The 110,927-nt window shown below is 60.4% G+C and carries 119 protein-coding genes, 3 pseudogenes and 1 riboswitch (2 of these 123 running past the window's edge); of the genes and pseudogenes, 58 read left to right on the forward strand and 64 right to left on the reverse strand.

The features are described from left to right. A protein-coding gene (locus AC1DYF_RS02175) for a propionyl-CoA synthetase (protein WP_477874777.1) crosses the window boundary here: on the reverse strand, positions 1–36 show its start. It extends 1,884 nt beyond the left edge of the window; 36 of the gene's 1,920 nt are visible here — the first part of the coding sequence; its start codon is at positions 34–36; the stop codon falls past the left edge of the window. Positions 37–170: 134 nt separating this feature from the next. Beyond that, a riboswitch (TPP riboswitch) is annotated at positions 171–282 on the forward strand. Between the two features lie 44 nt (positions 283–326). Between AC1DYF_RS02175 and thiB the strand changes: the two genes are divergently transcribed. The 4 genes from thiB to AC1DYF_RS02195 all read left to right on the forward strand — a co-directional run bounded on the left by thiB (position 327) and on the right by AC1DYF_RS02195 (position 5,312). Then, positions 327–1,334, forward strand: coding sequence for a thiamine ABC transporter substrate binding subunit (gene thiB / locus AC1DYF_RS02180; RefSeq protein WP_477874779.1), 1,008 nt, complete (start codon positions 327–329; stop codon positions 1,332–1,334). Between the two features lie 20 nt (positions 1,335–1,354). Further along, positions 1,355–2,941: a thiamine/thiamine pyrophosphate ABC transporter permease gene (gene thiP / locus AC1DYF_RS02185; protein WP_477874781.1), complete on the forward strand. Its 1,587-nt coding sequence runs from the start codon at positions 1,355–1,357 to the stop codon at positions 2,939–2,941. Then, positions 2,938–3,624 (forward strand): thiamine ABC transporter ATP-binding protein, encoded by a 687-nt coding sequence (locus AC1DYF_RS02190; RefSeq protein WP_477874783.1) that lies wholly within the window; start codon positions 2,938–2,940, stop codon positions 3,622–3,624. Before thiP ends, AC1DYF_RS02190 begins: the two co-directional genes overlap by 4 nt. Positions 3,625–3,755: 131 nt before the next feature. After that, complete coding sequence (locus AC1DYF_RS02195) at positions 3,756–5,312, forward strand: M48 family metalloprotease (protein WP_477874785.1); 1,557 nt, start codon at positions 3,756–3,758, stop codon at positions 5,310–5,312. A gap of 100 nt (positions 5,313–5,412) precedes the next feature. Here AC1DYF_RS02195 and AC1DYF_RS02200 read toward each other — a convergent pair whose 3' ends face one another. The 6 genes from AC1DYF_RS02200 to AC1DYF_RS02225 form a co-directional block, all read right to left on the reverse strand. After that, positions 5,413–6,003 carry a TetR/AcrR family transcriptional regulator gene (locus AC1DYF_RS02200; protein WP_477874787.1) on the reverse strand — a complete coding sequence of 197 codons (591 nt, stop codon included), beginning with the start codon at positions 6,001–6,003 and terminating at the stop codon, positions 5,413–5,415. Positions 6,004–6,012: 9 nt separating this feature from the next. Continuing rightward, complete coding sequence (locus AC1DYF_RS02205) at positions 6,013–6,504, reverse strand: DinB family protein (protein ID WP_477874789.1); 492 nt, start codon at positions 6,502–6,504, stop codon at positions 6,013–6,015. Positions 6,505–6,755: 251 nt separating this feature from the next. Then, on the reverse strand, positions 6,756–7,328 hold the full coding sequence (locus tag AC1DYF_RS02210; protein ID WP_477874791.1) for a CarD family transcriptional regulator: 573 nt from the start codon (positions 7,326–7,328) through the stop codon (positions 6,756–6,758). 452 nt (positions 7,329–7,780) lie between these two features. Continuing rightward, positions 7,781–8,119 carry a ferredoxin FdxA gene (gene fdxA, locus AC1DYF_RS02215; RefSeq protein WP_477874793.1) on the reverse strand — a complete coding sequence of 113 codons (339 nt, stop codon included), beginning with the start codon at positions 8,117–8,119 and terminating at the stop codon, positions 7,781–7,783. A 212-nt stretch (positions 8,120–8,331) separates the two neighbouring features. Then, positions 8,332–8,718, reverse strand: a complete 387-nt coding sequence (locus AC1DYF_RS02220; protein ID WP_477874795.1) for an RNA-binding S4 domain-containing protein — start codon at positions 8,716–8,718, stop codon at positions 8,332–8,334. Positions 8,719–8,721: 3 nt separating this feature from the next. Further along, the gene (locus tag AC1DYF_RS02225; protein ID WP_477874797.1) at positions 8,722–11,976 is read right to left on the reverse strand and encodes a helicase-related protein; all 3,255 of its coding nucleotides are present in this window, start codon (positions 11,974–11,976) and stop codon (positions 8,722–8,724) included. Positions 11,977–12,779: 803 nt separating this feature from the next. On the opposite strand from AC1DYF_RS02225, the gene AC1DYF_RS02230 reads away from it, so the two are divergent. Next, positions 12,780–13,322 carry a dihydrofolate reductase family protein gene (locus AC1DYF_RS02230; protein ID WP_477874799.1) on the forward strand — a complete coding sequence of 181 codons (543 nt, stop codon included), beginning with the start codon at positions 12,780–12,782 and terminating at the stop codon, positions 13,320–13,322. A 108-nt stretch (positions 13,323–13,430) separates the two neighbouring features. On the opposite strand, the gene phbB is transcribed toward AC1DYF_RS02230, so the two are convergent. Together phbB and AC1DYF_RS02240 are read right to left on the reverse strand one after the other, a co-directional pair. After that, positions 13,431–14,156 carry an acetoacetyl-CoA reductase gene (gene phbB, locus AC1DYF_RS02235; RefSeq protein ID WP_477874801.1) on the reverse strand — a complete coding sequence of 242 codons (726 nt, stop codon included), beginning with the start codon at positions 14,154–14,156 and terminating at the stop codon, positions 13,431–13,433. A gap of 69 nt (positions 14,157–14,225) precedes the next feature. After that, positions 14,226–15,407 carry an acetyl-CoA C-acetyltransferase gene (locus AC1DYF_RS02240; protein ID WP_477874803.1) on the reverse strand — a complete coding sequence of 394 codons (1,182 nt, stop codon included), beginning with the start codon at positions 15,405–15,407 and terminating at the stop codon, positions 14,226–14,228. Between the two features lie 278 nt (positions 15,408–15,685). Here AC1DYF_RS02240 and phaR point away from each other — a divergent pair, with 278 nt between their 5' ends. Further along, positions 15,686–16,270, forward strand: coding sequence for a polyhydroxyalkanoate synthesis repressor PhaR (phaR, locus tag AC1DYF_RS02245; protein ID WP_477874805.1), 585 nt, complete (start codon positions 15,686–15,688; stop codon positions 16,268–16,270). A 61-nt stretch (positions 16,271–16,331) separates the two neighbouring features. Here phaR and AC1DYF_RS02250 read toward each other — a convergent pair whose 3' ends face one another. From AC1DYF_RS02250 to mtgA, 5 genes are all read right to left on the reverse strand, one after another. Next, positions 16,332–16,553 (reverse strand): hypothetical protein, encoded by a 222-nt coding sequence (locus tag AC1DYF_RS02250; RefSeq protein ID WP_477874807.1) that lies wholly within the window; start codon positions 16,551–16,553, stop codon positions 16,332–16,334. Between the two features lie 73 nt (positions 16,554–16,626). Then, entirely contained in the window at positions 16,627–17,031 is a 405-nt protein-coding gene (locus tag AC1DYF_RS02255) for a hypothetical protein (protein ID WP_477874809.1), read from the reverse strand. Between the two features lie 152 nt (positions 17,032–17,183). Next, positions 17,184–17,369, reverse strand: coding sequence for a 50S ribosomal protein L32 (gene rpmF, locus AC1DYF_RS02260; RefSeq protein ID WP_449112517.1), 186 nt, complete (start codon positions 17,367–17,369; stop codon positions 17,184–17,186). Between the two features lie 224 nt (positions 17,370–17,593). Continuing rightward, positions 17,594–18,241, reverse strand: coding sequence for a glutathione S-transferase family protein (locus tag AC1DYF_RS02265; RefSeq protein ID WP_477874811.1), 648 nt, complete (start codon positions 18,239–18,241; stop codon positions 17,594–17,596). A gap of 70 nt (positions 18,242–18,311) precedes the next feature. Continuing rightward, on the reverse strand, positions 18,312–18,986 hold the full coding sequence (mtgA, locus tag AC1DYF_RS02270) for a monofunctional biosynthetic peptidoglycan transglycosylase (protein WP_477874813.1): 675 nt from the start codon (positions 18,984–18,986) through the stop codon (positions 18,312–18,314). A gap of 245 nt (positions 18,987–19,231) precedes the next feature. Between mtgA and AC1DYF_RS02275 the strand changes: the two genes are divergently transcribed. Then, on the forward strand, positions 19,232–20,140 hold the full coding sequence (locus tag AC1DYF_RS02275) for a polyprenyl synthetase family protein (RefSeq protein ID WP_477874815.1): 909 nt from the start codon (positions 19,232–19,234) through the stop codon (positions 20,138–20,140). Beyond that, on the forward strand, positions 20,141–21,196 hold the full coding sequence (gene hisC / locus AC1DYF_RS02280) for a histidinol-phosphate transaminase (RefSeq protein WP_477874817.1): 1,056 nt from the start codon (positions 20,141–20,143) through the stop codon (positions 21,194–21,196). Here hisC and AC1DYF_RS02285 read toward each other — a convergent pair. From AC1DYF_RS02285 to AC1DYF_RS02295, 3 genes and pseudogenes are all read right to left on the reverse strand, one after another. Further along, a pseudogene (locus AC1DYF_RS02285) lies at positions 21,197–21,611 on the reverse strand (PIN domain-containing protein). It lies immediately after the preceding gene. Continuing rightward, positions 21,608–21,856: a plasmid stabilization protein gene (locus AC1DYF_RS02290; protein WP_477874819.1), complete on the reverse strand. Its 249-nt coding sequence runs from the start codon at positions 21,854–21,856 to the stop codon at positions 21,608–21,610. The pseudogene AC1DYF_RS02285 and the gene AC1DYF_RS02290 overlap by 4 nt, the downstream one beginning before the upstream one ends. A gap of 89 nt (positions 21,857–21,945) precedes the next feature. After that, complete coding sequence (locus AC1DYF_RS02295) at positions 21,946–22,347, reverse strand: hypothetical protein (protein WP_477874821.1); 402 nt, start codon at positions 22,345–22,347, stop codon at positions 21,946–21,948. A gap of 330 nt (positions 22,348–22,677) precedes the next feature. On the opposite strand from AC1DYF_RS02295, the gene sdhC reads away from it, so the two are divergent. From sdhC to AC1DYF_RS02410, 23 genes are all read left to right on the forward strand, one after another. After that, positions 22,678–23,070: a succinate dehydrogenase, cytochrome b556 subunit gene (gene sdhC / locus AC1DYF_RS02300; protein ID WP_477874823.1), complete on the forward strand. Its 393-nt coding sequence runs from the start codon at positions 22,678–22,680 to the stop codon at positions 23,068–23,070. A 10-nt stretch (positions 23,071–23,080) separates the two neighbouring features. Beyond that, positions 23,081–23,464, forward strand: a complete 384-nt coding sequence (gene sdhD, locus AC1DYF_RS02305; protein ID WP_477874825.1) for a succinate dehydrogenase, hydrophobic membrane anchor protein — start codon at positions 23,081–23,083, stop codon at positions 23,462–23,464. 6 nt (positions 23,465–23,470) lie between these two features. Further along, positions 23,471–25,315 (forward strand): succinate dehydrogenase flavoprotein subunit, encoded by a 1,845-nt coding sequence (sdhA, locus tag AC1DYF_RS02310; protein ID WP_477874827.1) that lies wholly within the window; start codon positions 23,471–23,473, stop codon positions 25,313–25,315. A gap of 54 nt (positions 25,316–25,369) precedes the next feature. Then, the gene (locus AC1DYF_RS02315) at positions 25,370–25,609 is read left to right on the forward strand and encodes a FitA-like ribbon-helix-helix domain-containing protein (protein WP_477874829.1); all 240 of its coding nucleotides are present in this window, start codon (positions 25,370–25,372) and stop codon (positions 25,607–25,609) included. A 5-nt stretch (positions 25,610–25,614) separates the two neighbouring features. After that, positions 25,615–26,064, forward strand: a complete 450-nt coding sequence (locus AC1DYF_RS02320; protein WP_477875127.1) for a type II toxin-antitoxin system VapC family toxin — start codon at positions 25,615–25,617, stop codon at positions 26,062–26,064. Next, on the forward strand, positions 26,057–26,836 hold the full coding sequence (locus tag AC1DYF_RS02325) for a succinate dehydrogenase iron-sulfur subunit (RefSeq protein WP_477874831.1): 780 nt from the start codon (positions 26,057–26,059) through the stop codon (positions 26,834–26,836). Before AC1DYF_RS02320 ends, AC1DYF_RS02325 begins: the two co-directional genes overlap by 8 nt. Before the next feature lie 5 nt (positions 26,837–26,841). Then, on the forward strand, positions 26,842–27,666 hold the full coding sequence (locus tag AC1DYF_RS02330) for a nucleotidyltransferase domain-containing protein (protein WP_477874832.1): 825 nt from the start codon (positions 26,842–26,844) through the stop codon (positions 27,664–27,666). 80 nt (positions 27,667–27,746) lie between these two features. After that, complete coding sequence (locus tag AC1DYF_RS02335; protein ID WP_477874834.1) at positions 27,747–28,289, forward strand: AprI/Inh family metalloprotease inhibitor; 543 nt, start codon at positions 27,747–27,749, stop codon at positions 28,287–28,289. 20 nt (positions 28,290–28,309) lie between these two features. Further along, positions 28,310–29,455: a cell division protein ZapE gene (zapE, locus tag AC1DYF_RS02340; RefSeq protein WP_477874836.1), complete on the forward strand. Its 1,146-nt coding sequence runs from the start codon at positions 28,310–28,312 to the stop codon at positions 29,453–29,455. Between the two features lie 198 nt (positions 29,456–29,653). Next, positions 29,654–30,616 carry a malate dehydrogenase gene (mdh, locus tag AC1DYF_RS02345; protein ID WP_477874838.1) on the forward strand — a complete coding sequence of 321 codons (963 nt, stop codon included), beginning with the start codon at positions 29,654–29,656 and terminating at the stop codon, positions 30,614–30,616. Positions 30,617–30,651: 35 nt separating this feature from the next. Beyond that, positions 30,652–31,845 (forward strand): ADP-forming succinate--CoA ligase subunit beta, encoded by a 1,194-nt coding sequence (gene sucC / locus AC1DYF_RS02350; protein ID WP_477874840.1) that lies wholly within the window; start codon positions 30,652–30,654, stop codon positions 31,843–31,845. A 5-nt stretch (positions 31,846–31,850) separates the two neighbouring features. Further along, the gene (locus AC1DYF_RS02355) at positions 31,851–32,153 is read left to right on the forward strand and encodes a hypothetical protein (protein WP_477874842.1); all 303 of its coding nucleotides are present in this window, start codon (positions 31,851–31,853) and stop codon (positions 32,151–32,153) included. Beyond that, a complete protein-coding gene (locus AC1DYF_RS02360; protein ID WP_477874844.1) occupies positions 32,150–32,641 on the forward strand; it encodes a DUF1579 family protein in 492 nt (163 codons plus the stop codon). Before AC1DYF_RS02355 ends, AC1DYF_RS02360 begins: the two co-directional genes overlap by 4 nt. A gap of 13 nt (positions 32,642–32,654) precedes the next feature. After that, a complete protein-coding gene (gene sucD, locus AC1DYF_RS02365) occupies positions 32,655–33,557 on the forward strand; it encodes a succinate--CoA ligase subunit alpha (RefSeq protein ID WP_477874846.1) in 903 nt (300 codons plus the stop codon). 100 nt (positions 33,558–33,657) lie between these two features. Further along, positions 33,658–36,654 carry a 2-oxoglutarate dehydrogenase E1 component gene (locus tag AC1DYF_RS02370; RefSeq protein ID WP_477874848.1) on the forward strand — a complete coding sequence of 999 codons (2,997 nt, stop codon included), beginning with the start codon at positions 33,658–33,660 and terminating at the stop codon, positions 36,652–36,654. An 11-nt stretch (positions 36,655–36,665) separates the two neighbouring features. Then, positions 36,666–36,977: a YciI family protein gene (locus tag AC1DYF_RS02375; protein ID WP_477874850.1), complete on the forward strand. Its 312-nt coding sequence runs from the start codon at positions 36,666–36,668 to the stop codon at positions 36,975–36,977. A gap of 90 nt (positions 36,978–37,067) precedes the next feature. Beyond that, positions 37,068–38,288: a 2-oxoglutarate dehydrogenase complex dihydrolipoyllysine-residue succinyltransferase gene (odhB, locus tag AC1DYF_RS02380; RefSeq protein ID WP_477874852.1), complete on the forward strand. Its 1,221-nt coding sequence runs from the start codon at positions 37,068–37,070 to the stop codon at positions 38,286–38,288. 52 nt (positions 38,289–38,340) lie between these two features. Beyond that, complete coding sequence (locus AC1DYF_RS02385) at positions 38,341–38,754, forward strand: MAPEG family protein (RefSeq protein ID WP_477874854.1); 414 nt, start codon at positions 38,341–38,343, stop codon at positions 38,752–38,754. A 24-nt stretch (positions 38,755–38,778) separates the two neighbouring features. Next, complete coding sequence (locus AC1DYF_RS02390) at positions 38,779–39,198, forward strand: VOC family protein (RefSeq protein ID WP_477874856.1); 420 nt, start codon at positions 38,779–38,781, stop codon at positions 39,196–39,198. Between the two features lie 20 nt (positions 39,199–39,218). After that, complete coding sequence (locus AC1DYF_RS02395) at positions 39,219–39,716, forward strand: hypothetical protein (protein WP_477874858.1); 498 nt, start codon at positions 39,219–39,221, stop codon at positions 39,714–39,716. Continuing rightward, positions 39,713–40,465 (forward strand): SDR family oxidoreductase, encoded by a 753-nt coding sequence (locus AC1DYF_RS02400; protein WP_477874859.1) that lies wholly within the window; start codon positions 39,713–39,715, stop codon positions 40,463–40,465. Before AC1DYF_RS02395 ends, AC1DYF_RS02400 begins: the two co-directional genes overlap by 4 nt. Positions 40,466–40,489: 24 nt before the next feature. Next, entirely contained in the window at positions 40,490–41,896 is a 1,407-nt protein-coding gene (lpdA, locus tag AC1DYF_RS02405; RefSeq protein WP_477874861.1) for a dihydrolipoyl dehydrogenase, read from the forward strand. 156 nt (positions 41,897–42,052) lie between these two features. Further along, positions 42,053–42,565 carry a DUF2867 domain-containing protein gene (locus AC1DYF_RS02410; protein ID WP_477874863.1) on the forward strand — a complete coding sequence of 171 codons (513 nt, stop codon included), beginning with the start codon at positions 42,053–42,055 and terminating at the stop codon, positions 42,563–42,565. Here AC1DYF_RS02410 and AC1DYF_RS02415 read toward each other — a convergent pair. The 8 genes from AC1DYF_RS02415 to tsaD all read right to left on the reverse strand — a co-directional run bounded on the left by AC1DYF_RS02415 (position 42,541) and on the right by tsaD (position 49,163). Beyond that, entirely contained in the window at positions 42,541–43,635 is a 1,095-nt protein-coding gene (locus AC1DYF_RS02415) for a TraB/GumN family protein (protein WP_477874865.1), read from the reverse strand. The two genes, AC1DYF_RS02410 and AC1DYF_RS02415, sit on opposite strands and share 25 nt — an antisense overlap. Before the next feature lie 69 nt (positions 43,636–43,704). Next, positions 43,705–44,643: a tyrosine recombinase XerC gene (locus AC1DYF_RS02420; RefSeq protein WP_477874867.1), complete on the reverse strand. Its 939-nt coding sequence runs from the start codon at positions 44,641–44,643 to the stop codon at positions 43,705–43,707. Positions 44,644–44,685: 42 nt separating this feature from the next. After that, on the reverse strand, positions 44,686–45,615 hold the full coding sequence (locus AC1DYF_RS02425) for a cobaltochelatase CobT-related protein (RefSeq protein WP_477874869.1): 930 nt from the start codon (positions 45,613–45,615) through the stop codon (positions 44,686–44,688). 57 nt (positions 45,616–45,672) lie between these two features. Then, entirely contained in the window at positions 45,673–46,317 is a 645-nt protein-coding gene (locus AC1DYF_RS02430) for a class I SAM-dependent methyltransferase (protein WP_477874871.1), read from the reverse strand. Continuing rightward, on the reverse strand, positions 46,314–46,751 hold the full coding sequence (locus tag AC1DYF_RS02435; RefSeq protein ID WP_477874873.1) for an EVE domain-containing protein: 438 nt from the start codon (positions 46,749–46,751) through the stop codon (positions 46,314–46,316). Before AC1DYF_RS02435 ends, AC1DYF_RS02430 begins: the two co-directional genes overlap by 4 nt. 2 nt (positions 46,752–46,753) lie before the next feature. After that, positions 46,754–47,050 (reverse strand): YciI-like protein, encoded by a 297-nt coding sequence (locus AC1DYF_RS02440; RefSeq protein ID WP_477874875.1) that lies wholly within the window; start codon positions 47,048–47,050, stop codon positions 46,754–46,756. A gap of 11 nt (positions 47,051–47,061) precedes the next feature. Then, on the reverse strand, positions 47,062–48,045 hold the full coding sequence (locus tag AC1DYF_RS02445; protein WP_477874877.1) for an NAD(P)H-dependent glycerol-3-phosphate dehydrogenase: 984 nt from the start codon (positions 48,043–48,045) through the stop codon (positions 47,062–47,064). Further along, positions 48,042–49,163 carry a tRNA (adenosine(37)-N6)-threonylcarbamoyltransferase complex transferase subunit TsaD gene (tsaD, locus tag AC1DYF_RS02450; RefSeq protein ID WP_477874879.1) on the reverse strand — a complete coding sequence of 374 codons (1,122 nt, stop codon included), beginning with the start codon at positions 49,161–49,163 and terminating at the stop codon, positions 48,042–48,044. The genes AC1DYF_RS02445 and tsaD overlap by 4 nt, the downstream gene beginning before the upstream one ends. A gap of 43 nt (positions 49,164–49,206) precedes the next feature. Between tsaD and hemC the strand changes: the two genes are divergently transcribed. From hemC to AC1DYF_RS02480, 6 genes are all read left to right on the forward strand, one after another. Then, positions 49,207–50,136: a hydroxymethylbilane synthase gene (hemC, locus tag AC1DYF_RS02455; RefSeq protein ID WP_477874881.1), complete on the forward strand. Its 930-nt coding sequence runs from the start codon at positions 49,207–49,209 to the stop codon at positions 50,134–50,136. A gap of 6 nt (positions 50,137–50,142) precedes the next feature. Then, positions 50,143–50,865, forward strand: coding sequence for a uroporphyrinogen-III synthase (locus AC1DYF_RS02460; protein ID WP_477874883.1), 723 nt, complete (start codon positions 50,143–50,145; stop codon positions 50,863–50,865). 77 nt (positions 50,866–50,942) lie between these two features. Then, positions 50,943–52,112 (forward strand): COG4223 family protein, encoded by a 1,170-nt coding sequence (locus tag AC1DYF_RS02465; RefSeq protein ID WP_477874885.1) that lies wholly within the window; start codon positions 50,943–50,945, stop codon positions 52,110–52,112. A gap of 3 nt (positions 52,113–52,115) precedes the next feature. Beyond that, the gene (locus AC1DYF_RS02470; RefSeq protein WP_477874887.1) at positions 52,116–53,789 is read left to right on the forward strand and encodes a heme biosynthesis HemY N-terminal domain-containing protein; all 1,674 of its coding nucleotides are present in this window, start codon (positions 52,116–52,118) and stop codon (positions 53,787–53,789) included. Between the two features lie 27 nt (positions 53,790–53,816). Next, on the forward strand, positions 53,817–54,254 hold the full coding sequence (locus tag AC1DYF_RS02475) for a tellurite resistance TerB family protein (RefSeq protein WP_477874888.1): 438 nt from the start codon (positions 53,817–53,819) through the stop codon (positions 54,252–54,254). 14 nt (positions 54,255–54,268) lie between these two features. Continuing rightward, positions 54,269–55,006, forward strand: coding sequence for a glutamine amidotransferase (locus AC1DYF_RS02480; RefSeq protein WP_477874890.1), 738 nt, complete (start codon positions 54,269–54,271; stop codon positions 55,004–55,006). Between the two features lie 13 nt (positions 55,007–55,019). Here AC1DYF_RS02480 and AC1DYF_RS02485 read toward each other — a convergent pair whose 3' ends face one another. Further along, positions 55,020–56,273: an MFS transporter gene (locus tag AC1DYF_RS02485; protein WP_477874892.1), complete on the reverse strand. Its 1,254-nt coding sequence runs from the start codon at positions 56,271–56,273 to the stop codon at positions 55,020–55,022. Positions 56,274–56,414: 141 nt separating this feature from the next. Here AC1DYF_RS02485 and AC1DYF_RS02490 point away from each other — a divergent pair, with 141 nt between their 5' ends. Beyond that, on the forward strand, positions 56,415–56,705 hold the full coding sequence (locus AC1DYF_RS02490) for a YggT family protein (protein WP_477874894.1): 291 nt from the start codon (positions 56,415–56,417) through the stop codon (positions 56,703–56,705). A 99-nt stretch (positions 56,706–56,804) separates the two neighbouring features. On the opposite strand, the gene ppa is transcribed toward AC1DYF_RS02490, so the two are convergent. Then, positions 56,805–57,347, reverse strand: coding sequence for an inorganic diphosphatase (ppa, locus tag AC1DYF_RS02495; RefSeq protein WP_477874896.1), 543 nt, complete (start codon positions 57,345–57,347; stop codon positions 56,805–56,807). A gap of 171 nt (positions 57,348–57,518) precedes the next feature. Here ppa and AC1DYF_RS02500 point away from each other — a divergent pair, with 171 nt between their 5' ends. The 3 genes from AC1DYF_RS02500 to AC1DYF_RS02510 are packed head-to-tail and all read left to right on the forward strand — an operon-like array spanning position 57,519 to position 59,444. Further along, on the forward strand, positions 57,519–58,142 hold the full coding sequence (locus AC1DYF_RS02500) for a hypothetical protein (RefSeq protein ID WP_477874898.1): 624 nt from the start codon (positions 57,519–57,521) through the stop codon (positions 58,140–58,142). A 24-nt stretch (positions 58,143–58,166) separates the two neighbouring features. Next, complete coding sequence (locus AC1DYF_RS02505) at positions 58,167–58,796, forward strand: hypothetical protein (RefSeq protein WP_477874900.1); 630 nt, start codon at positions 58,167–58,169, stop codon at positions 58,794–58,796. 3 nt (positions 58,797–58,799) lie between these two features. After that, positions 58,800–59,444 carry a hypothetical protein gene (locus AC1DYF_RS02510; protein ID WP_477874901.1) on the forward strand — a complete coding sequence of 215 codons (645 nt, stop codon included), beginning with the start codon at positions 58,800–58,802 and terminating at the stop codon, positions 59,442–59,444. Between the two features lie 21 nt (positions 59,445–59,465). Here the strand turns inward: AC1DYF_RS02510 and AC1DYF_RS02515 are convergent, their stop codons facing one another. The 8 genes from AC1DYF_RS02515 to AC1DYF_RS02550 all read right to left on the reverse strand — a co-directional run bounded on the left by AC1DYF_RS02515 (position 59,466) and on the right by AC1DYF_RS02550 (position 67,402). Further along, on the reverse strand, positions 59,466–59,975 hold the full coding sequence (locus tag AC1DYF_RS02515; RefSeq protein ID WP_477874903.1) for an N-acetyltransferase family protein: 510 nt from the start codon (positions 59,973–59,975) through the stop codon (positions 59,466–59,468). Positions 59,976–60,223: 248 nt separating this feature from the next. After that, entirely contained in the window at positions 60,224–60,649 is a 426-nt protein-coding gene (locus tag AC1DYF_RS02520; protein ID WP_477874905.1) for an ester cyclase, read from the reverse strand. Positions 60,650–60,757: 108 nt separating this feature from the next. Beyond that, positions 60,758–61,555, reverse strand: a complete 798-nt coding sequence (locus AC1DYF_RS02525) for a hypothetical protein (RefSeq protein ID WP_477874907.1) — start codon at positions 61,553–61,555, stop codon at positions 60,758–60,760. Further along, entirely contained in the window at positions 61,552–62,595 is a 1,044-nt protein-coding gene (locus tag AC1DYF_RS02530; protein WP_477874909.1) for a GSCFA domain-containing protein, read from the reverse strand. The genes AC1DYF_RS02525 and AC1DYF_RS02530 overlap by 4 nt, the downstream gene beginning before the upstream one ends. A 143-nt stretch (positions 62,596–62,738) precedes the next feature. Next, complete coding sequence (gene typA, locus AC1DYF_RS02535) at positions 62,739–64,571, reverse strand: translational GTPase TypA (RefSeq protein WP_477874911.1); 1,833 nt, start codon at positions 64,569–64,571, stop codon at positions 62,739–62,741. 131 nt (positions 64,572–64,702) lie between these two features. Continuing rightward, entirely contained in the window at positions 64,703–65,176 is a 474-nt protein-coding gene (locus AC1DYF_RS02540; protein ID WP_477874913.1) for a hypothetical protein, read from the reverse strand. A gap of 1 nt (position 65,177) precedes the next feature. After that, entirely contained in the window at positions 65,178–65,654 is a 477-nt protein-coding gene (locus tag AC1DYF_RS02545) for a hypothetical protein (protein ID WP_477874915.1), read from the reverse strand. A 161-nt stretch (positions 65,655–65,815) separates the two neighbouring features. Continuing rightward, the gene (locus AC1DYF_RS02550; protein WP_477874917.1) at positions 65,816–67,402 is read right to left on the reverse strand and encodes an alkaline phosphatase D family protein; all 1,587 of its coding nucleotides are present in this window, start codon (positions 67,400–67,402) and stop codon (positions 65,816–65,818) included. A gap of 210 nt (positions 67,403–67,612) precedes the next feature. On the opposite strand from AC1DYF_RS02550, the gene AC1DYF_RS02555 reads away from it, so the two are divergent. Continuing rightward, complete coding sequence (locus AC1DYF_RS02555; protein ID WP_477875129.1) at positions 67,613–68,191, forward strand: DUF922 domain-containing Zn-dependent protease; 579 nt, start codon at positions 67,613–67,615, stop codon at positions 68,189–68,191. Positions 68,192–68,257: 66 nt separating this feature from the next. On the opposite strand, the gene AC1DYF_RS02560 is transcribed toward AC1DYF_RS02555, so the two are convergent. Then, entirely contained in the window at positions 68,258–70,321 is a 2,064-nt protein-coding gene (locus tag AC1DYF_RS02560) for a M3 family metallopeptidase (RefSeq protein WP_477874919.1), read from the reverse strand. 168 nt (positions 70,322–70,489) lie between these two features. Between AC1DYF_RS02560 and AC1DYF_RS02565 the strand changes: the two genes are divergently transcribed. After that, positions 70,490–70,978: a MarR family winged helix-turn-helix transcriptional regulator gene (locus AC1DYF_RS02565; protein WP_477874921.1), complete on the forward strand. Its 489-nt coding sequence runs from the start codon at positions 70,490–70,492 to the stop codon at positions 70,976–70,978. A 46-nt stretch (positions 70,979–71,024) separates the two neighbouring features. On the opposite strand, the gene AC1DYF_RS02570 is transcribed toward AC1DYF_RS02565, so the two are convergent. Next, positions 71,025–72,248, reverse strand: a complete 1,224-nt coding sequence (locus AC1DYF_RS02570; protein WP_477874923.1) for an argininosuccinate synthase — start codon at positions 72,246–72,248, stop codon at positions 71,025–71,027. 251 nt (positions 72,249–72,499) lie between these two features. Between AC1DYF_RS02570 and AC1DYF_RS02575 the strand changes: the two genes are divergently transcribed. After that, positions 72,500–73,210 (forward strand): BA14K family protein, encoded by a 711-nt coding sequence (locus AC1DYF_RS02575; protein WP_477874925.1) that lies wholly within the window; start codon positions 72,500–72,502, stop codon positions 73,208–73,210. A 30-nt stretch (positions 73,211–73,240) separates the two neighbouring features. Here the strand turns inward: AC1DYF_RS02575 and AC1DYF_RS02580 are convergent, their stop codons facing one another. Then, positions 73,241–73,660 carry a nuclear transport factor 2 family protein gene (locus AC1DYF_RS02580; protein ID WP_477874927.1) on the reverse strand — a complete coding sequence of 140 codons (420 nt, stop codon included), beginning with the start codon at positions 73,658–73,660 and terminating at the stop codon, positions 73,241–73,243. Between the two features lie 321 nt (positions 73,661–73,981). On the opposite strand from AC1DYF_RS02580, the gene AC1DYF_RS02585 reads away from it, so the two are divergent. Next, positions 73,982–74,845: an SDR family NAD(P)-dependent oxidoreductase gene (locus tag AC1DYF_RS02585; RefSeq protein ID WP_477874929.1), complete on the forward strand. Its 864-nt coding sequence runs from the start codon at positions 73,982–73,984 to the stop codon at positions 74,843–74,845. Next, positions 74,845–75,486 carry a LysE family translocator gene (locus AC1DYF_RS02590; RefSeq protein WP_477874931.1) on the forward strand — a complete coding sequence of 214 codons (642 nt, stop codon included), beginning with the start codon at positions 74,845–74,847 and terminating at the stop codon, positions 75,484–75,486. The genes AC1DYF_RS02585 and AC1DYF_RS02590 overlap by 1 nt, the downstream gene beginning before the upstream one ends. Before the next feature lie 3 nt (positions 75,487–75,489). On the opposite strand, the gene AC1DYF_RS02595 is transcribed toward AC1DYF_RS02590, so the two are convergent. The 12 genes and pseudogenes from AC1DYF_RS02595 to AC1DYF_RS02650 form a co-directional block, all read right to left on the reverse strand. Then, complete coding sequence (locus AC1DYF_RS02595; RefSeq protein ID WP_477874933.1) at positions 75,490–75,894, reverse strand: VOC family protein; 405 nt, start codon at positions 75,892–75,894, stop codon at positions 75,490–75,492. A 29-nt stretch (positions 75,895–75,923) separates the two neighbouring features. After that, positions 75,924–77,189 carry an RNA polymerase sigma factor gene (locus tag AC1DYF_RS02600; protein WP_477874935.1) on the reverse strand — a complete coding sequence of 422 codons (1,266 nt, stop codon included), beginning with the start codon at positions 77,187–77,189 and terminating at the stop codon, positions 75,924–75,926. Further along, complete coding sequence (locus tag AC1DYF_RS02605; protein WP_477874937.1) at positions 77,189–77,542, reverse strand: YciI family protein; 354 nt, start codon at positions 77,540–77,542, stop codon at positions 77,189–77,191. The genes AC1DYF_RS02600 and AC1DYF_RS02605 overlap by 1 nt, the downstream gene beginning before the upstream one ends. Positions 77,543–77,638: 96 nt before the next feature. Next, on the reverse strand, positions 77,639–78,025 hold the full coding sequence (locus AC1DYF_RS02610) for an MAPEG family protein (protein WP_477874939.1): 387 nt from the start codon (positions 78,023–78,025) through the stop codon (positions 77,639–77,641). Positions 78,026–78,118: 93 nt separating this feature from the next. Further along, positions 78,119–78,745 carry a DUF1287 domain-containing protein gene (locus AC1DYF_RS02615; RefSeq protein WP_477874941.1) on the reverse strand — a complete coding sequence of 209 codons (627 nt, stop codon included), beginning with the start codon at positions 78,743–78,745 and terminating at the stop codon, positions 78,119–78,121. An 81-nt stretch (positions 78,746–78,826) separates the two neighbouring features. After that, positions 78,827–78,967: pseudogene (locus AC1DYF_RS02620) on the reverse strand (ABC transporter ATP-binding protein); the annotation flags it as partial. Positions 78,968–78,972: 5 nt separating this feature from the next. Further along, positions 78,973–79,299: a type II toxin-antitoxin system HicB family antitoxin gene (locus AC1DYF_RS02625; RefSeq protein WP_477875131.1), complete on the reverse strand. Its 327-nt coding sequence runs from the start codon at positions 79,297–79,299 to the stop codon at positions 78,973–78,975. 2 nt (positions 79,300–79,301) lie between these two features. Then, on the reverse strand, positions 79,302–79,562 hold the full coding sequence (locus AC1DYF_RS02630; RefSeq protein ID WP_477874943.1) for a type II toxin-antitoxin system HicA family toxin: 261 nt from the start codon (positions 79,560–79,562) through the stop codon (positions 79,302–79,304). 33 nt (positions 79,563–79,595) lie between these two features. Next, on the reverse strand, positions 79,596–80,768 hold the full coding sequence (gene rlmN, locus AC1DYF_RS02635; protein ID WP_477875133.1) for a dual-specificity RNA methyltransferase RlmN: 1,173 nt from the start codon (positions 80,766–80,768) through the stop codon (positions 79,596–79,598). Between the two features lie 233 nt (positions 80,769–81,001). Next, positions 81,002–81,559 carry an invasion associated locus B family protein gene (locus AC1DYF_RS02640; protein WP_477874945.1) on the reverse strand — a complete coding sequence of 186 codons (558 nt, stop codon included), beginning with the start codon at positions 81,557–81,559 and terminating at the stop codon, positions 81,002–81,004. 258 nt (positions 81,560–81,817) lie between these two features. Next, on the reverse strand, positions 81,818–82,198 hold the full coding sequence (locus AC1DYF_RS02645; RefSeq protein WP_477874947.1) for a YkvA family protein: 381 nt from the start codon (positions 82,196–82,198) through the stop codon (positions 81,818–81,820). Between the two features lie 110 nt (positions 82,199–82,308). Continuing rightward, on the reverse strand, positions 82,309–82,608 hold the full coding sequence (locus AC1DYF_RS02650) for a 4a-hydroxytetrahydrobiopterin dehydratase (RefSeq protein ID WP_477874949.1): 300 nt from the start codon (positions 82,606–82,608) through the stop codon (positions 82,309–82,311). 30 nt (positions 82,609–82,638) lie between these two features. Between AC1DYF_RS02650 and AC1DYF_RS02655 the strand changes: the two genes are divergently transcribed. Then, positions 82,639–83,109 carry a low molecular weight protein-tyrosine-phosphatase gene (locus tag AC1DYF_RS02655; RefSeq protein ID WP_477874951.1) on the forward strand — a complete coding sequence of 157 codons (471 nt, stop codon included), beginning with the start codon at positions 82,639–82,641 and terminating at the stop codon, positions 83,107–83,109. Here the strand turns inward: AC1DYF_RS02655 and AC1DYF_RS02660 are convergent, their stop codons facing one another. Together AC1DYF_RS02660 and AC1DYF_RS02665 are read right to left on the reverse strand one after the other, a co-directional pair. Beyond that, positions 83,110–83,496: a hypothetical protein gene (locus tag AC1DYF_RS02660; RefSeq protein WP_477874953.1), complete on the reverse strand. Its 387-nt coding sequence runs from the start codon at positions 83,494–83,496 to the stop codon at positions 83,110–83,112. It lies immediately after the preceding gene. Between the two features lie 295 nt (positions 83,497–83,791). Then, positions 83,792–83,974, reverse strand: a pseudogene (locus tag AC1DYF_RS02665) (thiolase family protein); the annotation flags it as partial. Positions 83,975–84,364: 390 nt separating this feature from the next. Here AC1DYF_RS02665 and AC1DYF_RS02670 point away from each other — a divergent pair. After that, positions 84,365–84,823 carry a nuclear transport factor 2 family protein gene (locus AC1DYF_RS02670; protein WP_477874955.1) on the forward strand — a complete coding sequence of 153 codons (459 nt, stop codon included), beginning with the start codon at positions 84,365–84,367 and terminating at the stop codon, positions 84,821–84,823. A 526-nt stretch (positions 84,824–85,349) separates the two neighbouring features. Here the strand turns inward: AC1DYF_RS02670 and thpR are convergent. Then, positions 85,350–85,928 carry an RNA 2',3'-cyclic phosphodiesterase gene (gene thpR, locus AC1DYF_RS02675; protein WP_477874957.1) on the reverse strand — a complete coding sequence of 193 codons (579 nt, stop codon included), beginning with the start codon at positions 85,926–85,928 and terminating at the stop codon, positions 85,350–85,352. 99 nt (positions 85,929–86,027) lie between these two features. Beyond that, the gene (locus AC1DYF_RS02680) at positions 86,028–86,660 is read right to left on the reverse strand and encodes an arylesterase (protein ID WP_477875135.1); all 633 of its coding nucleotides are present in this window, start codon (positions 86,658–86,660) and stop codon (positions 86,028–86,030) included. Positions 86,661–86,720: 60 nt separating this feature from the next. On the opposite strand from AC1DYF_RS02680, the gene AC1DYF_RS02685 reads away from it, so the two are divergent. The 9 genes from AC1DYF_RS02685 (at position 86,721) to AC1DYF_RS02725 (ending at position 97,924) form a co-directional block, all read left to right on the forward strand. Continuing rightward, entirely contained in the window at positions 86,721–87,401 is a 681-nt protein-coding gene (locus AC1DYF_RS02685; RefSeq protein WP_477874959.1) for an ABC transporter ATP-binding protein, read from the forward strand. Next, the gene (locus tag AC1DYF_RS02690; protein WP_477874961.1) at positions 87,398–89,956 is read left to right on the forward strand and encodes an ABC transporter permease; all 2,559 of its coding nucleotides are present in this window, start codon (positions 87,398–87,400) and stop codon (positions 89,954–89,956) included. Before AC1DYF_RS02685 ends, AC1DYF_RS02690 begins: the two co-directional genes overlap by 4 nt. Positions 89,957–90,168: 212 nt before the next feature. Then, a complete protein-coding gene (locus AC1DYF_RS02695; RefSeq protein ID WP_477874963.1) occupies positions 90,169–90,948 on the forward strand; it encodes a Bax inhibitor-1/YccA family protein in 780 nt (259 codons plus the stop codon). Between the two features lie 66 nt (positions 90,949–91,014). Beyond that, positions 91,015–91,566, forward strand: coding sequence for an N-acetyltransferase family protein (locus AC1DYF_RS02700; RefSeq protein ID WP_477874965.1), 552 nt, complete (start codon positions 91,015–91,017; stop codon positions 91,564–91,566). Positions 91,567–91,703: 137 nt separating this feature from the next. Then, entirely contained in the window at positions 91,704–94,427 is a 2,724-nt protein-coding gene (locus AC1DYF_RS02705; protein ID WP_477874967.1) for a DNA translocase FtsK, read from the forward strand. Positions 94,428–94,515: 88 nt separating this feature from the next. Further along, positions 94,516–95,181 carry an outer membrane lipoprotein carrier protein LolA gene (locus AC1DYF_RS02710; RefSeq protein ID WP_477874968.1) on the forward strand — a complete coding sequence of 222 codons (666 nt, stop codon included), beginning with the start codon at positions 94,516–94,518 and terminating at the stop codon, positions 95,179–95,181. 111 nt (positions 95,182–95,292) lie between these two features. Next, entirely contained in the window at positions 95,293–96,096 is an 804-nt protein-coding gene (locus AC1DYF_RS02715) for an exodeoxyribonuclease III (protein WP_477874970.1), read from the forward strand. Positions 96,097–96,110: 14 nt separating this feature from the next. Then, positions 96,111–96,692 carry a hypothetical protein gene (locus AC1DYF_RS02720; RefSeq protein WP_477874972.1) on the forward strand — a complete coding sequence of 194 codons (582 nt, stop codon included), beginning with the start codon at positions 96,111–96,113 and terminating at the stop codon, positions 96,690–96,692. An 11-nt stretch (positions 96,693–96,703) separates the two neighbouring features. Continuing rightward, positions 96,704–97,924, forward strand: coding sequence for a glycosyltransferase (locus AC1DYF_RS02725; protein WP_477874974.1), 1,221 nt, complete (start codon positions 96,704–96,706; stop codon positions 97,922–97,924). 22 nt (positions 97,925–97,946) lie between these two features. Here the strand turns inward: AC1DYF_RS02725 and AC1DYF_RS02730 are convergent, their stop codons facing one another. From AC1DYF_RS02730 to AC1DYF_RS02755, 6 genes are read right to left on the reverse strand one after another with little or no spacing between them, the layout of a single operon-like run. Then, positions 97,947–98,972: a sulfotransferase family protein gene (locus tag AC1DYF_RS02730; RefSeq protein WP_477874975.1), complete on the reverse strand. Its 1,026-nt coding sequence runs from the start codon at positions 98,970–98,972 to the stop codon at positions 97,947–97,949. A gap of 22 nt (positions 98,973–98,994) precedes the next feature. After that, entirely contained in the window at positions 98,995–100,230 is a 1,236-nt protein-coding gene (locus tag AC1DYF_RS02735; RefSeq protein ID WP_477874976.1) for a glycosyltransferase, read from the reverse strand. Positions 100,231–100,246: 16 nt separating this feature from the next. Continuing rightward, positions 100,247–101,011, reverse strand: coding sequence for a class I SAM-dependent methyltransferase (locus AC1DYF_RS02740; RefSeq protein WP_477874978.1), 765 nt, complete (start codon positions 101,009–101,011; stop codon positions 100,247–100,249). Beyond that, positions 101,001–103,094: a glycosyltransferase family 2 protein gene (locus AC1DYF_RS02745; protein WP_477874980.1), complete on the reverse strand. Its 2,094-nt coding sequence runs from the start codon at positions 103,092–103,094 to the stop codon at positions 101,001–101,003. The genes AC1DYF_RS02740 and AC1DYF_RS02745 overlap by 11 nt, the downstream gene beginning before the upstream one ends. Beyond that, complete coding sequence (locus AC1DYF_RS02750) at positions 103,084–104,466, reverse strand: HlyD family type I secretion periplasmic adaptor subunit (protein ID WP_477874982.1); 1,383 nt, start codon at positions 104,464–104,466, stop codon at positions 103,084–103,086. Before AC1DYF_RS02750 ends, AC1DYF_RS02745 begins: the two co-directional genes overlap by 11 nt. Then, positions 104,466–106,160, reverse strand: a complete 1,695-nt coding sequence (locus AC1DYF_RS02755) for a type I secretion system permease/ATPase (RefSeq protein WP_477874984.1) — start codon at positions 106,158–106,160, stop codon at positions 104,466–104,468. The genes AC1DYF_RS02750 and AC1DYF_RS02755 overlap by 1 nt, the downstream gene beginning before the upstream one ends. A 455-nt stretch (positions 106,161–106,615) precedes the next feature. On the opposite strand from AC1DYF_RS02755, the gene AC1DYF_RS02760 reads away from it, so the two are divergent. Next, positions 106,616–107,041: a hypothetical protein gene (locus AC1DYF_RS02760; RefSeq protein WP_477874985.1), complete on the forward strand. Its 426-nt coding sequence runs from the start codon at positions 106,616–106,618 to the stop codon at positions 107,039–107,041. 185 nt (positions 107,042–107,226) lie between these two features. On the opposite strand, the gene AC1DYF_RS02765 is transcribed toward AC1DYF_RS02760, so the two are convergent. The 4 genes from AC1DYF_RS02765 to atpD form a co-directional block, all read right to left on the reverse strand. Then, positions 107,227–108,726: an aldehyde dehydrogenase gene (locus tag AC1DYF_RS02765; RefSeq protein ID WP_477874987.1), complete on the reverse strand. Its 1,500-nt coding sequence runs from the start codon at positions 108,724–108,726 to the stop codon at positions 107,227–107,229. 4 nt (positions 108,727–108,730) lie between these two features. Further along, on the reverse strand, positions 108,731–109,870 hold the full coding sequence (locus AC1DYF_RS02770) for an iron-containing alcohol dehydrogenase (RefSeq protein WP_477874989.1): 1,140 nt from the start codon (positions 109,868–109,870) through the stop codon (positions 108,731–108,733). Positions 109,871–110,057: 187 nt separating this feature from the next. Continuing rightward, complete coding sequence (locus AC1DYF_RS02775; protein WP_477874991.1) at positions 110,058–110,459, reverse strand: F0F1 ATP synthase subunit epsilon; 402 nt, start codon at positions 110,457–110,459, stop codon at positions 110,058–110,060. A 57-nt stretch (positions 110,460–110,516) separates the two neighbouring features. Further along, a protein-coding gene (atpD, locus tag AC1DYF_RS02780; protein ID WP_477874993.1) for a F0F1 ATP synthase subunit beta crosses the window boundary here: on the reverse strand, positions 110,517–110,927 show its 3' portion. 1,020 nt of this gene lie beyond the right edge of the window; the window shows 411 of its 1,431 coding nt (coding positions 1,021–1,431); the start codon falls outside the window, past its right edge; the stop codon is at positions 110,517–110,519.

A 110,927-nucleotide genomic window follows, 5' to 3' on the forward strand; every position in this document is an offset into this window, starting at 1 on the left:
CCATTCGGCATAGACGTCACTATATGGACCCGCCATGTTTTCCTCCCAGGCCAGTCGTCGTTTGGAAGGATTATGAACAAATTTTCGGGGCTGGCAAAGCGAGACGAAAGCCGACAAGCCGACCGTCACCATGCCGCTTGTCAATTTCGTGACAGAGGTCTAATCATTGCCTTGCTCTAACGGGGTGCCTGGGCCGCTTGCGGTTCCTGGCTGAGAGGTTTCGACCAACCCGAAGAACCTGATCCGGCTCGTACCGGCGGAGGGATTAGACGGCAAAGAAGATTTCAGCGCCCTATTCCCGGTCATTTGAAACCATGGAGGCGCTGATGCGCAAGATTTCATTCCTGTCACTCGCTGCTGCGGCAGCATTGTCGTTTCTCTCGTCGGCGCATGCCGCCGAGAACACGCTGACCATCTATACCTATGAAAGCTTCACCGCCGATTGGGGGCCGGGACCGAAGGTCAAGGCGGCATTCGAAAAGGTCTGCGGCTGCAAGGTCAACTATGTCAGCCTTGCCGATGGCGTCGCCATCCTGACCCGACTCAAGATGGAAGGCGGGGCGACCAAGGCCGATATCGTGCTCGGCCTCGACAACAACCTGACCGAAGAAGCCAAGGCCACCGGCCTGCTTGCGGAGCATGGCATTGATACGTCCAGCCTCGACGTGCCGGGCGGTTTCAAGGACCCTTATTTCGTGCCCTTCGACTACGGCCATTTCGCCATCGTCTACGACACGCAGACGGTGAAGAGCCCGCCGAAAAGCCTGAAGGAACTGGTCGACGGCGATCCGAAGGAGAAGCTCGCCATCGAGGATCCGCGCACCTCGACGCCCGGTCTCGGCATGCTGCTCTGGGTGAAATCCGTCTATGGCGACAAGGCGCCGGAGGCCTGGGCGAAGCTCAAGAAGCGTATTCTCACCGTTACCCCCGGCTGGTCGGAGGCCTATGGCCTGTTCACCAAGGGTGAGGCGCAGATGGTGCTCTCCTACACCACCTCGCCCGCCTATCACATGATTGCCGAAAAGGTGAATCGCTACCAGGCCGCCGATTTTGCCGAAGGCCATCCGATCCAGGTCGAAGTGGCGGCGATCACCAAGAGCGGCAATGCCGATCTGTCGCGGCAATTCCTGAAATTCATGATCAGCCCGGCTTTCCAGGACATCATCCCGGAAAACAACTGGATGATGCCAGTCGGCAAGACCTCGGCTCCGCTCGATCCGGTGTTTGGCAAGATCGTGCATCCGAAGATCACGCTCAACATCCCCGCAGCCGAGGTCGCCAGGAACCGCAAGGCCTGGATCGACGAGTGGCTGGCGGCAATGAGCATGAATTGATCGCTTAGCCGGACTGGGCAATGGATCGAGACCGGAAGATCTGGATTGCGCTGGGCTCTCTGAGCCTCGGCGCCATCCTTTTGTTCGTTGCGGCGGCCATTGGCATGTTGTTGGTGGCTGGTGGCGCCGATGCGTCCTGGCCGCCTTTTTCCTATATGGGGCATGTCACGTTGTTCACGCTCGAACAGGCGCTGGCATCGACGGTGCTGTCGATAGGGCTGGCGCTGCCGGCGGCGCTGGCGATCGCGCGGCGAGCGGATTTTCCCGGTCGGCCGCTCGTGCTTGGCCTGATGCTCCTGCCACTCGGCCTGCCGGTGCTGCCGGCCGTATTCGGCATCGTATCCATCTGGGGCCGGCAGGGCGTCGTCAACGATCTTTTCCGCATGACCGGCGTCGAGGATGCGGTGTCCATTTATGGGCTCGCCGGCATTCTCGTCGGCCATGTGTTCTTCAACCTGCCGCTGGCCGCGCGGCTGATGGTCAAGGCGCTGGAAAGCGTGCCGCGCGACGAATGGCGGCTGGCGGCCGGGCTTGATTTTTCTCGGATTTCGCTGTTCCGCTTCGTCGAATGGCCGGCGCTGCTGCGGGTCATTCCCGGCATTGCCGGACTGATCTTCATGCTCTGCGTCACCAGTTTCACCATCGTGCTGACGCTTGGCGGCGGTCCGCAGACCTCGACTTTGGAAGTGGCGATCTACCAGGCGCTGAAATTCGACTATGATCCGCCGCGGGCGCTGGCATTGAGCGCCGTGCAGCTGGTGCTGACGCTGCTCATCTTTTTGCTTTTGCGATTGTTTCCCGATCCGGAACAGGATCGTAGCGCAGTAAAGGGCAGGGCTTTCCGCACCGATGGCAGGACGGGTCTGTCGAAATTTTCTGATAGCCTGATTCTGGCGCTGTTTCTCATCTTCGTCGGTGCGCCGCTCGCGGCTCTGGTGGTCAGTGGTCTGCGCTCCAATCTTTTCCATCTTATCACCGATCCATTGTTCCAGCAGGCGCTGGTCACCAGTCTCGCGATCGCGGCCTGTGCCGGCCTGATATCGGTGCTGATCACCTTCGTCATGGCGCGGGCGCGGCTGGCGCTCCGGGTGTCGGGCGTCGCCGGCCTGTTTCGGCTGCCCGAATTCATGCTGCTCGTCCCGCCGCTGGCGCTCGGCTCCGGCTGGTTCATTCTTCTGCTGCGCAGCGGCATCGACGCGAATATCGCGCCGGTGCTCGTCGTGGCGATCAACATACTGATGGCCCTGCCCTTTACCGCCCGCGTGCTGGCGCCGGAGCTGAAGACACACCTCATTCGCACCAGCCAGCTCGCCGACAGCCTCGACCTCGAGGGCTGGAGCCGGCTCCGGCTGATTGACTGGCCAGTGCTTCGCCGGCCATTGTTGACGGCGCTCGGTTTCGGCATGGCGCTGTCGCTGGGCGATCTGGGTGCGGTCGCGCTGTTCGGCAGCGAGAACTTCATCACCCTGCCGGCGTTGCTTTACGCCAAGCTCGGCAGTTACCGCTCCACCGATGCTGCAGGACTGGCGCTGATCCTGGGCGCTATCTGTCTCGCGCTGATGCTGCCCGCCGTCCGCTCCGACCGCGCGCCCGGAGAATTGCCATGAGCCCCGCCCTCCGTCTGGACGCTGTCGAGACCCATTTCGGCCAGAGCCGGTTCTGTTACGATTTCGCCCTTGAAGGACCGGGAATCGCGGCGATCAGTGGCCCGTCTGGAGCCGGAAAGTCGACACTTTTCCACTTGCTGGCCGGCTTCGAGATCCCGAAGGCAGGTCGCGTCATTCTCGATGGGGCGGATGTCACGGCCTTTCCACCAGGAAAACGGCCGCTGACCTACATATTCCAGGACCACAATCTCTTTGCCCATCTCGATGTCTTCACCAATGTGGCGCTTGGTCTGTCGCCTTCCTTGAAGCTCGGCACCAATGACAAGGCGCGGATTTCGAACGCGCTTGCCGATGTCGGCCTGGCCGGCTTCGAAAAGCGCATGCCGCAGCAATTGTCGGGGGGCGAGCGGCAGCGTGTCGCCTTTGCCCGCGCTCTGGTGCGCAAACGACCCTTCCTGCTGCTCGACGAGGCCTTTGCCAGTCTCGACGAAACATTGCGGATCGGCATGGGCGAGCTGCTCGTCCGGTTGCAGCGGGACAATCAAATGATGGTGCTGATGATTTCGCATGACGCCCAGGAAATTTCCCGGCTCGCCGACCGCGTCGTGGAAATTCGCAATGGCCGCAATGTGTTCGCCGGCGATGTTGCAGTCTGGCAGCAATCCGCAGAATTCGCGGTTTAACGCCCTGCAAGCCTCAAATTCGACCGATTCCTTTAAGACTTTGTCATCCGCTTCCTCCCACTTTGTGCTATGCATCCGGGCTGGAAATCGGATAAAGGTCGGCCCGTGCCCGCCCGGCATGCCATGGGCAAATGAAGGACAGTGCTCTGACCGTCGAGAGCGTGAAAACAACCGGAAGCTCGATCGCAGCGGCCGTCCCACGGCAGCGGCGAAGCCGTGCGCGCGCCTTCTCGCGCGTCCTGCCGGTCCTCGCCACCACTCTGGCACTCACCGGATGCCAGTCGCTTCTCGAACAGAGCTATCAGCCGGATGTACAGCCATCGCAGACGCCGCAAATCGTCGACGAGGTGCAGAAGAACGACCCGCGGGCAGAAATGGGCGCCCGCGAACGCCCGCGCATTCTCGCCACCTATGGCGGTGAGTATCAGGATGTGAAGACCGAGCAGCTTGTCGCCCGCATTACCGGTGCGCTGACGGCGGTCTCGGAAAACCCGAAGCAGACTTATCGCATCACCATCCTCAATTCGCCGGCAATCAACGCTTTCGCATTGCCCGGCGGATACATCTATGTGACCCGCGGCCTGCTGGCATTGGCCGACGATGCTTCCGAAGTTGCAGCCGTGCTCAGCCATGAAATGGGTCACGTCACCGCCAATCACGGTATCCTTCGCCAGCAGAAGGAAGAGGCCGAAATGATCGCCAGCCGGGTGGTCACCGAGGTGCTTTCCTCCGAGCTCGCCGGCAAACAGGCTTTGGCCCGCTCCAAGCTGAGGCTCGCGGCATTCTCCCGCGCCCAGGAGTTGCAGGCTGACCAGATCGGCGTGCGGATGCTGGGCGAAGCGGGCTACGATCCCTATGCCGCGGCCCGCTTTCTCGATACGATGGGCGCCTTCCAGAATTATAACGCCGGCGATCAGAACAGCGATCAGGGGCTCGACTTTCTCTCCACCCATCCGAGCACGCCGCAGCGCGTCGAACTGGCACGCATGCATGCGCGCCAGTTCGGCATGGATGGCAAGGTGGGCGACAAGGGTCGCGACTATTTCCTCGCCGGCATAGATGGTCTGCTCTATGGCGACAGCCCGACAGAAGGCTACGTTCGTGGCGAGACCTTCCTGCACCCCAATCTCGGCATCCGCTTCGACGTGCCGCCGAATTTCCGCATCGACAACAAGGCGGAAGCGGTTATGGCGACCGGTCCGAACCAGGTGGCGATCCGCTTCGATCTCGTCGACGACACGTCCGGGGGTAGCCTGACGGACTACATTTCCAGCGGCTGGGTGACGGGTCTGATGCCGGAGACGATCCGGCCGGCCTTCGTCAACGGCATGCCGGCTGCCACGGCGCGCGCTTCGGCCGAGCGCTGGGATTTCGACGTCACCGTGGTTCGCAACGGGCCGAAAATCTATCGGTTCCTGACCGCGGTGCCGAAGGGTGACGCCAACGACCTGCAGCTGACGGCAGCAAAGCTGCGTGCCAGCTTCCGCCGACTCACCCCGGCCGAAATCACCAATCTCAAGCCGCTACGCATCCGTGTCGTCGTCGTCGGTGCATCGGATACGGTCGCGACGCTTGCCAATCGCATGCTCGGCACCGAGCGCAAGCCGGAACTCTTTCGCCTTTTGAACGGCATGTCGGTCGACGCGACGGTGAAGCCTGGCGACAAGGTAAAGATCGTCGCCGAATAACGCGCCAAGCGCGTCGCGATCTTTCAGATCGCTTTGGCGCTTGGCTCTTTTTGTGCATATCTTTATCCCGAAACCGGTGACCACTGTCGGGAGACATGGTCTATTCCTCCACGCCGACCGATCGGAAGAAATGAGTGATGATCGCTACGAGCAGTTTTTCGCGGTTTTCCATATCTTCATTGCCGGGCTCGTTGACTGCACCGTGCAGGGCGTTGAACAGGAACACTGCCGTGAGGTGGGGATCGTCGACTGCCCAGGCAGCGGTTTTCGCACCGGCCTCCAGAAGTTCTTCCAGACTGTCGATCAGGACGTTGCGCGTCAGCCCCTCACGATTCGGTGGCGGGGCGATAACGAAAACCAGGTGATGCAGCGGTCCCGACTCAAGATACTGGATCGCGCAGCTTCTTGCCCAGCCGGCGAGCCGGCCTTCGAAATCCGCCGGCTTGCATGCCTCGACCGCTGCGGTGACGGCATTGGCCATGTTCTGCACGAAGCGCTGCCGCAAGGCGTCCAGGATTTCCGTCTTCGAGGGGAATTGCAGGTAGAACGTTCCCTTGGCGACATCGGCAGCGGTGGTGATGTCCTCGACGGTCGTCTGTTCGAAGCCCTGTGCCAGGAAGAGTTTTTCGGCGGCGTTCATGAGATCGTCGCGGCGCTCGGTGGCGGGTTTGGTTCTTGGTTTGGACGACATTTGATGTGCTCAGCCGCGGCGAGAGGGATCGGATCGATGCAGATAGCCGGTGAAGACGTCGCGCGCGCCAACGGCACTGATCTCGGGCAGCATGCTGCCGATTTCGCCGCGGTGGTAGCCGTCATGGGTGATGATATGCGCCAGCATTTCGGCGCGGGTCATGCGGCCTCGGCCGCCATCGGTAAATGTGAACTCGATGCTTTCGCCCAGCATGTCATCGTCCAGGGTCGCGGCGAAGTCGACGTACCAGCTGTCTATCTCGCGAAGGTCGGCTGAGAGTTGTGGCAGGGGTGGAACGTCATCGCTCCAGCTTGTCGAATAGGTGTGGGCGCGTTTTTGCAGGTTGGCGGCAAAGATGCGGTCGACCATGTAGACGTGGTTGAGGGTACGGAGAGCGGCCTGAAGTTCCGGCGTCTGAGCGAGGCCGGCGAGAGCGTCGAGGAGCTCGGCGTCGGCACTGGCTTTATACTGCAGCAGCGAAGTGAGAAGAGCTTGCGTCATTGGGTCCTCGTTGGCGTTTGAAATTATCGATGGTATGAAGCCTTTTAGCGAATGACTGTCGGTCAGTCAATATCTGAAAATGGCTCGAGACTATCATGGTCGTCGGGCCTGGATCCTTCGAGGCATCGCGAGGGCTCCGCCTACGAAATGCACCTCAGGTTTGGCTATTGCCACAAGGCCCAATCGCCAAACTGCAGACAACAAAAAACCCGGGACGAGCCCGGGTTTTTGCATTCCAGACGGGACGAGCCTTATGCGGCTTCGTCCTGCTCGTCTTCCTCGGTCAGCTTGCCGGCGCGACGCGGGCTCTTGGCGAGGTTGGTCTCGACGAGGCGAACGGCTTCGGTCTCGGACATCTTGTTGACAGCGGCGATTTCTCGCGCCATGCGGTCCAGGGCCTGTTCATAGAGCTGGCGCTCCGAATAGGACTGTTCCGGCTGATTGTCGGCACGGTAGAGATCGCGCACGACTTCGGCGATCGAAATCAGGTCGCCGGAATTGATCTTCGCGTCATATTCCTGCGCACGGCGCGACCACATGGTGCGCTTGATGCGGGCCTTGCCCTGAACGACCTTGAGGGCACGATCGACGAAATCCGTCTCCGAAAGCTTGCGCATGCCGATGCTCACGGCCTTGGCGACCGGAACCTTCAGACGCATTTTGTCCTTTTCGAAATCGATAACAAAAAGCTCAAGCTTCATGCCGGCGACTTCCTGTTCCTCGATGGTCACGATCTGACCCACGCCATGGGCGGGATAGACGATCGATTCACCGGTCTTGAAGCCCTGGCGGGTGGAAGAGGGTTTCTTGATCTGGGTTGTCATGCTTGTCACAAACTCCCTAATATGCTTCCGGCGAACCGGGTACGGCCTCGCATGGCCGGGGATAGGCGGATAGTGCCTGGCTGCCTCTGACTGGGCCCGCATGCAAATCGCAGACAAAACCGTTCACGCGGTACATATGAAAACAGGCAACCGTGGAGGCGCATATTTCAAAGAAACCGCATTTAGGGATCGGTGCTTTCGTGATGTGTGGGCAAATTGTGCCCCTCGGGATCAGTGGGGCGTTATATAACACAAAAATCCGTGGAAATCAATAATTTGCTTTGACTGCGGCAAAGCGATGCGCCAGCCGCTGCAAATCACCTGTGCAGCTTGCGCCCGGAAGCCCCGCTCGCCTACGCATCGCCCGCAATGTGCCGACGGCCTGTCCCGTTCGCGCCGCCGCAGAAAAGACAGCCTCCGTCTGGAGGCGCCATCCGTCACACTGGCCTGTCTCAGTCGCCCTGTCCAGGCTCCGACGAGAAATATTTCTCGAACTTGCCTTCGATGCCGTCCATCTCCTTGGCCTCCGGCAAAGGGTCGCGCTTCTGCGTGATGTTGGGCCAGATCGACGCGTATTCCGCGTTCAATTTCAGCCACTTGTCGAGGCCTGACTCCGTGTCGGGCTTGATCGCTTCGGCTGGGCATTCCGGTTCGCAGACGCCGCAATCAATGCATTCGTCCGGATGGATCGCGAGGAAATTTTCGCCCTCGTAAAAACAGTCGACCGGGCAGACTTCGACGCAGTCGGTATATTTGCACTTGATGCAGTTGTCGGTCACGACATAGGTCATGTGACACTCCAGATGATATTCCATTTCGGGGGATCCGGGCGATCCCCATTTTCGTCGTCAACTACCGAGTTTGACCAGCCTTTGCAAGGACTGGACGGCCAAAAGCAGCCCTGCATTTATTGCAATTCTGCCCTGCTTTCTTGCCCGGTTGGTAAAATTTTCCAGGAAAGCCGCCATGGCGCTCATGGCTCCCGGCGGAAGAGGAAATTTCGTCAGTCCTCGCCGAAGTCGAGCCGACCCTTGAGGCGGTCGATCTCGCGCCGCTCTTTCTTCTCCGGACGTCCGGCGCCGGGATTGCGCGTCGCCTGCTCGAAACGGCTCAGCTTCTCACGCGGCGGCGAGATGTCTTCATAGAGCAGTCTTGCTTCTTCGTAAGGCCTGCGGCTTTCGCCGGGCGCCTTGACGATGACCACGACGTCGCGCTCGGCAGTCATGACGCCCAGTCGGTCGCCGACCCTGACGTCGGCACTTGGGCGCTTGACCTTTTCATTATTGACCGTGACATGACCCGCCTCGACCCAGGTCTGCGCCAGCGTCCGCGATTTGGCGATGCGGGCGAAGAACAGCCATTTGTCGATGCGCTGTCGGTCGGCGGCCATGGACTATTTCTTCATCTGCTCCTTCAGGATCGCGAGCTTGGCGAAGGGAGAGTCCGGATCGATCGGCTTGTCCTTGCGGGCCGGCTTGGCTTCGAAGCGCTGCGGCTGTGCGGAGGGACGGTTACCCTTGTCGGGGCGCGGACCACGATGCTGCTCGCCTTCCGGGCGCTGGCGATTTTCGCGCGGCGGCCGATTGTCGGCTCGCTGTTCGCCATGACCGTCGGCCGGCCGACCCTCGCGACGCTGCTCACCACGCTCGCCCCGGTCCTGGCGTTCGCCGCGCTCGCGCTGCGGTCCGCGATGTTCGCCCTGACGCTGCTCGCCTTGGCGATGTTCACCCTGACGGGGTTCACCCTGGCGCTGCTCGCCGCCAGGACGGCCCTGGCGATCGTTGCGGCGGCCGCCTTCGCGGCTGTTCTGGTTGCCGGCTTCGCGACGCTGTCCGTTGCGGTTCTGGTTTTGGTTCGGATTTTCCTGGCGTCCGCCACCCGGCCGCCAGAGGAGCACGCGCTTTTCCTCGACCGGTGCAGCTTCGGCACTTTCCAATGCCGCGCTCTCAACAGTCGATGCCTCGGCCTCTGCAACTGGTTCGGCTGCAGCGGCTTCGGTCGTCTCCTCGGTCTTCACCTCTGCAGAGGCTTCTTCGGTCTCCTCGGTTTCGGCCGGCGCATTGTCGGCAGCGGCCTCTTCCGGCTTGTCTTCATCGATGGATACAGCGCCTTCCTCGGCAGTTGCCGCAACCGCGGTCGCAGTCGACTCGGCGGCCGCCGGCTGCGCCGGCGCGGTGGAAGCGAGATGGGCGGCGGCTTCTTCGGCGGTCACGCTGTCGGCGCGGTAACCGAGGCCCTTTAGAATCTCTTCCATGTCGTCAGCGGTGGCGCCGAGAATGGAGAGCATGGCCGGCGTGGCGACGAAGCGGCGACCGTCATAGGCGCCTTCGGGACGATTCTGTGCACCGGGCTTCCATTGCAGCAGCGGACGGATGAGGTCGGCCAGGCGTTCGAGGATATCGATGCGGACGGCGCGCTTGCCCAGGAACCGGAAGCCGGCGAGACGGTAGAAATTGCGCTCGAAGGACTGATCGGTGACGATCGACGTGCGGCCGGCGGCCAGCGCCGGGATCAGGTCGCCATAACCAGGCTTGCTGAGCGCGTCGTTCCTGAGCGACCAGAGAAGCGTGATCAGTTCGGCCGGAGCGGGCTTCAAAAGCGCCGGCATGAAGACGTGATAGGCGCCGAAGCGGATACCATATTTGCGCAGCGAGGCACGGCCTTCCTGATCCAGCGCCTTGACGTCGTCGGTGACGTCGCGGCGGAACAGGACGCCGAGATTTTCGGCGATCTGGTAGGCCAGGCCCTTGGCGATGCCCTGCAGGTCTTCGGCACGCGTCAGGTCGTCGAGCGGCTTCAGCACAGTGGCGATGTGGTGATTGACGAAGCGCTCGATGCGGGCCTGGACATGCTCGCGGGCGTGGCCGGAAAGCAATTCGTCCGCCAGAAGCACGATGCGCGGCCGCATGATGTGGTCGGACGCCGTCAGCCTTGCCACGGGTTCGCCGAGCCAGCGCACCAGGCCGTCATTGGCGAGCGCCAGATCGTTGTTGCCGGCAGCATGCAGGCGCGCGGCGCGTGCCTCGTATTCCAGGGCAAGGGCCTTGCTGGCAGCGCTTTCGACTGCCTTCAAATCCTGGCCGTCGGTTGCACTCGCCAGAGTGAACCGGAAGCCGGATAACTGACCCACATGATGCCCTTCGACAAAGACATCGCCATTCACACTGATTTCAGCTTCCAGCATAGCATTCTCTCTTAGGCGCCTCATGAGCACAGATGTCCTGCGATCAACGAAGCGTTTGGTCAACCGTTCATGCAGCGCGTCCGAGAGGCGGTCCTCGATATCGCGCGTTTTTTCCTGCCAGTGTGCCGGGTCTGCAAGCCAACCCGGCCGGTTGGACACATAAGTCCAAGTCCTGATTTGTGCAATACGCGCCGACAGCGTATCCATCTCGCCATCCGTGCGATCGGCGCGGCGCACCTGCTCGGCAACAAAATCCTCATTGACGGCACCATGCCGGACGATGTCCTTGTAAATGGCGGCGACGAGATCGGAATGCTGCAGCGAGGTGATCCGCCGGTAATCGGGGAGTGCGCAAATCTCCCAGAGCTTTTCCACCCTTTCGCGCGTCGTGGCAAGCTCCAAAATGTCCGGATAGCGCTCCAAATGTTCGAGCGCCTGCAGATCGTCGGACGGTAGCGCCTTGGTCAGGCCCTGTACGCGCGGCGGCATTTCAAGGCTCGCCTTGAGGGCAACGATCGAAGAATAGTCGAGCACCTTGGAACGCCATTGCATCACACGCACCGGGTCGAATTCATGACTTTCGATGCGCCGCACCATTTCATCGTCGAAGGGCGGGGTCTGGCCGGTGACACCGAATGTGCCGTCCTTGATATAGCGGCCGGCACGGCCGGCGACCTGGCCGAGTTCGCCTGGATTGAGGTTGCGGTATTGGAAACCGTCGAATTTGCGGTCCTGGGCGAAGGCGACGTGATCGACGTCGAGGTTCAGCCCCATGCCGATCGCGTCGGTGGCGACGAGATATTCGACATCGCCTTCCTGATAGAGCGCCACCTGGGCATTGCGGGTGCGGGGGCTCAGCGCGCCGAGAACGACGGCCGCACCGCCACGCTGGCGCTTGACCAGTTCGGCAATGGCATAGACCTCGTCGGCCGAGAAGGCGACGATGGCCGAGCGATGCGGCAGGCGGGTGATCTTCTTCTGGCCGGCATAGAAGAGCTGCGACAGCCTGGGACGCTCGACCACCGTGATGCCGGGCAGGATCTGGGTAAGGATCGGCTTCATCGTCGCTGCACCAAGCAGCAGCGTTTCCTCGCGGCCGCGCAGGTTCAGGATGCGGTCGGTGAAAACATGGCCGCGCTCGAGATCGGCAGCAATTTGCACCTCGTCGATGGCGACGAAGGCGGCGCGAGTCTGGTCCGGCATGGCCTCGACGGTGCAGACGGAAAAGCGGGCTGTGGGCGGGGCGATCTTCTCCTCGCCGGTGATCAGCGCCACATTGGCGACACCCACCTTGTCGGCGACGCGGGTATAGACCTCGCGCGCGAGGAGCCTGAGCGGCAGGCCGATGATGCCGGAGGAATGCGCCACCATGCGTTCGATCGCGTAGTGCGTCTTGCCGGTATTGGTGGGCCCGAGCACCGCGGTGACGCCGCGGCCGCTCAATATCAGGGGATCGGAATTCAAATCAGTCCAGTCCAGGCTTCATTTCGGCCGGCGCGAAGCCGGGGTGGCATTCCTTGCATCTCCTTTGTTGCAATTGCAAGACAGGATCTCGGCAAGGTCGAAAACGCACAAAAGGTCAGCCGCATAAATAGGGAGGAATTGAGGAAATGACAAATCCGCAAGGTTCGGAACAGGTTAAGAACGAATCAGCGACGAATCGATGACTCGCTCGTGTTCTTTTTATGTTCTACACAACATGTAGTAGGTAATACGAGATTCACGGCGACATCCTGAATCGATTCAAATTGCAGCGCTTATCCGGCAAACAACGTCATCGAAGTCGCAAAATGTGCGTCAAATACGCCTATAGGATATGGTTAATGATTTGATACCGCTTGATTTCTGTCAATCGAGAACGAAAGGTGTGAGACGCGAACCAATTTCGAACGAATCGCAGACGAATCAAGGCGGTAGCCAGGTTTCCCGATTTGTTCGACACAAAATATAGTGGTTTTGGAACGCATTAACCATGCTCGTAGGCCATGCGTGAAAAATACAAGAAAAAAGAACGGCGAATAGCTGTTTCGCGGCTCTGGCGCCTGGTTGCATTGTGGGGAAATCGTACAGGTGCGCTGCGAAAGGCGGTGAATGCGCTGCATGAACCGAGACGGAACGAATCGCTGACGAATCGGTGACCTCCATCGCTTCCCGGTTTGTTCACCGCAATATGTTGTGTAATAACAGGTCGTTAACCCTGTTGCTGGAAGTCACGGCGGTTCATTGTTTTCCGCTTGCCGGCATTTGAGAGTGTCGAAGGAGCAGAAATGATCGACGGACGCGTGTTCATTGCCACCAGTCTTGACGGTTTTATCGCCCGCAGCGACGGCGCGATAGACTGGCTGCCGGGGCTGGATACCGACGGCGGCGACTATGGCTATAGCGCCTTCCTTGAAACCGTCGACGGAATCATCATGGGACGCGGCAGCTTCGAGCAGGTGCGTCGCTTTGATCCCTGGCCGTACCCCAAACCTGTCGTCGTGATGAGCCGGTCGCTGAGACAGCACGACCTGGAGAGTTCCTTTGCGGGCAAGGCGACGATTTCGGCCGAGGCGCCGGAAGCGCTTGCAGCAGAATTGGCGGGCAGAGGCTGGAAAGCGGCTTATGTGGATGGCGGCAAGGTCATCCAGTCCTTCCTTCGCGCCGGACTGATCACGGATATGATCATCACGCGTATCCCGATTTTGATAGGAGATGGGATTCCCCTCTTCGGGCCGGTCGACGAGGACATTCAGCTGCAACATTGCGAGACGACGGCTTATCCGTCGGGTCTGGTGCAGTCACGGTATGCGGTGAGACGACAAGAGTAAGCGCGTCGCATCCGCAACGCGCTTATGGTGGACGGGCCGTCATCGGGTCGAGCCCGAAAACGACACCGTCCAACACTGTGCCTGTATCAGTTCGTGATGGTGCAGCGATCAGACGAAATACTGGCCGCCATTGGCGGTGATCGTCGAGCCGGTAATGAAGCCGGCATCGTCGGAGGCGAGGAAGACGACGCAGCGGGCGATCTCTTCCGGCTCACCCAGCCGGCCGACCGGGATCTGCGGGATGATGCGCTCGTTCAGCACCTTTTCCGGCACGGCCCTGACCATTTCCGTGCCGATATAGCCCGGGCAGATGGCGTTGACGGTAATGCCCTTGGCGGCACCTTCCTGGGCGAGCGACTTGGTAAAACCGAGGTCGCCGGCCTTGGCGGCGGAATAGTTGGCCTGACCCATCTGGCCCTTCTGCCCATTGATCGAGGAGATGTTGACGATGCGGCCGAAGGAGCGGTCGCGCATGCCCGACCAGACCGGATGCGTCATGTTGAACAGGCCGGTGAGATTGGTGTTGATCACCGCATTCCACTGATCCGGCGTCATCTTGTGGAACATGGCGTCGCGGGTGATGCCGGCATTGTTGACGAGAACCTCGACGGGGCCGAGATCGGCTTCGACTCTGGCGATGCCGTCGGCGCAGGCTTCGTAGCTCGACACATCCCATTTATAGGCGGCAATGCCGGTTTCCTTGGTGAAGGCCGCGGCGGCTTCGTCGTTGCCCGCATAGTTGGCGGCGACCTTATAGCCGGCATTCTTCAGTGCGATGGAAATCGCGGCGCCAATACCGCGGGTACCGCCGGTGACGAGGGCTGTTCTGCTCATCTGTTCCTCTCCCCTTTAAGCTGTTATTTAAAAGCAAGACGGCCGGGCATCGCCCGGCCGTCGATCTCATCACATCGCTTCGACGCACATGGCGATGCCCATGCCGCCGCCGATGCAGAGCGTGGCCAGGCCTTTCCTTGCCGAGCGGCGCTTCATTTCGAACAGCAGCGTGTTGAGAACACGGGCGCCGGAAGCGCCGATCGGATGGCCGATTGCAATGGCGCCGCCGTTGACGTTGACGATTTCCGGGTTCCAGCCGAGGTCCTTGTTGACGGCGCAAGCCTGGGCGGCGAAAGCCTCATTGGCTTCGACGAGATCGAGGTCGCCGACCGACCAGCCGGCCTTTTCCAGCGCCCGGCGCGAAGCGGGGATCGGGCCGGTGCCCATGATCTTCGGGTCGACGCCGGCCGTGGCCCAGGAGACGATACGGGCGAGCGGAGTGATGCCGCGCTTGGCAGCTTCGGCTTCGGTCATCAGCAGCGCGGCTGCGGCGCCGTCATTGAGACCCGAGGCGTTGCCGGCGGTCACGGTGCCGTCCTTGTCGAAGGCCGGGCGCAGCTTCTGCATGCCTTCGAGCGTGGCGCCGAGGCGGATATATTCGTCGCTGTCGACGATGGTGTCGCCCTTCCGGCCCTTGATTGTCACCGGTATGATCTCGTCCTTGAAGCGGCCGGCCACCTGAGCGGCTTCGGCTTTGTTCTGCGACGCAAGCGCGAAGGCGTCCTGTTCGTCACGGGTCAACTGCCACTGCCGAGCGACGTTTTCGGCGGTGATGCCCATATGATAGCCGTGGAAGGCGTCAGTCAGGCCATCCTTGATCATCGTGTCGATCATCTTGAAGTCGCCCATCTTCACGCCGGAGCGCAGATGCTGGCAATGCGGCGCCATGGACATCGATTCCATGCCGCCGGCGACGATGATGTTCGCATCACCGCTGACGATCTGCTGCATGCCCAGCGCCACGGCGCGCAGTCCGGAGCCGCAGAGCTGGTTGATGCCGATGGCGGTCTTCTCGACCGGGATGCCGGCCAGGACGGCGGACTGGCGAGCCGGATTCTGGCCTTCACCGGCCTGCAGCACCTGGCCGAGGATGACCTCGTCGACTTCCGCTGCCTCGACATTGGCGCGCTCGAGTACGCCCTTGATGACGGCAATGCCGAGCTCATGCGCCGGCGTATTGGCGAAGCTGCCGTTGAATGAGCCGACCGCGGTGCGGGCCGCGCTGGCGATGACGATGGACGGGCTGCTCATGGTATTTCCTCCGTGTAATTTAGCGTGACAGTGGCAAACGGCCGTAGAGCTGTCAATGACGTGCAATTGCGACGTTGGTTTAACGCTCCGCGGATTTGTTCATTGCTGAACCATATCATGCCGCAGTGCGTTCATTGCGCAACAAAAAATTTTGGCACCTCACGCCGCAATGCACAAAACCGATTGTCTTTGCTTGGGTTTCGCATAGACTGGACAAAACGCCGCAAAGTCCGGGAGGGCGGCGTCGCAATAAAAATAAGTGGGATCAGGAGGAATTCATGGCAAAGAGCGACGGCCAGATCATTATTAAAAAGTATGCCAACCGGCGGCTCTATAATACGGGTACAAGCACTTATGTGACGCTCGACGACCTGGCCCAGATGGTCAAGCGCGGCGAGGATTTTGCCGTGCAGGACGCCAAGAGCGGCGATGACATCACCCATTCCGTGCTCACGCAGATCATCTTCGAGCAGGAATCGAAGAACGGCAATACACTTCTGCCGATCTCCTTCCTGCGGCAGCTGATTTCCTACTACGGCGACCAGATGCAGTCCTTCGTCCCGTCCTATCTCGAACAGTCGATGCATGCCTTCGGCGAACAACAGACGCAAATACGCGAGCATATGGCCAAGACGCTGGGCGACACGCCGCTGGCGAAGAACCTGCAAATCCCGATGCAGCTGATGGAAGAGCAGATCAAGCGCAATACCGAGATTTTCCAGAAGGCCATGGAAGCCTTTACGCCATTCTCGGTTGCCGCCAAGGCGGAGAGCAAGGAGCCTGCGCGGAAGGCGGACGCCAAGGACGTCGAGGACCTGAAAGAGCAGCTCAGGGCGTTGCAGGCGAAGATCGAGAATATGTGAGGGGCTGACCTCACGACATCGCCGGAAGCCGCTTTCGGCGTGGCGTCAAGCTCAGACGCGCTCACGTCGGATCATCGAAGATATGATCATCGCGGTGCTTGGCATCGCGCCATGCAGAGCTTTCATCCACAAGCCGCTTCGCCTGCATCAGCCGCAGGCCAGCATCATGAAAGGCTGAGACAGACTCCAGCTTGGAATAGCCGCGGTGTCGCAGCTTCGCCAAAATCTCATCCTCGGTTTCACCTGCTTCGGGTGAGCGCATTATCTCCGCGCCGAGAAGCATGCTTGTGAGTCTTTCCCTGTGGTGCCCGATCGATCGCAGAATTTCACATCTGGTGTGATGTGAGACTGTCGCCTCATAACCCGATCGAGACATCCCTGCCGGCAGACTTGATCGACACGGTGAAGCCGGCAACCACGTCGACGAGGCTGATCAGCATCAGGATGAAGAAGATCTGTGTCGCCGCACCCTTCACCAGAAGGAATTCGATCAGGAAGACGACGAACAAAACCAGCGAAAACAGGTGATCGAGCAGCGCCACCGAGCTGCGGCGGGTCGCCTTGAAGATTTCCATGAACAGGATGACGAGGCTGATGACGATGAAGAGATCGCCGAGCGACATCGTCCAATCGGCGCCGGACACCATGTGAACGCTGAACACTTCCTTCTGCAGCGAGGCTGTGCCGCCGCCGCCGAACAGGCCGAACATGTCGAGATTGTAGAGAATGAAGGGAATGAGCATCAACGGGATAACGGCCATTGTTCGGATTCCTCGAAAAAGCGTTCTCGGCGAAAGATTGGCGCAGTCTTAATACAGAATCCGTTTGCCGCAACACGGATTCCTCGTCCTATCGAGGCAATAAAAAAGCCGGCATCGCTGCCGGCTTCCAACTCATTGCGCAGGAAAAGCGATCAGGTGCTTTCCTTCGGCGTCAGCACCTGGCGACCGCGATACATGCCGGTCTTCAGGTCGACGTGATGCGGACGGCGAAGCTCGCCGGAATTCTTGTCTTCGACATAGGTCGGAGCCTTCAGACCATCGGCGGAACGGCGCATGCCACGGCGCGACGGGCTGGTCTTTCTTTTCGGAACTGCCATTGTTTTAACTCCAATCTCACCGCGCTTTCGCTGAAGCGCACTATTCTTTCGATACAATTGCGGGCAAGATCATGCCTGTCATTGCTGCAATATTCCAGCGATCAGCCAGACGGGCCGGTACCTGTCAGTGATCATTTCCGGAAAATTTGCCGGGCTTATACATGCCGGAGGCCCGTTTGACCAGTCCCCAGAAAAATTTTTCTTGCGCCGGATGAATCCGTCATTCAGGCTTCATCTTCGGCAACGACCCAGGTTTCCTTCGTAGCATCCGCCGCCCAGGCGAGCCATGCCGGATGTGATTTCATCGCGTCGATATAAGCCAGCGTCTTCGGGTTTTCGGAGAGGACATAGGCTTCAAAACGGTTGATGACCGGCCCGAACATGGCGTCCGCCGCTGAAAATGCACCAAACAGGAAGGGGCCGCCGCTACGGGCGATGCTGCCGTGCCAGATTGTTTCGATCCGGTTGATGTCGGCGCGCATCTCGGGGGTGATCGGCATCGGTTTTTTCGGCCGGCGGAGGTTCATCGGGCAGGCATTGCGGATGCCGCGGAAGCCGGTGGCCATTTCCATTGCGTAGGCGCGGGCCAGTGCGCGGTCCTTGCGGTCCGCAGGCCAGATGGGTTTGTCGGGGAACAGCTCGGCGACATATTCGATGATGGCAAGCGATTCCCAGACCTTGAAACCGTTATCGACGAGCAGCGGCACTCGGCCGGTTTCCGATACCGCCTTGATCGCGGGATTGTCGTTGGGGAAATCGAAGGGGATGACTTCATCGATGAAATCGATACCGGCGGCCTTCATCGCCAGCCAGGGCCGCATCGACCAGGAGGAATAGTTCTTGTTGCCGACGATCAGCTTGAGTTCGCCCATGTTCCGCTCCGTTGGTTATGGCGGGAGTGTAGCGGGGCGATGACGCGCTCACAAATGAAGAGAATTGGCCTCAGTCATAAAGGCATTTGATGTAAGGGCCGGAACCCCTGGCGCGGCGCTCGATCAGCGTCGCCAGCCGTTTCATGCCCTTGGCCGGTTTGGAGGCATTGCGCATGATCGGATTGGGCAGCGAAACGGCGAGCAGGGCGGCCTGCTTGCGGGTCAGTTTCGAGGCCGGGACCTTGAAGTGATATTGCGCCGCCGCCTCGATGCCGTAGATGCCGGGACCCCATTCGGCGATGTTGAGGTAGATTTCCATGATCCGCTTTTTTGACAGGATGAGATTGGCACTCAGCGCCAGCGGCAATTCCAGTCCCTTGCGAATGAAGGAGCGGCTGTTCCAGAGAAACAGGTTCTTGACCGTCTGCATCGGAATGGTCGAGGCCCCTCGGGTGGCTTCGCCCTCGAGCGCGTCCTCGACGACGCCATTCATCTGCACCCAGTCGACGCCGCTGTGATTGCAGAACTGGCCATCCTCCGACATCATCACCGATTGCACGAGATTCGGAGAAATATCCTCGAAATCCACCCAGCGCCGGTCATAGCCCTGCAGCGTTGCGAGATCGGCGAACATCAGCGTCGAAACAGGATGGATGAATTCCAGCTTGTAGACGAGCATCAGCACGAAAGGCAGCAGCAGAATGCCAGTGATGAACTTGAGCAAGAGTTTCAGCCGGCGGCGCATCGGCGTCTCAATGCGAGTTGCAATATTCGCCGGGACGGCGTCTGCCGGCAACGGTTGCTGGACCAACTGTGCGTCGGGCGTGATGTCCAAATTGCAAAGCTCCGGCTATCCTCGCTCCTGAGAGCCTGTCGCGAGGGAATTTCATAAACTGCCGGAAGTTCCATTGCCAGTGGTTTGACCAAAGTTTGTTAAATCGGCTGTTTTGACGTGTTGCAACTGCGAAATCGGCGTGCCAAAGAGCGGGCATGCAGGACGCGGAATTTTTCGAGAGACTGAAGGCGCATGCGGCAGCCGTCGAGGCGCTGCTGGCTGATCTTTTGTCTGCGATCCAGCGGGATGGCGAGATCGTCCGGCCGGAGCGGCTGTTCGCCGCCATGCGTCATGGCGTGCTCAACGGCGGCAAGCGCATGCGGCCGGCATTGGTGATCGAAAGCGCTGCGCTGTTCGGTGGCGACAAGGCTGTGGCGCTGCGTGTCGCGGCGGCGCTCGAATGCATTCACTGCTATTCGCTGATCCATGACGACCTGCCGGCGATGGACGATGACGATTTCCGTCGCGGCAAGCCGACCGTGCACAAGGCCTTCGACGAGGCGGCGGCGATCCTCGCCGGCGACAGCCTGCTGACCTACGCCTTCGATATTCTGACCGCGCCGGAAACGGATCTGCCGGCAAAGCGTAAGCTGGAGCTGACGCTTCTTCTCGCACGCGCCGCCGGGCCAGGCGGCATGGCCGGCGGACAGGCGCTTGATCTCGAAGCAGAAAAAGGTGGGCTAGGCGAGGCCGAAACGACGGTCATGCAATCGATGAAGACCGGTGCCCTCATCCGTTTTGCCGCTGAATCGGGTGCCATCATCGCCGGTGCCGATTCGGAAGAGCGCGGCCGTATGGTGCGTTTTGGCGAGATCGTCGGCCTGGCCTTCCAGCTGCGCGACGACCTGCTCGATCTCACGGCCGACAGCGCCACGCTCGGCAAAGCGGCCGGCAAGGATGCAGCGCGTGGCAAGGCGACATTGCCGTCGATCCGCGGCCTGGACTGGGCAAGGGGCCGGCTTGCGGACCTTGTTGCGGAGGCGCAGAGCGTGCTTTCGCCCTGGGGCGAGCAGGCAGATATGCTGATTACGTTCGCAAGCTATGTCGCCACCCGGGAAAAATAAATGAGCAAATTCTGGTCGCCGATCGTCTCCTCGCTGAAGCCCTATGTCGCTGGCGAGCAGCCGCGCATCCAGAATCTCGTCAAGCTCAATACCAACGAGAATCCTTACGGCCCGTCGCCGAAAGCAATTGCGGCAATCGCTGCGGAGGCCGGCGACCGGCTGCGGCTCTATCCCGATCCAGCCTCGACCCGGCTCAGGCAGGCGATTGCCGATCTGCACCACGTTGCGCTGGATGAGGTCTTTGTCGGCAATGGCTCGGACGAAGTGCTCGCTCACACCTTCCAGGCGCTCCTGAAGCACGAACGGCCACTTTATTATCCGGATATCACCTACAGCTTCTATCCGGTCTATTGCCTGCTCTACGGTATCGAAGCGCGGCCAATCCCGCTCGGCGAGGATTTCCGCATTCGCCTGGAAGACTACGATGAGGATTGCGGCGCGATCATTCTCGCCAATCCGAACGCGCCGACCGGCATTGCCTTGACGCTGAGCGAAGTGGAAACGCTTGTTGCAGCGCATCCTGACGTGCCTGCGGTGATCGACGAGGCCTATATCGATTTCGGCGGCGAAAGCGCTGTGCCGCTGACGCGCCGATACGACAATCTGCTGGTCGTCCACACGCTGTCGAAATCGCGTTCCCTTGCCGGCATGCGCGTCGGCTTCGCCATCGGGCAACGGCCGCTGATCGAGGCCCTGGAGCGGGTCAAGGACAGTTTCAATTCCTATCCGATCGACCGGCTTGCCGAAGCGGGTGCTACGGCTGCGATCGAGGATGTCACGTGGTTCGACGAGACACGCCGCAAGGTGATGGAGTCGCGCGATCGGGTGACTGGCGCGCTCAGGCAGCGCGGCTTCGACGTGCTGCCTTCAGCGGCAAATTTCGTCTTCGCACGGCACCCGGGACATGAAGGAGCAAAGCTGGCGGCGGCGCTGAGGGAGAAATCCGTGCTGGTCCGGCATTTCGCCAAGCCGCGGATTTCGGATTTCCTAAGGATTTCGATCGGCACGGCGGAGGAATGCGACCGGCTGATCGAGGCGATCGACGAGATCGTCTGATCAGGCATCCCATGGTGAGATCGCGTCGATCTGCGCCGCGCGAAAATCTTTGAGATTGCGGGTTGCCAAACGACCACCGTTAACAAGAACGATTGCAGCGATCATGCCGTCCTGCACAAGATAGGCCGGCGCCTCTTCTCGAAGCAGCCCCCATGATGTTGCCGTAGGCCAGGGCCGCGTCTTCAGTGAAACCGAATATCCGATTGGCGAACCGTTGCCGCCAGCCAGTCAATCCCTGCTCGAGTCTCCGAGCTCGCTGATCGGGGTGAATTTTCTCGATTCCATAGGAGATTTCGGCGATCACGATTGTCGACAAAGCAAGCTGCGCATCATTGTGTATAAGCCAAGTAACCACCTTAGGGTCTGGGGCTTTCTTCAAAGTTTCGGAAACTACATTAGTATCAAGGAAGATCAAAGATCTATCCCTTTATGAGGTTTTCGACTCTCGGCGATCAGTGCGTCCAGATCGACATCGCTGCCGCTATCCCTGGTCAACCTCGCATAAAACAACGAGGCCGGTTCCCTTTCCGATTCGAGGCTTTCGTAGGCTTCAAGCGCTCTTTCGACAATCTCGGCAACAGAGCGGTTCTCCTGCCGAGCAAGTCGCTCTGCAATATCAATGGCTCGGGCGCTGTTAATGGAAAGCTGGTGTTGGGTCATTCCATCTCTCCTCCAGCATGACAAGTGTGATGCCAGCTAAAATGACACCTCGACTGTCCTAGCGCAAGACCACCCAACCGTAGTGATGGCTACGGCCGAATGACGCAGACGCCGTGCTCCATGCTGCAGTCGTTCTTGCCGTTCGTCATATCGATGATCTTGAGCGTTACACCCGTTGCGACCAGATCGGCCGGCGCGCGTTCGGTGCCATAGGACCAAGAACCGACATTGTCGCGGGAATAGATGTCGATGCCGCCGGAATAGGTGTTGACCTCGCCGGGCGCGCGATAGGGCAAGCGATTGTTGTTGGCGTTGACGATTGTGCGGCGGTCGATGATGCGGACAGCGTTCTTGATCGTCACATGGCGGATCGAGACGTGCTTGATCCGGTGGATGCGGTAGCGGTGATCGCCGGCGGTGGCGCCTGAAGCCAGGGCGGTCGCGAGCAGCAGCGTCGACAGAGCAATCAGGGTTTTGGAACGCGAAAACATGGCCAGACCTCCCGGTTCCGATCCGCTGCGCGGGACGAGCAGCAGCGTAATCGTTAACAAAAGGTTAACACTGAGTTCGCGATTGAATCAATGCCGGAAAGCTGCGCTTTCACAGCACTTTAGCAAAAGGTTAACGGCCGTCGTGAAGTCGTTGAAAGAAGTGGAATAAAATAATCGATTAAATCCGAGATACGTGTTTGGCAGGGCTTGCCGCGGCGCATTCACGCGATTAAACACCGTTTTGACGCAATGCACATAAGCTTGCTTGCCGTGTGTTGCAGCCTCCTTGTGCCGGCTCTCCGGCACAGACATTGCCCGGGAGTTCCCCCTATGGCGAATGCCGCAAATAACCGCCCGCTTTCTCCGCACCTTCAAGTCTACAAATTTATCCCCACCATGGCCGCCTCGATCTTCCATCGCATTACCGGTGGAGCGCTCTATTTCGGCACCGTGCTGGTCGCCTGGTGGCTGATCGCCATCGCCTCGGGCGAGGGATACTATAACGCCGCGCAATGGGTGTTCGGCTCGATCGTCGGCCGGCTCGTCCTGTTCGGCTTCACCTGGGCGCTGGTGCAGCACATGCTCGGCGGGCTGCGCCACTTCATGTGGGACCTCGGCTATGGTTTTGAGAAACATTTCACCACCCTGCTGGCGAAGGCAACCTTCATTGCCGCGCCGATCATCACCGTGATCCTCTGGATCATCGGCTATCTCGTTCGCTAGGGAGCCCAAAATGGTCGATATGCGCACGCCGCTCGGCAAGGTTCGCGGGCTCGGCTCCGCCAAGGAAGGCACGGATCACTTCTGGCGCCAGCGGCTGACGGCCGCCGCCAATGTGCCGCTGATCATCTTCTTCGTCATTTTCGTCATCGCTCACACCAACTCATCCTATGCGCAGATTCGAGCGGCGCTCGGCAATCCGTTCGTCGCAGTGCTGATGGGCCTTGTGGTAATTTCGGGCCTCGTCCACATGCGCATCGGCATGCAGGAGATCATCGAGGACTACGTTCACCACGAGGGCGCTAAGGTCGTGTGCCTGATGCTCAACACATTCTTCACCGTCGTCGTCGGCGCACTCTGTCTTTTCGCCGTGCTGAAGACCGGCTTCGCAGGATAATTCATCATGGCTTCCGTTTCCTCCCCAGCCCAAGGCGGCAAGGCGTACAACTATGTCGACCACTCTTATGATGTGGTGATCGTCGGTGCCGGCGGCGCCGGCCTGCGCGCCACGCTCGGCATGGCCGAACAGGGGTTTAAGACCGCCTGTATCACCAAGGTTTTTCCGACTCGCTCGCATACGGTCGCGGCCCAGGGCGGCATCGCCGCATCGCTCAAGAACATGACGCCGGACAGCTGGCAGTGGCATCTCTACGACACCGTCAAGGGCTCGGACTGGCTCGGCGACGTTGACGCCATGCAGTATATGGTCATGGAAGCGCCGAAGGCGGTTTATGAACTCGAGCATTATGGCGTGCCGTTCTCGCGCACCGAGGATGGCCGCATCTATCAGCGTCCGTTCGGCGGCCATATGCAGAATTATGGCGAAGGCCCGCCGGTGCAGCGCACCTGCGCTGCCGCCGACCGCACCGGCCATGCCATCCTGCACACGCTCTATGGCCAGTCGCTGAAGAACAATGCTGAATTCTTCGTCGAATATTTCGCTCTCGACCTGATCATGTCCGAAGATGGCAGCCGCTGCACCGGCGTCGTCGCCTGGAACCTCGATGACGGCACGATCCATCGTTTTTCGGCTAAGATGGTGGTGCTGGCGACGGGCGGCTATGGCCGCTCTTATTTCTCCGCCACCTCGGCGCATACCTGCACCGGCGACGGCGGCGGCATGGTGGCGCGCGCAGGCCTGCCGCTACAGGACATGGAATTCGTGCAGTTCCATCCGACCGGTATCTACGGCGCCGGCTGTCTGATCACCGAGGGCGCGCGTGGTGAAGGCGGTTACCTCGTCAATTCCGAGGGCGAGCGCTTCATGGAGCGCTATGCACCGACCGCCAAGGATCTTGCCTCGCGCGACGTCGTTTCACGCTGCATGACCTTGGAAATCCGCGAAGGTCGCGGCGTCGGCAAGAACAAGGACCATATCTTCCTGCATCTCGACCATCTCGACCCGGCCGTGCTGCATGAACGCCTGCCGGGCATTTCGGAATCGGCGCGTATCTTCGCCGGCGTCGACGTGACGCGCGAGCCCATCCCGGTCCTGCCGACGGTGCATTACAATATGGGCGGCATCCCGACCAATTACTTCGGCGAGATGCTCAATGCCGACAGCGCCAACCCGGAACGTATCCTTCCCGGCCTGATGGCTGTCGGCGAAGCCGGCTGCGCCTCGGTGCATGGCGCCAACCGGCTTGGTTCCAATTCGCTGATCGACCTGGTCGTGTTCGGCCGCGCAGCGGCAATCCGAGCCGGTGAGGTGATCAATCGCGAAGAGCCGATCCCGCATCTCAATATCGCCGCCTGCGACAAGATCATGGAGCGCTTCGACCGCCTGCGTTACGCCAGCGGCAGCACGCCGACGGCTGTGTTGCGCGAAAAGATGCAGCGCACCATGCAGGAAGACGCCGCCGTGTTCCGTACCCAGGAATCGCTGGAATCGGGCTGCAAGCGCATCAGCGCCATCTGGAAGGAGCTGCCGGATATCAAGGTCACCGACCGCTCGATGATCTGGAATTCGGACCTGGTGGAAACGCTGGAACTCGAAAACCTGATGGCCAACGCGATCACCACGGTCTACGGCGCCGAGGCGCGCAAGGAAAGCCGCGGCTCGCATGCCCGCGAGGACTATACCGAAGGCAAGTTCGGTGGCCGCGACGACGAGAACTGGCGCAAGCACACGCTCGCCTGGGTCAACGATGTGGGCGATGTGAAACTGGATTATCGGCCGGTGCACAAGGACCTGATCGCCGAGGGTATCGATCCGCACAAAATCGAGCCGAAGGCGCGGGTGTATTGAGCGAGCGTAGATGATATCCTCAAGAGCATAGGAAGCTGATATCGGAGCGATACAATGGGTGAAATGCATATAAAGATTGATGATGAAAGTCTGTTGACTCGTATTTCTGATCTCGCCCGTCAGCACAATCGCTCTATCGAACAGGAAGTCGAAGCCTTGTTGCACGCAGCGCTGCCTGAACCTCCGCGACGCGAAGACCTTCCAGCGCTTGCTGCGCGCATCGCGGCGATGACACCGAAGGATGTGAAGCAGACTGACAGTGTTGAATTGTTGCGTGAGATTCGTGGCAATTGAAGCTGGTGATCGATACCTCTGTTGCAATTAAATGGTTCGTTGAAGAGGACGGCTTTGAGGCTGCACGGTCTCTGGTCGATCCAAGACTTGAACGAACGGCGCCGGAGCTCGTCATCGCTGAAGCCGCAAATGTATTGCAGCGGAAGGTTCGCACCGGTGAGCTGAAAGATGCGCAGGCGTTGAATGCCGTGAATAACTTGCGTTACTTCTTTGATCGGCTGGTTCCATCGGTTGATCTTGTGGAAGCGGGATTTGTCTTGTCTCAGTCACTCGACCACTCCGTATATGACTGTATGTATCTGGCGCATGCGTTGATGGACAAGGATGCCAAGCTGGTCACAAGTGACATAAAATTCATAGGCAAGGCGAAAATCGCCGGCTTTGGTGACAGGATATTAGATTTGAACGTGGCTAGAGACGCTCTTGCCAACGGACAGGAAAACGAAAATGGTTGAACTCGCTCTCCCCAAGAATTCGACGATGTCGGACGGCAAGACCTGGCCGAAGCCGCAGGGCGCAAAAAATGTCCGAGAATATCGCATCTATCGCTGGTCGCCGGACGACGGCAAGAACCCGACAATCGATACTTACTATATCGATGTCGATGATTGCGGGCCGATGGTGCTCGATGCGCTCATCTATATCAAGAACAAGATCGACCCGACGCTGACCTTCCGCCGCTCCTGTCGCGAGGGCATTTGCGGCTCCTGTGCGATGAATATCGACGGGACCAACACGCTCGCCTGCACCAAGGGCATGGACGAGATCAAGGGCACGGTGAAGATTTACCCGCTGCCGCACATGCCTGTCGTCAAGGACCTCATCCCGGACCTCAACAATTTCTACGCCCAGCACCGCTCGATCGAGCCCTGGCTGAAGACGGTATCGCCTGAGCCGGCCAAGGAGTGGAAGCAGAGCCACGAGGATCGCCTCAAGCTCGATGGCCTCTATGAATGCATCCTCTGCGCCTGCTGCTCGACTTCCTGTCCGAGCTATTGGTGGAACGGCGATCGCTATCTCGGCCCCGCCGTGCTGCTGCAGGCCTATCGCTGGCTGATCGACAGCCGCGACGAAGCCAAGGGCGAGCGTCTCGACAATCTCGAAGATCCTTTCCGGCTCTATCGCTGCCACACGATCATGAACTGTGCCCAGGCCTGCCCGAAGGGGCTCAACCCCGCCAAGGCGATTGCCGAGATCAAGAAGATGATGGTGGAGCGCCGGGTCTGAGCCGCATGCTCGATGGATTTGATCCGACAGCGGTCGCTGAAATCCGGACGCGGCTGGACCGGGTGCGCCAGAGCGGCGTGACGATCCTGTATGCGATCGAAAGCGGCAGTCGCGCCTGGGGCTTTCCATCGCCGGATAGCGATTATGACTGCCGCTTCGTCTATGTCTGGCCGGCAGATGCCCATTTGGTGCTGCATGTCCAGCGTGATGTGATCGAGTTTCCGATCGAAGGCGAGATCGATGCCGGTGGCTGGGATTTGCGCAAAGCGCTGCTTCTCGCGCTCAAGGGCAATGCTGTGATCCACGAATGGGTGACCTCGCCGCATGTCTATGAAGAGGCAAGCGGCTTCCGTGTTGCTCTTCGCGCGCTGCTCGATCTGATTACCGAGCCACTTCTCGTTGCCCGACATTATCGAGGACTGCTCTGGCATCATCTCTTTTCGTCTGAAGATGGTGACATCAAGCTGAAGAAACTGTTCTATGCGCTTCGCCCGGCGCTTTCGTTGCAATATATGGAAGAGCACGGTTTTCGCGAACTCCCGCCAATGGATTTGGCTGGCCTGCTTCGCGGTGTGACGATCAAGTCCGATCTCCTCGACCTCGTCACGTCCATGGTCGAGGCGAAGGCGCGAACACGTGAAATGGGAACGGGACCGGTGCCGCCGCTTCTGGGTGAGTATCTGAACCAGACATTGAATCGCCATCAGGCACTGGCAAAAAGGCCAGCGGTCAGTTCGGCAAAAACCAAAGAACGCTTTGCCTTGGCGGAGCGTTTCTATCATAGAACCGTGATGGAATATGGCGTTCCGGCAGGGGTTACGACTTGTTAACCATACTGTCTTACGCTAATTCCGCCATATTTTCCCGGTTGTGAGAACTGCCGGGTTTTTCGAGTTTCAAGGAGTTGGGGATGCGGGTTTCTTTCGCTGTCGGTGCGGTGTCGATCGCGCTCATGCTGACGGGATGCGCCAGCGACCGGATGGATGACATCGATACGGGTACCAAGCCACAGCCGCTTGAAGCCCAGCCGGTGCAGCCCGTCCAATCCAACAACCTGCCCGATCCGTCGACATCGACCGACTCGTCGCAATTCCCGCAGAAGCCGGCAACCGACCAGACGCTGTCGCAGAACCAGAACGCCAACGCCAATATGCAAGTGGCGGCCAACGCGCAGGACATCAAGAAAGAATCGCTGGTTGGTGGCTGGAAGGTCAACAATGGCGGCACCACCTGCGACATGTTCCTGACGCTGACCAACCTTGGCTCCGGCTCGCGCGGCGGCACGCGCGGCTGCGTCGGCCCGCTTGCCAGCATGGGCTCCTGGGAAGTCGACGGCAAGCAGGTGACCCTCAAGGATCGCAACGGAAATCCCCTGGCGCGGTTCTACAAGACCGCCGACAACCGCCTTGATGGCGCACTCACCTCCGGCCAGACGGTCAGCCTTTCCCGCTAATCATCACATGGATCTTGCAGATGCTGGCTCCGCCTGACTATTCCCAGAGCGTCGTCGAGCGCCTGGAGAAAATGGTGGCGGATGGCGATTTGCAGCGTGATGCGCAGCAATTCGCCATCGCCAGGAAGCTGGACACGGTTCTCTCCACCCTGAAGTCACGACAGCCGGCAGCCAAATCCTCGGTGCTTGGCTGGCTGTTCGCCTCTCAGCGCAAGATCGAAGAGCCGGTGCGTGGGCTCTATATCCACGGCAGCGTCGGGCGCGGCAAGACCATGCTGATGGATACGTTCTTCGAAGTCGCGCCGATCCAACGCAAGCGGCGGGCACATTTCCACGAATTCATGGCCGATGTGCACAATCGCATTGCCGCGCATCGCCAGCGACTGAAGAATGGCGACACAAAGCAGGCTGATCCGATGCCGCCGGTGGCCGCGAGCCTCTATGAAGAGGCGATCCTCCTCTGCTTCGACGAATTTTCCGTCACCGACATCGCCGACGCGATGATTCTATCGCGCTTGTTCACCGAGCTTTTCCGGCTCGGCGCGGTGCTGATCGCCACCTCGAACGTGGCGCCGGACGATCTCTATCGCGACGGATTGAACCGGCAGCTCTTCCTGCCCTTCGTCGATCTGATGAAGCGCTATGTCGATATCGTCTCACTCGACACGCCGACCGACTACCGGCTGGAAAAGACCCGCAGCCTGCCGGTCTGGCTGGTGCCGATCGATGGGCTCAACGATACGCGCATCGAGCAGGCCTGGCATGAACTGACGGAGGGGGCGAAATCCCGTTCCGAGACGATCGAGATGAAGGGCCGGCAGATCCTGGTGCCGCAAGCGGCGGCCAGTGCCGCCCGTTTCACCTTCAAGGACCTGTGCGAGGCGCCGCTCGGTGCGACCGACTATCTGGCGATCGTGGCGCGCTACAAGAACATCGTCATCGAGCACATTCCGGTCTTGACGACAGAGATGCGCAGTCCGACGAAGCGCTTCATCAATCTCATCGATACGCTCTACGATCATCATGTGCGACTGATTGCCTCAGCCGCCGTCATGCCTGAAGAATTGCTGCCGGTCAGGCGCGGCCACGAGGGTTTCGAGTTCGACCGCACGGTCTCACGACTTTTTGAAATGCGCAGTGCCGATTATCTCGCCGAATGCCATTGATTTGTGACATTCGTATTATAAAATCACGAAAATAATTGACGTTTACGTAAGAAAATAATGATCTAACCGATTGAATTTGTTCGCTCCAAATTTACCGGTTGAATTATTCACCTTTTGGGTCTACGCCATCGGCCCATCGGGACCCTGAAAGCGCAAATCAGTCTCCTGCGGTCTAATAAACGTTGAAGGACATTTCTCATGGCGCGTAAGAAAATCGCACTCATCGGTTCGGGCATGATCGGCGGCACGTTGGCGCATCTCGCTGGCATGAAGGAACTGGGCGATGTGGTTCTGTTCGACATTGCTGATGGCATTCCCCAGGGCAAGGGTCTCGATATTGCCGAATCCTCTCCGGTCGATGGTTTCGACGCCAACTATCATGGTGCGAGCGATTATTCGGCCATCGAAGGCGCCGATGTCTGCATCGTCACCGCCGGCGTGCCGCGCAAGCCGGGCATGAGCCGCGACGATCTGCTCGGCATCAATCTCAAGGTCATGGAACAGGTCGGCGCCGGCATCAAGAAATATGCCCCGAACGCTTTCGTGATCTGCATCACCAATCCGCTCGACGCCATGGTCTGGGCGCTGCAGAAATTCTCAGGCCTGCCGAAGAACATGGTCGTCGGCATGGCCGGCGTGCTTGATTCGGCCCGTTTCCGCTATTTTCTGGCGCAGGAATTCAACGTTTCCGTCGAGGACGTCACCGGCTTCGTGCTCGGCGGCCATGGCGATACGATGGTGCCGCTCGCCCGCTACTCGACCGTTGGCGGCATTCCGCTGCCGGATCTCGTCAGCATGGGCTGGGTCACCAAGGAGCGCCTGGAAGAAATCATCCAGCGCACCCGTGACGGCGGCGCCGAGATCGTTGGCCTACTCAAGACCGGCTCTGCCTTTTATGCCCCGGCAGCGGCTGCAATCATGATGGCCGAATCCTTCCTCAAGGATAAGAAGCGCGTTCTGCCCTGTGCCGCGCATCTGACCGGCCAATATGGCGTCAAGGACATGTATGTCGGTGTGCCGACCGTGATCGGCGCCGGTGGCGTCGAGCGCATTATTGAGGTCGAGTTCAACGGCGCGGAAAAGGCTGCCTTCGAGAAGTCCGTCGCCGCCGTCCAGGGCCTTTGCGACGCCTGCGTCGGCATTGCTCCCAGCCTGAAATAAGCCTCTTCAAACGTCATTTCCGACAGGATAGATCCATGAATATCCATGAATATCAGGCCAAGGCCCTGCTCAAGGGTTTTGGGGCTCCGGTGGCCGACGGCGTACCCGTCTTCAAGGCCGGCGAAGCGGAGGCTGCGGCCAAGAAGCTCCCCGGCCCGCTTTACGTGGTCAAGAGCCAGATCCACGCCGGCGGTCGCGGCAAGGGCAAGTTCAAGGAGCTCGGCCCGGACGCTAAGGGCGGTGTGCGGCTGGCCAAGACGATCGAAGAGGTCGTCACCAATACCAACGAAATGCTCGGCCACACGCTGGTGACCAAGCAGACCGGCCCGGCCGGCAAGCAGGTCAACCGCCTCTATATCGAGGATGGCGCCGATATCGACCGCGAGCTCTATCTCTCGATCCTGGTCGACCGTTCGGTCGGCAAGAACGCTTTCGTCGTTTCGACCGAAGGCGGCATGGATATCGAAACCGTGGCGCATGACACGCCGGAAAAGATCGTCACCGTGGCGATCGAGCCTGCGGCCGGCGTGACGGATGCCGATATCAAGGCGCTCTCGGATGCGCTGAAGCTCTCGGGCGAAGCGGCGGCTGATGCGGCAAAGCTCTTCCCGGTGCTCTACAAGGCCTTCGTCGAGAAGGACATGAGCCTGCTCGAAGTCAACCCGCTGATCGTCATGAAGAACGGCCGTGTGCGCGTCCTCGACGCCAAGGTGTCGTTCGACGGCAATGCGCTGTTCCGCCATCCGGACGTGCAGGAACTGCGCGACCAGACGGAAGAGGACGACAAGGAAATCGAGGCGCATAAATATGACCTCGCCTATGTCGCGCTCGACGGCAATATCGGCTGCATGGTCAATGGCGCCGGCCTTGCCATGGCAACGATGGACATCATCAAGCTCTATGGCGCCGAGCCGGCGAACTTCCTCGATGTCGGCGGCGGCGCGACCAAGGAGAAGGTGACGGCGGCGTTCAAGATCATCACGGCCGATCCGGCGGTGAAGGGCATCCTGGTCAACATCTTCGGCGGCATCATGAAATGCGACGTCATCGCCGAAGGCGTGATCGCTGCCGTCAAGGAAGTCGGACTTGAGGTTCCGCTCGTCGTGCGCCTCGAAGGCACCAATGTCGAATTGGGCAAGCAGATCATTCGCGATAGCGGCCTGAACGTCATTCCGGCCGACGATCTCGATGACGCCGCCCAGAAGATCGTCAAGGCGGTCAAGGGCTGAGTGTCGTGGATCAACTGTTCTTTGCCTCGATCGTGTTTGGGCCTCCAGCAGTCATGCTGCTGGTCGCTCAAGCATGTCGCCTGGGGCTGAACAGATTGATCGCAAGTCTTGTCGTACTGACCATCCTCGTGGCCGGCATACTCTGGGCTTGTTCCGAAGTAACCGAAACCTACGCAAGGTTCGGTGAATCGGAAGGCAACGGCGCAGTCGCATCTTTCTGTCTCTTCGGTGCCATTTGGGTCATAGGTGCCGCAGTGAGCTTGTGGATGGTTCTGCCCATGAAAAATGCGCGGAGCGCCAAGTCATGACGTCCCCGCTTCCCCCAACAGCTCAGCATCTCCGCCTGGCGGCCTTTGCCGGCCGCTGGGAAGGTGAAGAGCGCGTGGCGGGATCAGCCTGGACAGCGGCAGGCGAAGCCACCGCAAGCGTCGACGCCGAAAGCCTATTCGACGGTTTTTTCGTCGAGCAGCGCTATCGGCAGACGCGCGACGGCGCGGTGAGCTTCGAATCGCGCAACGTGCTGGGCTTCGATCCGTCGGACGAGAGCTACAAGCTCTACCAGTTCGACTCGATCGGCTTCGTGCCGCCCTCGCCTGCATCGGGTGAATGGCGGGACGAGGCTCTGGTCTTCACCAGAACATCGCCGCGCGGCCGCCAGCGCACCGTCTATCAATTCGAGAATGCAGACTGCTACCGGATGAGCGTGTCCTTCGCGCCCGCCGGCAGCGACACATGGCAGGACGTGGTCAGCGGTCGTTATCGCCGCGCCCGTTCCGTTTCTTCCAATCACTCCTAAAGGCGAAGTCTGAATGTCCATCCTGATCAACAAAGATACCAAGGTTCTCGTGCAGGGCCTGACCGGCAAGACCGGCACGTTCCATACCGAGCAGGCGCTTGCCTATCACGGCACGAAAATGGTCGGCGGCATTCACCCGTCTAAGGGCGGGGAAACCTGGACCGGCGCCAAGGGCGAGACTCTGCCCATCTTCAAGTCGGTCGCCGAGGGCAGGGACGTCACCGGCGCCAATGCGTCGGTCATCTATGTGCCGCCGGCAGGTGCTGCCGCCGCGATCATCGAAGCGATCGATGCCGATATCCCTTTGATCGTCTGCATCACCGAAGGCATTCCTGTGCAGGACATGGTCAAGGTCAAGGCCCGGCTCAACGCGTCCAAGTCGCGGCTGATCGGGCCGAACTGCCCGGGCGTGCTGACGCCGAACGAATGCAAGATCGGCATCATGCCCGGCAACATCTTCAAGAAGGGTTCGGTGGGGGTTCTTTCCCGCTCGGGAACGCTTACATATGAGGCAGTTTTCCAGACCTCGAACGAGGGCCTCGGCCAGACGACCGCCGTCGGCATCGGTGGCGACCCCGTCAAGGGCACCGAATTCATCGACGTGCTCGAAATGTTCCTCGCTGACGACGAAACCAAGTCGATCATCATGATCGGCGAAATCGGCGGCTCGGCCGAAGAGGACGCGGCGCAGTTCCTCAAGGACGAAGCCAAGAAGGGTCGCAAGAAGCCGATGGTCGGCTTCATCGCCGGCCGCACCGCTCCTCCCGGCCGCACGATGGGCCATGCCGGCGCAGTCATTTCCGGCGGCAAGGGCGGCGCGGAAGACAAGATCGCGGCGATGGAATCGGCGGGCATCCGCGTGTCGCCTTCGCCGGCGCGTCTCGGCAAGACCCTGGTCGAAGTGCTCAAGGGCTGAACATCATGAGGCGGGACAAAGGTCCCGCCTTCGCAATCTCTGCCGGCAGTCCCGGCAGCGGCAATTAAAAGGAGGCGGAGAAGATCTCCGCATTGGAAACATGGCAAGGCAAGAGGCCAACCAGCAGTTTGCGGCGACATCGTTCCTCGATGGCGCCAATGCGCATTATATCGAGCAGCTCTATGCCCGCTATCAGGACGATCCGTCGTCCGTGACGCAGGAATGGCAGCAGTTCTTCAAGGCGCTTGAGGATAGTCCCTCCGACATTTCCAAGGCGGCCAAGGGCGCCTCCTGGCAGAAGAAGAACTGGCCGGTGCCGATGAACGGCGAACTGGTCAGTGCGCTCGATGGCGACTGGCCCACGGTGGAGAAGGCGGTTACCAAGAAGCTCGAAGCCAAGGCAGCGCTGGCGCCGGCTGCGGCAGGCCAGGCCGTCAGCCCGCAGGAGATCGAGCGCGCGGCGCGCGATTCTGTGCGCGCCATCATGATGATCCGTGCCTATCGCATGCGCGGCCACCTGCATGCCAAGCTCGACCCGCTCGGCATCGCTGCCCCGGTCGAGGACTATCATGAACTGTCGCCCTCCAATTACGGCTTCGGCCCGGAGGACATGGACCGCAAGATCTTCATCGACAACGTGCTCGGTCTTGAATATGCGACCGTGCGCCAGATGATCGAGATTCTTGAGCGTACCTATTGCTCGACGCTCGGCGTCGAGTTCATGCACATCTCCGATCCGGAGATCAAGTCGTGGATCCAGGAGCGCATCGAAGGCCCGGACAAGGGCGTGGATTTCACCCCGAACGGCAAGAAGGCCATCCTTTCCAAGCTGATCGAGGCCGAAGGTTTCGAGCAGTTCATCGACGTCAAGTACAAGGGCACCAAGCGTTTCGGCCTCGACGGCAGTGAGTCGCTGATACCGGCACTGGAGCAGATCATCAAGCGCGGCGGCCAGGACGGCCTGCAGGAGATCGTGGTCGGCATGGCCCATCGCGGCCGCCTCAACGTGCTGACCAATGTCATGCACAAGCCGCATCGCGCCGTATTTCATGAGTTCAAGGGCGGCTCCTATGCGCCTGACGATGTCGAAGGTTCGGGTGACGTCAAGTACCATCTCGGCGCTTCTTCGGATCGCGAGTTCGACGGCAACAAAGTGCATCTGTCGCTGACCGCCAACCCGTCGCATCTCGAGATCGTCGATCCGGTCGTCATGGGCAAGGCGCGCGCCAAGCAGGACCAGCTTGCCACCCAGTGGGATGGCGACATCATTCCGCTCAAGGAGCGCTCGAAGGTGCTGCCGCTCCTGCTGCATGGCGATGCAGCCTTTGCCGGCCAAGGCGTGATTGCGGAAATCCTCGGGCTTTCCGGTCTGCGCGGCCACCGCGTCGCCGGCACGATGCATTTCATCATCAACAACCAGATCGGCTTCACCACCAATCCGGCCTTCTCGCGTTCGTCGCCCTATCCGTCGGATACGGCCAAGATGATCGAGGCGCCGATCTTCCACGTCAATGGCGACGATCCGGAAGCCGTGGTCTATGCCGCAAAGATCGCCATCGAATTCCGGATGAAGTTCTACAAGCCGGTCGTGATCGACATGTTCTGCTATCGCCGCTACGGCCACAATGAAGGCGACGAGCCGTCCTTCACCCAGCCGAAGATGTACAAGGTGATCCGTTCGCACAAGACGGTCGCGCAGATTTATGCTGACCGCCTGATTGCCGAGGGCCTGATCACCCAGGGCGAGTTCGAAAAGATGAAGGCCGACTGGCGCGCCAATCTCGAGCAGGAATTCGAGGCCGGCCAGTCCTATAAGCCCAACAAGGCCGACTGGCTGGACGGCGTCTGGTCGGGTCTTCGCACCGCCGACAATGCCGACGAGCAGCGCCGCGGCAAGACTGCCATGCCGATGAAGACACTCAAGGAGATCGGCAAGAAGATTTCCGAGATCCCGGAAGGCTTCAACGCCCACAAGACCATCCAGCGTTTCATGGAAAACCGGGCGCAGATGATCCAGACCGGCGAAGGCATCGACTGGGCGACGGCGGAAGCGCTGGCTTTCGGCTCGCTCTGCCTCGACGGCCACAAGATCCGGCTCTCGGGCCAGGATTGCGAACGTGGCACCTTCTCGCAGCGCCACTCGGTGCTCTACGATCAGGAAACGGAAGAGCGCTATATCCCGCTCGCCAACCTGTCGCCGACCCAGGCCAAGTATGAAGTCATCAACTCCATGCTCTCGGAAGAGGCGGTGCTGGGCTTCGAATATGGCTATTCGCTGGCCCGTCCGAATGCGTTGACGCTGTGGGAAGCGCAGTTCGGCGACTTCGCCAACGGCGCGCAGGTGGTGTTCGACCAGTTCATCTCCTCGGGCGAACGCAAGTGGTTGCGCATGTCGGGTCTCGTCTGCCTGCTGCCGCATGGCTATGAAGGCCAGGGCCCTGAACATTCTTCGGCTCGCCTGGAGCGCTTCCTCCAACTCTGTGCCGAAGACAACATGCAGGTTGCCAACTGCACGACGCCGGCCAACTATTTCCATATCCTGCGCCGGCAGATGAAGCGCGACTTCCGCAAGCCGCTGATCCTGATGACGCCGAAGTCGCTGCTGCGTCATAAGCGGGCGGTTTCCGCGCTTGCCGAACTGGCCGGTGAATCCTCGTTCCATCGCCTGCTCTGGGACGATGCCGAGGTGATCAAGGACGGCCCGATCAAGCTGCAGAAGGATTCGAAGATCCGCCGTGTGGTGATCTGCACCGGCAAGGTCTATTTCGACCTGCTGGAGGAACGTGAGAAGCGCGGCGTCGACGACATCTACCTGCTGCGCATCGAGCAGCTCTATCCGTTCCCGGCCAAGGCGCTGATCAACGAGCTCAGCCGCTTCCGCAATGCGGAAATGGTCTGGTGCCAGGAAGAGCCGAAAAATATGGGCGCCTGGTCGTTCATCGATCCATATCTGGAATGGGTGCTGGCGCATATCGACGCCAAGTACCAGCAGGTGCGCTATACCGGCCGTYCGGCCGCTGCCTCGACGGCGACGGGCCTGATGTCCAAGCATCTGGCGCAGCTCGCGGCTTTCCTCGAAGACGCACTCGGCAGCTGAGGACGGAAGCGATGGGCTATTTCCACCTGAAGCTTCTGCCGCCGCGCGCGACCTTTCCCTTCGACATGAACGAAGTGGAAAAGAGCGCGATGACGGAGCATTCCAAATATTGGCGCCGGCTCGCTGAGGATCAGCGCGCCGTTGTCGTCGGCCCGGTCTTCGATCCGAAGGGGGCCTATGGAATTGCCATCGTGGAAACCGAAAACGAGGCGGAGGCCGAGGCATTGGCCGCCGCCGATCCCGTGGCGATGGCCAATCTCGGCTTTCGCTACGAAGTCTCCAACATGCCCTCCCTGATCATCCGCGATATCGACGACCTCTAGGCAAAGCCCGCTTTGCCGTCCTAGGCAAGCTCGCTTTGCTCTCAACCGACCCGAACGACCAACACAAGTCAACATTCAGGACTAGATCCCATGGCAACCGAAATCCGCGTCCCGACATTGGGCGAATCCGTCAGCGAAGCCACCGTCGGCACCTGGTTCAAGAAGGCCGGCGAGGCCGTCAAGGCCGATGAAATCCTTCTCGAGCTGGAAACCGACAAGGTGACGGTGGAAGTGCCGGCGCCGGCTTCCGGTGTGCTCTCCGAAATCACCGTCAAGCAGGGCGACACGGTCGAGCCGGGCGGTCTGCTTGGCCAGATCTCCGAAGGCGGCGCCCAACCGGCTGCGGCCGCACCCGCCGCCAAGGCCGAAGCGCCTGCTCCGGCGGCTCCGGCCCCGGCTGCGCCGCCGGCCCCAAGCGCGATGCCCGCCTCGCCGGCCGCCGCCAAGGTGGCCGCGGACAATAACATCGCCGTTTCCTCCGTCGACGGTTCCGGCAAGCGGGGCCAGGTGCTGAAGGAAGATGTGCTCGCGGCGATCGCCAAGCCGGCCGCCGCTGCAGCGCCTGCACCGGCGCCCGTCCAGGTGCGTGCGCCATCCTCGGCCGACGATCAGGTCCGCGAAGAGCGCGTCAAGATGACCCGTCTGCGCCAGACCATCGCCAAGCGCCTCAAGGACGCGCAGAACAGCGCCGCCATGCTCACCACCTATAACGAGGTGGACATGACGGCGGTGATGAGCCTGCGCAACAAGTACAAGGACCTGTTCGAGAAGAAGCATGGCGTCAAGCTCGGCTTCATGGGCTTCTTCACCAAGGCCTGCACGCATGCGCTGAAGGAAATCCCGGCGGTCAATGCCGAGATCGACGGCACCGACATCATCTACAAGAACTATTGCCATGTCGGCGTCGCCGTCGGCACCGACAAGGGCCTCGTCGTTCCGGTCGTGCGTGATGCCGACCAGATGGGCATTGCCGAGATCGAAAAGGAAATCGGCCGGCTCGGCAAGGCAGCGCGCGATGGCGCGCTCTCCATGGCCGACATGCAGGGCGGCACCTTCACCATTTCCAATGGTGGTGTTTACGGCTCGCTGATGTCTTCGCCGATCCTCAATGCGCCGCAGTCGGGCATTCTCGGCATGCACAAGATCCAGGAGCGGCCGATGGCGATCGGCGGCCAGGTGGTGATCCGGCCGATGATGTATCTGGCGCTCTCCTATGACCACCGCATCGTCGACGGCAAGGAGGCGGTGACCTTCCTCGTTCGCGTCAAGGAGAGCCTCGAAGATCCGGAACGCCTGGTTCTCGATCTCTGATCGGCAGATGCCGGCAAGGGCGCGGGATTCCCCGCGTCCTCCTCGTGAAAGAGTGGCCATGAACGTCTTCGTGTTTACGACATTTCCCGTGCTTGTCGCGTGGAGCGTTATGCTGCTCGTCGTTCACATCATGCTGCAGGCCAATCTGGCGACGCATGAACTCGGTTCCGACTGGAATGCCGGGCCGCGAGACGACCGGAGACCGGTGAAGGGTGCATTTGCCGGCCGGGCGGATCGCGCCTCGCAGAATTTTCGCGAAAGTTATCCCGCTTTTGTCGGTCTGGCGCTGGCGCTTGCCATCACCCATCCGGCCTCGGCTTGGGGACATGCCGGGGCGCTCACCTGGTTTGTCGCCCGCATCGCCTACATCCCGCTTTATCTCGCGGGCATTCCCTATATCCGCTCACTGGTCTGGCTCGTCTCGATGCTCGGCCTGCTCATCATGTTTCTTAGCGTGCTTTTCTAGTCCACCATCCGGCAGGAGGAAGACATGGCATTCGAAAACATTCCGGCCATCCAGGCGCATATCTGCGTCAGCGACGGCGTCGAGGCGATCGAATTCTATAAGCGGGCGCTCGGTGCGGAGAATACGTTCTTCAAGCTGCATGACGATGGCCAGCGCGTCATGCATGCCAATCTTGCCATTTATGGCGGCGAGGTCATGCTGCATGACGAATTCCCCGAGCATGAAAGCACGGTGCGTGCGCCGGCGACGCTGGGTGGCACGAGTTTCGCGATCAACATCAACATGAAATCGGCAGCCGAACTGGACGCCGCCTTTGCCCGTGCCGTTGCGGCCGGCGCGACCTCGATCATGGAGCCGGGCGATATGTTCTGGGGCGCGCGTTACGCCCGTATCGCAGATCCCTATGGCCACGTCTGGGCTTTCAACGCAGCGATCGGGAGCTGAGCCATGCCGGCGGAGCCAAAATGGTAATGTTTCGGCCCTTTGCCATTGTTGCTTTTCTCGCGTGCGGCATGTTGCCGGCGATGGCTGCCGAATGCCCGCAAGAGCACGCCATCTATGCGGATTCCAAGGGTGCCTATACGCTGACCTTCGAACCGGTCGACCTCGCCTCCTCATCCTCGACGCATCGGTTCAGCGTGAAGGTGAAACAAGGCGGTGCAGTGCTCGACGGCTATGTCATGCCGTCGGACACGGTCGAGCGCACCAACGGAATGCTGTTCTACAATTGCCCCGACGGCGATGTGACGGGTGCTGACCTTGCCGCCTGCACGGTGTGGCAAGGCGTGATCTATGGCAATGACCAGGGCAAGCTGCAACTCCTGCCGCAGCAGGGCGCCAAGGCGGCTCCGGAAATTCTGTTGCCCGGATTCGGGCCGGCTCTGCAGGCGTCCGATGCCTGGAAGAAGATCAAGGCCACGGTCGTACCTTGGGATGTACTAGCCTTGAAAGGGTGCTCATGAGCGACGATCGCGTTCTTCTCGTCACCGGCGGCAGCCGCGGCATCGGTGCTGCCGTCTGCCGCAAGGCTGCTAGCCTGGGCTGGCAGTTGATGATCAATTATGTCTCGAACGAAGCGGCGGCCCGCGCGCTTGCCGACGAGATCATCGCCGCGGGCGGTTTGGCGAAGATCGTCCAGGGCGATACCGGCAGCGAGGAAGGCGTGATGGCGATCTATGCTGCCGTCGACCGTGAATTCGGCCGGCTCGACGGCGTGTTCAACAATGCCGGCGTGGTCGATACCGTCGCCCGCGTCGACGAGATGGGCTGGGCGCGGCTGGAGCGGATGTTCAACATCAATGTGCTGGGTGCGATCCGCGTCGCCGGCGAGGCGGTGAAGCGCATGTCGACGCGCCATGGCGGTCGTGGCGGCGTGATCATCAATAATTCCTCGATGGCTGCCGTGATCGGCGGCCCGAATGTTTATGTTGACTATGCCGCCTCCAAGGGCGCGATCGATACGCTGACGATCGGGCTTGCCAAGGAAGTGGCGACCGAAGGCATCCGTGTCAATGCGGTGCGCCCAGGCATTATCGACACCGAGATTCACGCCTCCGGCAGCCTGCCGGATCGGCCGCGCCAGGCCGGTCCCGACATTCCGATGAAGCGGGCAGGCACGGCCGATGAAGTCGCCGATGCGGTCACCTATCTACTCTCCAACCAGGCGTCCTACATTACCGGCGCCCTACTGAATGTCAGCGGCGGACGCTAACCGCCGGAAGCGAAGGGATTTTCCATGTCATACGACGTCATCGTTATCGGATCCGGCCCTGGCGGCTATGTCTGCGCCATCAAGGCGGCTCAGCTCGGCCTGAAGACCGCTGTGGTCGAGAAGCGCGCCACGTTCGGCGGCACCTGCCTCAATATCGGCTGCATCCCGTCCAAGGCGCTGCTGCATGCCTCCGAACTCTATGCGCATGCGCACCATGGCATGCAGAGCCTCGGCATCGAGCTTTCCGGCGTGAGCCTCAGCCTCGACAAGATGATGGCGCACAAGGATGCCGTGGTGAAATCGAATGTCGACGGCGTCGCTTTCCTGTTCAAGAAGAACAAGATCGATGCCTTCCAGGGTACCGGCAAGGTGCTCGGCCAGGGCAAGGTCTCGGTGACTGCCGACAACGGCGAGACGCAGGTGCTGGAGACGAAGAACATCGTCATCGCCACCGGCTCCGACGTCGCCGGCATTCCGGGCGTCAAGGTCGATATCGACGAGAAGGTGATCATCTCCTCGACCGGTGGCATTGCGCTGGAAAAGGTGCCGGAACACCTGATCGTGGTCGGCGGCGGTGTCATCGGCCTCGAACTCGGCTCGGTCTGGAGCCGGCTGGGCGCCAAGGTTACCGTGGTCGAATATCTCGATGCGATCCTCGGCGGCATGGATGGCGAAGTGTCGCGGCAGTTCCAGCGCATGTTGGCCAAGCAGGGCCTGGACTTCAAGCTCGGCGCCAAGGTGACGGGTGTCGAAAAGAGCGCCAAGGGCGCCAAAGTGACTTTCGAGCCGGTCAAGGGCGGCGCTGCCGCGACGCTGGAAGCTGATGTCGTGCTGATCGCCACCGGCCGCAGGCCTTATGCAGATAACCTCGGCTTGGCTGAAGCCGGGGTAGCGGTCGACAATCGTGGCCGGGTCGAGATCGACGACCATTTCCGCACCAATGTGCCTGGCGTCTATGCCATCGGCGACGTGGTGCGCGGGCCGATGCTGGCACACAAGGCCGAAGACGAGGGCGTGGCCGTGGCCGAGATCATGGCCGGCCAGCATGGGCATGTGAACTACAATGCCATTCCGAGCGTCGTCTACACCCAGCCGGAAGTGGCTTCGGTCGGCAAGACCGAGGAAGAGTTGAAGAAAGAAGGCGTGGCCTACAAGGTCGGCAAATTCCCCTTCACCGCCAATGGTCGCGCCCGCGCCATGGAAGCGACGGAAGGTTTCGTCAAAATCCTCGCCGATCAGGCGACGGATCGGGTTCTGGGCGCCCATATCGTCGGCTTCGGTGCCGGCGAGATGATCCATGAGGCGACGGTGCTGATGGAATTCGGCGGCTCGTCGGAGGATCTCGGCCGCACCACGCATGCGCATCCGACGATGTCGGAAGCGGTGAAGGAAGCCGCACTCGCGACTTTCTTCAAGCCGATCCATATCTGATTGGTCCAGGAATATTTCCAGGGGCGCCGCGATGGGAACAGCGGCGCTCTTTCCATTTCGGCCTATCGCCGCACGATTTGCCGCAGCCATTGAAATGACTGCCCTTGCCTTCGCCAATCAGTTAGAGTGTGCCGATCCGATCAAGGGGTTTTGCCCATGGAAAAGCCGGTCTCGACCACACCGCACTTGCCGAATCCGGCCCTGCCAGCGGCCGATTGGGCAGACTGCTATGAGATAGAGATTCGGGCGGATGTCTTGTCGGCAATCGATGCGACGCGGATGGCGATCGGCCGCTTCCCGCTGTGGGTCCGGTTGCTGATGCAGTTGCGCAATGCGGCGGTCGGTGTCGTCGGATTGAAGGCGGCTACGGATCAGCCGACCGACGAGATCGAGATGATCGGGATTTTTCCCGTCGTCAGCCGTGCCGACGACGAGGTCGTGCTCGGCTTCGATGACCGACACCTGGATTTTCGTATTGTCATGCACGTCCGGGATGCGGGACATGGCCGCAAGATTGTCAGCGCGACCACGCTCGTTCGCCGCAAGATACTGCTTGGCAGGATCTACATCGCGTTTGTGACGCCATTTCACAAACTGATTGTCAAGACGACATTGATGAATCTCGGCAGGAGACTTGCCGTGAGTCAGTCGACCGGCGTGACGGTATAGCCCTTTGCCCTGAACAGTTCGACGAGCCCCTGGTCGCCGATCAGGTGCAGGGCGCCGACGGCCATGAACACATCGCCCTTGGCAAGCATAGGCTCGGCCCGGTCAGCCATGTGGTGATTGCGCTGTGTAACGATGCGATTCTCGAACTCATTCATGTCCTTGAAATCGCTCTCCTTCTTTTCCGGCGCAAAATAGGCGCCGGCAGGGAAGATCATGCCGATCTGGCTGCGCAGATAGAGCTTGATCGTCGTCTCCATCATGTCGCGGGTATAGTCGGGATAGCGCACAGTGCTCATCAGCGATCGGACATGGAATTCGACCGGCATGCTGGCCATGGCTTCGAGCTGTTCCTGCAGGGTTTCGACGCCCTTCACCTCCTTGCCCGCGGCCTGGGCTTCGACGGCCAATTTCTGGTCGAGGAAGGGCACACCCTTGTTCTTGCGGGAGATTTCGCAGGTCGACAAAGCCACCATCGAGGTCAGGATATAAGGCTTCATCTTGACCACCGAGCCGAGCGGAATGCCGCGGCCCATCAGCGCCTTTTCCAGCACCTTCTGGTCATCGGGCGAGAGATAGTCGATCAGCGTCTTCGCATCGGTGAACATCATCAGGCCCGGTTGGGCGAACAATTTCAGCGATGCCTTCTTCGCGTCGAGAATTTCGTCGGATTCGAGGATGATCGTCTTGGCGCTTGCATAGGCTGCCTTGGCTTCCGGCGGCAGATCGGTGACGCGCGGGTCGGCGACATGCATGGTGCCGAGCAGCCAGTCGGTCGGCTGGCCGGCTTTTTCCATTTTCCAGAAGCGATGGGTGGAATTCTTGACCTTTTCGCCCTCGGCCTTCAATTTTTCGTAAGCAGCCGGATCGCTCTTCTCAAGATCGGCCACCCGATCGCGGGCGCCACAGCTTGCGTCCTCGTCGGCATGTGCCGGCGGCGAGAAGAGGATGAAGGCGACGGACATCAGCGCCAGGAAATGAATGAGGATGAGAGCATAGGTCAATCCACTCGCCATGCGGTCAAGCTTGGACGGGGAGAGCCGGTCGGCGGAGGAGAGCGATGCGAGCGTCATGTCCAACCTTGTCGTTAACGTGGCCGGAACGATAACGGCTCAGCTTCTCATTTTCATTAATAACTATGGTTAACCGGCACGCGGATGGGCGCGCTCGAAGGCGTCGAGCAGGCGCGCGGCGTCGACGCCGGTATAGACCTGCGTCGTCGACAGACTGGCATGACCAAGCAATTCCTGGATGGCGCGCAGATCGCCGCCGGCGGAGAGCAGGTGCGTGGCGAAGGAGTGCCTGAGCGCATGCGGCGTCGCCGTGTCCGGCAGGCCGAGCCCCGAGCGCATCTTCTGCATTTCCCGCTGGATGATCGCCGGCTGCAACGGCCCACCGCGGGCGCCGAGGAAAAGCGGCGTATCCCCAGCGATCGGATAGGGGCAGAGGCGGATATAGGCTTCGACGCCCTCCAGAGCCGCGGCCAGCAGTGGCACGATGCGGGTCTTGTTGCCTTTGCCGGTGATCCGGAGCGTCGCCGTGCCGGTCGGGAAATCTGTCGTCTTCAGCGACAACGCCTCGGAAATGCGCAAGCCCGAGCCGTAGAGCAGACCGAGCAGGGCGGCGTTGCGCGCGGCGATCCACGGCTCCTCGGCAAGCTGGCCGTGGTCGGAAGAGACGAGGATCGCCTGTTCGGCGGAGAGTGGTTTCGGCAGGCTTTTCGGCTGCTTTGGCGAGCGCACGGCCCGGGCGCCCGCGGCGTTCACCAGGCCTTTCTTTTCCAGATGGCGCAGGAGAGAGCGCAGGCCGGCGAGACCGCGGCCAAGGGTGCGCGCGCCGGCGCCATCCTTGCGGCGGCTGGCGAGGAAGGCGCGCAGGTCTGCGGGGCGCAAGTCGCGGATGTCGGAGAGCTTTGCCGGCCCGGCGGCGTGTTTTGCCAGGAATTGCAGGAATTGCCGCGTATCGCGCTCATAGGCCTCGATCGTGAGTTCCGACAGCCGCCGTTCGCCGGAGAGCGAATCGAGCCAGACCTGGCGCTCGGCCAGGAGCTTTTCGTCGGCCATGATCAGGATTTCGTTCACGGGCGTCTCCGCAGGTCGGTGCCCGATCGTGTCGGAGAAAGGTTAGCGATCCGTTATCGGCGACAGCATCTTCCCGATGAGCCGCAACAGGCCCTTGCCGGCCGATTCGGGCTCGATGCCGATTTCGGAAAAGCGGAAGTCACGCTCCCTCGCTTCGCCGGTCAAGAGGAGATAGCCGACACCGACACCAGATTTTTGCGCGGCCTCTTCCGCCAGGGTGAGGTGATTGCGAAGAAGTTGCGGATCGACATTCTCCGCCAGCCCCGATTCGTCGGAAGGTGACGCGTTGGAGAGAAAGCAGACGACCCGCTTCTGCCAGTCACCTTTCTCCAGTCGCGAGACGGCCCATTCCAGCGCTTCGCCATCGATATTGTCACCGGGCACGTCGGGGTGCAGGGCAAAGATGAGATTGCGCTGCCAGCCGGTCGACTGGTCCGCGGACTTGTAGATGACATGGCGGAGGTCACAGAGCCGGCCGGGATTGGCGGGTGAGCGGGCTTTGCGCCATTTCTTGCGTGATTGGCCGCCATCGACACCGCGCGTCGTGAAGCCGAGAATTTCCGAGCGGATGCTGCATTGGTCGAGAACCGAGATCGCACATTCGACCGCGACTAGCGCCGACAGCATTTTCAGCCCGCGCATCACCGCGGAATGGTCGATCAGCAGTGTGACCACCATCTGCTCGCGATCGGCCTGCGGATAATGCGCCACGAGCGCACGAACCAACGGCAGGGAGGATTCGAGTATTTCCAGCCGCTCGCGCTGGAAGCGTCGCTGAAAATCCTGGATCGCTGCATCGAAACGGACATTGATGAGGTCACGCGACGGCGTCAGAATTTGCTGGATGTCTTCGCTGGTGATGATTTCATCGAATTCGCGGGTGAAAACCGAATAGGACTGTGGCGGCGTGCCGGGCTCCAGCGGCGGCGGACGATACGGCTTTTGCGGGATGAGGCCGTCGAAGATCCCCATGCGGTCAGTCCTTGGATTCGTTGTTTTGATCTGGGTATCGTTAACCGCATCTACGGCTCAGGCAAACCGCCAAACGGTCGTCTTTTTGACCTCGGCGTCTTCCAGCGCCCGCGTTACCGAGACCTCATAAGTCGCAAGGGCCTGCATCCGCTGACGCGGGCAATAGCTGCGGCCGGGATCGCCGACGATGACGGTCTTGCCGGTTTCGACGAGTGATTCAAACCATGGGATCAGCCGCTCGGCGAAAGATTTGTCGTAGAAAACGTCGCCGGCCAGCAGGATATCGGCGTCGATTGTCGTGCCGATGATGTCGGCATTGGAAAAGGCGATCTCGACCTGGTTGAGCCGGCTGTTCAGGCTGACCGCGTGACCAGTCCAGGGATCGATGTCGATGGCCTGAACCGACCCTGCGCCTGCCTTGACCGCCGCGATCGCGAGGAGTCCCGAACCGGTGGCGAAATCGAGCACACGCTTGCCGGCTACCGCCTCGGGATGATCAAGGATATAGCGCGCCAGCCCCTGTCCACCGGCCCAGGCGAAGGCCCAGAAGGGCGGCGGCAGGCCGATTTCCTCCAGTTCCGCCTCGGTTTTCAGCCACAGGTCATGCGCCTCGTCGGCCAGATGCAGCCGGATTTCCGGCACATGCGGCGGCGTCATGATCGCGGTGTTGTCGAGAATGAAGCGGACCGGATCGGTCTTCATGGAGAAAGCGGCGGGCTCTCCAGGCCACCCATCCTGCAGATTTCGAGATATTCCTTCTCGGTGACCGGTTGGACGGAGAGGCGGGAGAGCTTGACCAGCGCCATTTCGGAGAGCGAAGCCGTGTTCTTCACCGTATCCAGCGTCACCGGCTTCGGCACGTCAACAACGGCGCGGATGTCAACGCATTCCCAGGTCGGGGCATCGGCGGTGGAGTCCGGATGTGCCAGCGCGCAGACCTCGGCGATGCCGACGATCTCCAGGCCCTCGTTGGAATGGTAGAAGAAGCCTTTGTCGCCGATCTTCATGGCGCGCATGTTGTTGCGGGCGGCGTAGTTGCGCACACCATCCCATTCCTGGCCGGCCTCGCCTTTGTCCTTGAGCATTTGCCAGGAAAATTTGAACGGTTCGGATTTGAACAGCCAATAGGCGGCCATGATCAGAACCCTTCCGCCTTGTTAAAGGTCCAGTTCCACGGGCGGATATCGACGGAGGCGAACAGGCCGGCCTGGGCATAGGGGTCGGCGGCGGAAATCGCCTTGGCCTCTTCCAGGTTTTCGGCTTTCACCACCACCAGGCTGCCATTCGGCTTGCTGTCGGCATCCAGAAAGGGACCGGCGAAAGCCAGCGTGCCTTCGGCATTGATCTTGTTCAGCCATTCGACATGCACCGGTCGTGTATCCATCCGCAATTGCAGGGCATTGGGTTTATCCTGGCAGACGAAGGCGAAGAGCATGGTCGTTCCTTTCATTCGGTGGTGATGGGGCGGGACATCAATGCCGCCATCGCGGTCTTCACATCAAGCTGTCCTTCTATGATCGAAGCGACCGCATTTGTCACCGGCATATCAATGCCGCGTTCGGCCGAAAGCCGTGCGGCGATGGCTGCGGCATGCGCGCCTTCCACGAGTTCGCCTGATGGAAGCGTGGCACGGCCGGTGCGGCCGGTCTCGATGCCGAAGCGCAGGTTACGCGACTGGTGGCTGGTGGCGGTCAGCACGAGATCGCCAAGACCGGAAAGGCCGCGCACGGTCTCCGATCTGCCGCCAAATGCTTCGACGAAGCGCGACATCTCGGCGAGCCCGCGCGAAATCAGCGCTGCGCGTGCCGAATCGCCGAGCCCCGCGCCTTCGACGATGCCGCAGGCGATCGCCAGAACATTCTTAAGCGCGCCGCCGAGCTGCACGCCGATGCGGTCATCCGACGGATAAAGCCGGAAGGTGGGGCCGGAGATCAGCCTGGCGATACGCTCGGCCTCGTCGAGCTCGGGCGAGGCAATCACCATGGCTGTCGGCAGGCCGCGCGCGATATCGGCGGCGAAGCCGGGACCCGACAGCACCGAGATCGAATGGCCGGGTAGCTCCGCCTCCAGCACCTCGGTCAGCAGCCGGCCGGTCATCTTGTCGATGCCCTTGGCGCAGGTGACGATCGATTGCTGCTGGCGGAGATGGCCGGCGAGGTGGTGTGCTGCTTCGCCTTGCATCTGGCTCGGCATGACGAAGAGCACCACCGAAGCGTCCTCAAGGACCATCGCGTCTGCCGTGTAGCGTATATTGTCCGGTAGGCTGATGCCGGGCAGGTTGCGGGCATTGACATGCGTTGCGGCCATGGTGCGCGCAAGATCCGGGTCGCGGCAGAGCAATGTGACCTCGGCATTGTCGGAGATCGCAGCGGCGGCGGTGAGTGCCGTGCCGAAAGCCCCGGAGCCGACGATGACAATGCTTTCCTTCATGCTTTGGCCCCGCGTTTGCCGGAACCCAGCAGCGTTTCGGCATTCTGGTCGAGCGGCCAGCGTGAGCGCGGCGCAACTGTGAGATCGTCGGGCCCAAAACCTTCGGCCATCCGCTCCAGCCCGGCCCAGGCGATCATGGCGGCATTGTCGGTGCAGAGCGCCATCGGCGGAGCGATGAAACGGAAGCCGTATTTGTCGGAAATTACCTGCAGGGTGCCGCGCAGTTCGCGATTGGCGGCGACGCCGCCGGCAACGACCAGCGCCCGCTCGCGGACGTCGGGAAAGCGTTCGCGGAAACGCTGCAAGCCGCGGCCGATACGGTCGCGCATCGTGCGGCTCACCGCATTCTGGAAGGAGGCGCAGATATCGGCAATGTCCCTGTCGGTCACCGGGGCGATCGATTCTGCCGCCTGCCGCACCGCCGTCTTCAGGCCGGAGAAGGAGAAATCGAGTCTTGCTTCGCCCACCAATGGCCGCGGGAAGACGAAGCGCTCGGGGTCGCCGTCCCGCGCCGCCTTCTCGACCGCCGGGCCGCCGGGATAGGGCAGGCCGAGCAGTTTGGCGGTTTTGTCGAAGGCCTCGCCCAGCGCATCGTCGATCGTCGTGCCCCAGCGCTCGTAGTCGCCGACGCCCTTGACGAGGATGAGCTGCGTATGGCCGCCAGAGACGAGCAGCAGCAGGTAGGGGAAGGCAAGCCCATCCGTCAGCCGCGCGGTCAGCGCGTGACCTTCGAGATGGTTGATCGCGTAGAGCGGCTTGCCGGATGCCATGGCGATCGCCTTGCCGGTCATCAGGCCGACCAGCAGGCCGCCGATCAGGCCGGGACCGGAGGTGGCGGCGATCGCGTCGATGTCATCCAATGTCGTTCCCGCGCGAGCCAGAGCCTCAGCGATCAGCGTATCGAGAGCCTCAACATGGGCGCGGGCGGCGATCTCCGGCACCACGCCGCCATAGGCCGCATGTTCGTCGAGCTGGGAGAGCACGACATCGGCGACGATCCGGCCGCTGCCATCGGCTGCGCGCTCGACGACGGCCGCGGCCGTTTCGTCGCAGCTGGTTTCAATGCCGAGAACGCGCGTGGGAATGGTGTTAGCCCTTTTGTCCGATTGCGGAAGCATGGAAAGACGGATAGTGGGAAGCCGATTATAGTGGATTCTGCGGATGCATATAAAACCTTTCAGGATCGGCACAAGAGGCAGTCCGCTCGCGCTCAAGCAAGCACATGAGGTGCGCGACCGGCTGATGGCGGCCCATAGCCTGCCGGAAGAGGCATTCGAGGTCGTGCCGCTCTCGACCCGTGGCGACCGCGTCACCGATCGTTCGCTGGCCGAGATCGGCGGCAAGGGCCTGTTCACCTTCGAGCTGGAAGAACAGCTGAAATCAGGCGAACTCGATTTCGCCGTGCATTCCTCCAAGGATATGGCGACCATCCTGCCGGCAGGGCTTGAGATTGCCGCCTATCTGCCGCGCGAGGATTTTCGCGATGCCTTTATCGGCCGCGCCGCGCCGCGCCTGATGGAGCTGCCGGAAGGCGCCATGGTCGGCACTGCGTCATTGCGACGGCAGGCACTGGTGCGCAAGCTCAGGCCGGACCTGAACGTCAAGATATTCCGCGGACTGGTCGATACGCGACTGAGGAAGCTGGCTGACGGCGAAGCGGATGCCACTTTGCTCGCTTATGCCGGCCTGAAGCGGCTCGGCAAGCCGGAGGTGGCGACCGAGCTTCTCGACCCGGAGATTTTTCCGCCGGCGCCGGCGCAAGGCGCCATCTGTGTCGAAGCGCGGACCGGCGATGGTCGCGTCGGTGAATTGTTTGCTGCCGTCAACCACGCGCCCACCTTCGCCGCGGTCACTTGCGAGCGGGCTTTTCTCGAAGTGCTCGACGGCTCATGCCGTACGCCGATCGCCGGTTATGCGGTGATCGAGGGCGACGATCTCGTCTTTTCGGGCATGATCCTGACACCCGACGGCGCCAGGCATCATTCGATCGCAGCCCGCGGGCCGGCGTCACAATGCCGTACCATCGGCCTGACCGCCGGAGCGGATATCCGCAATGCGGCAGGCTCATCCTTTTTCGAATTCTGGAGTTGAGAGCCAATGCGTGTGCTGATCGTGCGGCCCGAACTGCAGGCCAGGCAGACGGCCGAAAAGCTGGCGGCTTTGGGTCATGAGCCGGTTGCGTTTCCGCTCTTCCGGCCGATCCACGATCTGCCGCATCTTTCAGATGCCTTGCGGTCGAAATATTCGGCGCTGGCCATTACCTCGGCCGAGGCGGTGCGCTGCCTTCAGGCGCTCGGGCCGGATCTGAAGCCCTATCTCGGGGTAACGGTGTTCACCGTCGGCAAAGCGACGTCGCGAATCGCCAAGGAAGCCGGCTTCACCGATGTGATCTCCGCCAGCGGCAGCGGCAACGACCTGGCGGGGCAGGTGGCTGGTCTTGCCGTGGGCTCGCTGGATACCAACCCGATCCTTTATCTCGCCGGCCACAAGCGCAGCGGCATTTTCGAGGAAACGCTCAGGGACAATGATGTCGACTGCGTGACGGCGGAAATCTACGAGATGGAGCCGATCGTCTATCCGATGCCGAAGCTGCAGCAACTCGTGGTGAACCGGCCGGTCGATGCCGCGTTTCTGTTTTCGCGGGAGAATGCCAAGGCTTTCTTCGATCTGGAGATTTTTCGGCAAAGCAAGGAATCGTTAAGGAAAACGCTGTTCTTTTGCCTCAGTCGCAATATAGCCGATGCAGTCCCGGAGGAATTGCGGGAAAGTGTCGTCGTAAGCACGAATCCGGACGAGGACGAACTCATCGATCTGCTCTGACCGCGGAAGCGGCAGAAAGGCCTTGCGGTGCGGCGGCGCTCCGCTAAGGTTCTGACTATAACCAAGAAGGGCTTACCATGGACACGGACCCGACCCGCCATTCCAAAAGCAATGACGATCCGCGCACCATCGATCTGTCGCCGGAAGAGGTGAAACCTGTCACGCCCGGCGAGGCGGAAGGCACCGACGAGGACGTGAAGGCATCTCCTTCGGACGAGCCGGTGGCGGCGGCCGAGGAGCCGCAGACTGCACAGGCGGAGCAGCCTCAACCATCGCAACAGCCGGCGGCACAACAGGGCAGCCGCGGCTCGCTATTGGCCGCAAGCTTTGTGGTCGGTGTCGTCGTGCTGGCGGGTGCCGCCGGCCTGCAATATTGGGGCGTCCTGCCGAATATGGGGTCTGACGACAAGACGGCCGGCACGCTCAACATGTTGTCGGGCGATGTCGAAGCGATGAAGTCGTCGGTCGCGGCGCTGAAGGAAGCCAAGCCCGAGGTCGATTTTACTCCGGTCAACGACAAGATCGCCGCGATCGAGAAGAAGCTCGCCACCGTGCCGCAGCCGAACGGCCTCTCGGCTGATGCCGACGCGCGGATTTCGGCGCTGAACGACGAGGTCGCTGGGCTGAAGACGGCACTCGCCGACCAGAAGAAGACCGAAGATGAGATGAAGGCAGCGCTCCTGCTCAGGCTTGAAGCCCTGGAGAAGAAGACGAGCGAGCCACGTGACGATATCCAGGTCGCCGTTGCCATTGCCTCGGCCGGCCTGAAGGCGGCGATCGATCGTGGCGGCCCGTTCACAGCCGAGCTCGACACGCTGGCCGGCATCGATGCCAATGACCCGGCGGTCAAGGAGCTGAAATCCTTTGCCGCGACCGGCGTGCCTTCGCGCACCGATCTTGTGGCGCAATTTTCCGATGTCGCCGATCGCATTATCGGCGCGATCAATGCCGGCAATCCGAACCAGAGCCTGACCGACCGGCTGCTTTCCAGTGCCTTCTCCGTCGTAAAGGTTCGGCCGGTCGGCAATGTCGAGGGTGATACGCCCGAGGCGATCGTGGCGCGCATGGAGACGAAGCTTACCAATGGCGACCTGAAGGGCGCCGATGCGGAATGGCAGAAGCTGCCAGCCGCAGGCAAGCAAGCCTCCGCTGATTATGCCAAGTCGCTGAGCGCACGCATCCGCGTCGAAGAACTGGTCGGCTCGACACTGACCAAGGCGGTGCAGGGCACCGAGACCAAGGGCTGAACCATGATCCGTATCCTCATCTATTTCCTGGTGATCCTGGCGCTGGGTTTCGGCTTTTCCTGGCTCGCCGAACGGCCGGGCGATCTCTTCGTCATCTGGCAGGGCAAGCGCATCGAAATGAGCCTGATGGTGGCGGCGACCATGCTGGTCGTGCTCGTCGCGCTCATCATGTTTACCTGGTGGCTCATCCGCACCATCTGGACCTCGCCGCATTCGGTGACGCGCTATTTTCGTGCCCGCAAGCGCGATCGCGGCTACCAGGCGCTGTCGACCGGCCTGATTGCGGTAGGTTCGGGCGATGCGCCGCTGGCGCGGAAAATGCTGGATCGGACCAAGGGACTGATCCGAGCCGACCAGGAGCCGCTCATTCATCTGCTCGAAGCCCAGGCCTCGCTGATCGAGGGCAAGACCGAGGATGCGCGCAAGAAATTCGAGGCGATGGCCGAGGATCCCGAAACCCGCGAACTCGGCCTGCGCGGGCTCTATCTCGAAGCCCAGCGGTTGGGTGCGCACGAGGCCGCCCGCCACTATGCGGAAAAGGCAGTGGAGAAGGCGCCGCATCTGCCCTGGGCYGCCGATGCCACGCTCGAATATCGGGCGCAGGCGGGGCGCTTCGACGATGCCATTCGGCTCTTGGAGCAGCAGCGCGTGCTTGCCGGCATGGATCGCAAGCAGCATGACCGCAAGAAGGCCGTGCTGCTCACCGGCCGGGCGCTGGCACGGCTCGAAAGCGATCCGAAGGGCGCCCGCGACGATGCGGGTGCCGCGCTGAAGCTGGCGCCGGCGCTGATTCCGGCCGCGACGATCGCGGCAAAAGCCTATCTGCGCGAGAACAACAGCCGCAAGGCGATGGCGACGCTCGAACAGGTCTGGCGGCTGGCGCCGAATTCCGAACTTGCCGCCGCGTATCTCGCGGCCGGCGGCGCGTCTGCGGCTGACAAGCAGCGTCGCGCGGAGCGGCTGGAGGCGATCCAGCCGACAGCCTACGAAGCGCTCTACGCCTCTGCATCCGCTGCCTATGATGCACGCGATTTCGCCACTGCGCGCCGCAAGGCTGAAGCTGCGGCGAAGATCGACGAGCGCGAGAGCATTTATATGCTGATGGCCGATATCGAGGAGGCCGAGACCGGCGATCAGGCGCGCGTGCGCCATTGGCTGTCACAGGCGCTGCGGGCGCAGCGCGATCCGGAATGGGTGGCGGACGGCCGGGTGTCGCCATACTGGCTTCCGATCTCGCCGGTCAGCGGCCGGCTCGATGCCTTCGAATGGAAGCGCGCCGTCGCAGCAGCACCGCTTGCGATCGAAGGCAAGGATTTCAACAAGGCCGCGGAAGCGTTCCGCCAGCTTCCGGATGCCAAAACCGAGCCGGCGCCAGAGTCCAAGGTAAGCTACAATGAAGTGAAGGCTCCTGAGAGCGCTAGGATTGCCGAGGTGTTGAACGGTCGGACGACGGAGACAACTCCTGTCATCGCCGCCGAGGCCGTTCCTGCCAAGCCGGTCGTGGAGGTGTCGACAGCGGCTGTCGTGGCAGAGGCGTCGCCGAAAGCAGAGGCGCAGAAGCCAGTGCCGGCGCGAGAGGCGGCTGCTGACGACAAGCCGTTCTTCGGCGGCGCGCCGGATGATCCGGGCGTCAAGGCCGGCAAGCAGCCGGAAAAGAACGGCTTTCGGTTATTCTGACAGCGAGGGGCGATGTTCGATAGGCTGATGGCATTCCTGCATTCGCTCTCCGCCGAGGCACCGGCGGAGGAGCCCGATACTGTCGTCGTCGCGATCGTGGCACTGGCGCTGCATGTCATCCAGGCCGACGGCATCATCCGCGACGTCGAGAATGATGTGCTGGAGGCGGCGATCCGCTCCTATTTCAACCTCAGCAAGGGCGAATTCGAGGCCATGCTGAAGGCAGCGAAGCGCGAGGAAGAGGATTCTGTCGATCTTTTCCGCTTTACATCGCGCATCAATCGGGCTCTTGATGACCGCCAGAAAGCGGAATTCATCGCCATGCTCTGGCAGATCGTTCACGCGGACAACGATCGCAACGAACTCGAAGACCATCTGGTCTGGCGCATTGCGGAGCTGATAGGGGTGTCCGGTCGTGATCGTGTGGATCTCAGGCAGGAGGCGGAAGGCCGCCAGAAACACTGACTGTCCGGACCATCATGCTGCGCGCTGCCCCAAGAACCAAGAAGGTCGACGACCGGCCCATCCTCATCGTTCTCCACCAGGAAACCTCCACACCCGGCCGCGCCGGCCAGATGCTCGTCGAGCGCGGCTACAGGCTCGATATCCGTCGTCCGGCGCTCGGCCAGAAGCTGCCGCATACGCTGCGCAATCATGCCGGCGCCATCGTCTTCGGCGGCCCGCAGAGCGCCAATGACGAGCATGATTATGTCAAGGAGGAGATCGATTGGGTCTCCGTGCCGCTCAAGGAGAACCGGCCGTTCCTGGGCATTTGCCTTGGTGCGCAGATGCTGGTCAAGCAGCTCGGCGGCAAGGTCGGCAGCCATACCGAAGGGTTCACGGAAATCGGCTGGTATCCGCTGGAAGCGACCGAGGCCGGCCGCAAGCTGATGGACTGGCCGAACATGGTCTATCATTTTCACCGCGAGGGTTTCGACCTGCCCTCGGGCGCGACGCTGCTTGCGCGCGGGCACACTTATGAGAACCAGGCGATCCGCTATGGTCAGAATGCCTGGGGCGTGCAGTTCCACGGCGAGCTGACACGGGTGATGATGCAGCGCTGGGTGGTGCGCGGTGCGCATCGGTTCGAGCTGCCGAACGCGCAGACCGGCGACAGGCATCTCGAAGGGCGGTTCCTGCATGATGCGGCGCTAAAGATCTGGATGGGCAATATGCTCGACACCGTTTTCGGGCACAGATTGGTGCAGGCGGCTTAGTCAGGCCTGACGATCAGCTCACCGCAATCTCCTCTCCCTTCGGCGCCTGCAGCGTATCGATCCGGCGAAGTTGCGGGAAGATCAGCGACCAGGCGATCGACACCGCGAGTGTGCCCAGCCCACCGATGACGACGGCGGGAACGGCGCCGAAGACGGCCGCCATCGAGCCGGCGCGGAATGCGCCAAGTTCGTTGGACGCACCGATGAAGACCGAATTGACGGCGTTCACCCGGCCGCGCACGTGGTCCGGCGTCCAGAGCGCGATCAGGGTTTCGCGCACATAGACCGATATCATGTCGCCGGCGCCCATCAGCGCCAGAGCAACGACCGACAGCCCGAACGAGGAGGAGACGCCGAAGACGATGGTCGCAGCGCCGAACAGCGCCACGCCGGAAAACATCTTGAAGCCGGAATAGCGGCGGATCGGGAAGGCGGCGAGGTAAAGCGCCATGGCAATCGCGCCCAGGCCGGAGGCGGCGCGCAATATGCCGAGGCCGATCGGACCAAGCACGAGAATTTCCGATGCGTAGATCGGCATCAGCGCTGTCGCGCCGCCGAGCAGCACCGCGAAGAGATCAAGCGAGATGGCGCCGAGCACGATCTTCTGCCGCTTGATATAGCCGAAACCCGCCAGCAGATAAGTCCAGCTTGTCGGTTCGCCCATGGTCTTCTGTGCTGGCTTGGGGATCATGAAGACAAGGACCGCGCCGGCGATCATGAAGGCAAGTGCGACGACATAGGCGACCGACGAACCGATGCCGTAGAGCAGGCCGCCGGCGACAGGGCCGGTAATCGAGGCGACCTGCCAGGACGACGAGTTCCAGGCGAAGGAATTCGGCAGATCCTCGGCCGGAACGAGATTGGGCGAAAGCGAGGACACGGCCGGGCTCATGAAGGCGCGCTCGATGCCGAAGATGGTGAGGATCACGAAGACCAGCAGCGGCGAAAATGAGCCGGTCAGGGTGATCAGCAGGAGTGCGGCGCTGCAAAGCGCGCTGACCATCATGCAGATCGAGACGATGACGCGGCGATTATATCGGTCTATCACCGTACCGGTCACCAGGATCAGCAGCAGCGACGGCAGGAACTGCACCAGGCCGACAAGGCCGAGATAGAAGGCACTTTTCGTCTCGGCGAACATCTGCCAGCTGACCGCGATCGAGATGACTTCCGCGGCGAAGGCTGCCATGAAACGCGCGAAGAAAAGCAGCACATAGGAACGATGCCGGAAGGCGGCAAAACGGTCGTTCGCCGTAGAAGCATTCATAACCGCAACTTTCGTGAAGGATTCACGCGTTAAGCATGAGAACCGAGCGCGTCGGGGCGCTCTTGCCCGATAAAGAGCGAATGATTATCTGTCTGTCAACTTCAAACCCTCCGTCCAGCCGGAGGAAACCAAGAGGACCCTATGCTGATCGTCATTCTTTCCACGTTGAATTACATTCTCAACATAGTGTGGTTCTTCGTCATCGTTTCAGCCATTTTCTCTTGGCTTTATGCATTCAACGTCATCAATACGAGAAATCAGTTCGTCAATCAGATCGGCAGCGCGCTCTATGCGATCACCGAGCCAGTCTATCGGCCGATTCGCCGCTTCCTGCCGAACATGAATGGGCTTGATCTGTCGCCGCTCGTCGTTCTGGTCATTATCTTTTTCCTGCAGCAAGTGATCGTCTGGGTCGCCAACAACTACGGCTGAGCGGTTGACGGCACGGCGTACCTGTAGCGGGCTCTACGAAAAAACCCTCCGGATCGAGTGCGATCCGGAGGGTTTCAGCAGAAACTCGGATATTCCGGCTTACTTGGCCGTCTTTGCTGCATTGGCCCGGTCGATGGATTCGAGGATCAGTTCCTTGGCCTTGGCCGAACCTTCCCAGCCGAATACCTTCACCCATTTGCCGGGTTCCAGATCCTTGTAATGCTCGAAGAAGTGCTCGATCTGCTTGAGCGTGATCTCCGGCATGTCGGTATATTCGTGCACCTTTTCATAGCGCAGCGTCAGCTTCGGCGACGGCACGGCAATGATCTTCTCGTCCTTGCCGGAATTGTCTTCCATCATCAGCACGCCGATGGGGCGGACATTGATGACGCAACCCGGCACCAGCGGGCGGGTGGAGGCGATCAGCACATCGATCGGGTCGCCGTCATCGGAGAGCGTGTGCGGCACGAAGCCGTAATTGCCCGGGTAGGTCATCGGCGTGTAGAGGAAACGGTCTACCACCAGCGTGCCGGCTTCCTTGTCCATCTCGTACTTGATCGGGTGGCCGCCGACCGGCACTTCCACGATCACGTTGACGTCTTCGGGTGGGTTCTTTCCGATGGCAATGGCGTCTATACGCATAGGAGTCTCCAATGACCGCGATATTGCACCGCGATATAGGAATCCCCCAGGGAAAACAATATTGTTCTTCGGAACGATGCCGGATGCTTAAGAAAGGCCTGAACTGCCGGGGTTGGGAATGAATACAGCGGCACGCTCGACCGTTTTCCCTGCTGAACAAGGATCGGGTTCATGCGTCATTCTGTCTTTGCAATCGTACTGTTGACTGCGCCTCCAATGGCTGGCGGGGCTGTTGCGGCGGAGAGCGCCTATACGGTGCTCGACATCGACAATGGCAGCTGCAAGCAGGTGGGCGATGCGGCGACCCAGGAGGACATCGACCTCGGGGTAATGTCGGTCATCTGTCCGGGCTACAAGGCCTATCCGGTCGAGTATCATACCGACGACGAGCGGACGACGGTGCATTACGGCGATCCGGCCAGGACCACGACGGCAAGCATGTGGGAATCGTTTTCGCCGTTCAACAGTGCAGCCGATAAGATCGAGTGGCGGATCGATGCGAAAGACAGGCCGTTTGCGGCGATCCACCGGTTCTATGTCGGCTCCGGTGGAGAAGATGGGAAGGAACCGCGGGCCGAGGTGCTGGTAATCTCCAAGGTCGGCCAGCCGGGCGGGCGAGCCGGTTGCGTGGTGGGCCTTGTCGATGCGCTGGCCAACAAGGACGCCAACGCGATGGCGCGGGAAGTCGCCGATCATCTGGCGCCTGGCTTTGCCTGCGGCAAGGACAAGGCGGATTATCACGGCCAGCGTGAGGATAAGGCGGCCGATTTCCAGACCTATTTTTTTGATCAGTAGGTCATTGCATTCGGGGGGAACGAAATGTCGAGATGGATTGTGTCATTGGCCCTTGTGGCCCTTATCGGTGCAGCGCCGGCTTTCGCCAATGAGAGCGTCTACACTGACTTTCCGCTGCAGAATAACAAGTGCAAGCCGGTCGATCCGGCAAAGGCCGACAACGATGCCGAAACCGGTTCGGTCGAACTGATCTGCCCCGGCTACAGGGATTATGATGTCTACTATGACGAAGGCGATGCGCGGGTGAGCATCCATTACGGTCACCTGTCGCAGGATGTGATCACGAACTATTGGGAATCCTTCACGCCGTTCAACAGCGCTGCCGAGAAGATCGAGTGGCGCCTGGATGCGCAGGGCGTGCCACGGGCGGCGATCCACCGCTTCCTCCTCGCCAATATCGATCCGGCGACAGGCATGTCGAGCGACAAGCTGAAAGGCCAGGTCCTGGTGATCTCGAAAGTCGGTCAGCCGGGAGACGAGACGGGCTGCGTCGTGGGCATGGTCGATGCGCTTGCGAACAAGGATGCCAACGACATTGCACGCCAGGTTGCCGACGACATCGCGCAGGGCTTCCGCTGCAAGAAGGATCAGGCCGTCTATCACGGCAAGCGCGGCGACAAGGCGTCTGATCTCAGCGCTTCGTTCGGGGAGTGATGGATGTACTATAGACGATCCATCCTGACCGCAGGCGCCCTCGCTGCATCGTTCCTGCCAGCTTTGGCCCTGGCAGGAGCAAGTGTCTATACCGATCTCGACACCGACCATTGCCAATCCATGGCGAAACCCGATGCGAATGACGGGCCGGCCGACTTCGTGTCGCTGCGCTGCAGGGGCTACAAAGACTATCCGGTTTATTACGCGGAAGGCGATATGCGTCAGACCCTGCATTTCGGCTATCTCGACCAGGCGATCATCGACGGGGCGTTCGAGACCTTCGGCCCGTTCAACTATGCCGGCCGCAAGATCGAGTGGCGGCTTGGCGCGGATGGCAAGCCTTATGCGGCGATCGTGCGATTCTTCATCCAGAATCCCGATCCCGACACCGGCATGATCGACAAAGGCCATGAGAGACAGGTGCTGGTGATTTCGCGCGTCGGCCAGCCAAATGACAAGCGCGGCTGCGTCATCGGCTATGTCGATGCGCGAAAAAATCCCGATCCGAATGGAATAGCGCGGCAGGTGGCCGACGAGATGGCGGCTGGCTTTGTTTGCGGCAGGGATCGGGCAAGTTTCCACGGCGCCAAAACCGAACCGGGCAACGATCCATCGACAAATTTTCCAGGCCCCGAAAAACAACAGTAGGCGATATATCGCCTACTATATTCAATCTGGCCAGACGAAGCCGAGTTTCTTCAGCGACACGCTGCCGAAATCCTCCATGCCCTCGGCAATGTCCATGCCGCCGGTGGCGCGGAAGAAGGTGGCGGCCTGGGCGCTTTCCTCCAGGCACCAGGCGGCGAGCCCGGCAAAGCCGAGGCCGCTCAGCACATTGCGGCATTCGCGGAAGAGATAGTGGCCGAGCCCGGTACCCTGGAATTCCGGCAGCAGGTAAATCTCGTAGATCTCGCCTTCTTGCTGCAGGGCGCGGGCGCGATTGAGACCGATCGTGGCATAGCCGGTGATCCGGCCGGCAATGTCGAGGACCAGAAGCGTCGAGGTTCCGTGGGCGGCGCGGCGCCACCAGTCCTCGCCGCGGCGCTCCAGCATCTGCTGCAGCACCTTGTGCGGGATCAGGCCGCTATAGGACTGCAGCCAGGAAACCCGGTGCACATCGGAGACGGCGCGCGCATCTCGCGGCTCGGCTTTCCTGACTTCGATCGACAATGTACTCATTTTGCGACCGCCGAATTCACTTATGTTTCAATATGATACAGATCCTATGGCGTCACCTGCGCGGCGCCTTGGCAAAAAGTTAACGGCTTTTTAAGGCGTAGGGCAAGCGGGTTTCTGCGATGTACCCAACAAAAAACCCGGCGCATCGCACCGGGCTCCAGATGACGTGTGGAAATAGGTTGGGCTTTGGGTGGAACGGGGCCTCGAAGGGTCCTTCACCAACAACACCCTGGCCAGCTTGCCGCCGGTCAGGCAGCCATCGCAATCGCGCCCATCTGGGCCATCAGGCCGAGCATGTCGGCGCTCGACCAGCGTTCGATCACGGCGCCATTGCCGAACTGCAGGATTGTCATTCCGGGCAGAACATAGTCGTTGCCGCTGGCGGGAACATTCATGAATGTTCCCGAATGCCGTCCGGACATGACGAACCGCGTAGCGATCTTGTCGCCATCTTCAATCATGTCGACAATGTCGAGTTTGGGCGCAGGTTTGCCCGGCTCGGTCAGGCCTGCGAAAACCGACCTGTAGAATTCTGTCACGCCTGCCTTATTCATCGGCTCCGGCGAGAAGCCGTGCAGCCGGATATTCGCGTCATAGAGCCTGAGATAGCCATCGAGATCGCCGGCGTTCCAGCGCTCGACGGCACGCGTAATCAACTCCCTGTTCGAAGCCATGATAACCTCCCTTGAAGCGCAAAAACCGCGCAGTCCTTTTACGGAATGCACGGCTTTGCGGATGAACCGGGCGGGAAATTTTCCCGCGGAATCGGTGGATTTCCGAAATTAGGTGTCGCCATTCAACCGGTGTTGCCGGAAGAATTCCGTCCAGAACAATGCCCCGTACTGGCTGTTGAGATGAAAAATATCGCCGAAGTCGGCGTCTTCGGGCTCGTCGTCCCCCTGATCCGTGGCTTGGGAGAGGCCCGGACCACGCGCGAATTCAACTTTCGTCAGCAAGCGACCATCCAATGTCTCGGGTAGCTGGAAGAGGATTTCCGTGGCGTTCGAGAAGACGCTTTCGACCGTCTCGGTGAAAATTAGCCGAGAAAGGTCGAAGCCGTTCCGCGCCTCCACTTTCAACACGGCGCCCAGGGAGCGCGCCAGCACATCCCGCTCATTGCTGAGATGCGGATCGGGGACGTAGAAAACCGGCGCCTGGGACGCCTCGGTCAGAAGGTCGACCAGATGCTTTGCCGCCGACTGCCGCAGGCGGGCTTCGTAGCACGTGCGAAGATAGGCTTCGGATATGTACATTTCCCCGGAATTGGAGCCGCCGTAGGGCATGTGACTGGCCTGCATCAGCAGCAGGATCCGGGAACTGGCGCCGCCGCCGGAGACGCAGAAGAAATCATAGGATCGAAGGTCGATCTTGTCGCTGCCGCCGGTCAGCCGGAGATTTTCGGCCACGATTTCGTCCTTTGTCGTCAGGACGCCCTTGCGGACGAATGTCTTGCCGAGGCGCTGTCTCGGGCCGGCGAAGAAATCGAGCTCGATCTCCGGGTAATCAGCCTTCACTGCCTGCCAGCCGAGCTTGAGCGCGGCAACATGGGAATTGCCGATCACGCATCCCCTGGTGCTCATTTGGCGAATGCCTCAAGCAGCGCGCCTTCGCAGATGACGTCCCTGCGGTTGCTCTGACCTTTGCGCTTGCGCGACGCAGGTGGGGCGCCGACGTCGGAATGTTCGGAAAAGAACACCTTCATCACGGTCTCGACGCCCATTTCCGTGATGCTGCGCATATTGGGCTCGTAAAAGAAGCCCTTGGAAAACGGCGATGCAATGATCTCGAACGACGGGAAATAGTCGATATCGTCGAATTCCTTCGTCAGCGAACCGCAGACGGCGCGCAGGACGGACTTGGAATAGGTCGTCGCCGCCAGCACATGGTCGGTCGAGGCAGTGGCTGTGAGCGGCACGGGCGATACGGTGAGGAGCAGCCGGATCGAAGGGTTTATCGCCTTGAGGATCTTGCGGGCTTTTTTCATGTCCCGATAGACATCGACGAAATCGAAATTGACGAATTCGTGGCGGCGGTTGTCGAACGCACCGGCGAGCACGCCGGGGCAGGTCGGATAAACCGTGCCGCTCTCGCTATGTTTCCAAGCTTCGGTCAGGCCGAGCGTGAACACCAGCACGTCCGTCTCGCGCATCAGGCGATCGACGCGCTTGAGATGATCGAGGCGCTGCGCCTTGACTTCCTCTCTGGTTGGCAAGCCGCCAGGCTCGACGCTGGGCCGCAGGCCGTCAAAGTACCGGCCGTCCTTTTCCCAGATGTCCTCGTCGCGAACTTCCAGCGTGTCGGCGTCCTGCAGGAGCTGCAGCAGCTGCCGGGCGGTGTAGATATTGCCGTAGCGCGCGGAATAGACGAGGTAGCCATATTTCTGCGCAATGTCGTGCGGTGTGCCTTCGATCGGCGGCTCGACATCGAGGATGTTGTAGCCGCGTGCCCGCATGTGGCGCGCGACATGCTGGGCAAAGCAGCTGCCCGCGGTGGCAATCCTGTCGGTCGCCGCGATCGGGAATTTCTTCCGGTAGAGGTTTTGTATCGTGGACGGATGAAGTTCGGCGACGCCCGTCTTCCAATAGCGCTCCGGCGGCAGATCAGAATAAGGCGTCTTCATCCAAGTACCTGCGACAGTGATGACTGCTGTCTTAGACGCCGCAAGTTTGGGGCATGTCAAGCGCCACAACTGGTCAGCGATATGCAAAAACCGGGAGCCTGTGGAGGCGCCCGGTGCAGAAAATCACATCCGATCCGCAGGGATCAGGCGGCGCCGGCCGCCTTCTGTTTGTCAAAGCGCTTGCGGTCGTTGGCGTCGAGGAACATCTTGCGCAGGCGGATCGACTTCGGTGTCACCTCGACCAGTTCGTCTTCCTGGATCCAGGAAAGCGCACGGTCGAGCGTCATGCGGATCGGCGGGGTTAGCTTGACGGCCTCGTCCTTGTTGACCGAACGGATGTTGGTCAGCTGCTTGCCCTTGAGCACGTTGACTTCGAGGTCGTTGTCGCGCGTGTGGATGCCGACGATCATGCCCATATAGACCTTCTCGCCCGGATCGATGATCATCGGGCCGCGGTCTTCGAGGTTGAACAGCGCATAAGCCACAGCTTCGCCGGCGGCATTGGCGAGCAGAACGCCGTTGACGCGGCCACCGATATTGCCCTTGAAGGGCTGATAATCGTGGAACAGGCGGTTCATGATCGCGGTGCCACGGGTGTCGGTCAGCAGTTCCGACTGATAACCGATCAGGCCGCGGGTCGGGGCGAAGAAGCGCAGGCGGACGCGGCCGCCGCCGGAGGGACGCAGCTCGACCATTTCGGCCTTGCGTTCGCTCATCTTCTGCACGACGACGCCGGAATGGTCCTCATCGACGTCGATGACAACTTCTTCGATCGGCTCGAGCAGCGTACCGGCATCGTCCTTGTGCATGACGACGCGCGGACGCGAGACAGCGAGTTCGAAACCTTCGCGGCGCATGGTTTCGATGAGAACCGCGAGCTGAAGTTCGCCGCGGCCGGAGACGTAGAAGGAATCCTTGCCTTCGGCTTCCTCGATCTTCAGCGCCACATTGCCTTCGGCTTCCTTGAGCAGGCGGTCGCGGATGACGCGGCTCGTCACCTTGTCGCCTTCGGTGCCGGCAAGCGGGCTGTCATTGACGATGAAGGACATGGTCACGGTCGGCGGGTCGATCGGCTGGGCATGCAGCGCTTCGGTGACCGAAGGATCACAGAACGTGTCGGCGACCGTGCCCTTGGACAGGCCGGCAATGGCGACGATGTCGCCCGCATGGGCTTCATCGATCGGCGTGCGCTCGATGCCGCGGAAGGCGAGGATTTTCGAGATACGGCCGGTTTCGATCTGCTTGCCGTCCTGGCCGAGCACCTTGACGGACTGGTTCGGCTTGATCGAGCCGGAATGGATACGGCCGGTGATAATGCGGCCGAGGAAGGGATTGGCTTCGAGGATCGTGCCGATCATGCGGAAGGCGCCGTCCGCCTCGCCGACGCTCGGCTCCGGAACGTGCTTGAGCACGAGGTCGAGCAAGGGGGCCAAGCCTTCTTCGGTCGGACCTTCCGGATTGTAGTTCATCCAGCCGGCGCGGCCCGAACCGTAAAGGATGGGGAAATCGAGCTGCTCGTCGGTGGCGTCGAGATTGGCGAAGAGGTCGAAGACTTCGTTGACGACTTCCTCGTGGCGTGCATCCGGGCGGTCGATCTTGTTGATCGCCACGATGGGCCTGAGGCCGACCTTGAGTGCCTTGCCGACCACGAACTTGGTCTGCGGCATCGGGCCTTCGGAGGAGTCGACGAGGACGATGGCGCCGTCCACCATGGAGAGGATGCGCTCGACCTCGCCGCCGAAATCGGCGTGGCCGGGCGTGTCGACAATGTTGATGCGGTGACCGTGCCATTCGACCGACGTCGCCTTGGCGAGAATGGTGATGCCGCGTTCCTTTTCGAGGTCATTGGAATCCATCACGCGTTCTGCAACGCGCTGGTTTTCGCGGAAGGAACCGGACTGTTTCAGGAGTTCGTCGACCAGCGTCGTTTTGCCATGGTCAACGTGAGCAATAATCGCGATATTGCGAATCTTCATCGGACAAATCTCTGAGCTTGGGGCGCAATGCTGGGAGGGGGCGCCAATTCATTTGGCGGCCTCTTACCTTCTTTTTTGCATTTGCGAAAGGGGGCGGGCCGATAAAGGCGAATCGCGCTTAATTCGCTGGCTCAGGACCGGATTTTGCCTGCCTTCCACCAATGGAGCAGCGGTGGTACGGAAATCAGGATCAGGCCGAGGACGGAAAACACCATGGCCACCTGCTGGTCGTCGGTATCCTCCGGTCCCAGGCAATCGATCATCAATTGGTAGCCGACAACGATCACCACGGCCGACAGGATCGCCAGGACCAGGCTCGCCGTCGGCGCCGCCTTCCAGCGGGCATAACGGAGGATGATGCCGACGGCCAGTACTGAGAAGCAGACGCCGCTCTCGGCGGCGATCAGGATGAGAGATGTGAACGAATAGGGCGATCGATCGAATTGAAAGCCGTTGTGCAGCCAGTCGCCAAGCAGCATGCTGAAGGCGATAAGACCGACGATCCCGGGTATGCCGAGCAGGATAGCGAGGATGAAACGGATGACCACCGGCGCGTTGCCGCGCGGTGTCGGCGATCCCGGAATGCTTGCCGTCGGCTCGGTCATGTCAAGGCGCCTTTGGCAGATTGCCGGCGACCGCTGCCCGCCGCCGGGCCAGGAGCCAGTGCAGGAAGGGCGGCAGTGCCACGACGAACAGGCCGAGAATGCACAGGCCCTCAAGAATGACGATCTCGATGCTGTCAGGTGGATTGCCGGTGCGCGAATAGATCAGGAAGGTGGCGAGCAGGAATCCGGCAGCGATGATCGACAGCAGCAGGCTGCCCACGGGCCAGCGGACGATACGCAGAAAAATCCCGAAGAAGACCAGGCCGAGCGCGATGATGCCCGCGCCGATGAGGCCGAACACCCAATCGAAGGCCATCTCGATATTTTCGAAGACGTAGCCGTGCGCGATCCATTCGGACAGGACGAAGCTGAAGGGTGTGCCACCGACGCTAAGGCAGATCAGACCCATGATAACGAGAATGACGCCGACGGTGCCGCCCAGCCAGCCGGTTCTGCGTTCGCCCGTCGTATCCACCATCATCCCCTCCAGTCCCTTCTTCGCGAGACTAGCGCATCCGTTGTTTTGCGCAGCAGAAAAATCGTCGCGCGGCTGGAGCAGGAACGGTGTGGGAGAGAGATTTATTCGGGGGAGAGACGAGGCGCATAGGAGTGCGCCTCGTCGATGCCGGAATGAGCCGATCAGGCCGTGCGGACCGGATCGAGCGTCACCTTCCACAGTTCCTTGTCGTCGCGGTTCATCAGCCGCACAGTCAGCTGTTCGGTGGCGCTGTCGATATCGATCAGGCCGAAGAATTGCAGGCCGGCTGACGGCGGCAGGTTCTGGCCCTGTTCCTTGGTCGGTGCGCTGATGAATTTCACTTCCGGGCCGAAGGTCATGTCGAGTTCGTTCGGGCCGAAGGTGCCGGCATGGATCGGGCCGGAGACGAATTCCCAGAACGGGTTGAAGTCCTGGAACTGCGCCTTGTCCGGATTGTAGTAGTGAGCGGCAGTATAGTGCACGTCCGCCGTCAGCCAGATCGTGTTGTTGATATTGGCGTCCTTGATGAAGCGCAGCAGGTCGGCGATTTCGAGCTCGCGGCCCTTCGGCGCGCCGTTGTCGCCATTGGCGACAGCTTCGATGCCATGCCCCTTGTTGTCCTTGTCGAAAGTATTCCAGACCACGAGGCTAAGCGGCATGTCGCAGGCCAGCACCTTCCAGGTGGCGCGGGAATTGGCGAGTTCGCGCTTCAGCCAGCGGATCTGTTCGGCGCCGATAATGCGCGACTTGTCGTCCAAAACCGTTTCCATGTCCGGACCGTTCGGGCCGCGATAGGTGCGAAGGTCGAGGAAGAACACGTCGAGCATCGGGCCATAGGAGATTTTACGATAGACCCGGCCCGGCTCGGCCGGCTGGTAGCGGATCGGCGTCATCTCGTGGAAGGCCTGGGCGGCGCGGGCCGAGAGCAGGAAGATCGACTTTTCCTTGTAGCGGTCGTCGTGCGACAGGTCCTTGGAGGAAGACCAGTTGTTGAGTACTTCATGATCGTCCCACTGAAAGAACGTGGGACAGATTTCCGAGAGCGCACGGACATGTTCGTCCATCATGTTGTATTTCCACTGGCCGCGATATTCGTCGAGCGTTTCGGCGACCTTGGTCTTTTCCGGGGTGATCACCTTGTTGACCCATTTGGTGCCATCCTTAAGGTCGATGCTTTCCTTGAGCGGGCCATCGGCATAGATGGTGTCGCCGGAATGGATGAAGAAATCTGGCTGGTGCTTGGCGATCGTCGAATAGGAATACATGCCCTTGTCATCGATGCCCCAGCCTTGGCCGACCGTGTCGCCCGACCAGGCGAAGCGGACGCTGCGGCGCGACGACGGGCCGGTGCGGAAACGGCCGGTGATGGGCTGCGAGACGACATTGATGTCCTGCAGGTCGGCAGCGGTGAAGCGGTAGAAGATCTCCTGGTCGGACGGCAGGTTCTCGACCAGGCGCTTGACGGTGAAGTCGGTGTCCGGCAGTGCGTTCATCGGCGGCAGACGGATCGGGTCCTTGAAACTCTCGACGGTCGAGACTTCCATCATGATGCGCGAGGGGCGGTCGACGCGCGTCCAGATCATGCCGGAACCGGCATCGACATCGCCGGACTGAACACCGTGGGTGAAGGCGGGCGCACTGGCGGCGCGGGCATAGAAGGGGGTGGCGAGGCCCGACATGGTCAGGCTCGTGGCGGCGCTGCCCTTGAGCAGCGTGCGACGGGTGACGGAATTGAAGATGTTCGACATTGATCTCTCCTGTCTGTCGGCGGGTGCGTGCGCCGAAGCGCGGAGCAAACAGGGAATTCGTGTCAGGGCGGTAAATAAGCGATGATGTTTCCGTTATGCTTTTGTGACAAAGATAACATCACGTTTTCAGGCGGTTAGAAGAGGATGCCAGCGATTGTGACTGAATTGTCTGTGTATTGTTGGGGCGCTTTTTTGTCCAATTTCGCCAAGATGACGCTGGTGGTCGCTTGCTTCGCGCCATCCGCGGTGATGGCTGAGGATTGGAAGGCGGTCGAAGTCATCAGGACCTACGCGATTTCCGGCAGGACCGGTGCCGAACTCTATGCTTCGATTGGAAAGCATGGCCCGAAGGCTACCAATGGACAGCGCGTCATCGCTCATACCAGTTTCAAGCTGACCTGGACGAGAGATTACCAGCCCCGGGGCCGTGCCTGCATGCTGGTCTCGGCGTGGCCGAAATTGACGATCACCTACGCTTTGCCCAAGCCGTCGACCTCGCTGCCGTCAGGCGTTCGTGGCAACTGGGAACGGTTCATCACCGACGTGCGTGCGCATGAGCGACAGCATGGCGCGATGATCGTGGAGCTGGCCCAGCAGATCGAAACCACGAGCGTCGGGTTGACCGTCCCGGACGATCCGGACTGCACAAAAATTCGAACTGAATTGACGAGGCGGCTGGCGGCGCTTTCGGCCGCGCATCAACAGCGCAACCGTGATTTCGATCGCGCTGAACTCGCCGACGGCGGCAATGTCCACCAATTGATTTTGGCGCTGGTGAATGGGCCGTAGCTCCGAAGCCGCATGGCGAGTGGAAATGATCCGCCGCCATGCCGATATGCCGCAGCCGAAGAAAGATTAGGCGGCCAATCCCTTCTTCCTCAACATGGCATCCGGGCTCGGCAGCTTGCCGCGGAAGGCCTTGTAGGCGTCTTCCGGATCGACAGAGCCGCCGGCCGAGTAGATATTGTCCTTCAGCTTCTTCGCCGTTTCCGGATTGAACGGGTTGCCGGTTTCCATGAAGGCGTCGAAGGCGTCGGCGTCGAGCACTTCCGACCACATGTAGGAATAATAGCCGGCCGAATAGCCGTCGCCGGAGAAGACGTGAGAAAAATGCGGTGTGCGGTGGCGCATGACGATGGAAGACGGCATGCCGATTTCCGTCAGCACTTCACGCTCGACCGTCATCGGCGGCTCGCTCGGTTCTCGGGTGTGGAAGGCCATGTCGACCAGGGCCGAAGAGGTGAATTCCACGGTAGCGAAGCCGGAATTGAAGGTACGGGCTGCCAGCACCTTGTCGAGCAGCGCCTCGGGCATCGGCACGCCGGTCTCATAGTGCACGGCGAATTCCTTGAGGATCGCCGGCACTGTCAACCAATGTTCATAGAGCTGCGACGGCAGCTCGACAAAATCGCGCGCCACGCCCGTGCCGGAAACCGACGGGTAGGTGACGTTGGAGAGCATGCCATGCAGGGCATGGCCGAATTCGTGGAACAGCGTGCGGGCATCGTCGAGCGACAGCAGCGCCGGACGACCCTCGGCCGGCTTGGCGAAATTGCAGACATTGTAGATGATCGGTATTTCGCCGTGCGCGCCATTCTTCAGTGTCAGCTTATGCTGGCTCTGGAACGAGCTCATCCAGGCGCCGGAGCGTTTCGACGGCCGGGCAAAATAGTCGCCGAGGAACAGCGCAATCAGGTTGCCGTTGAAATCGCGGATCTCGAAGACCCGGACATCAGGGTGATAGCCGGCAATATCCGTGCGCGGAACCGCCTTGATGGCGAAAAGCCGCGACGCGGTGGCGAAGCAGGCGTCGATGATCTTTTCGAGCTGCAGATAGGGCTTCAGTTCGCCTTCGGAGAAATTGAATTTCTGCGTCCGCAGCTTTTCGGCATAGTGGCGCCAGTCCCAGGGCTCGACGGAATGGTTCTTGCCATCCCCGGCAATCACGCGGGCAAGATCGGCTTCTTCCTCGAGCGCCCGCAGCCGTGCCTTTTCCCAGACCTGCATCAACAGGCCGTTTACATTCTCGGCGGTCTTGGCCATCGTGTTGTCGAGCTTCAGTGCGGCGAAATGCGGATAGCCGAGCAGCTTTGCCTTTTCGGCACGCAGTTCCAGCGTCTCGGCGACGATGCCCCGGTTGTCGGTCGGGCCTTCGTTTTCGCCACGGGCGATCCAGGCGCGAAAAGCCTGTTCGCGCAGTTCGCGATTATCCGAGAAGGTCAGGAAGGGTTCGATGATCGAGCGCGATAGCGTGACGGCGAATTTGCCTGCCTCGCCGTGGTTGGCGGCAGCACCCGCCATGGCGTCGCGGAGGAAATCCGGCAGGCCGGTGAGTTCGTCTTGCGTCGAGAGATACAGCACCCAGCTCTTCTCGTCGGCGAGCACGTTCTGGCCGAAATTGGCGCCGAGGCTCGCCAGCCGCTCATTGATGGCGGCCAAGCGCTGCTGCTGCTCCTTCGGCAGCTTGGCGCCGGATTTCACGAAACCTTTCCAGTGACGCTCCAGCACGCGGGTCTCTTCGAGCGTCAGGCCGAGCGTGTCGCGGCTTTCCCAGAGCGTGTCGATGCGCTTGAACAATGTCTCGTTCTGGCCTATGCGCGAATAGTGCCGCGACATTTCCGGCGAGATTTCCCGCTCGAGATGCTGGATCGTGTCATTGGTGTCGGATCCGGCCTTGTTCCAGAAGAGCGCGGAAACCCGCGACAGAGCATCGCCGGCGATTTCCAGGGCGGTGATCGTGTTGGCGAAGGTCGGCGCTTCCGGATTGTTGGCGATCTCGTCGATTTCCGCATCGTGGGCGGCAAGCGCATGGTCGAAGGCGGGTTTGAAATCCTCGTCTTTCACCTGATCGAAGCGAGGCAGGCCATGCGGCCCTTCCCAGATGAAAATCGCTTGGTTCAGCGCGGTGGCGTCCGTCATTTCTGGCATTCCTTGCAAATCAAAACCGGTCTCTCGCCTATATAGGCGCAAAGACAACGGAATTGCGACCGGCGCTGACACCTGCTACGGAAATCTCACATCACGTTTTCGCTTGAAAACCATAACAATATATAATAAGTTTATCTTATTATTAACCGAGACCAAAACATGCCGCTGAAAGCCAATCCTGATTCGCTCGGATTCCTGATCACCGAGACCGCTCGCCTGCTCCGCGTCGCCTTCGAGCGGCGCATTACGGAGGCGGGGCTCGATATCACCCCGGCCGAGGCGCGCACGCTTGTCTATGTCGCCGCTACGGAAGGCGCGCGGCAGAACATTATCGCTGATCGCATGGGTGTCGAGCCGATGACCGTCTGCGCCTATCTCGATCGCTTGGAGAAACTCAATCTCATCGCCCGCTGTCAGGACCCCAGTGACCGGCGCGCCAAGAACGTGCGCACGACTGACGATGCCGACCGCATGCTGGCCAGCGTCCAGCAGGAAACGTCGAAACTGTTCGACCAGATCCAGAACGGTCTCGACGCCGAAACCCGCAAGGTGTTTCAGGCGGCGCTGAAGACGGTGCGCAACAATCTGCAGGGGCTGCTGGCCGACAAGCCGGCGCAGGAGCCGGTCGTCGAAGCGGTCATCGCATAAAAAGCGGCGGATTGCTCCGCCGCCTCTCAACTCCAATTCTTAGCGATCAGACCTTCAGGTTACGCTTGCCGAGCGTCCTGAGACGTAGCGCGTTGAGCTTGATGAAGCCGGCTGCGTCCTTCTGGTCGTAGGCGCCCTGGTCGTCCTCGAAGGTGACGAGCTGGTCGGAATAGAGCGATTTCGGGCTCTCGCGGCCGGTGACCATGACATTGCCCTTGTAGAGCTTCAGCGTCACTTCGCCTTCGACATGGCGCTGCGACAGGTCGATCGCGGCCTGCAGCATTTCGCGCTCCGGCGAGAACCAGAAACCGTAATAGATGAGCTCGGCATAGCGCGGCATCAGATCGTCTTTGAGATGTGCCGCGCCGCGGTCCAGGGTGATGGACTCAATGGCGCGATGGGCGGTGAGCAGGATCGTGCCGCCGGGGGTCTCGTAGACACCGCGCGATTTCATGCCGACGAAGCGGTTTTCGACCAGATCGAGACGGCCGATGCCATTGTCGCGCCCGTAATTGTTGAGCGCGGCGAGCAGGGTGGCGGGGCTCATGCGCTCGCCATTGATCGACACGGCGTCGCCCTTTTCGAAGCCGACCTTGATGACGGTGGCCTTGTCGGGTGCTGCTTCCGGCGAAATGGTGCGCATGTGCACATATTCCGGCGCTTCCTGCGACGGGTCTTCCAGCACCTTGCCTTCGGAGGAGGAGTGCAGAAGGTTGGCGTCGACGGAGAAGGGGGCCTCACCCTTCTTGTCCTTGGCGACCGGGATCTGGTGCTTTTCGGCGAAGTCGAGCAGGTCGGTGCGGCTCTTGAACGACCATTCGCGCCAGGGGGCGATGACCTTGATGTCCGGGTTCAGCGCATAGGCCGAGAGTTCGAAGCGGACCTGGTCGTTGCCCTTGCCGGTGGCGCCGTGGGCGATGGCGTCGGCGCCGGTCCTCTTGGCGATCTCGACGAGATGCTTGGAGATCAGCGGACGGGCGATCGAGGTGCCGAGCAGGTAGACGCCTTCATAGACGGCATTGGCGCGGAACATCGGGAAGACGAAATCGCGGACGAATTCCTCGCGCACGTCCTCGATGAAGATCTCCTTGATGCCGAGCATTTCAGCTTTCTTGCGCGCCGGCTCCAGTTCCTCGCCCTGGCCGAGATCGGCGGTGAAGGTCACGACCTCGGCGCCGAGTTCGGTCTGCAGCCATTTGAGGATGATCGAGGTGTCGAGGCCGCCCGAATAGGCCAGCACGACTTTCTTTACGTCTTTGGGGAGCGCCATGTCCGTGTTCCACTGTTGAGGCGAGGAAATGCGGTCTTTTAGCCTGATTGGCGGCAGTTGCAAGCCCTTGCGATATTGGCGCTGTGCGGGTTCGGGGCGATGAATGTTGTTGGTTTTTCCGAGCGCGGAGTCGCGACAGGTTACCGGCGGCAGGAATCCGTGATCGCCGGTGCGGCGCGGCCGGCCGAAAATCGGGAACCGGATTCGGCGTGAAACATTCCTCCACCAACAAGTCAATCAGGAGAAGGCCAATGAAGACGATTGCAGCTCTGATAGCGGGTCTGCTTCTGTCCGTTGCGACCTATCTTGGTGGCGTGGTGACCGGCACCACCCTCTCCCACGGCACGACGCAACTCAAGCCGCAGAACATGGATACGGCTTCCCTTTGGACAAGCGAGCCGATGCTGGTCCATCGCGAGCGGCAAGTGCTGACGCGGCTGCCGGCGCGACGCCAGCCCGGCACCGAGACAGCCACCACCATAAACAGGACAGGTATCGACGGAAACGTGGCATATTCGCCTCGAAACGGTACGAATCTGCCAGCAGTGGATGCACAAGGTGGCGTGGACGACATGACCACGGGGGCCATAGATCCCGATCAGAAGATCGATCCGAGCCAGCAGGCGCATGTCGAGTGGTGTTCGCGTCGCTATGCGTCCTACCGCCCGGCCGACGACACGTATAAGCCCTATAGTGGTGGCCGGCGTCCCTGCATGTCGCCGAAGCTGGATATCGTGGCGACGGAAACCAGCCCGGACAGTACTGCCGCAACTGCCCAGCAGCCATCCGAGATGACAGGCAATGAAAGCCAGCCGGAGGTTCAGGCAGCATCCTATGACGAGTCCGCGAGCATTAATGATAGCGCCCATGCCAGATCATGTGCCAGCCGCTATCATTCCTACGATGCCGAGGACAATACGTACCAGCCCTATGACGGCGGGCCGCGTCGGCAATGTAGATGACGTGGCCTTCGAGGCTCGACTGCCCATCGATCAGGCTGTGGCCGGCGCGTCCGCATCGATCGGGTTCTGACGGAAGAGCTCGCCGACCAGCCAGCTGTCGAGATAGGCCCGGACTTCCACGATCTGCTTGTCGGCAAAGCGGCAGAGCCAGCAATAGTGGTTGTCGAACCGCATTTCATTCCTGGCCGTCGCCATCGAGCGCAGCTCGACAATCGCCCAATCGCCGTCGATGAGCACGTTCTGCACCACGAGCTGTGTGCCCTGCGGCAGGACCTTGTAGAGCTTGGCGAACGTGCCCGCCTGGAAAGCCTGCTTTGAATGATAATGGCCGGCGAGCGGGTGCGTGCCTTGGACAATCCAGTCAACATCATCCGCAACATGGTCGAAAAACTTTGTGCCTTCGCCGTGTTCCAGATGTGCGAAGAGTTCTATGACGTCCTGCTTGTCCATCCTCTTGTTCTCCATGGATTGGTCGATGCGCGCGTGGCGCAAAGCGTCGCTGCTCAGCAGTCTTCCCCCACCGCAGAGTGCTGCATACTACCGAAGGCTGCAAGTGAAGTTCCACGACCACATTCTTATTTTTCGAGGCGATGCGCTGACGCGCCTTCTGAATCGGCGATAGCCGCCCTGCCTGCCAGCAAGCTTTCGGAATTGTCTTTGGAAGGGATGGAAGTGACGTTGCGCTTGGTTTAATCGTGAAATGAATACCGGCTATAGGTGAAAGCCTCTGTTCCGGCCCCCAGCGAACTGGCAATCCAGCAGGAGCGACCCATGTCAGATTTCCATCCCGTGTTCAAATCCGGCAATACCGCCGTCATCACCGGCGCCGCCTCCGGCATCGGCCTTGCCGCGGCGAAGAGTTTTGCCAGGCTGGGCCTCAATGTCGTGCTCGCCGACCTTGGCAGTGATCGGCTGGAAGAGGCGGAAAAGGCGGTGATGGCGCTGTCTCCACGCGGCGCCGATGCCATTATCGGCATCCCGACGGATGTCGCCAATCTGGCTGACATCGAAATCATGGCAGAGGACACCGAAAAGCGCTTCGGCAAAGTGCATGTGCTGATGAACAATGCCGGTATCGGTCCGGGAAGCTCGATATTCGGGCCGCTCGAGAATTGGGAAAAAGTGTTCCACGTGAATCTCTGGGGCGTGATCTACGGTTCGCGCACCTTTGGGCCGAAAATGCTGGCGCATGGCGAGACGGCTGTGATCATCAATACCGGTTCCAAGCAGGGCATCACCACACCGCCCGGCGACCCGGCCTACAACACCGCCAAGGCCGGCGTGAAAGTCTTCACCGAAGCGCTGCAGCACGAATTGCGCAACACGCCCGGCAGCGCCGTCTCGGCGCATCTGCTGATCCCCGGCTTCGTCTTCACAGGACTGACGACGGGTGGACGGACTGAGAAGCCCGCCGCCGCCTGGACGCCGGAACAGACGATCGAGTTCATGATGGACTCACTCTCTCTCGGCGATTTCTATATCCTCTGCCCGGACAATGACGTGCCGCGTTCGCTCGACGAAAAGCGTATCTATTGGGCCGCGCACGACATTATCGAAAACAGGCCGCCGCTGTCGCGCTGGCATCCTGACTATGCCGAGGCATTCAAGGAATTTCTCGCCAAGGACCTGAAATAATGACGTTCCTGCCCGATTTCGCCACCATCGCCACGTTCACGGTGATGGGCTGGATTCTCGCGATCACGCCCGGCCCGGATATGACGATTTCGATCAGCCGGGCGCTCGCCGATGGCCGGCTCGGCGCCATGTGGGTCGTCCTCGGCACCACATGCGGCGTCGTGGTGCACACCATGCTGGTGGCGTTCGGCGTGTCGGCGCTGATTGTCGCTTCGCCCACGGCGTTCATGGTGCTGAAAACGGGCGGCGCCGGTTATCTCGTCTGGCTCGCCATTCAGGCGATCCGCAAGGGTTCCAGCTTGTCGGTGAAGCGCGCTGCCGGCCCGTCCAACGGCGCGCGCAAGAATTTCTTGACAGGGTTGGGTGTCAACCTGCTCAATCCCAAGGTCATCATCTTCTTCATGACCTTCCTGCCGCAATTCGTCCATGCCGGCGATCCGCATGTGACCGGCAAGCTGATCTTCCTCGGCCTCTGGTTCATCGTCATCGGCATGCCCGTCAACATTCTCGTCGTACTGACGGCCCAGTGGCTGTCCGGCTGGCTGCAGCGGAACCGCAGTGTCCTGCGCGGCATCGATTACACCTTCGCCGGCGTGTTCTCGCTGTTTGCGGTCAAGATCTGGATGACGCAGGCGCGGTAGGCGTCAACTGGCGAAAGCCAGAAGATTGCCGTCGGGATCGCGGACGATGAACGTATCCGATCCCCACGGCTCGCGGCGCAGGTGCTGATGGAACGGCGCATCGGCGGTGCGAAACTCTTCATAAAGCGCCTTGGCATCGTTGACGGTGATCGCGGCGCTCAGCGCGTCCTCTTCCCGTTTGCGGAAACCGGCGTCGAAGACGGCGCCGTCGACATGGCGCAGATTGAGCCGTGCGCCATCCCGGCCAACCTGAGCATAGAAGGGTGGCTCGCCATAGGCGAAAATCACGTCGAAGCCGAGCGTCTTCGTGTAGAAATCGATCGATAGGCTGATGTCGCCGACGAAGAGCTGCGGCTCCGCCGAAATCAGGATCGGCTTCAAGGCGGTTGAAACGGACGGACTCGGCATAGGTGCCTCCACTGCTCCGAGCGCGCAGCTTAGGCGGAAGTCGCCGCTGAGCCAAGCATTTCCATCTTCCGCGTGAGGAACTGCCGCTCTGCATCGGATTGCGACAGGCGGATGGCGGTCTGGTAGGCGAGCCTTGCGGCATCGGCCTGCCCCGTGCGGGCCAGGAGATCGGCCTGCACCGCATAGAAGGGCTGGTATTGCACCAGCGCCTGGGCAATCGGTTGCAGCAAAGCCAGCGCCGCGTTCGGTCCCTCGACATAGGAGAGGGCGACGATGCGGTTGAGCTCATAGACCGGATTGTTGGCGGTGCGCGCCAGCTCGCGATAGAGCAGCGCGATCTCAGCCCAGTTCGTTTCGGCGAAACTTGGCGCTTCTGCATGCACGGCGATGATCGCAGCTTGCAGCTGGTAGGGACCCGGCCGGCCATGCCGGAGCGCGCGTTCGAGAATGGCGATCCCTTCGGCGATTTCACCCTTCTGCCAAAGCGATCGGTCCTGGTCTTCCAGCGACAGGATTTCGCCCTTCGCACCCAGCCGGGCATTGCGCCGCGCGTGATGCAGCAGCATCAGCGCCAGCAGGCCTTCGATCTCGCCTTCATTGGGGCGGAGCTGCGTCAGGAGCCGCCCGAGCCGGATCGCTTCTTCACAAAGGTCGCTACGAATGTGGTTGTCACCGCCCGACGCGTAACCTTCGTTGAAGATCAGATAGACGACAGCGAGCACGCTTTCGAGCCGTTCCGCCCAACCGTCCGGACCGGGAACTTCATAGGCGATGCCGGCGGCGGCGATCTTGTGGCGGGCGCGAACCAGGYGCTGGGCCATGGCGTCATGGCCGTCGAGAAAGGCATCGGCGATTTCTTCGGTCTTCAAGCCGCAGACGGAGCGCAGGGTCAGTGCCACGCAGGTCTTGCTGTCGAGCGCGGGATGGCAGCAGGTGAAGACCAGCTTCAGCCGCTCATCGCCGAACGGGTCGGGGTCGTCGTCCATGACGGAGGCATTTTCCATTTCGATAAGATGCGCGATCTCGCCCGATTTCGAACGGAAATTGGCCGAGCGGCGCAAGCGGTCGATCGCCTTGCGCTTGGCGGTCTGCATCAGCCAGGCATTCGGCGCGGCCGGCAAGCCGTTGCGGTTCCAATGGATCAGGGCCGATTCCAGCGCATCCTGCAGACTGTCCTCGGCCAGCTGGAAATTGCGGATCGTGCCGACGAGACTGGAGAGAAGGCGCCCGCCATCGAGGCGCGCGATACGATCGATCGCCTTGGCAACGGACGCCTTCTCGCCAACGTCATGCATCAGTGATCGAACACCATGATCGGGCGAAGCTCGACGGAGCCATTGGCCGCATGCGGAATGAGCGACGCATATTTGATCGCATCGTCGAGATTGGCGCAGTCGAGAATATAGAAGCCGCCGAGCTGTTCCTTGGTCTCGGCGAAGGGACCGTCCATCGTCTCGGTCTTGCCGCCGCGGACGCGCACGGTCGTTGCGGTGGTCACCGACTGCAGGGCATCGCCCGCCACCCAGACACCGTCGTTCTTATAGGTGTCGGTGGCGTTCTGGTAGCCGCCCATCATTTTGCCGAATTCCGCCGTCTCCGGCAGGACCGGGTTTGCGGAATCCATGTAGATTAAAGCGATATATTTCATTTCGGTCTCCTCTGTTGTTTGACCCGCCCGGCCTTGCCGTCGAGTGAAAGGGTGACGAACGAAGTTTTCGAAATCGACATCAGCCGCAGAAAAATTTCAGTAGAGCGACCATAGCAGGAAAACCACGCAGGCAAGGACGCAAAGATGCGTGCCGACGGCACCCAGGACCCGCAGCGGATTGGCCGGATATGTCGCATTGAGCCCGATGGGATGGATGAGGCGCGAGATGAGCAGCACGATGCCGATGACATGCACCCATTTCGACGGCATGCCGGCGGCTTCGGCAAGCGCCATCATGAACAGGGTGAAGGGCACATATTCGACGAAATTGCCGTGCCGCCGCATCCAGACGGCCAGATCGGCATTGCCGCCGTCGAGGATCGCGACGCCGACTTTGCCGCGCTTGGTCGAGACAATGATGGAAAGGACGATGCCGGCGATCGCCAGGATCGATGCGTAAAGCGCTGTGACATGAAAGGCCATGGGTCTACTCCCCCGTGTTGACGATGCAACGCGGTAACGAACGGCTTTCGCGCGGATCGACATGGGACCGGAAAAATAATCGGTGAGGGAAGTTCAGCCCGAAAAGCGGTAACGACCGGTGATCGGATAGCCGAAGAGTGCATCCTCCAGGCGCGCGCCCCAGCCGATATTATGGATCATCAGCGGCCGTCCGCCGTCCTCGCTCAGCAGATTGGAGACGATGAGGATATGCGGCCTGCCCCCCGGCAGCATCTGCGTCACGATATCGCCGGGTGCGTAGCCGAGAGCATCGTCCGGCACCGGCAGTTGGGCGCCGTGGCGCTTCAGGTAGGTCTGTAGGTTGGGCACGCGGCGATGGTCGATATTGCTGTCGGCGTGGCTTAGTCCCCAGGTCTTCGGATAGGCGGAGAAGGCGCGCAGCATGTCCTCGTGTACGAGGCGCTGCAGGTCGATGTTCAGGCCGTCGCGATAGGCGCGGACGATCACGTCGGTACAGACACCGCGGAAGCGAGGCACATCGCCGCCTGGATAGGATATCCGGGTATAGGAGGCGTCATAGAGCAGCGTCACGCCGATCTGCGTTTGTGCCGCAGCGATCAGCTTTCCCGCCCAGGGTTCCGCAGGCAATGTTCCGGCGGAGGCTGGACGTCTGAACGCCGAGAACAGGCCGATAGCGGCCGCGGCCGATCCGCCTACAAGAAGAAATCGACGCRAAAGCATGGCAAGGTCTCCGCTCCGGATATGAAGATCGTCCTATGTGAAACAGGCAAATTGTGGGCGCTGAACTCAGACGTCAGCCGATCAGCGATGCATTGTCTCCAGCGTCTGGCCGCTTATCTTGCGGAACATGGTGATCAGATCCTCGACCTGCATGTTCTTGCGGTTGTCGCTGCCGACATCGAGCATGATCTCACCGCCATGCAGCATGATGGTGCGGGTGCCGTTGGCTAATTCGCGACAGCTCGTTCCAAGGTTTTCGTTACCCACTTGTTGAGGCTGACCCCTTCTCGTCTGGCTGCGGCAGACAAGGCGCGGTGCAGAGTTGGCTCGGTGCGGATGACGAACTGGCCGGAATATGGCTTTTCCGGTTCCTCACCACGCTCGGCGCAAAATGCCAGGTAGTCTTCGATCGAGTCCGCCATGGCGGATTTCAGTTCCTGTGCGGAATTGCCCTGGAACGTGATGACATCGCGGAGATTGATGATTTCGCCGTGGAAAATCTCGGCCTCCTCATCGAATTCGATGATGGCCTCATAGCCTTTGTAGTGCATCATATTCACGGTTTTACCTCCGCTTCGAGCAGGAACCGTCGCACCGATTTCACTGCGCCTTTGTCTGTTTCCTTCTGCGGATGCGGCCGATGGAACACTGCGCGTACGCCATTCAGCGCGACTCGTATTCGAGAGCCTTGCCCTTCCACGATTTCACCGCCGCATGCCAGGAAAAGCAATTCTATATCCCGCCAAGCTATGTTCGATCGCACGGGATCAGCGAAGATCGCCAACAACGTCGCCCCGTGTTTGCCACTCAGCTCCATGCAGTATCAATCTATGATATCATCGAGGAAGTTTCAATCTTCGCCGTGGTTGGCGATCATCATCGCTTCGAAGGCAAGGCGGTCGGTCTTGCGCATGCGCTCGGATTCCGATTTCAGCTGGCCGCAGGCGGCGAGGATGTCGCGGCCGCGCGGGGTGCGGATCGGCGAGGCATAGCCGGCCTGGTTGATGAAATCGGCGAAGGCCTCGATCGTCTCCCAGTCGGAGCATTCATATTTCGAGCCCGGCCAGGGGTTGAAGGGGATGAGGTTGATCTTGGCTGGCACGCCCCTCAGAAGCTTGGTCAATTCCCGGGCGTCGTCGAGGCTGTCGTTGACACCCTTGAGCATCACATATTCGAAGGTGATGCGACGGGCATTCGACAGGCTCGGATAGGCGCGGCAGGCCTCCATCAATTCCTTGAGCGGAAACTTTTTGTTGATCGGCACCAGCTTGTCGCGCAGATCATCGCGCACGGCATGCAGCGAAATGGCCAGCATGACCCCGGTCTCCGAACCGGTGCGGTAGATTTCCGGCACGACGCCGGACGTGGAGAGCGTGATGCGGCGCTTGGAAAGCGACAGGCCGTCACCGTCCGAGGCGATCAGCAGCGCCGTCTTGACGTTGTCGAAATTGTAGAGCGGCTCGCCCATGCCCATCATCACCATATTGGAGACCTTGCGGCCCTCGGCGGGGACGATGGCGCCAGCCGGCGTTTCCTTGTCGGGGAAATCGCCCAGCCGATCGCGGGCGAGCAGCAGCTGGGAGAGGATTTCCTCCGACGTCAGATTGCGAACCAGGCGCTGTGTGCCGGTATGACAGAAATCGCAGGTGAGCGAACAGCCGACCTGAGAGGAGACGCAAAGCGTGCCGCGGCCCTCTTCGGGAATATAAACGGTCTCGACCTCGACCGGCCGGCCGGCACCACGCGGCGGGAAGCGGAGCAGCCATTTGCGGGTGCCGTCATTGGAAATCTGTTCCTCGACGATTTCCGGCCGGGCAATGGTGAAATGGGTCTTGAGCAGCGTGCGCAGATCCTTGGAGACATTGAGCATGTCATCGAAATCGGAAATGCCGCGGATATAGAGCCAGTGCCAGATCTGTTGGACGCGCATCTTCACCTGGCGTTCGGGCACGCCTTTTTCGACCAGCGCCTCGGCGACTTCCTCGCGCGTCAGGCCGATCAGCGACGGGCGGTTTTCGAACATCGCCGGCGAAACGGCCGGGGATTTCTGAGCGGCCGGGCTCAATGCTTCCATTGCAGTCATGTCTGAATTCCTATGCGCCGCGCATCGCCGAACAATTTCCGGTCGCGGCAAGTCCCTGGATATGGGGAAATTGGGCGCCCTTTACCACTGTTTTGCGGCGGAGTCATCCCTGAACCATAAAATGCAAAGGCCGGGCAAGCCCGGCCTCGAAATCAGTGTGGAAGCGGATGCCTTTACTGGCACCGCTCAATTTTCTTCAGCGCGGCCGAAATGCCTTTCAGCGAGAAGACATAGCCGGTCTTGGTGCCCTTGCCGGAGACGGCGCCCATGGTCATCTGGTGACCGGAACGCAAGGCGGCGACCAGTGCCGGCTCTTCGGCTGCGTTTTCGAGCCAAGCGGAGCGGCCCTTGGTGAACATGGTGAAAGGCTTGTTGTCGACCGTGACCGTCACCTTCGAGCCGGGCTGCAGGTCATAGCCGACCATGGCCTGCGGCTCATAGGAAATGTTCTGGCCGGGACGTTGCGTCACCAGGAAGAAGACGTCGCCATGATCGACCTTCGCCGGGGTCGACTGCTTCGGATCCGGCACCGTCAAGACATAGCAAACCTTGCCGGTACTGTTCTTGTAGAAATAAGCGCCCCAGGCCTGGAACTGCTCGATGCGGGTCGGAGCCGGAGTAGACGCCTGTACGGGCTCTTTCTTGATCTTTTTGGCCGCAGACGCGGCATCGGTGAATGAGGCAACAGCCATGACGGCCAGAAGGGCGGCAGCCAGTTTTTTCGCGAACATGATTTCCTTCCGATTTTACTCGAGGCCGGCACGCTAGACAGTGCACCACTTTTTGCATTTATTGTGACTTAATTCAGGTTACCAAACCGTCAATTACCGGCCCCAACTGCCTGAATATTGTTCCGAACCGGAACAATCGAGATGAGATACGACAGACCGCGCCTGAAGGTTTCGCGACCGATCATAAACTGTTGCTCACAGAGGCAAAGATTGGGGCAAGAATTGGGCAGGGCGGTCTCTCCACTGAGACACTTGTACTCAGCCGCCCTTGGATTCCTCGGCGAGAGCTTTGTCAGCCCTTTCATAATGCTCCACGCGCATGTGGCCGCGCACGGCGGCGATTGCGGCGCCCAGAATGGCAATATCGTCGGTGAAACCGACCACTGCCAGCATGTCCGGAATCGCGTCGAAAGGCAGGATGAAATAGGCAAGCGCGCCGAGCAGGATCGCCCGGACGCGCGTGGGCGTCGCGGGATCCAGTGCGCAATAGAAGGCAGCCACGACGTCACGGGCAAAGGGGATTTGCCTGACGGCGCGCTTGAACACCGGCCAGAAGCCGGCTTTGACCTTCTTCGCCTTCTTCTCGGTGTCGGCTTCCTCGCCGGGCAGCAGGATTTCACCGTGTTTGACGTCGTCCATCTCAGTCCTCATCGACCCAAAGCGGATCGCAATCCGTCTGGAGCCAGCAGACCTGCTCCAAGTAGATGCGACACACCCGAGGTAGCGATATGGTGAAGGTTTTGCCGGATTCAATGGTGGCTCGCGGCACGCTCCATGAAAGCGGCGAAATCGACGTCGAGCTGGCTTAGTCCCTTGGCCGAATGGGTGGTGAGCGTCACATCGACGGTGCGGTAGACATTGAACCATTCCGGATGATGGTCGATCTTTTCGGCAAATATGGCGCATTCGGCCATGAAGCCGAAGGCCTGGATGAAGCTGGCAAACTTAAAGCTTTTCTTGATTGCCAGTCCGTCCTCGCTGAGCGTCCAGCCGCCCAACGCTTGTAGCATGGCCTCGATCTCACTATTGCTAAGTCTCTCTCGATTCATCGCCCGTCTCCCTTTTCGTGGCAGTCTATCATGGATAAAAGGCGAATTCTGTTTGTTTGTCTCGGCAATATTTGCCGTTCGCCTCTGAGTGAGGCGATCTTGCGGACAAAGGCGGAGGTGCTGGGCCTTGGCGGGCTGGTCGAGGCTGATTCGGCCGGCACCGGCGGATGGCATCACGGTGATGCGCCCGACCCGCGCTCGATTGCGGTGGCACATAGGCACGGAATCGATATTTCAGGCCTCAGGGCGCGAAAGGTGCGGACCGTCGATTTCAATGATTTCGACATGATCTTCGCCATGGACCGCAGCAACCTGCGTGATCTCGTCAAGATCGCACCGCATGATTCGGTCGCCGACATCCACCTGTTCATGGATTTCGTCAGCGGCCAGAAGCGCGACGTGCCGGATCCGTATTACGGCGACGAAGGCGATTTCGAGACGGTCTACCAGATGCTGTCGCAGGGCTGTGACCGTCTGCTGTCGATCCTGTTCGGCCGCTGACTACTTCTTCCTGGGCTCGCTATCCATCTTGGGCTTTTTGTCGATTGGCGTCTCAACCTGGGTGGTGCAGCCCTTGGACTGATAGGCCTGATCGATGGCGCTGACCTCGCCTTTCAGCCGCCCGATTTCATCGGCATTGTCGCCCTGTGTCATGGACGCGACCGGCACATGCACCATCGCCATCCAGGCTGCATCGCGATTGGCGACTTCGGCCTGCTTGTCGGAGAGCGCGTCAAGCTGTTGCTGCTTGTCCGCCTTCTGCGTCGCGAGATCCTGGCAGCGCATCTGTGTATAGGAATCGGTTGGAACCGACACCGCGACAATATCACCCGGCTGCCTGGCGCATCCTGCCAATAGCAGGAGCGCGCAAGGGAGAACTTTCTTCATTGACCCACGCTTATATCCGTCACCACACCTCGCTTATCGGATTTTGCCGCTTGCTTGTAAAGCATGCGATCCCGCCGATACGCGATAGTATGTCTACGGACACCAGGTGGTGCTGGATCGCTTAAGCGCGTCGCAATCGCTCTGCGCGCTTAAATTCCTCGTTTTTGGAGCCTGTCTTTGTCCCGAAACCGCTTCCCGCTTCCGGCAGATAGGATCAGGGCCTCAATTCGCTGACAGCGAAGGATTTCGGCGCCAACGGCACGTCGAGCGGATAGGCTTCCTCCACCACATAGGGGCCGCCGCCGACCGAAGCTTGCCTTGCCGGATTCATCCGGTTGCCCGCCTGGATAACGTCGCCCATGACCACGGTGCCAATTTTGTCGCCGGAAAGCCCGGCGCGCTGCGGCACCTCCCGCACAACGCGTGCGCCGAGTTCAGTGGCGGGCATGCCCTTCAGACAAAACGAATCCGCCAACAATCACTCTATTGCGCGCAAACGCTTTGGTTTGACGCCAACACAGCGCTCCCCCAATTATTGCTTTTGATGAGGTAGAAATTGGTCTCACCCACTTTCTTCTAGAGCATCTGCTCGTGTTAGGTTTCCGCAATTTTCCATGTCAGTAGGCTCTCAAGTTGCAGGAAGAATGCCAGCACACCACCAACGGTGTCAGCGAACACCCGGAGCTGATCCTGGAGGCACCTCCACTGCACATGGTTCCCGGCATGTGACCAAGCTACAAAAAACTGCCTCCTTCCAATGAGACAGCCAAGTCCTTACTAATGGTCTGCGCATTTGTGGACTTCATCCTCGCTATGCGATGAAACCAAGAATTGCTACGTATCAATGCCCTTCTGAATTGGAGAACTCATGTTTTTGAAGAACTTTGTATGCGCTGGGGCATCTGTGGTTGTCGCCGTCATAGGCCTCACAGGCGCGGCACAAGCGGGTCCTGCTGAAAACAGGGAACTGGTCATAAAGGCTGTTACCGGTCTTTTCATCGATCATGATCCGGCGGTTGTCGACAAATACTGGAGCCCAAAATATATCCAGCACAACCCCATGTTCCCCAGCGGCAGGGAGGTCATCCAAGGATTTGCGTCTAACCCACCGCCCGGCTTCAAATATGAAATGGGTGCGGTTGCCGCCTATAGCAATATTGTTATGGTGCGCGGCCGATACACAGGTTTTGGGCCCAAACCGATGATCGCGGTCGATATGTTCCGCGTTGAAAAAGGCAAGATCGTCGAGCACTGGGATGTGCTTCAAGAGGAAGTCCCAGCCGCCCAAACGAAAAGCGGCAACCCGATGTTCGTTCCTGGGATGTAAAGTAAGCAAAGGCCAAGCGGAAACCGCCGGCGTAGACGACATCCTGTTATTTGACGGCCGAGACTGAGTGGCATCTCTCCTCAGCCAAGCTCGGCTCAAAAGCCTTCGTGATCGTTGTTGAGCTTGACCTGCCGGAGCGTTGCGGCAAATGGAAAAGGTCCATCGGCGTTTCGGCCACTGGTGCCGTGCCGGAATAAGGGAGCGTGTCTTCGACACACTCTAGGCCGACCGGGAAAGGAAGTACCTATTGATCGACGGGGCCATAGTTCGCATCCACCAACGGGTGGACGTTGGAAAGGAATCCAAGGTTCGGCACCGCGACATCCCAGAGATGGAAGGAAGACCAAAACCCAAATGCTGCCGGTCTGTTCGATCGTCCCCAGCGCTCTATCGTGACAACCGGCCAAGTTGGCGATTGCACCCAGGTTCCAGTTCTTCTCACCAGCCAGACAAGCACTACTCTGCAGTAAAGCCTATGACACTCGCAAAGATCGCCAATACGTAGTGGACCAAAGCGGTCATGCCCTTAGGGCCTCAATTCGCTGACAGCGAAGGATTTTGGCGTCAGCGGCACGTCGAGCGGATAGGCTTCCTCCACCACATAGGGGCCGCCGCCGACCGAGTCGCGCGACGACATCAGCACGAAGCGCGAGACCGTGAACGGGCCGGCGGAGAAATCGCCGCGTCCGGAGAGATAGTGCATGACGTCGTCGATGCGCGCATTCTTCAACCGCGCCAGCGTCACATGCGGAGTGAACTTGCGGCTTTCCGCCGGCAGGCCGATGCGCTGGCAGATGCGTTCGAGATCGGACTGCAGTGCCATCAAAGGGGCGGTGGGCTGCACGCCGGCCCAGATGCTGTGCGGTTTCTTGCTGCCAAAGACGCCAGTGGAGGAGAGTTTTATGTCGAATTGCTGCCGGCGGACCCTGTCGAACCCAGCTATGACTTCATCGGCCGTGCGGTGATCGATGTCGCCGATGAACCGCAGGGTGATGTGAAAACTCTCCCTGTCGATCCAGCGGGCACCCGGTACGCCGCCCCGCAGGAGTGACAGACTCATCGCTGCACTTTGCGGGATTTCGAGGGCGGTGAACAATCTCGGCATAAACGAGCCTCCTCGAATAAAATCTACTTGACTAACGAATCATCGATTCGCCGATGGCGCAACGACAAAATCGTAATTCTGAAGTAACGCACAAAAAATTCACATTTTGATCATTTTCACGAAAGCTTCGGCGGTCGAAAGGAATTTTGCCGCCATGATTTTCGTTCCCTCGGCGTTTGGATGCATCCCGTCCTTGAGCTGCGAATCAGTCTTCAACACGACACCATCAAGRAAAAACGGATAGAGCGGCAGGTTGTACTTGGCTGCGAGGTCCTTATAAATCGGGTTGAATGCTTTCTCGTAATCGCTGCCCATGTTCGGCGGCGCGAGGATACCGACCAGCAGAACTGGGATTTTTCGCTCCTGCAGGCGCTGAATGGCGGCCTCGAGATTCTTGCGCGTGTCCGCCGGCGAGAGGCCGCGCAGTGCGTCGTTGGCGCCGAGCTCGAGGATCACGCCGTCGGTGCCATCCGGCACAGACCAGTCGATGCGTGCCAGCCCGTCGGCGCTGGTGTCGCCGGAGACGCCGGCATTGGTGATCGCCACGTCGTAACCCTTGTCCTTCATCAGCTTTTCGAGCCGGGCGGGAAAGGCTTCCTCGGGGGCGAGTTCATAGCCTGCCATCAGAGAATCACCGAAGCCGACGAGGGTGAGCGTCCTCGCTTCGGCCGCAGTTGCCATTAAAAACAGCGCGGCCGCCATTATTGCGCCTGCGAGAACTTTAAATGTCATGCGGCCTCTCCTAAGTTCGCTCCGGGGCGTGGCTTGAATTTGAATATAGGAACCGAAGGCGTGGGTGAAACCATAATCGAGCTCAAAAATGCCGACCTCACGCTCGGCGCCGCGGCCAATGCCGTGCATGTCCTGAAGAAACTCAATCTTTCCATCGAAAAAGCGACGTCCAACGGCATTACCGGTCCGTCCGGCTCCGGCAAATCGACGCTGCTGATGGTCCTGGCCGGCCTCGAACGGCTCGACGCCGGCGAGATCGTCATTTCCGGCGAACCGTTGCACAATGCCGACGAGGACACGCTGGCCGCCTTTCGCGGCCGCAATATCGGCATCGTCTTTCAATCGTTTCACCTCATTCCCAACATGACGGCGCTGGAAAATGTCGCCGTGCCGCTGGAACTCGCCGGCGATCGCGATGCCTTCGCCATCGCGCGGCGAGAATTGCAGGCGGTCGGTCTCGGCGAACGGCTTGAGCACTATCCCGGCCAGCTTTCCGGCGGCGAGCAGCAGCGGGTGGCAATCGCGCGGGCGTTGGCGCCCGCGCCAAAACTGCTGATCGCCGACGAGCCCACCGGCAATCTCGACACGGAAACCGGCAAGCAGATTGCGGACCTCTTGTTCTCCGAGCAGGCCGAGCGCGGCATGACACTGCTGCTCGTCACGCATGATGCGACGCTTGCCGCGCGTTGCGACCGTCAAATCCGCATCCGCTCCGGCGAGATCATCGATCCCGGTGCATGATGGTCTCGGCACACACTTTTCTCGCCAGCCTGCCGCTCGCCCTCCGTCTTGCCCTGCGCGAGATGCGCGGCGGCTTGCGCGGTTTCTACATCTTCATGCTCTGCATCTTGCTGGGGACGGCGGCAATTGCCGGGGTGAATTCGGTGGCGCGGTCGATGACCGATGCGATCACCTCGCGCGGCAAGGAAATCCTCGCCGCCGACATCCGATTCGATCTGAAACACCGCGAAGCCAATGCCGACGAACTGGCCTATCTCAAGAGCCTTGGCCAGGTGTCCGTGTCGAGCAATCTCCGCTCCATGGTCCGGCGCGGCGACAAGCAGAACCAGGCACTGGCCGAACTGAAGGCGGTCGACAATGCCTATCCGCTCTTCGGCCGCTTTGCCGCGGATCCCAACAGGTCGCTATCCGACCTGCTCCAACCGCAAAATGGCGTCTATGGCGCGGTGGTCCAGCCGTCGCTGCTGGATCGATTGGGCATCAAGGTCGGCGACACGATCCTTGTTGGTGATTTGACCTTCGCCATTCGCGGCACGGTGGTGAACGAGCCCGATCAACTCTCGGAAGGCTTTCTGTTCGCACCACGGCTGATGATTTCCCGCGAAGCTCTTTTCAAGACCGGTCTTATCCAACCAGGCAGCCTTGTCGAACATGATTACCGCGTCAAGCTCGACGATCCCTCGCGCAAGCTCAAGGCGATCCGCAAGGAAGCCGACGCAAAATTCCCCGAGGCCGGCTGGGCAATCCGCGGCGCCGGCAATGCGGCACCGGCGCTGTCGGACAATATTCGTCGTTTCTCGGAGTTTCTGACACTGGTGGGGCTGGCGGCGCTGGCCGCCGGCGGGGTCGGCGTCGCCAATGCCGTCAATGCCTTTCTCGACCAGAAGCGGCAGGTGATCGCCACGTTCAAGAGCCTTGGCGCGCCGGGGCACCTGATCGCCACCATCTATATGATCCAGATCATCTCGATCGCCGCAATCGCCATCCTTGCGGGGCTGGTCCTCGGTGCAGTGATCACGCCGGTGGCAGGCTATTTCCTCAAGGATTTCCTTCCCATTCCGTCCGGGTTCCCCTTCTACCCCAAGGCGCTTGCCGTCGCTGCCGCCTTTGGCTTGTTGACGACGATCGCATTTTCCATCCTGCCGCTCGGACGGGCGCGGCTGGTGCGGGCAAGCGAACTCTTCCGTTCGCAGAGCTATGACGGTTGGCGCCGGGTGCCGTGGCGCTACTATGCCGCCGCGGCCATCGTGCTTGCCATGATCGCGGCGCTGGCGATCGTCTCATCCGAGGACAAGTTCATTGCTTCGAGCTTCCTGCTGGCCACGGCCGGGGCCTTCATCGTGCTGCGGTTGGTGGCCTACGGCGTGTCGGCGATTGCGCGGCGGGCTCCGAAAGTCACGTCGCCAGCGCTGAGGCTCGCCATCGGCAATATCCATCGGCCGGGCGCGTTGACGGCGTCGGTCGTGCTGTCGCTTGGGCTTGGGCTGACTCTGCTTGCCGCGCTGGCACTGGTCGAGGGCAATTTGCGCGGCAATCTCGTCGGTGCGATGAGCGAGAAGGCGCCGAACTTCTTTTTCATCGATATCCAGAGCCGTGATGTCGACGGTTTCCGCTCGCTGGTGCAGGCCACCGCGCCGGGCGGCAAGATCGAGGAAGTGCCGATGCTGCGCGGCCGCATTCTCGCCTTCAACAATGTCGATGTGACGAAGAAGACCGTGCCGCAGGAGGCGCGCTGGGTGCTGCAGGGCGACCGCGGCATCACCTATGCCGACGCGGTGCCGGAAAATTCCAAGCTGGCGGAAGGCAAGTGGTGGCCGAAGGACTATAGCGGCGAGCCGCTGGTATCCTTCTCCGCCGAGGAAGGTCATCAACTCGGCCTCAAGGTTGGCGACACCGTGACCGTCAACGTGCTCGGCCGCAATATCATCGCCCGGATCGCCAATCTGCGCGAGGTCGAATGGCGGTCGATGTCGATCAATTTCGTCATGGTCTTCTCGCCCAACACGTTCCGCGGGGCGCCGCATGCTTGGCTGGCGACGCTCACCGACCCCGGCGCCAGCAATACAGTCGAGCAGGCGGTGATGAAGAAGGTCACCGATGCCTATCCGGCCGTGACCTCGATCCGGGTCAAGGATGCGCTGGACATTGCCGCAGACCTGGTGGCGCAGCTTGCCGTGGCTGTGCGTGCCGCCGCCTCGATCGCGCTTGTGGTTTCCGTTCTCGTGCTTTCAGGCGCGATCGCGGCGGGTAACCGTGCCCGCATCCACGATGCCGTCGTGCTCAAAACGCTGGGCGCCCGGCGCACGATGCTGATGCGCGCCTATCTTTATGAATATTTCCTGCTGGCGCTCTCCGCCTCGGTCTTCGCGTTGATCGCTGCCACCGCCGCATCCTGGTATGTGGTCACCGAGATCATGGAGTTCCCCTTCACCTTCCTGCCGGGCACGGCGCTGTCGACGCTCGTCATCGCGCTTTTGGTGACGGCCGGCACGGGCCTGATCGGAACATGGTCGGTGCTGGGGCAGAAAGCGGCGCCGATCCTGCGCGAGCTTTGAATTTGGTAGTGTCGACTTAGGATTTCAATCATGGGAAGCAAAACATGACCGTTTTGTCATCGTAACCCTCTTGCTTCGAATTGAAAGCCGTCCCATATTCTCTATATGCTTGCTGGAGCTCCGCAGCGGCACACGGGCGATGACCGCCATGGGTGGCCTATGGTCCGGTACCGTGACATTCTCTTGAAACCGGAGCTTTGTTAGAGGGACTTATGTCTGACATCAGAGACTTCCAAGCTCGCTCGAGCAATCCGGCCGTCGGTCGCACCGATGCCGGCATTGACCAGGGCCTTCGCTCCTACATGCTCAAGGTTTACAACCTGATGGCGCTCGGCGTGGCGCTGACGGGTCTCGTTGCCTTTGCCTTCGCGGGAGCTGCGGTTGCACCCGACGCCCAATCCGCCGTCGCCGCTTATGGCCATGTGAATCTTACCTCCTTTGGTTACGCCATCTATGCAAGCCCCTTGAAATGGGTGATCTTGTTCGCCCCGGTGGCGTTGGTGTTTCTGCTCTCCTTCGCGATTGAGCGTATGAGTGTCTTTACGGCTCAACTCACCTTCTGGGCCTATGCGGGACTGGTCGGTGCTTCGCTGTCGAGCATCTTCCTCGTTTATACCGATGCCTCGATCGTCAAGACCTTCGCGGTGACCGCTGCCTCCTTCGGCGCACTATCGCTCTACGGCTACACGACCAAGCGTGACCTGTCGCCGATCGGTTCGTTCTTGATCATGGGGCTGTTCGGCCTGATCATTGCCCAGTTGGTCAACTTCTTCCTGAAGTCGCCGGCCATCGACTTCGCCGTCTCGTCGATCGGCGTTCTGGTCTTCGCCGGCCTGACCGCTTGGGACACACAGCGGATCAAGGAAATGTATTTCGAATCCGACGGTTTCGAAGTCATGCAGAAGAAGGCCATCATGGGTGCGCTGAACCTTTACATGGACTTCATCAACCTGTTCCTTTTCCTGTTGCGCTTCATGGGCAACCGGAACTAAGACAGGCTCGGAGCCTAGATACCAAAGGGCGGCGTCAGGCCGCCCTTTTCATATCCGGAGTAGCCCATGCAGATCCGTGTCCGCGACGCCATCCCCTCCGACCTGCCGGTCATCACTGAAATCTATCGTGAGTCCGTCCTGAACGGTATCGGCACCTATGAGCTCGATCCGCCGACCGAACTCGAAATGACCGTGCGCTTCACCACCATTACCGGGCAAAACTATCCCTATCTGATCGCCGAGGACGAGAGCGGCAGGATTTTGGGTTATGCCTATGCCTCGCCGTTCCGCACGCGCGCCGCCTACCGCTATCTTGCCGAGGATTCGATCTATGTGGCAGCGGATTCACGTGGCCTCGGCGTCGGCCGCACCCTGCTCGACGCGCTGATGAGCCGCACCGCCAGCCTTGGCATCCGCCAGATGATCGCCGTGATCGGCGGTGCGGGCGCGGCTTCGATCGCCTTGCACGAAGATGCCGGCTTCAAACATGTCGGCCGGCTTCCGTCGTCGGGTTTCAAGTTCGGCAAATGGGTCGACACCGTGCTGATGCAGATCGACCTGGGGGAAGGCGACGAGACCATTCCCGGCGAAGAGCCGAATCTGCGCAAGGTGATCTGAGCAACCAAATTTGCGTCATTGGTCCGCGGCGTGGGCATGGTTAATGCTTGCTTAACCCCTCGCCATTAATCTGCGCAGCATGGCCGCTTTTTCTCGGTTGCGGCAGTGATTCTTCGATTTTGTGGCGGGTCGAATTTATGGCGAAAAGCATTCCGGCGGACTATCACGGCCGCTCCCTTCGCTTGATCATCCTTTCCTTCGTCTGGCGTCAGGCCAAGGCGATCGGCGGGATTGCGTTGATCGGCATGCTGGGGCTTGCGGTCGCGGCGCTGTCGACCTGGAACGTGCTGGATCCGAGCTATTCCAACGCTACATCGCACCCGCCGTCGAACATACTTGGCACTGGTGGTGCCTATTTTGCCGACCTCATGATGCAGTTCTTCGGGCTGGCCGCCGTGATGGCGCTGCTGCCGGTCTTCGCCTGGTCGCTGATGATGATCATCAACGTCCCGGTCTACCGGCCGTTGTCGCGCGCCGCCGCCTGGTTCGGCGGTTCGGTATTGGCCGCTGCTGCGCTTTCCTGCGTCGAGCCACCAACGACCTGGCCTATCCCGAACGGGCTGGGCGGCGTGTTCGGTGATCTCGTGTTGAAATTCCCGGCGCTTTTTCTCGGGCACTATCCGAGCGGCATCCCCGCGATGATCATCGGCACTGTCTGCGCCCTTCCGGCGCTCTGGCTGCTCGCCTTCGCCGCCAATCTGCTCAACACCGAAAAGCCCGCGCGGCCAGAGAAGAAGGTCGGCGCGGCGGTCATGCCGATGCGGCAGGCCAAGCCGGTTCAGCCTGCCGAACCGGTCGAGGAAGAGGAGCGCGATTCGCCCTTTGCCGTTCTTCAAGGCTATTTTGGTCATTATTGGTACGCGGCGCAGGCGCGGCTTCGCCGCCTGACCGGCGTGCCGAAAAAGCCCGTGCGCCGCGAATTCGAGCAGCCCTACGATCTCAACGACGAGGAATTCGGCCTGATGCCGCATGCTGCGGAAGCGCGGGACGGCGGCCGGGTCGAGCCTTCGATGTTCGCGCCGAAAGAGACTAAGCAGATGTCGCCGCTCCGGCGCATCATTTCCGCGCCGCACATGGACCCGGATCTCGATGACGACGATGGCGCGCCGATCGAACTCGACCGGCATCGCCCGGCCGGTCTCCTGCCCGAAGATGACGACGAGGATGGCGACTGGCAAGTGACGCCGGACGTGCGAGCCCCGCAGCGTGTCGGTGCCGCTCCCCGCGCTGCCGCCCCGCAGCCCGCCCGCCCGGCGCAGCCGGCACCGATGCCTGCCAAGCCGAAAGTGACCGCGGCGATGAGCCGAACCCCGGCCCCCCCGTCGCGTGACGGTTTCGACCTGCCGCCGATCGAGCTCCTGGCTGAGCCGAAAGTTGCGGCCCGTGACTCCAGCCTTTCCAATGATGCTCTGGAACAGAATGCCCGCATCCTCGAAGGCGTGCTCGACGATTTCGGCGTCAAGGGCAATATCATCCATGTCCGCCCCGGCCCGGTCGTCACACTCTACGAATTGGAGCCTGCACCCGGCATCAAATCCTCGCGCGTCATCGGCTTGGCCGACGACATCGCCCGCTCGATGAGCGCGATCGCCGCCCGCGTTGCCGTCGTGCCGGGCCGCAACGCGATAGGCATCGAACTGCCGAACAAGTCGCGTGAAATGGTGGCGCTGCGGGAAATGTTCGCATCGCGGGACTTTGACGGCACGAAGGCCAGGCTGGCCGTGGCGCTCGGCAAGACGATCGGCGGCGAACCCGTGATCGCCGATCTCGCCAAGATGCCGCACCTGCTCGTCGCCGGCACGACCGGTTCCGGTAAATCGGTGGCGATCAACACGATGATCCTGTCGCTGCTCTACCGCATGACCCCGGAACAGTGCCGGCTGATCATGATCGACCCGAAAATGCTGGAACTCTCCGTCTATGACGGCATTCCGCATCTCCTGTCGCCTGTCGTAACCGATCCCAAGAAGGCGGTCGTGGCGCTCAAATGGACCGTCCGCGAGATGGAAGAACGCTACAAGAAGATGTCGAAGATCGGCGTCCGCAATATCGACGGCTTCAATGCCCGCGTCAGCCAGGCGATGGAGAAGGGCGAGGTCATCACCCGCACCGTGCAGACCGGCTTCGACCGGCAGACGGGCGAGGCGATTTACGAGAGCGAGGAGTTCGATCTCGCGCCGCTGCCCTATATCGTCGTGATCATCGACGAAATGGCCGACCTGATGATGGTTGCAGGCAAGGATATCGAAGGCGCGGTGCAGCGCCTGGCGCAGATGGCCCGCGCCGCCGGCATCCACGTGATCATGGCGACGCAGCGTCCGTCGGTCGATGTCATCACCGGTACGATCAAGGCCAATTTCCCCACCCGCATCTCCTTCCAGGTGACGTCGAAGATCGACAGCCGCACCATTCTGGGTGAGCAGGGTGCGGAGCAACTGCTCGGCATGGGCGATATGCTCTATATGGCCGGCGGCGGGCGCATCCAGCGCGTCCACGGCCCATTCGTCTCCGACAATGAGGTCGAAGATATCGTCGCCTTCCTCAAGACCCAGGGCGCGCCGCAATATCTCGACGCGATCACCGCAGGCGAAGACGATGAGGATGATGACGAGCGTGGCAGCGGCCCGGCTGGCACGTCCAACCTGGCCGATTCCGAAGATCCCTATGACCAGGCAGTCTCGGTCGTGCTGCGCGACGGCAAGGCTTCGACATCCTATATCCAGCGCCGGTTGGGTATAGGCTATAATCGCGCTGCCTCGATCATCGAGCGGATGGAGAAGGAGGGCATTGTCGGCCCTGCCAATCACGCCGGAAAACGCGAGATTCTGGTGCCAACCGAAGAGGACGTGCTGGCGCGCTGAGCGTCGGCCGATATGCCTCATCGCTGATGGAACGCCTTGAAGGCGCCCCAGTTTCCTTGCAAATGGAACGACGGATATGGAGACCCGAATGGTTCGAATTGATGCTGAAAACAGCAATGGCCTGATGCTTTCGCGCCGCGTCGTGCTTGGTGGCATGTTGGCTGCGCTCCTGACGGCTATGGTGCCGGTCGATCTGGCCTTTGCCGAAGCCTCGCCAGTGGCCCAGAAGATTGCCGACCATTTCTCTTCGGTACGGACTATGTCGGGTGAATTCGTGCAGTTCGGTCCGCGCGGCGAACAGACTGGCGGCAAGTTCTTTCTGGAACGGCCCGGCAAGATCCGCTTCAACTATGAAACGCCCTCGCCGATGCGAGTCATTTCCGATGGACGCTCGGTCGTGATCGGCAATCTCAAGCTCAAGACCTGGGACATCTATCCGCTGTCCAAGACGCCGTTGGCGCTGCTGCTCTCCGACAAGATCGACCTTGGCGGCAAGATGGTACGCGACGTCAAGGAAGAGCCGGACCTGATCACCATCAAGCTCGGCGATAAATCGGTGTTCGCCGATTCGACGATCACCATGATGTTCGACCCCAAGTCCTATGACCTGCGCCAGTGGACGATCACTGACAACCAGGGCAAGGATACGTCAGTGATGATCTTCAATATCCAGACCGGACAGAAATTCGACGAGAAGGTCTTCCGCGTCCCCTATGACGAAGTGCAGAAGCAGCACCAGGGCGGGGCTCACTGATCGAGGCTCTGTGGAGAATCGTCCAGACCCGCACGAACGCGTGCATATTTGGCTTATAACCCCATGAAATAGTTGCTAATGTCCGGCGCAAATTGCCTGCCGGAGTATTTCATGCTGTTTACGCTTGCCACCTGGAACATCAATTCCGTCCGATTGCGGATGCCGATCGTTGAGAAGTTCCTGGACGCCTGTGCCCCCGAGATTCTCTGCCTCCAGGAAACCAAGTGCACCAACGAGCAATTCCCGGCCGAGCCGCTCAAGGCGCTGGGTTACGCGCACCAGGCGATCAACGGCCAGAAGGGCTACCATGGCGTCGCCATCCTGTCGAAGATCCCGCTCAGTGACCTGGATTACCGCGACCACGGCAATGTCGGGCATGCGCGGCATGTATCGGGCAGGTTCACGGTCGGATCGCGGACGATCCGGTTGCACAATTTCTATGTGCCGGCCGGTGGCGATGAGCCCGACCCGGCGATCAATCCGAAATTCGCCCACAAACTCGATTTCATCGAGGAGATGAAGGCGGTTCATTCCGAGGCGGAGCCGGGTGTGTCGACTCTGCTTGTTGGGGACCTCAATATCGCGCCGCTCGAAAACGATGTCTGGTCGCACAAGCAGCTGCTGAGAATCGTCAGCCATACGCCGGTGGAGACCGATGGCCTCAAGCAGGTGATCGCACGCGGCAACTGGCTCGACCTGATGCGGCAATTCATGCCCGAGCCGCAAAAACTCTATACGTGGTGGAGCTACCGTTCCGCCAATTGGGAGCTTGCCGACAAAGGCCGCAGGCTCGACCATATCTGGTCATCGCAGGACCTTGGGCAGCATCTCAGATCAATCGAGATCCTCAAGGAGGCGCGGGGTTGGGACAAGCCGTCCGACCATGTGCCGGTCATTGCCAGGCTGGAATTCTGACAGGGAAATAACACATGCTGATGGGCCGCGTCGACGAGTTACAGAACGGCAAGTTCTACGGTTGGGCTTTCAATGAGGATCAGCCGGACGAACATCTGGTGATCCGGATCATGCGTGGGGCGAAGGTGATCGCCACCGGTGTCGCCAATGTGGAGCGGCGCGATCTCAGGGAGGGTGGCGTCGGTGGTGGCGACCATGCCTTCGAGATCGCCGCGCCGCAGGATGTCACCTCGTTCCAGGGCCTGATGATCGTTGCACAATCACAGAGGGCCGGCGAGATTCCGCTGCCGGTCGCCACCAATGACGATCGCCGCTTCGACGAGATGTTCTCGGCCTATGCCGAACAGTACGGAGAGGCGCTGACTGGATTCAGAGAGGAAATCGATGCGCTGAAGAAGCGTTGCGAGGCGCTGGAGTCCGATGCGACAAAGGCAGCCTCGCCAACGGAACTTCCAATGGATTTGGCCGAGAGGCTCATCAAGCTCGAATCGCGGCTCGACTCGACCGAGGTGTTCATCGTCAGGATCGACGAAATGCTGCGACAACTGATGGATGAGCACAAGAAAAAGGGCAAGAAGCGTTTCGGCCTGTTTTAGGTGCGCCGCGAATGCGTATCCTGTTCGTCCACCATTATTTCCCCGGCCAGTTCCAGCGCATGGCCAGGCATTATCTGGCGGCTGGGCATGACGTGATCGCCCTGCATCGCGGCATCAAGGACGGCCGTTCGATGACGCCGATCGACGGGATCAAGGCGCTGGAATATGGCCGTCAGGTGAAGCCGGATCGCGATCCCGACCATGTGCTCCACGATACCGAGGAGTTTATTCGCGAGGCGGCGAGCGTCTGCATCGAGGCGGAGGATTTGAAAGCCCGGGGTTGGGAGCCGGACCTGGTCTACAGCCATACCGGCTGGGGAACGGGCGCCTTTCTCCATGACGTCTTTCCGCAGGCCAAATTTGTCAAATATTGCGAATGGTTTTACAACAACAACGCTGACAGCACGGAATTCCTCACCGGCGAGCAGCCCTTTGCCTCGCGCTTCATGACCAGCCTCATGAATATTCCGGTGCTTGCCGACCTGATGCGCGCTGATCTCATGATCTCACCCACCGAATGGCAGCGCGCGCAATTTCCGGCGCATATGCGTGAAACGATCCAGATCGTGCCGGATGGGGTGGACACGAGCCTCTTCCGGCCTGATTCAACAGCGCAGTTTGCCCTGCCAGGTGGCAGGATCTTGCGCGCCAGCGACAGTGTGGTCACCTATGTTGCGCGTGGCGCCGATCCGTTCCGCGGCTTCAAGCCGTTCATGGAGGCGCTGGCGAAAGTGCAAGCACGCGATCCGGATGTCGAAGCAGTCATCGTCGGCGATCGACAGGTTTATTATGCTTCGAATCCCGGGTCGGAGGAACACTTCCATGCTGTCATGGCGGAGGCGAAGATCGATCCGGCTCGGACGCATTTCACCGGCGCGCTACCTTACGGGGATTACCGCAAAGTGCTGCAAGTATCGGCGGCGCATGTCTATCTGACGGTACCTTTCGTGCTCTCGTGGTCGGCGTTCGAGGCATTGTCGACAGGCTGTGCCGTGGTTGGTTCGGACACTGCGCCGGTCCGGGAATTCGTCACGGATGAAGAAAATGGGCTGCTGGCTGGTTTTTTTGACCCCGATGCGATCGCATCGAGGATCGAAATCGCTCTCGCCGGCGGCCCAGCGATAGAGGCAATGCGGAGGTCGGCCCGCCAGACCATCGTCGAACGCTGGTCGGCTGAGATAGCAATAGAGCGGCATGAGAATTTGATAAACCGGCTTATGCAGCTCGGATAGACTGGTGGCCGGCTGAAACGGACTATCCTGTCGGCAAGCTGCGGCTGTCATAGCCAAAGCGCAGAAAATCCTCCGCATAGATCAACTGTGCCAAGCGGATTTCCTTCGGACCATAATATGCAGCGAGCTTGTCGCCGGCATCGGTCGAATGCCGGACGGCAGCGATATTCGTTGGGATGGCCAATCGTTCGCAGACATAGCGGAAGTCAGTTTCGAACTGTTCGAGCCTGCCGATGAAATGATAGCTGACGGCATCGGGTTGCGTGAGCCAGGCTTGTGGTGCCCAGTGTGCGTCGCGCGCGTCTTCCTTTTGCTCGGCGATGGCTCTTAGGAAGGTTTTGAAGGTCGGGGTCACCGACGGATCGAGACCGAGTTCAGGTAGCAGTCTTCGCCGCTCCGGTTCGGAGGCGACGATCTTGTCGAGATAGCACGACAGAACGCGCGTGAAAGGATTGCGCACGAAGGTGAAGCGGAACCAGTCGTCGGCTTGTAGCGCCTGAAGAAAGAGATCGGGGCTGTCGAGCGGCGTCATGAGCGGCGAAAGCTCTGGAAAATGCTCGTCTCCGTAATTGCGGAAAACCAGCGCGCCGTCGATCTCGGCGGTCTGCAGTCTGTGCTTGATCGCGGTGCAGGCCACTTTCGGTGTCTCGACATAGAGATATTTGTGCCGATTTGAGAGGTGACAAAGCGAATTGGCATCGGCGAAGGGCAGATGCATGGTTTTCGCAATTGCAGCCCGGACTGCGACCCCAGCCTCAGTTCGGTCATCCAGATAGGTCAAATCCGTAAGCGTGTCGGCAACCTGCAAATCAAGGCGAACGCCCTGCATCATGAACCCATCGACTGGATCGCGTCGATCGGAAACGTCCTCGCGGAGCGTGAGAAAGAGCTGTTCAGGCGTTGGTGTGTTCGGCTCGCCGGCAGGAAGATGCAGCGGGATCGCGGCGAGTCTGGGATAGCGGGATTGAAAACCGTCCTGGCCAAGCGGCGCCATAACCCGGCTGCTGGCGCGTTGAAGGTTCGGGGCAAGGTTCAGTCGCTCGTCCAATAGTCGCTCCCCACACATCGCTTCAGGCATTGCCGTAAAAAGCGAGGTAATGCTTGAGCAGATCGGTCCGGGTCGGAATTGGTCGGCTTGGTCTGGCGTCAGCGAGGCTCGGTTCGGCGATGATGCGCGCCATGGCCTCGGCGAGCGCCATCGGATCGGATCGCTCTGCGAGGACGCCCATGCCGTAGCGGCCGAGGATTTCCGGTGCACCACCATGCGGATAACAGACGACCTGGCGGCCGTGATGCAAAGCCTCGTAGATCACCAACGGCGCATTCTCCCACCAGACGGAGGGAAAGGCGAGACAGTCGATCGACTGCAGATGGCGCGGCATGTCCTCCGGCAGATAATGACCAAAGAGCTGGATACGGTCGCCGAGCGTCGTCCTGGCGGCCTGAATGCGGTCGAACAGCACGTTGTCTTCGAAGAGCTGTGAGCCATGCACATGGAGGCGGAAATCCATGTCGCGCCTTGCCAGGATATCGGCGGCATCGAGCAGGTCGGACAGGCCCTTCACCGCGGAAATATTGCCGAAATAGCCGAAGGTCAGCGGGCCTGTGCCTGTTCGTGGCGCCAGCGATATGTCGGCGTCGCCGATATAGCCGTTTTCGATCACCTCGATCGGATGCGGCAATCTTATGTAGTGCTCGAACTTTTGCTTGAGGAAGTGCGAGGGTGAGACGATCCCGTCGCATAGGCTCAGCGCATTGCCGACATCGAGAATGCGCATGGCAAAATCATTGGCGCGCTTTTCAGGAAAGCACTTCAGGCATTCGATGAGCGTCGGGCCGGGGCAGCGCTGGCGCGTCTCATGCTTATAGAGTTGGCCGTGGTTGGCGCAGATCAGGTAATAATCATGCAGCGTCAGCACGATCCGGGCTTTGGGAAGCGCGTTGCGGATCGCGTGGAAAGATTCCAGGCCGAAATTCAGGATATGGTGCATGTGCACCACATCGGGCCGGATCGCCTTCAGATAGTCCTGGAATTCGCGCAGGAAGCCGAACTGATCGAGCTGCGACAGCGCAAAGCTGCTGAATCCCTCGCTGAAGAGCGCTGCTTCGCGCTGGTCGTCGGAAAGCGCGATCATCTGGGTGCCGAGATTGGGCAGGGTCTGGTCGGCGTCGAGCGCGCCGAGATACCAGCTGTCCAGTCCGGAAGCCAATGCCTGGCGGTGCAGCGCAAGCGCGGTCATTTCCGTGCCGCCGGGATGGAAGCGCGGATGGTTGTGGGCGACCTGCAATATACGCGGCGGCGTCACATGTCCTCCCTACGGCTCATATCAGAATCAGATCCTGGCTCCAGGGGCCGGGGCCGCCGCGCCATTGCCCCTTGCGGATATCGGCTTTGCGGCCCGTGGCTCCCTGGATCAGATCGGCAAAGTAGTTCCCTGAATAGCAGACGGCAGCCAGCGGCGGATAGCCCTCGACATGCCAGCGGTTGGGATTGCGCACATCCTGTTTGTCGAAGTGGAGATGTGGCAACTCGGACTGGAAAGGGATGGTGCCGTCGTAGAGGAAGGCGGTTGCGAAAATCCGGCCCGTCGGCTTCACCACACGGGCAAGCTCGTCGAGATAGGCGGCGATTTCGGGCTCGTAGAGATGGGTGAAGACCGAGGTCAGAATGGCGAAGTCGATGCTCTTGTCTTCGACGGGAAAGGTGAACTCGGTCGATAGGATCGTCCCTTCCGGCCGGTAGAGTTCGTTATAGAGATCGGCCCATTCGAAACGAAAGTTCGGTTGGCCGGCGTAGGCCTTGCGGCACCATTCAACACCTTCGATGACCGGGTCGAAGCCGATATAGCGGCCTTTCTCGGGATCGAGAAACAGGCTGAGGCTGGCGCTGATGCGGCCGATGCCGCTGCCGACGTCGAGCACGGTGTGATGCGGTTCAAGCCCGCCAACGGTGACGAAGTAACGCAGAAACTCTGCCGATATATCGAGATAGGGCCCGCGTCCGACGAAGATCTCCTCTTCGTTCGGCACCGGCACGGCGCTCGCCCTCAGACCGGCAAGAGCCTGTTCGAGACGTTCATTCAACACGGGTGAAATCCATGGCTTTGTTGGCTTCGACGATATGGTCATTCCACCTCAATGTATGCAGCGCTCGATTATAGACGGTCGATCCGAGATCTTGATCGTTGCTGTTCGGCATGGATTGCCGCTCGAAATGATGCAGCACGATCGACGGCAGATAGTAGGGCAGGCCGCCCCGATCGCGCAATTTGAGGCAGAGGTCACTGTCTTCATAATCGCCGATCACATAATCGCTGGTGAAGCCGTCGACCGCCAGATAGTCGGCCTTTCGGATGACCATGCAGGCGCCAGTCACCGCAGGCACGACGCCTTCACGATTGGCTGGGGCGAAATTAGCGCCATAACCCTTCCAGAAGTGAAAGTTCTGCCAGAAGCCGGTCGATAGCTGGTAGAAATACATGCCCGCATGCTGCAGGCTCCCGTCGGCATAGACGAGTTTCGGCCCGATCACGGAGAAATCAGGCAATGTCGCGAGTTTTTCCTGTGCTTTTTCCAGCCAGCCGGCATGCGCCGGGATGACATCGGAATTCATCAGCACGATCACGTCGCCTTTAGCCTGACTGACGCCCATATTGTTGGCCAGGGCATAGCCGCCATTACGCTCCAGCATGACAAGCCGCAGATCGAGCGGATAAGTGAGCGCATAGCCTTCGAGCAGCGAGGCGACCTCTTGGCCGAGCACGGGATCGTCGAGCACGTAGACGATCTCGCAATTGGCTCGCATATAGGGATCGACGGAGAACGCCATCAGCTGCGAACGGAAAAAGCCGATCTCGCGATAAAGTGGGATGATCAGCGATACCGCGCGGCTGGACCTCTTCCCATAGTCCCGAACTTCACGAACGGATTGCCGGTCAATGAGCGCCTTCTGGATCGGCGCCAGCGCCGGCATGAACACGGTTTCCAGTAATTCTGTGGTGAAGGCATGACCGGCAATGCCGCGCAGGATACGCAGGCGTTGACCGACGAGCTCCTGTGGGGCAGTCGCAGCGCTCAGCAAATGGTTCTCACCATTGGTGAGAACGACGCGAACCGCGACATTGTCGATCGGCCGGGCATCGGCTTGCCGCGGCATGAAGCAAACGAAACGCTTGGCCGGACGATCCTTGCCCCAAAGGTTCGCTTCGGCCTCGAAAAGTTTCCAGGATGAGGAAATTCCTGATGTTTCCAGGCTGTGATCGACGGCGACGATCTCGGAAATATATTGGTCTGGATCATGGAGCCAGCCGTGCACGAAGAGGCCATTCGCCAGGGGAATCACATCCTCCAGAGCGAAATGCAGGCCAAGCAATGGCTCGTCGAGCATCGGGCGGGGAACGTCCTGCCGTCCGAGACGATTGAGGAACACGGCAGCCTCGTCATCGCTCTCCGTCAGCAGCGAAAGCAAATCCGGGTCGCGGCGAACACATTCGGCATGAAAGGCTTGAAGATCAGTATGCCGCCGCACGTTCACGTCGATAACCATCAAGCGGTCACGTCCGATGAACAGGTATCGGCCTTCCGCAATCGCGCCGGAAAAGGAGATCGTCGTCAGGCGTTGCTGAGGATTGCCGCGAGCAAGAAATTGCCGAATCGGTCCGATGCGTCCGAGGGATAGCCGCTCCGCTGAGAGCGAGACGAGCAGATCCTGCTCGTGAAAGCCGGAGCGTGGCGGAATGACGGCAAGCGCTGTGTCGAAGCCTTCGACAATGTCGAAATGCACCATCCCCGCGGCCTGACCGAATTGCTCGGCAAGCGCCGTGGCAATAGACATGAAGATTGCATCGGCACGCAGTGGAAAGGTCAGCATTATGGTGCCAAAAAGCGCTTTGAGTACGGCAAACTGCTCGGCTGGGTCCGCGACGACGGCGTCGATAAATTCGTTGAGGTCAGGCAGGTCCTCCGGGGCGAAGCCTATATCGCCTTGCGGAAGCTGGTGCAGCCTAAGCGTGGTTTCGCCGACGGTGATTTCCATCTGTCGGGTCGCGGCATGGGCGATCGCTGCGACGCGGCGGCCCGCGTCATCGGCCGCCGACAGAAAAATCCGCTCGCCTATGCGGCAGAGCGGTATCCAGTCGGAATCGGGGGACACTGACGCGTTACTGCTCACGGAAAGCTCTGTGGAAGCTTCTTAATATCGGCATAGCCAGATAAGCCAAGGCGGTGCGATTGCCATTGATGATCGAGATATTGGCCGTCATGCCGGGATAGAGAAACAGGTTGGGCTGTTTCGCCAGTTCGCCGTCATCGATCTTGACCCGAATAGGATAGCCGCCTTCGCCCGTTTTTTCATCCGGGATGCTATCGGCAGCGACATAGGTCACGTGGCCAATGAGGGGGAGCAATTGCTGGCTGCCAAATGTTCCGAGTCGGATTTCGGTTTTCTCGCCGACATGGACCGCGTCTATATCCACCGACAGAATGCGTCCTTCGATGACCATGGGCTGGTTGTCTGGCACGATATCGAGGATTGGCTGGCCACCAATGACGGCCGATCCGGGCGTACGGACCTTGATGTTGGCTACGACGCCGTCCTGTGGTGCGCGGATTTCTGATTTGGTAACGACGTCTTCCGCGGAAATCAAATCCTGACGCGCACGCGCCATATCCGCCTGGGCCTGTTGGATCGCCTCGGAAATTATACGAAAATAGTCCGTGCGGCGATTCGACAATGACAATTCAGCCTGGCTGCGACGTTGCCGGCTTTCGGCGATCCCGGCATCGGACTCCGCGATCCGCGCCTCGATGTCCATCAACAGGAGTTTCTTTTCGTTCAACGCACTTGTGGTCACGAGTTGCTGGCGCTCAAGCTTCGCCAGCGAGTCGTAGTCGCGATGGATGATAGTCGCCTGCTCGGCCGACGCCTTGCGCCGGGCCACGAGGGCTGCAGTTTGACTGTCTATCTGATCTATCAGCGACCGATCGGTTCCAAGCTGGTCGCGGAACTGGCTTCTGCGCTCCTGGAACAGCTTAGCCTCAGTGCTGATGAGTTGAGCTGCGGTTGTGGGATCAACGCCATCGGGGAGAGGCTTGTCATAGGAGAGTTTGGGACTCTCGTCCTTTTCCGCGAGCAGCCGGGCCAACCGGATGTCCAGGACCAGCAATTGTTGACGCAGCTGGATCACCGCTGCTTGACTGCGCGTTACGTCCAACGTCGCGAGCAGTTCCCCCTGCTTGACCTTGGCGCCCTCGTCGACGAGAACTGCCTTCAGCGTCCCGCCTTCGAGATGCGTCACCGTCTTGGTGCTGCTCTCAACAATCACCCGGGCCTGCGCCATGGAGGCTTGCGCGACATTGGTATTTGCGGCCCAGACGAAGAAGCCACCGATGCCGATTACCAGGGTAATGATCCCCACCATCATCGGCGCGAACAACGAGGCCGTGGCTTCGGACTCCTCACGGAGGACAGCATCCCAGTCGCTGAGCGCGCCGGCGGCAGTGCGTTGATATTCCGAGGGTTGCAGAGTGATGGAAGCAGGCATCAGGCCTCTCCCTCATTCGAGACCACTCGGATCGCCTTTTTGCGGCGCGCATCGCTGGCGGCGCGGGCCTCGGGAGAAATCATTTCGATAACCTCGGTGCGTGCGCCGAATTGCTTCACCATGCCATCTTCGATGACCATCATCTTGTCGGCCACGGCCATCACCGAAGGCCGGTGCGCGATCATGATGATAATGGCACCGCGTGCGCGTGCCTGCTCGATCGCGAGGATGAGCGCCTGCTCGCCAATATTGTCGAGATTGGAGTTCGGCTCATCAAGGATGAGAAACTTGGGCTCGCCGTAAAGGGCACGCGCCAGGGCCAAGCGCTGCAATTGACCGCCGGACAACATGTGCATACCCTCCTGCACCGGCGTGTCGTAGCCATGCGGCAGGCGGCCGATCATTTCGTGGATTCCCGCAGCCTGGGCGGCGCGAATGACATCTCTCGGATCGCTATCCTCCATGCGGGATATGGTCTGCCGGATCGTTCCGTCGATGATGGAAAGCGTCTGCGGCAGATAGCCGACGGCCTTGCCGAACGAGCCACGTTCCCAAAGATAAGTTGAATGGCCATCGAGATAGACGCCGCCGGCCGTCGGCTTGATAATGCCGGTCAGGCAGCGGGCGAGCGTCGATTTGCCGGCGCCCGACGGGCCAGCTATACCTAGAATTTCGCCAGGCGACAGGGAGAAGCTGATACCACGCAGGATCGGAATCCTGTAGCCTTCGGGGAGATAATAGAGGTCGTCGACCACGAGATCGCCGTCGCCGACGGGCGCTGGCATCGTCTGTCGTCCGGAGCCTTCGGTTTCGACCAGTTTCTTGATCCGGCCCCAGGACTGAGCGGCCTTGACCCAGGAATTGTACGCCTCGATCATATTTGCGAATGGGCTGACCGCCTGACTGGTCAGTACCATGCCCGCAAACAGCAGGCTTGAGCTCATCTGATTGGAAATTACCAGATAGGCCCCGACTGCCACGGTGATGATCTGCAGGCTCTTCGAGAAAGACTTGGTGATCGAGAGCACGATATGGACACGCTCATCGGCTGTCCTGGAATATTCCAGCGTCTCGGCTTGCGAGCGGCGCCATGTCCGGACGAGCGCCGGCAGCATGCCCATCGCCTCGATGGCTTCGGCATGCCGGAAGGAATTCGCCACCTCCTGCAGATGGCGCTGCTGGCTCGCATTGGCCGCCTGCAGCGAGTGCCGCGTCAGGCGGTCGTTGACGATGTTGAGCACCACCATGACCGCGATGAACGCCAGAGCGACCAACAGATAGAGTGGATCGATAAAAAACGCTGCGACAAGGAAAATGACGGCACAGGTCGCGTCGAGCGGCGCCGACATCGAATGCCCTGCGACGAATTGCCTGAGTTCCGCGATATCGCGTATCACGGCGCCGCCCTCATTGACGCCGCCTTCGATGGATTTCAGCACGCCCGCCTGCAGCGCCGGCAGATTGAGTTTTTGCGCCATGCCGTAGGCGATGACGCCATAAGTCCAAGAGCGGATATAGTCGAGGACGCCATAGAGGATGACGACGAAGACACCGATTACAAGCAGGCCGACGAGCGTATCGTAGCTCTTGGCCGGGATCGCGCGCTGATAGACCTGGATCATGAAAATCGGCGAGATCAGCGTCGTAAAGTTCAGGAAGAAGCTGATGAACCCCGCAAAAATGAAGCCACGCAAGAACAGCTTCCGTGCGGACTGCAGCAAGAATATCGGGCTATTACGCTCTTCGGTCATCAGTCCATCGTCGATTGTATTTTCCGTCGTTATAAGTCGCTGCGCTTTCGGTATCAATGCTGTTTGTGCGTGATGGACAATTTACTCAATCGAAAATTGAAATTTTAGAATATGCAGTCGTTTGGCGTGTTATGTCGGATAGGGCTGTAATTGAATGCATCGGACAGTTTCTCGTCGTTTGAGGCTGCCTGATAATTTGCGTTCACTGTGCCCGATTCAACACACGGCTGAAAAGTCTTTTGTTTCAACACAAACATGCGTTTGAGCGTTTACGGTCCATTTACTAACAATCAGTGAGCGAGTGGATGCAAGATTTCGTGGTTTGATTTTTCCATACTTCCATGTATCAGTTCATGCGGGTAACGAGCGTAACGATTCGTGAGCACAAGGGGTAAGATATGGCTACGAGAGTTGGAACTAACGCCGGCGAAAAGCTGATGGGCACGAAGAAGATGGATCAGCTCTTCGGCAAAGGCGGCGACGACAAGCTGTACGGTGGCGCTGGCAAGGACTTGCTCGTTGGCGGCAAGGGCAGCGACCAGCTGACTGGCGGCAAGGGTGCCGACACCTTTGAATTCAAGAAGGGCGATTTCGACAAGAAGGACGTCGATACCGTCAAGGACTTCACGCTCAAGCAGGGTGATATCCTCCAGTTCGCCAAGGGCGTGGTCAAGAGTGTTGGCGACGTGGTTGACAAAGCTGCGGCCTCCAAGGATGGCAAGGACACCATCATCAACCTCGGCGATGGCAACAAGATCGTTCTTAAGGACGTCAAGCTCGCCGACTTCGTCAAGAACCCGCACGATCACATCGTGGTCGGCTGATAGCCGGAGCGCCTTCGGGCGTTTTCGCTTTCTCGGTATCGAATTGAAAAACCCGGCTTTTGCCGGGTTTTTCTTTGCCTGAAGCGCATCGCATATTTTGGGATTCAAATGACGCGCTTCATCTTTTGTTTTTCTGCATGTCGTCATCCCGAAACCGGGGGCTCTTTTCGGGCGACATGCTCCAATCACAAGAACCGCTGCCAGATCGTCTTGTAATCGCAATATTTATCGATCGCATGCACGGAGCGGTCGCGGCCGAAGCCTGATTGCTTGAAGCCGCCGAAAGGCGTGGAAAAGTTCGACATGTCATAGGTGTTGATCCACACCGTGCCGGCCTGGATATCTTCGGACACGCGGTGGGCGCGGCTCATATCGGAGGTGAAAACGGCGGCGGCGAGACCATAGATCGTATCGTTGGCGAGCCGGACGGCTTCTTCTTCCGTATCGAACGGGATGACCGTGAGGATAGGTCCAAAAATCTCCTGACGCGCCAGTGAGGCGTCGTTGGAGGGGGCGATGAAGACGCCGGGCGAGACATAAAAGCCCCCGGTTTCCGCCATGACGCGCTCGCCACCGAAGGCTCGCTTTGCGCCCTCGCGCAAACCGGCATCGACCATGCCAAGCACCTTGCCGAGATGGGCATCCTCGATCAGCGCACCGATCTGGGTGCTTGGGTCGAGCGGGTGGGCCAGCGTAATCTCGCGGTCGGTCACATCCTTGATCTTGGCAACCAGAGCATCGACGACGCTACGCTCGGCGAGCAGCCGTGTCGAGGCATGGCAGGTTTCACCGGAATTGTAGAAGCAACCCCAGGCCGCGGCGGATGCGGCTGCGTCGAGATTGGCGTCAGCAAAGACGACCAGCGGCGATTTGCCGCCGAGCTCCAGCGCCACGCGCTTGAGATTGGTCTGGGCCGCATAACCCATGATCAGCTTGCCGACCTCGGTCGAGCCGGTGAATGCGATCATGTCGACATCCATGTGCAGAGCAAGTGCCTTGCCGACTTCCTCGCCGTAACCCGTAACGACGTTGAAGACACCGTCAGGCAGACCGGCCTCAGTCGCGAGCTCGGCGAGACGGATCGCCGTCAACGACGATTGTTCGGCCGGCTTCAGCACTATGGAATTGCCGGCGGCAATTGCCGGGCCGAGCTTCCAGGTCTCGATGATCATCGGATAGTTCCACGGCGTGATCGCGCCGATGACGCCGAGCGGTACCTTGCGGACCAGCGCCCGGTCGTTCGGGCCGGTCGGTGCGACCTCGTCATAGAGTTTGTCGCACGTCTCCGCGTAATACTGGATGCAGTCGGCGGCCAGGCGGGCGTCGACGTTGAGTGACGCCATGACCGGCTTGCCGGTGTCGATGGTCTCCAGCAGCGCCAGTTCATCGGCGTTCGTCCGGATCAATTCGGCCCAGCGGACCATGATCTTCTTTTTCTCGCTCGGATCCTTCCTGCGCCAGATGCCGGTGGCGAAGGCCTTGCGGGCGGAGGCGACAGCGCGGTCGACATCGGCCTGGCCGCCGCGAGCGATCTCGGCACCGGGCTTGCCATCCATTGGGCGGATGCGGGTGAAGGTCAGGCCGGTCTCGGCGCGGGTAAGTTTGCCGTCGATATAGATGCCGCCCTTCGGCGTCGTCTCGGCAAGCGCCTTTTCCCAATAGGCACGGGTATATTCGGTGGTCATCGGATTATCCTTTCAGAGCCATGATCGCGGATGCGAAATTGTCGATGTCAGCCTCCGTCACCTCGCGGATGGTCGAGTGCCGCATCGGCTGATTTTCCGGCGCGCGCATCTCGTTGGCGAGGTCGGCGGCATAGAAGGGGGCAAATGCTGCAGGGAGCGTGCGGGCAATGCCGCAGGCGTCCATCAGCCGACTGATGAAGGCCGGAATTTCCGAGGTAGTTGCGAGGCCGAGCGCTGCAGCGGCAGCCTTCAAGTCGTCCGTATTTGCTTCGACGAGCCAGGGCAGCGAGCTTTCGAAGCCGAGCGCGGTCGCGAGACCGTGATGGATCGGCGCCAGGCCGGCCATGGCGTGGGAAATATTATGGGCAACGGCCGTGCCGCAATTGTCGATCGCGACGCCGCCATAGCAGGAGCCGAGCAGAACTTTTCCACGCGCCTCGAGATCGTCGGGCTGCTTCACCGCCTTTTCGAGATTTGCGGCAATTAGTCGCAGCGCTTCATGACCGAAGAGCTTGCTGGCGGCATGGGCATTGCGGTTGGTCGAGGCCTCGAAAGCATGAATGAGGGCGTCCATGCCGCACCAGGCGGTCATGTTGGCCGGCAGCGAAACCGTCAGCGCCGGATCGAGGATCACGAGATTCGCCTTGGTTTCCGCGCCCCAGATCCAGAGCTTTTTGCCCTCCGGGCCGGCGAAGATATTGGTTGCCGAAGTCTCGGAACCGGTACCGGCCGTGGTCGGCACCATGATCTTGTTGAGTGGGTTGTTTGGCAGCGGATTGGCGGCCAGCGCGTAATGCATCGGATCCTCGCCGGAAGCTGCCGCACACGCAGCAATCTTGGCGATATCGAGGGCAGAACCGCCGCCGATGCCGATCACCAGGCTTTTGCCCTCGGCAGTCGCGCTGGCCTTCTGCACATGGCTGAGCTTTGGCTCGCCGGCGAAATCGGAGAAAATTTCCGCGGCAATGCCTTCGGCCGCCAGTTTGGAAACGACCTTTTCGCCGAGGCCGGAATTGGCGAGGAAGCTGTCCATGACGATGGCCGCCTTGCCGTTTGTCGCAAGCGGCTTGGCGTGGGCGGCGATATTGTCGAATTCATGCGCCCCGAACCTGATGTCGGGAATCGCGGATAGGGAAAAGCTCATGCATGTCTCCGGGAGGAGCGCCGGGGATGGAAGAGGCGGCGCGAATTCCGTGAGAAGCTAGCTTGTTCGTGGCGCCATTTCCGGCGCTGTTTGCGACATCAAAGCCGGGATAAATGGAGTAAAAAAGCAAGGCCCCGACGGCTCGATTCCGGCGGAGGCCTTGCTGAATTAAGATAGAACGAAGCGGTCAGGCGGCGATCGAAGAGAGGCCGCCAAGGTCGGCGATCAGTTGCGCAATGCGCGTCTTGGCTTCGTCGCTCTTGGCAGATTCGAGATCGGCCTTGGCCTGATCGACGCGCCTGGCCAGCGCATCCTTCCTGAAATCCGAGACGGCCGTTGCCGACTCGGCAAGAACCGTGCAACCCGACGGCAGGATATCGGCGAAGCCGCCGAACACCACGTATTTCTGGCTCTGGCCCGAGGCTTCCTTGACCGTCAGCACGCCGGGGCGGATCGTGGTCATCGTCGGCGCATGATTGKCCATAACCGTCATCTCGCCTTCCGAACCCGGAATGACGACTTCCGTCACGGCGGCCGACAACAGCAGCCGCTCCGGCGAGACGAGTTCAAAGTTGAAGCTATCAGCCATGTCTGTCACTCTTTCCTGAGGGGAAAAGACGCCGCGTGGGCGCCTCTCGGCCTGTCATCAAGCGGCTTCGGCCAGCTTCTTGCCCTTTTCGATGGCTTCCTCGATGGTGCCGACCATATAGAAGGCCGCTTCCGGCAGGTGGTCGTATTCGCCGTTGACCAGACCCTTGAAGCCCTTGATCGTGTCTTCGAGCGCAACCAGCTTGCCGGGCGAACCGGTGAAGACTTCGGCGACGAAGAACGGCTGCGACAGGAAGCGTTCGACCTTGCGCGCGCGCGCGACGGTCAGCTTGTCTTCTTCCGACAGTTCGTCCATGCCCAGGATGGCGATGATGTCCTGCAGCGACTTATAACGCTGCAGCGTCGTCTGTACCTTGCGGGCGATTTCATAGTGCTCTTCGCCGACGACCATCGGGTCGAGCATGCGGGAGGTCGAGTCGAGCGGGTCGACGGCCGGGTAGATGCCTTT

This window comes from Rhizobium sp. P2_G9 (assembly GCF_056403475.1).

Bases quoted from the DNA above. Each gene is read 5' to 3' on its own strand.
- AC1DYF_RS02525 (WP_477874907.1), bottom strand. From the start codon at position 61,555: ATGAGCACCAGGGGATGCGTGATCGGCAATTCCCATGTTGCCGCGCTC.
- AC1DYF_RS02650 (WP_477874949.1), bottom strand. From the start codon at position 82,608: ATGAATCGAGAGAGACTTAGCAATAGTGAGATCGAGGCCATGCTACAA.
- AC1DYF_RS02210 (WP_477874791.1), bottom strand. From the start codon at position 7,328: ATGACAACCCAGATCAAGAAACCCTCTTCCACCCGCCAGGGCTTCAAG.
- AC1DYF_RS02695 (WP_477874963.1), top strand. From the start codon at position 90,169: ATGTCTGACATCAGAGACTTCCAAGCTCGCTCGAGCAATCCGGCCGTC.
- AC1DYF_RS02205 (WP_477874789.1), bottom strand. From the start codon at position 6,504: ATGACGCAAGCTCTTCTCACTTCGCTGCTGCAGTATAAAGCCAGTGCC.
- AC1DYF_RS02195 (WP_477874785.1), top strand. From the start codon at position 3,756: ATGAAGGACAGTGCTCTGACCGTCGAGAGCGTGAAAACAACCGGAAGC.
- AC1DYF_RS02460 (WP_477874883.1), top strand. From the start codon at position 50,143: ATGCGTGTGCTGATCGTGCGGCCCGAACTGCAGGCCAGGCAGACGGCC.
- hemC (WP_477874881.1), top strand. From the start codon at position 49,207: ATGCATATAAAACCTTTCAGGATCGGCACAAGAGGCAGTCCGCTCGCG.
- AC1DYF_RS02595 (WP_477874933.1), bottom strand. From the start codon at position 75,894: ATGCCGAGTCCGTCCGTTTCAACCGCCTTGAAGCCGATCCTGATTTCG.
- AC1DYF_RS02445 (WP_477874877.1), bottom strand. From the start codon at position 48,045: ATGAAGGAAAGCATTGTCATCGTCGGCTCCGGGGCTTTCGGCACGGCA.
- AC1DYF_RS02760 (WP_477874985.1), top strand. From the start codon at position 106,616: ATGGCTACGAGAGTTGGAACTAACGCCGGCGAAAAGCTGATGGGCACG.
- odhB (WP_477874852.1), top strand. From the start codon at position 37,068: ATGGCAACCGAAATCCGCGTCCCGACATTGGGCGAATCCGTCAGCGAA.
- AC1DYF_RS02720 (WP_477874972.1), top strand. From the start codon at position 96,111: ATGCTGATGGGCCGCGTCGACGAGTTACAGAACGGCAAGTTCTACGGT.
- AC1DYF_RS02715 (WP_477874970.1), top strand. From the start codon at position 95,293: ATGCTGTTTACGCTTGCCACCTGGAACATCAATTCCGTCCGATTGCGG.
- AC1DYF_RS02510 (WP_477874901.1), top strand. From the start codon at position 58,800: ATGTACTATAGACGATCCATCCTGACCGCAGGCGCCCTCGCTGCATCG.
- AC1DYF_RS02670 (WP_477874955.1), top strand. From the start codon at position 84,365: ATGTTTTTGAAGAACTTTGTATGCGCTGGGGCATCTGTGGTTGTCGCC.
- AC1DYF_RS02410 (WP_477874863.1), top strand. From the start codon at position 42,053: ATGGAAAAGCCGGTCTCGACCACACCGCACTTGCCGAATCCGGCCCTG.
- AC1DYF_RS02645 (WP_477874947.1), bottom strand. From the start codon at position 82,198: ATGGACGACGTCAAACACGGTGAAATCCTGCTGCCCGGCGAGGAAGCC.
- AC1DYF_RS02565 (WP_477874921.1), top strand. From the start codon at position 70,490: ATGCCGCTGAAAGCCAATCCTGATTCGCTCGGATTCCTGATCACCGAG.
- thiP (WP_477874781.1), top strand. From the start codon at position 1,355: ATGGATCGAGACCGGAAGATCTGGATTGCGCTGGGCTCTCTGAGCCTC.
- AC1DYF_RS02690 (WP_477874961.1), top strand. From the start codon at position 87,398: ATGATGGTCTCGGCACACACTTTTCTCGCCAGCCTGCCGCTCGCCCTC.
- AC1DYF_RS02240 (WP_477874803.1), bottom strand. From the start codon at position 15,407: ATGAGCAGCCCGTCCATCGTCATCGCCAGCGCGGCCCGCACCGCGGTC.
- phbB (WP_477874801.1), bottom strand. From the start codon at position 14,156: ATGAGCAGAACAGCCCTCGTCACCGGCGGTACCCGCGGTATTGGCGCC.
- sdhC (WP_477874823.1), top strand. From the start codon at position 22,678: ATGGCGAATGCCGCAAATAACCGCCCGCTTTCTCCGCACCTTCAAGTC.
- AC1DYF_RS02640 (WP_477874945.1), bottom strand. From the start codon at position 81,559: ATGTTCGCGAAAAAACTGGCTGCCGCCCTTCTGGCCGTCATGGCTGTT.
- AC1DYF_RS02475 (WP_477874888.1), top strand. From the start codon at position 53,817: ATGGCATTCCTGCATTCGCTCTCCGCCGAGGCACCGGCGGAGGAGCCC.
- AC1DYF_RS02765 (WP_477874987.1), bottom strand. From the start codon at position 108,726: ATGACCACCGAATATACCCGTGCCTATTGGGAAAAGGCGCTTGCCGAG.
- AC1DYF_RS02490 (WP_477874894.1), top strand. From the start codon at position 56,415: ATGCTGATCGTCATTCTTTCCACGTTGAATTACATTCTCAACATAGTG.
- AC1DYF_RS02480 (WP_477874890.1), top strand. From the start codon at position 54,269: ATGCTGCGCGCTGCCCCAAGAACCAAGAAGGTCGACGACCGGCCCATC.
- hisC (WP_477874817.1), top strand. From the start codon at position 20,141: ATGAGCAAATTCTGGTCGCCGATCGTCTCCTCGCTGAAGCCCTATGTC.
- AC1DYF_RS02375 (WP_477874850.1), top strand. From the start codon at position 36,666: ATGGGCTATTTCCACCTGAAGCTTCTGCCGCCGCGCGCGACCTTTCCC.
- AC1DYF_RS02290 (WP_477874819.1), bottom strand. From the start codon at position 21,856: ATGACCCAACACCAGCTTTCCATTAACAGCGCCCGAGCCATTGATATT.
- AC1DYF_RS02430 (WP_477874871.1), bottom strand. From the start codon at position 46,317: ATGAAGACCGATCCGGTCCGCTTCATTCTCGACAACACCGCGATCATG.
- sdhA (WP_477874827.1), top strand. From the start codon at position 23,471: ATGGCTTCCGTTTCCTCCCCAGCCCAAGGCGGCAAGGCGTACAACTAT.
- AC1DYF_RS02625 (WP_477875131.1), bottom strand. From the start codon at position 79,299: ATGATGCACTACAAAGGCTATGAGGCCATCATCGAATTCGATGAGGAG.
- AC1DYF_RS02630 (WP_477874943.1), bottom strand. From the start codon at position 79,562: ATGGAGCTGAGTGGCAAACACGGGGCGACGTTGTTGGCGATCTTCGCT.
- AC1DYF_RS02335 (WP_477874834.1), top strand. From the start codon at position 27,747: ATGCGGGTTTCTTTCGCTGTCGGTGCGGTGTCGATCGCGCTCATGCTG.
- fdxA (WP_477874793.1), bottom strand. From the start codon at position 8,119: ATGACCTATGTCGTGACCGACAACTGCATCAAGTGCAAATATACCGAC.
- AC1DYF_RS02585 (WP_477874929.1), top strand. From the start codon at position 73,982: ATGTCAGATTTCCATCCCGTGTTCAAATCCGGCAATACCGCCGTCATC.
- AC1DYF_RS02545 (WP_477874915.1), bottom strand. From the start codon at position 65,654: ATGGTGGATACGACGGGCGAACGCAGAACCGGCTGGCTGGGCGGCACC.
- lpdA (WP_477874861.1), top strand. From the start codon at position 40,490: ATGTCATACGACGTCATCGTTATCGGATCCGGCCCTGGCGGCTATGTC.
- AC1DYF_RS02415 (WP_477874865.1), bottom strand. From the start codon at position 43,635: ATGACGCTCGCATCGCTCTCCTCCGCCGACCGGCTCTCCCCGTCCAAG.
- AC1DYF_RS02530 (WP_477874909.1), bottom strand. From the start codon at position 62,595: ATGAAGACGCCTTATTCTGATCTGCCGCCGGAGCGCTATTGGAAGACG.
- AC1DYF_RS02440 (WP_477874875.1), bottom strand. From the start codon at position 47,050: ATGCTCTTCGCCTTCGTCTGCCAGGATAAACCCAATGCCCTGCAATTG.
- AC1DYF_RS02580 (WP_477874927.1), bottom strand. From the start codon at position 73,660: ATGGACAAGCAGGACGTCATAGAACTCTTCGCACATCTGGAACACGGC.
- mtgA (WP_477874813.1), bottom strand. From the start codon at position 18,986: ATGCGCCGCCGGCTGAAACTCTTGCTCAAGTTCATCACTGGCATTCTG.
- AC1DYF_RS02655 (WP_477874951.1), top strand. From the start codon at position 82,639: ATGGATAAAAGGCGAATTCTGTTTGTTTGTCTCGGCAATATTTGCCGT.
- ppa (WP_477874896.1), bottom strand. From the start codon at position 57,347: ATGCGTATAGACGCCATTGCCATCGGAAAGAACCCACCCGAAGACGTC.
- rpmF (WP_449112517.1), bottom strand. From the start codon at position 17,369: ATGGCAGTTCCGAAAAGAAAGACCAGCCCGTCGCGCCGTGGCATGCGC.
- AC1DYF_RS02540 (WP_477874913.1), bottom strand. From the start codon at position 65,176: ATGACCGAGCCGACGGCAAGCATTCCGGGATCGCCGACACCGCGCGGC.
- AC1DYF_RS02710 (WP_477874968.1), top strand. From the start codon at position 94,516: ATGGTTCGAATTGATGCTGAAAACAGCAATGGCCTGATGCTTTCGCGC.
- AC1DYF_RS02230 (WP_477874799.1), top strand. From the start codon at position 12,780: ATGATCGACGGACGCGTGTTCATTGCCACCAGTCTTGACGGTTTTATC.
- AC1DYF_RS02220 (WP_477874795.1), bottom strand. From the start codon at position 8,718: ATGGCCGCCGACCGACAGCGCATCGACAAATGGCTGTTCTTCGCCCGC.
- AC1DYF_RS02725 (WP_477874974.1), top strand. From the start codon at position 96,704: ATGCGTATCCTGTTCGTCCACCATTATTTCCCCGGCCAGTTCCAGCGC.
- AC1DYF_RS02610 (WP_477874939.1), bottom strand. From the start codon at position 78,025: ATGGCCTTTCATGTCACAGCGCTTTACGCATCGATCCTGGCGATCGCC.
- rlmN (WP_477875133.1), bottom strand. From the start codon at position 80,768: ATGTTCGAAAACCGCCCGTCGCTGATCGGCCTGACGCGCGAGGAAGTC.
- AC1DYF_RS02330 (WP_477874832.1), top strand. From the start codon at position 26,842: ATGCTCGATGGATTTGATCCGACAGCGGTCGCTGAAATCCGGACGCGG.
- typA (WP_477874911.1), bottom strand. From the start codon at position 64,571: ATGAAGATTCGCAATATCGCGATTATTGCTCACGTTGACCATGGCAAA.
- tsaD (WP_477874879.1), bottom strand. From the start codon at position 49,163: ATGCTTCCGCAATCGGACAAAAGGGCTAACACCATTCCCACGCGCGTT.
- AC1DYF_RS02400 (WP_477874859.1), top strand. From the start codon at position 39,713: ATGAGCGACGATCGCGTTCTTCTCGTCACCGGCGGCAGCCGCGGCATC.
- AC1DYF_RS02590 (WP_477874931.1), top strand. From the start codon at position 74,845: ATGACGTTCCTGCCCGATTTCGCCACCATCGCCACGTTCACGGTGATG.
- AC1DYF_RS02555 (WP_477875129.1), top strand. From the start codon at position 67,613: ATGACGCTGGTGGTCGCTTGCTTCGCGCCATCCGCGGTGATGGCTGAG.
- AC1DYF_RS02435 (WP_477874873.1), bottom strand. From the start codon at position 46,751: ATGGCCGCCTATTGGCTGTTCAAATCCGAACCGTTCAAATTTTCCTGG.
- AC1DYF_RS02315 (WP_477874829.1), top strand. From the start codon at position 25,370: ATGGGTGAAATGCATATAAAGATTGATGATGAAAGTCTGTTGACTCGT.
- zapE (WP_477874836.1), top strand. From the start codon at position 28,310: ATGCTGGCTCCGCCTGACTATTCCCAGAGCGTCGTCGAGCGCCTGGAG.
- AC1DYF_RS02360 (WP_477874844.1), top strand. From the start codon at position 32,150: ATGACGTCCCCGCTTCCCCCAACAGCTCAGCATCTCCGCCTGGCGGCC.
- AC1DYF_RS02505 (WP_477874900.1), top strand. From the start codon at position 58,167: ATGTCGAGATGGATTGTGTCATTGGCCCTTGTGGCCCTTATCGGTGCA.
- AC1DYF_RS02705 (WP_477874967.1), top strand. From the start codon at position 91,704: ATGGCGAAAAGCATTCCGGCGGACTATCACGGCCGCTCCCTTCGCTTG.
- sdhD (WP_477874825.1), top strand. From the start codon at position 23,081: ATGGTCGATATGCGCACGCCGCTCGGCAAGGTTCGCGGGCTCGGCTCC.
- thiB (WP_477874779.1), top strand. From the start codon at position 327: ATGCGCAAGATTTCATTCCTGTCACTCGCTGCTGCGGCAGCATTGTCG.
- AC1DYF_RS02770 (WP_477874989.1), bottom strand. From the start codon at position 109,870: ATGAGCTTTTCCCTATCCGCGATTCCCGACATCAGGTTCGGGGCGCAT.
- sucD (WP_477874846.1), top strand. From the start codon at position 32,655: ATGTCCATCCTGATCAACAAAGATACCAAGGTTCTCGTGCAGGGCCTG.
- thpR (WP_477874957.1), bottom strand. From the start codon at position 85,928: ATGCCGAGATTGTTCACCGCCCTCGAAATCCCGCAAAGTGCAGCGATG.
- AC1DYF_RS02190 (WP_477874783.1), top strand. From the start codon at position 2,938: ATGAGCCCCGCCCTCCGTCTGGACGCTGTCGAGACCCATTTCGGCCAG.
- AC1DYF_RS02395 (WP_477874858.1), top strand. From the start codon at position 39,219: ATGGTAATGTTTCGGCCCTTTGCCATTGTTGCTTTTCTCGCGTGCGGC.
- AC1DYF_RS02700 (WP_477874965.1), top strand. From the start codon at position 91,015: ATGCAGATCCGTGTCCGCGACGCCATCCCCTCCGACCTGCCGGTCATC.
- AC1DYF_RS02325 (WP_477874831.1), top strand. From the start codon at position 26,057: ATGGTTGAACTCGCTCTCCCCAAGAATTCGACGATGTCGGACGGCAAG.
- AC1DYF_RS02550 (WP_477874917.1), bottom strand. From the start codon at position 67,402: ATGTCGAACATCTTCAATTCCGTCACCCGTCGCACGCTGCTCAAGGGC.
- AC1DYF_RS02515 (WP_477874903.1), bottom strand. From the start codon at position 59,975: ATGAGTACATTGTCGATCGAAGTCAGGAAAGCCGAGCCGCGAGATGCG.
- AC1DYF_RS02605 (WP_477874937.1), bottom strand. From the start codon at position 77,542: ATGAAATATATCGCTTTAATCTACATGGATTCCGCAAACCCGGTCCTG.
- AC1DYF_RS02465 (WP_477874885.1), top strand. From the start codon at position 50,943: ATGGACACGGACCCGACCCGCCATTCCAAAAGCAATGACGATCCGCGC.
- AC1DYF_RS02570 (WP_477874923.1), bottom strand. From the start codon at position 72,248: ATGGCGCTCCCCAAAGACGTAAAGAAAGTCGTGCTGGCCTATTCGGGC.
- sucC (WP_477874840.1), top strand. From the start codon at position 30,652: ATGAATATCCATGAATATCAGGCCAAGGCCCTGCTCAAGGGTTTTGGG.
- AC1DYF_RS02520 (WP_477874905.1), bottom strand. From the start codon at position 60,649: ATGGCTTCGAACAGGGAGTTGATTACGCGTGCCGTCGAGCGCTGGAAC.
- AC1DYF_RS02500 (WP_477874898.1), top strand. From the start codon at position 57,519: ATGCGTCATTCTGTCTTTGCAATCGTACTGTTGACTGCGCCTCCAATG.
- AC1DYF_RS02275 (WP_477874815.1), top strand. From the start codon at position 19,232: ATGCAGGACGCGGAATTTTTCGAGAGACTGAAGGCGCATGCGGCAGCC.
- AC1DYF_RS02295 (WP_477874821.1), bottom strand. From the start codon at position 22,347: ATGTTTTCGCGTTCCAAAACCCTGATTGCTCTGTCGACGCTGCTGCTC.
- AC1DYF_RS02660 (WP_477874953.1), bottom strand. From the start codon at position 83,496: ATGAAGAAAGTTCTCCCTTGCGCGCTCCTGCTATTGGCAGGATGCGCC.
- AC1DYF_RS02485 (WP_477874892.1), bottom strand. From the start codon at position 56,273: ATGAATGCTTCTACGGCGAACGACCGTTTTGCCGCCTTCCGGCATCGT.
- mdh (WP_477874838.1), top strand. From the start codon at position 29,654: ATGGCGCGTAAGAAAATCGCACTCATCGGTTCGGGCATGATCGGCGGC.
- AC1DYF_RS02390 (WP_477874856.1), top strand. From the start codon at position 38,779: ATGGCATTCGAAAACATTCCGGCCATCCAGGCGCATATCTGCGTCAGC.
- AC1DYF_RS02425 (WP_477874869.1), bottom strand. From the start codon at position 45,615: ATGGGGATCTTCGACGGCCTCATCCCGCAAAAGCCGTATCGTCCGCCG.
- AC1DYF_RS02575 (WP_477874925.1), top strand. From the start codon at position 72,500: ATGAAGACGATTGCAGCTCTGATAGCGGGTCTGCTTCTGTCCGTTGCG.
- AC1DYF_RS02200 (WP_477874787.1), bottom strand. From the start codon at position 6,003: ATGTCGTCCAAACCAAGAACCAAACCCGCCACCGAGCGCCGCGACGAT.
- phaR (WP_477874805.1), top strand. From the start codon at position 15,686: ATGGCAAAGAGCGACGGCCAGATCATTATTAAAAAGTATGCCAACCGG.
- AC1DYF_RS02560 (WP_477874919.1), bottom strand. From the start codon at position 70,321: ATGACGGACGCCACCGCGCTGAACCAAGCGATTTTCATCTGGGAAGGG.
- AC1DYF_RS02255 (WP_477874809.1), bottom strand. From the start codon at position 17,031: ATGGCCGTTATCCCGTTGATGCTCATTCCCTTCATTCTCTACAATCTC.
- AC1DYF_RS02750 (WP_477874982.1), bottom strand. From the start codon at position 104,466: ATGCCTGCTTCCATCACTCTGCAACCCTCGGAATATCAACGCACTGCC.
- AC1DYF_RS02265 (WP_477874811.1), bottom strand. From the start codon at position 18,241: ATGGGCGAACTCAAGCTGATCGTCGGCAACAAGAACTATTCCTCCTGG.
- AC1DYF_RS02250 (WP_477874807.1), bottom strand. From the start codon at position 16,553: ATGCTTCTCGGCGCGGAGATAATGCGCTCACCCGAAGCAGGTGAAACC.